A 110884-nucleotide genomic window follows, 5' to 3' on the forward strand; every position below is an offset into this window, starting at 1 on the left:
CACGACGACCCGTTTCGACGAGGACTACTCGCCGTCCGACGACTCGCGCATCACCACGAACTTCGCCAACCTGGCGCGCGGCGAGCACCGTCAGCAGAACCTCCGCAACGCCCTGACGATGATCGACCGACGGTTCAACGATCTGGCGCACTGGGACAACCCGGGCCGTGATCGCTACACCCTCGAACTCGAGATCGTCTCGGTCGCGATCCAGTTCGCCACGGAAGGGGAGGATCGGGAGTTCCCTCTTCTGGAGGTGCTGGAGGTGACCATCGTCGATCGCCTCACGGGCGCGCGCACCCAGGGCATCGTGGGCAACAACTTCTCCTCCTACATCCGCGACTTCGACTTCAGCGTGCGGTTGCCGGCGGCCAGCGAAGCCGCTGGCGGATTCACTGTTCCCGACGACTTCGGCGACCTGCACGGCAAGCTCTTCCAGTACTTCCTCGACTCCGAGGCGTACCGGGAGCGGTTCGCGCTGTCACCCGTCATCTGCATCAGCGTCTCGACGAGCAAGACGTACCGCCGCACCGAGAACCACCACCCGATCCTCGGCGTCGAGTACGAGCAGAAGGACGGCTCGCTGACCGACGAGTACTTCGGCAAGATGGGCCTCTCGGTCCGCTACTTCATGCCGCGGGGCAGTGTCGCCCCGCTGGCGTTCTACTTCCGCGGGGATCTGCTGAACGACTACACGAACCTCCAGCTCATCGGCACGATCAGCACGATGGAGACGTTCCAGAAGATCTATCGGCCGGAGATCTACAACGCGAACTCCGAGGCGGCGAGCATCTACCGGCCGACGCTGGAGCAGCAGGACTATTCGGTGACCAAGATCGCCTACGACCGCGAGGAGCGGAGCCGGCTCGCGACCGAACAGGGGCAGTACGCGTCGGATCACCTCATGAAGCCGCACGGCGAGCTCCTCGAGAGATGGGCCGCCGGCCGCTCCGCTGACTCGCTGGTGTCTGTCGGATGACGAACGGACGAGCCCCGATCATGCCCGGGATCCTTCCCACGTCGATCGTCGGCAGCCTGCCCAAGCCCTCCTGGCTGGCCGAGCCCGAGAAGCTCTGGTCTCCGTGGAAGCTGGAGGGCGATGCCCTGGTGGAGGGCGTGCAGGACGCGCTCCGCATCACCGTGCACGAGCAGCGTCAGGCGGGCATCGACATCATCAGCGACGGGGAGCAGTCGCGCCAGCACTTCGTCACGACGTTCATCGAGCACCTCTCCGGCGTCGACTTCGACCAGCGGGAGACCGTGCGCATCCGCGACCGGTACGACGCCAGCGTGCCGACCGTGGTCGGTGCCGTGAGCCGCGAGAAGCCCGTGTTCGTCGAGGACGCGAAGTTCCTCCGCCAGCAGACCGACCAGCCCATCAAGTGGGCACTCCCCGGTCCGATGACGATGATCGACACGCTCTACGACCGTCACTACAAGAGCCGCGAGAAGCTGGCCTGGGAGTTCGCGACCATCCTGAATCAGGAGGCGAAGGAACTCGAGGCGGCCGGCGTGGACATCATCCAGTTCGACGAGCCGGCCTTCAACGTCTTCTTCGACGACGTGCAGGACTGGGGCGTGGCCGTGCTCGAACGCGCAGCCGAGGGGCTGCGCGCGGAGACCGTCGTGCACATCTGCTACGGGTACGGGATCAAGGCGAACACCGACTGGAAGGCGACCCTCGGCTCGGAGTGGCGGCAGTACGAGAAGTCGTTCCCGCTTCTGCAGCAGTCGAGCATCGACACCGTCTCGCTGGAGAGTCACCACTCGCACGTTCCTCTCGATCTCATCGAGCTCATCCGGGGCAAGAAGGTCATGCTCGGCGCCATCGATGTCGCCAGCCAGACCATCGAGACTCCGGAAGAGGTCGCCGACACGCTCCGCAACGCCCTCCGCTTCGTCGACGCGGACAAGCTCGTGCCGAGCACGAACTGCGGATTGGCGCCGTTGTCGCGTGACGTCGCCCGCGGCAAGCTGCGGGCGCTCAGCGCGGGCGCCGCTCTCCTTCGCGAGGAGCTCGCCTCCGCGCCCTGAGGGGCCTCGGCTTCCGCGCAGCGGTCCGAGGAGGTGGCGAGCAGGAACGCCCTCACGTCAGAGGCTTTTCCGTCGGCGCGTGTCCGGCGGTATGGTCGCGGGATGGATCTGCAGAGCATCTGGCCGCTGTTCGGCCTCTCGATCGAGACTCCCCGCCTGCGCCTGCGTCCCGTGCGCGACGAAGACCTCCCCGGCCTGGTCGATGCGGCCCTGGGTGGGGTGCACGAGCCGGAGCGCACGCCGTTCGGGTTCCCGTGGACGGATGCACCGGAAGACGAGCTGCCGAGCAACATGGCGCGGTTCCATTGGAGTCTCCGCAACCGCGTCGCCCCGCACGACTGGACGGTGGCCTTCGCCGTGCACGAGGGGGAGCGGATCATCGGGGCGCAGGATCTCGCGGCGTACGGATTCTCGGATCGCCGCACCGTGAACACCGGATCCTGGCTCACCCGCTCCGCCCAAGGACAGGGGTTCGGGACGGAGATGCGGGCCGGCCTGCTCTCGTTCGCGTTCGACACCCTCGGGGCCGAATGGGCCGAGTCCAGCGCGGCGTCGTGGAATGAAGCGTCGCTCCGCGTCTCCTCGAAGCTCGGGTACCGTCCCAACGGTGTGACGCGCGTCTCGCCACGGGCCGGGGAACCCGTCGACGAGCAGCGGGTGCGGTTGCGCAGGGCGGACTTCGTCCGTCCGGACTGGGCGATCACCGTGCGTGGCCAGGGCCCCGCTCTGCGGCAGCTCGGCATCACGGCGTGACGCGACGACGCGCGGTGTGAGCCGGAGGCCAGGCAGCAGGTCGGGCTCGGAGCCCCGTTGATGGCGATCGGTCAGAGCACGGGACGCTCGGTAGTCTGGCGCGCATGACGGATTCCGCAGACATCCCCACATCGCGCCCGATGGATGCGTGGCTCGACGCCCTCAGCGAGCCCACCGGCTCGCCGGGAGGGGGCGCGGCGTCGGGGGTCATGCTCGGAATCGCGGCATCGTTGATGCGGATGGTCGCCGGTTACACCCCGGACGAGCCCGCCGTGGCCGGGAGCGCCGGCCGTCTCGCGCGTGTTCGCACCGATCTCCTGGAGGCGGTCGAAGCGGATGGCGTGGTGTCGGCGCGCTTCGGAGCCGCGCTGGCGCTCGACGCCGACGACCCGGAGCGGGACGAACGGGTCGCACAGGCCGCCCTCGACGCCGCCGCTTCCGTGGCGGAGCTCGGCTCCCTCGGCATCACTCTCGTCTCGGACGCAGACGCGCTCGCCGCGGACGGAAACCCCAACCTCGCGGTGGACCTCGCTGTCGCGATGGAGGCTCTGGTCGCGGGGCTGTCGGGTGCGTCCGTGAATCTCCGCGCGAATCTGAAGACGGCGCGCGCCCACGGTGCATCCTCTTCCCTGCTCGGCAGCCGGGAGGAGGACGTCGCGCGTTTGGCCGAAGCGCGGACCCGGATCGGGCGGATCTCCGCCGCGCTGTCCGCCCGCCTGGAGTGACGACGCGTCCACCCACGGTCGCGGATTCCCGACTCCGTTAGGCTCGCGTCATGGCACAGCCGCAGTCCCCCGGCCGGGGCGCCGACCCGAAGGCAGGCCACGACGCGGCGAGACGGCGGCGGACGGTGTGGACCGTGATCGTGACGCTGCTCGTGCTGCTCGTGCTGTTCTACGGCGCCCGCGTGGCATGGCTGTCCATGATGGCCACAGAGGGCGACGTGCCTCCCGCGTCGGCCGTTCCGCTCCCTCCCGGGGCGGAGATCCTGGGCGACAGCGTGGGCTGCGGCAGCGGAGGCTGCTCCGTCACGTTCACAGTGCGCCCCCCAGCCGGGCAGTCTCCGCACGCTCTCGCCGAGGAGATGGGGGCGACGCCGCAGCTCGCCGTCCCGGGGAACTTCTTCGATCCGCGAACCGTCTGGGTGTCGGCGCGGCCTGCCGGCCCCGTCCTCAACCTCGTCGTGGACTACTGGTCGACGGAGTGGGTTCCCTGAGCCCTTCGAGCGAGCGCGTCATCGAGCAGTCCGGCGGCAGCGCTCCCTGACGATCCGGGGGCATCCGCGCGGGTGGGGTCGCTGCTCCATCCGCTGTCCAGGGCCGGCCACAGATCGAAGCTGGCGTCACCGATGAGCGGCTCCGGGTCGATCGCCAACCACGGTTCGCGCTCCGCAGCCAGCGGGGCGTCGGGTCCACGATGCCAGTCCATCACAGCGAGGCGAGTCCCGTGGCCGCCGCCTGGGCTACCCCTGCGCGGCGTTCCGCTCGTCGTCGGAGTTCGGGGTCCAGCCGTACCAGCCGCCCGAGGCGGGGATCACGCTCCAGTCGCCGCAGACGAAGACCGTCTTCGCGTCGTACGCCGACGGAGCGTCGTCGAGTGTCCACGACGGCGCAGACGTTCGGGAGGTCTCCACACACTCGGCCGGGAGCGACGCAGACGCGCTCCGCAGCAGGATGACGGCATCGGCGGCGTCCTTGATCGTCGATGTCCTGACCGTGATGGCGGTGGCGTCGTCGGGCACCCAGTCCGCCTTCACCGGTGCCTCCGCACGGAAGGCGGCGCTGTCGTCGAACGTCTGGGTGGACTGCTTGTGCACGAGCCCGTCGACGGCAGCGCATCCGCCGAGCGTCAGAGCGCCGCCGAGGAGAAGGAGGGCGGTGGCGGGGAGGAGCAGGCTTCGTCGTGTCATGTTTCCAGCCTCATCGACGTTGCGGGCCGACGCGTCAGCCTGGGGAGGTATCCCTGCTCCGTCGCGGGAGGGATCTCGTCCGCATCAGCGCCACGCGTCGGCGACGCCCTCGCGCATCTCGGCCCCGGTGACGTCGCGGAGGAACGCGACCTGGGCGACCATGGCCTGCTTCGCCTGCGGGGTGTCGAGCGCCAGCTGGTACTCGTGGCCGACCGTGTCGGGTGTCGTGGCGGGGTCGAAGAACAGCTCCGTGATGTCGACGCCGGCCCCGTCCAGCGCCTGCGCCCACTCCTGGTTCTGCTTCAGGAGCGGGTCGGCCGGGCCGGTGGAGACCAGGGTCGGCGGATACTCCGCGTCCACGTACTTCGGGAGGGCCGTGTAACGGAACTCCTCCGCGTCGAGGAAGGACTTCGTCCCGGAGTACGACCACATCACGGTGCGCATGAAGAATCCGAACGTGTCGTTGTCGTAGTCGACGGTGGTGGGGTCATAGGGGCCGCTGAACAGGACGACGCCGCGGAGCTGGTCCGGCGCGACGGATGTCGGGAGCCCCGCGGCCTCCGCGTAGTCGGGCTGCGCGATCGCCATCGCCGACTGCGCCGCGATGTGGGCCCCAGCGGAGTCGCCGGCGAGGACGAGACGTTCCGGATCCACTCCGAGCTTCTCGGCGTGCGCGACGACGTAGTCGATCGCACGATCCACCTGGCGGATCGGCGTCGGGTAGACGGCTTCGGGGGCATGGGTGTACTCCACGTTCACGACGGTGAAGCCGTGCGAGGCGAGAACCTGGAGGTAGTTCCGCAGCGGTTCCTTCTGTCCGGCGATGAAGGCGCCGCCGTGCACCCAGAAGATGGTCGGCAGCGGAGCATCGGCGTCGGCGGGGCGGAACACGTCGAGCCGGCCCTCGGCCGAGGACTCGTCGTAGACGAGGTCGAGGTCGGCATGGATGTCGTCGGGGACGTACTCGGCCGCGGTCTCGGCATTGTGCAGGCCGGCGGGGTCGGGAGCGGAGCGGATGATCCAGACGCCGGGCCAGGGGCTGACGTTCCAGAAGATCGCCCCGGCGACCGCGAGCGCGGCGATGACGCCGACGATCCACAGGACGACGCGAACCCACCGCTTCATTCCGCCCGACCCCTCAGGTTCTGATGCCGCACAGACCGGACGGGCTGCGCGCGTTCGAACCTATCGCGCCTCTGCCTCGGGCGCTGTCGCCGGGCGACCCTATGCTGACGACATGAGCGAAGACGCTGGCCGCGCAGTGATCGCGGATCTCTCTCGCATCCCCAATCCCGATGCGATCGACCGCACCGCCTTCGTCGAGCTCGGGGGCGTCGAGCAGTTCGTGTCGATCCGTGGCCGAAGCGCGGCGAACCCGGTCCTCATCGTGTGCCACGGCGGCCCGGCGCTGCCCTCGCTGCCGTCATCGTGGATCTGGCAGCGCGCGGTCGAGGACTACTTCACCGTGGTCAACTACGACCAGCGGGCCAGCGGCAAGTCGGCCGGGAGTGTGACCGAGGGGATGGATCTGCGCGTCGACCGATACGTCGATGATCTCGAGGAGCTGATCGCCTGGGTCCAGGATGAGCTCGGCGTGCGGAAGGTCGGCGTCCTCGGCCACAGCTGGGGGACGATCCTCGGCCTCACCCTCGCCGAGCGGAGGCCCGACCTGCTGTGGGCGTACATCGGGGTCGGCCAGGTCATCTCCGGACCCGAGAACGAAGCGGAGAGCTTCGGGTTCGCGATGCGGAGCGCGATCGCGGACCAGAACCGGCAGGCCATCGCGGAGCTGCAAGGCCTCGGCGACTACCCCGGAACCGAACCGCTGACCATGGACCGGATCGTGACGTGCCGGAGATGGGCGCAATACTACGGCGGTCTCTCCGCGTACCGATCGGATTTCGCGTATTTCACCGAATCGCAGGAGCTGTCTCCGTACTACACGGACTCCGACCTGAGTCTGATCGGCGTGGGACAGCGGGCGACCATGCCCCAGGTGCTGCCCGCCCTGCTCGGCTTCGACGCACGGGATCGGACCGCGTTCGAGGTGCCGATGCTCCAGTTCCTCGGACGCCACGACTGGACGACGCCCACGGGTCCCGTCGCGCGCTGGCTCGAGCACGTGACGGCACCGGCCACGCATGTCGTCTGGTTCGAGAACTCCGCGCACCTGTGCATGTTCGAGGAGCCGGGGAAGTTCGTCGTGAGTCTGGTGACGCACGCTCTTCCCCATGCCGCGGCCGAGTAGGACGGCGCTGTTCCGTCAGCGCTCTTCGAGCAGCCGATCGCGCACCTGACGGCGCAGCACCTTTCCGATGAGCGAGCGGGGGAGCTCATCGACGGCGGTGATGCGCCGGGGCACCTTGTACGGGGTGAGGCGGGTGCGGCAGAAGTCGCGCAGGGCGTCCACGTCGAGGACGGTGCCCTCACGGAGGACGACGGCGGCGGCGACATCCTCCCCGCCGTGCGGACGCGGGAGTCCCACCACAGCCGCCGCGGCGACGTCAGGGTGCGCTTCGAGCACGCCCTCCACCTCGCTCGGCGACACGTTGAACCCGCCCGTGATGATGAGCTCCTTCAGGCGATCGACGATGGTCACGAATCCATCGTCCGAGACCTCGACGATGTCGCCCGTCCGGAGCCAGCCGTCGGGCAGCAGGGCATCGGCTGTGTCGCCGGCGCGCCCCCAGTACCCCTGGAACACCTGCGGTCCTCGGATGAGGAGCTCCCCGCTCTCCCCGGCCGGCCGGTCGACGGTGGGATCCGCCGGGTCCACGACGCGGATCTCCGTGCTCGGGAAGGGGACGCCGACGGTGCCTGGGCGACGGGTGCGCCCCATCGGATTGCCGAGCGCGACCGGAGAGCTCTCGGTCATGCCGTACCCCTCGACGAGGATTCCGCCGGTGGCCTCCTCCCAGCGCTCGACGGTCGCGACCGGCAGGCTCATGGCACCCGAGATCGCGAACCGCACGGTCGAGAGATCGATGGTGCCGCGTCCCGCGGCCCGGGCCAGGGCGTCGTAGATCGGCGGCACCGCCGGGAGGAATGTGGGCGGGGCGGAGCGCACGGCCGCCGTCACCAGATCCAGATCGAACGTCGGGAAGAGGACGAGGCGGGCGCCGATGCTCATCGCGAAGGTGAGGCACAGCGTCATCCCGTAGGCGTGGAAGAGCGGGAGGACCCCGTAGAACGTCTCCTCGCCGTCGACGAGGCCCGGGACCCACGCCCGACCCTGCATGGCGTTGGCGCGGAGGTTCGCGTGGGTGAGGATCGCCCCCTTCGGCACGCCCGTGGTGCCGCTCGTGTACTGCAGCAGGGCGGTGTCGCCCAGCGCGGGACCCGGTACGCGCCGGGAGAGCCGCCGGTGGTCGACGAGCTTCTTCCAGGGGAGGAGATGCCGCGCCTCAGGCCTCGCCGTCAGCTTCGCTCGGGCCGACCGCGCCTGGGGGAGCGGAAGGCGGAGCGCCAGCCGCTTCGACAACGGCATCGCCTCGGTGAGGTCGACGCTGACGATGTGCTCGACGCGGAGGTCGCTCGGGAAGCCGGCGATCATGTCGGCGGCCTTGTCCCACACGATCGCGACCCTCGCGCCGTGGTCTTCGAACTGGTGCCGGAGCTCGCGCGGTGTGTAGAGCGGGTTGTGCTCCACCACGATGGCCCCGAGGCGCAGCGTCGCATAGAAGGCGATGACGTGCTGCGGGCAGTTCGGCAGCACGAGCGCGACACGATCACCGTGGACGACGCCGAGTCGGCGCAGACCCTCCGCCGCACGCTCGATCTGCTCCCCGAGCTCGCGATAGGTGGTGACGGCTCCGAAGAAATCGAGTGCCGGGCGCCGGGCGAAGGCCTTCACGCTGGCGGCCATCATCTCCGGGAGCGTCTGCGTCGGTCGATCGATCTCCGCAGGAACGCCGTCCGCGTAGGAGTCGAGCCAGGGTCGCGAGTCGAGAGGATGGGCCGTCATGGTCCCATCCTGCCTGCTCCGACCTATCTGCACACCGAGACCGGACTGTGGGTAGCATGGGCCGCAACGCCCATCCACGGCGAAGCGGAGAGTCATGCGACACCGTTCCTCTGTCCGTGCCGCGCTCGCGGCCGTCCTGATGATCGCGGCTGCGATCCTGGTCGCACCCGCGACGACCGCCACGGCGGCCGGGGAGGCGAGACTCTCGCTGTTCAAGCGGATCGAGAATCTCGACACGGGCTCGAGCATCGGCGATCGTTCGCTCTGGGATGTGCAGGCCGTCAACGTCGCCACAGGGCAGACGTTCCGCGGGCAGGGACTCAACGGCATCCAGAGCACGCCGGTGCCGCCGGGGACGTACCGCATCTCGGAGATCGTCCGCCCGGATACGCCGGGCGGCTATCGGTTCACGGAGTGGGACTGCGGGGGCAGCATCACCACCGCGCCGGTGCGCACCATCACGCTCACGGCCGACCAGCAGCTCACCTGCACCGTCACGAACGAGGCCATCAGCCCGACCCTCACGCTCATCAAGGAGGTCGTCGGCGGCAGCGCCGATCCGTCGCTCTGGCTCCTGCGGGCGGACGGCCCGTCGAGCATCCAGGGGCAGGGGAATTCGGCCGACGTGACCGCTCGACCCGTCCGGGTCGGCCGGTATCAGCTCAGCGAGACGGGGGGACCGTCCGGATACGTCGCCGGTGAGTGGTCGTGCAGGTCCACGACGCTCGCCGGGGCTTCCGCGCCGTTGCCCGTCGAAGCGGGCGGCTGGATCGACGTCGGGCTCGACCAGTCCGTCACCTGCACGATCCGGAACACCGGCTCGCTTCCGCAGCTGACGCTGCGGAAGCAGGTGGAGGGACCGGGAGGAGCGCCGGTGGATTCCGCCGCGGAATGGACGCTGTCCGCGGCCGGCCCCACCCCGGTGTCGGGCACGACCGGCTCCACCGAGGCCAGCCACGTCGCGATCGCACCGGGGACGTATGCGCTGTCCGAGGCCGGGCCCGCCGGCTATGCAGCCGGTGAGTGGGTGTGCGTCAACGTGGCGACGACCCCGGCGACCCCGCTGCCGGTCACGGCCGGCACCATCACGATCACGGGCGCCGAAGACGTGCAGTGTTCGATCGTGAACACGTTCTCCGGGGGATGGCTCACGCTCGTGAAGGAGGTCGACGGGCCGCAGCCTCCGCAGGCGTGGACCCTGATCGCGGACAGCGGCGCCGATCACGTCGAGGGGGTCGTCGGTGATGCGGACGTGACGCGTGAGCCCGTCGCGGCCGGCACCTACGACCTCACCGAGTCCGGCCCGACGGACGGGTACACGACCGACGGCTGGCAGTGCTCGAACTCCACCGGATTCGTTGACACGGTCGACGTCGCCCCGGGCGAGGAGGTCACCTGCACGATCGAGAACGTCTCGGTGACCTCGCATCTGACCCTCGTGAAGCAGGTTCAGAACGCGGGCGGCGGGGCCCTCGCCCCGGGTGACTGGACGCTGGCGGCCACGGGGGACGTCGATTCCTTCTCCGGGCCGAGCGGGAGCCCCGCCGTGACCTATGCTCCTGCGGACCCGGGCGTGTACGAGCTCGGGGAGACGAGCGCGTCGGCCGATGCGGATCTCTACGCGGCGGGGGCCTGGTCGTGCATCGACGACGCGACAGGTGAGCCCGAACCCATGCCGACCGCGACCTCGGTGGTGATCGACGGCACCGACGACTCCGTGACCTGCACCATCACCAACACATGGACGCGCTCCACCCTCACCCTGCGGAAGCGTGCGATCGCCCAGTTCGGGACGGTTCCGCCGCCGAGCAGCTGGACTCTGCAGGCACAGTCGGGGGCGACCACCATCACCGGTGCGGCCGGGTCGCCCGAGGTCACGGCGGTGTCGATCCCCGGCGGGCTGACCTGGTCGCTGTCGGAGGTCGCCGGGCCCGGCGGCTTCGAGGAGGTCGGGTGGTCGTGCCCCGGCGTCGACCCGACCGGCCGGATCACCATCCCGGGCGGGCGAGACGTCGTGTGCGAGGTGCTGAACAACGGCCTCCCGCCGCGGATCACCCTCGTCAAGCAGATCGACGACGCCGCCGGAGGTACAGCCTCGATCGGAGACTTCGAGATCAAGACCCGCGGCCCGGGGAACGCAGCTTTCGCGGGCGCGAGCGGAACACCGGCCGTGACCGGGCTGCTGACCCCTCCGGGGGAGTACGTGTTCAGTGAGGATGGTCCGGCGGGCTACGACGTGTCCTGGTCGTGCACCGGCACCGCGTTCGATCCGGCGACGGAGACGGCCACGCTCGGGTTCGGCGACGTCGCCGTGTGCACCGCCCTCAACACCGCGATCGCCCCCTCTCTCAGCCTGGTGAAGGAGGTCGAGGGCGGCGAGGCCGGTCCGGCGCTCTGGACTCTGCGCGCCGACGGGCCGTCCGACCTCGAGGGCCGCGGCGCGGTGGACGAGACCGACGTCATCGCGGGTGTCTACACCCTCTCCGAGACCTCGTCGGCTGAGGCGGCGACCGACTACGGCGCCGGCGACTGGCTCTGCGAGGGTCCGGGATTCCCGGGAGCGGGCGGCATCCGGCAGACGGGTGAGGGCACCGCCGAGCTGACTCTGCCGCTCGACGCCGCCGTCACGTGCACGATCGTGAACACGTTCGGAGATGCCGTCGAACCGACGGACCCGCCGACCCCGACGGGTCCGCCGAGTCCGACCGGTCCCCCGAATCCGATCGACCCGACCGACCCGACGGGCGGAGGTTCCGGCGGGGCGCTGCCGGGAACCGGTGGTGACGGCACCCTCGCCCTGATGGTGGGCGGAGTCGCGCTCCTCGTCGTGGTCGGCGGCATCACGCTGATCGTGGTCTCGCGTCGACGCTCGCGTGCCGCCGAGGAGCGGGACGCCGAATAGCGGCATCCTCGCGCGGCTGCCCATGGCGCGGTCGCGCTGATCAGCGCGGCGCGTCCAGGCGGGCGACGACGATTCCTGAGCTCGACTGCGGATCGTCCATGGCGACGAGGGCGTCGACCGCGCCGTCCAGATCCACGGTCGAGCCGAGGAGGAGCTCGGGGCGCAGGCGTCCCGCTCGCACCAGATCGAGCAGTGCGGGGTAGTCCGCTCCCGGCATCCCGTGGGACCCGATGATGCTCAGCTCCCAGGCGATCACGCGTCCCCAGGGCAGGGCGGCCTCCTCGCTCTCGCCGAACATGAGCCCGACCTGCACGTGCGTCCCTCGACGGCGCAGACTCCTGATCGCCGTCTGCGCGGTGGCCGCGGAGCCGATCGCGTCGATCGTGACGTGCGCGCCCCCGGATGTCGCCCGGCCGATCGCCTCCTCGGCGTCGGCTCGTGTCGCGTCGACCGTGTGCGCGGCGCCGAGCACGCGAGCTCGTTTCAGTGCGACCGGGGAGACGTCGACGGCCGTCACCGTCGCGCCGAGAGCCGTGGCGATCATGACCGCCGACAGCCCGACACCACCGCAGCCGAACACCGCGACCTCGGTCCCGGCGTCGACCCGGCCGTGCGCTGTGACCGCCCGGTATGCGGTGGCGAACCGGCAGCCCAGCGAGGCCGCGGCCACGGCATCGACGCTGTCGGGGATGGCGACCAGGTTGGTGTCCGCAGCACGCACCACGACGTACTCCGCGAACGAGCCGGGGTGCGTGAAACCGGGCTGGGTCTGATCCGGGCAGACCTGCGCCTGTCCGGAGAGACACCATTCGCACCGCCCGCAGCCGTTCACGAACGGCGCGGTCACCCGATCGCCGGGCGCGAACCGGCGCACCTCGGCTCCGACCTCCGCCACGACGCCGGCGTACTCGTGACCGGGGACGTGGGGGAGGGCGACCGGGTCGTGCCCTCGCCAGGCGTGCCAGTCGGAGCGGCAGACGCCGGTGGCCTCCACGCGGACGAGAGCTCCGTCCGCAGGGCACTCCGGAACCGGGATGCGGGTGACCGTGGGGCGCTCGCCGGTTCGCTCGTAGACGACGGCACGCATGTCGAGGGGAGGCATCCCCTCATTCTGCGCGCTTCGGCGCCGCACGGGGATGTGCAGAGCGCTGATCCGGCCCGATGGAGCGTCGCACTCTGCACATCCGGGCGGAGGTCCTCCCCACCGGCGGAGCGTCGATCAGGGGATGATCCGCCGATCGCGCAGGTCCTGGAAGATGCGCGCGAACATCGCCTCCGTCTCGACGTACTCGTGGAAGCCGGCGCGGCGCACCTTCGAGGAATCGGCGATGACGTCGTAGTCCCAGCCGAAGACGAAGTCGCCGAAGGGCCAGGACGCGACCTCGTCGTACGGCGTCGGCACCAGCCCGTGGCGTCGGACCATCGCCGCCCAGACGTCCGCCTTGTCCGCCATCACCTCCGTGAGGCTCAGCGGCAGCGGCGGAGCGACTTCGAGGTCGAAGAACGCGGCGATCCGGGGCCACAGCGCTGACCATCGGAACATGTCGCCGTTGGTGATGTTGAACGCCTGGTTCCGGGCGGCTTCGCTCGACGCCGCCCACGTGGTCGCCTTCGCCAGCAGGTCGGCGTCTGTCATCTCGAGCAGGCTCGAATATGCGCCGGGCTTGCCGGGGAACCGCAGCGGGATCCCGAGCTCCTTGCTGATCGACGCGTACACCGCGATGACCATCGCCAGATTCATGGGGTTCCCGAGCGCGACGCCGGCGACGACCGAGGGGCGCAGCGCCGACCAGGTCCATGTCGCCCCGCCCTGGCGTCGCTCCAGGAAGCGCTGCTGGTCGACGTTGAACTCGGGCGGCATGTGCGGCGCGTCGTCCTCACGCGCCGGGGTGGCGAACGGTCCGAGATGCGCGCCGTAGACCTTGTATCCCTGCATGAGGCTGATGTGCGCGAGCCGCGGGGCGATCGGCTCGATCGCGTCGACCACGTTCTCGAGCATCGCGAGGTTCGGCGCGACCAGGTCCGCCCATCGCGCGCGATCCTGGTAGGCGGCGTAGAAGATGTGCGTCGCGTCCGTGAGTCCGGCCAGCTGCTCCCGCGTCGCCGCCCCGTCGAGCAGATCGACCGCGATGTGTCTGACCGCACCGGCGTCGCGGCCGCCCCTGCGCGACAGCCCGACGACCGACCAGTTCCCTTCCCTCTCGAGGTGTGCGATCAGGTTTCCGCCGATCACTCCCCGTGCTCCGACCACCACTGCTGTGCGTTGCATGCGCTGCCTCCATCGTTAAATCGCGATCTAACGATGAACTATGACGGATGCATCGGTAAATCGCAATATTGCGATACGATCGATCCGTGAGCGAAGCGGACGACGAGACGATCGAGGCGGCCTTCAAGGCCCTCGCGCACCCCACTCGCCGTGCCATCCTCGAGTGGCTGAAGGAACCCGACTCCTTCCCGCCGCAGGACCGCCCCGCCGAAGAGGTCGGTGTCTGCCTCAAGCACATCCAGGCGCGCGCCGGGGTCTCGCAGTCCACCGCCTCGCAGTTCATGGCCTCGTTGCAGCGGGCGGGGCTCGTCACGTGCACGCGGATCGGACAGTGGTCGCACTACCAGCGGGACGAGCGAGGGATCGACCGCCTGCGTCAGCACCTGAACGCCCTTTAGCCCGCGTTCGATCCGGGCGGACGAGGACGCGGTCGCGGGCTCCTAGACTCGGGACATGAGCGACGACGTGCGCAACCTGAAGACAGCTCTCTCCGCCATCTCCGAGCACTGGCAGCCGCACCGGCTGACCAGCGTGAACGACTATGACGTGAAGGTGGTGAAGCTGCAGGGCGAGTTCGTGTGGCACACCCACCCCGACACCGACGAGCTGTTCCTGGTCGTGCAGGGTGAGCTGACGATCCAGCTGCGCGACCGCGACGTGGTGCTCGGCCCGAACGACGTGTTCGTGGTGCCGAAGGGCGTGGAGCACTGCCCGAAGGCGGACCAGGAGGTGCACGCGATCCTCTTCGAGCCGCAGGGCACCGTCAACACGGGCGACGCGGGCGGCGACCGGACCTCCGAACTCCGCGAGCTGGACTAGCGGTCGTCGCTCACCGCATGCTCGCCTCCTGACCGAGCGCCGTCGCGTTCATCACGGCGTCGAGGGAGGCCGTGAGCACCGACCGGTCCTGGCCGGCGGCCCATCCCGTGCGTGAGCCGTGGCGGTACTCGATGAGGGTGATCGCCTCGCTGTCGCTCCCGACGCCGGTGCTGGCCTGGTGGAGGCTCAGGATCTCGGTCGCGAATCCGAGCCGTGCGAGCGCCTCGGTGAGCGCCTCGACCGGGCCGACGGCATCGTGGCGGGTGGTGGTCTCGATTCCCCCCACGCGGAGCGTGATGGTGGTGCTCCGGCCCGTCGTGTCGAATCCAACGAGTTCCACGGGGGTATGGCGCGGATCGGCGAGGTACGCGGTGCGGAAGATGTCCCAGAGCTGGGCGGCCGTGACCTCGCTGCCCCTCTCGTCGGTGTGCCGCTGGACGTGGCGGGCGAAGTCGATCTGGAGCCGGCGGGGCAGCTCGAGCCCGTACTCCGCCTCCAGCAGGTAGGCGATGCCGCCCTTGCCGGATTGGGAGTTCACGCGGATGACGGCGTCGTAGCTGCGTCCGATGTCGGCGGGGTCGACCGGCAGGTACGGCACCCGCCACTCGATCTGCCGTTCCGGGCGCCCCTCGGCGGCGGCGCGGGACCGATGCTCGGCGAAGCCCTTCTTGATCGCGTCCTGGTGCGTTCCGGAGAACGCCGTGTGGACGAGGTCTCCGACGTAGGGATGGCGGGGATGGATCTCGATGCCGTTGCAGTGCTCGACCGTGCGGCGGATCTCGTCGATGTCGGAGAAGTCGATCATCGGATCGACGCCCTGCGCGTGGAGGTTCAACGCCAGCGTGGCGAGGTCGACGTTCCCGGTGCGCTCTCCGTTGCCGAAGATGCACCCCTCGACGCGCTGCGCACCGGCGAGGACGGCGAGCTCCGCGCAGGCCACGCCGGTCCCTCGGTCATTGTGGGGGTGCACCGACAGGATCACCGCGTCGCGGCGGTCGAGGTTCTTGTGCATGTACTCGATCTGGTCGGCGTAGACGTTCGGGGTCGCGATCTCCACGGTCGCCGGGAGGTTCAGGATCACCGGACGCTCGGGGGTGGCGTCCCACAGCGTGGTCATCGCATCGCACACGTCGAGGACATAGTCGGGTTCCGTGAGGTTGAAGACCTCGGGAGAGAACTCGAACCGTACGTTCGGCAGCTCGCCGGCGAACTCCCGCACGTCGCGGCCGCCCGCGAGGATCAGTCTCTTCAGTCCCTCCCGGTCGTGCCCGAGCACGACGTCGCGCCACGTCGGGGCTGTCGCGGTGTACATGTGGACGACCACGGGATTGCGGATGCCGCGGATGGATTCCACCGTGCGCCGGATCAGCTCCCGCCGCGCCGGCGTGAAGACCACGACCGTGACGTCCTCGGGCGCGATGTCGGACTCGGCGATCAGGCGAACGAAGTCGTAGTCCGTCTGCGACGCGGAGGGATAGCCGACCTCGATCTCCTTGTAGCCCATCGCGACCATCAGTTCGAAGAAGAGCCGCTTCCGTTCCGGGTCCATCGGCTCCGCCAGGGCCTGGTTCCCGTCGCGCAGATCCACCGGCACCCACAGCGGAGCCCGGGTCAACCGGTGGGAGGGCCAGTCGCGGGTGGTGAGGGGGACCGGCACGCGGGAGTACACGTCGCGGTAGCGCTGCGACGGCATCTGCGAGTGCCGCTGCCTGTTCCATTCCGGCGCATCCGTCGGGATCGCTCCTGCCGGAGTGGCGAGGGTGGGGAAGGTGCTGCTGTACATGGTCTGGTTCCTGTCGGGATCGTTCGCGAAGATCGACCGGCGCGTTGCGGCTCCACGGTGGGGAGCCGGTCAGGCTAGGCCCCGCCGTGGCGGCGAAGGAGGAGGAATCTCGAGAGGAGCACGAGTCGAAGCTACCACAACTCCTCAGACAAGTAGAGAAGTCTGTCGCAGTGAGAGAATGACCGCATGACGACCGTCCGCCGCGAATCCCTCGCCGAGCAGGCCGCCGAGATCCTCGCCACCCGCATCCGTGACGGCGAATGGGAGATCGGCGGGAAGCTGCCAGGGGAGACGACGCTCGCCCCGCAGCTCGGGGTCGGGAGATCGACCGCCAGGGAGGCCATCCGCATCCTCGCCGGCCGCGGGATCCTCGCCACCCGCCAGGGGTCCGGAGTGTTCGTCGCCGCGACGGATGACGCGGCGACGTGGGACAGCGTCCTGCGGCGTGCCGACATCGTCGCGGTCATCGAAGCGCGGACCGCGATCGAGGTCGAGGCCGCCGCCCTGGCCGCGGAGCGCCGCACGGCCGCACAGCTGAAGCTCCTGCGAGAGGCGCTGGACGAACGGGAACGACACCGCGGCGACATCGACGAACACGTCGCGACCGACATGGCCTTCCATCGCCAGATCGTCGTGGCGGCGCACAGCCCGATGCTGCTGGACCTGTTCGACGGGTTCGCGCCGCGCAGTCGCGAGGCCATGGTGGACATGCTCCGCCTCCGCGGGCGGTCCGGGGACGACGCCGATCACGGAACCCACGTCCGCATCACCGAGGCGATCGCGTCCAGGGACGCGGCTGCCGCGGCCGCGCTGACCCGCGACCACCTTCGCGCGCTCACGGCGCAGCTCGGCTGAGAGGGAGCAGTCCGGTCCTCCGCGACCCGAACGCGGAGGACCGGCGAAGTCGAGCGAGAAGGTTCGCGAACGCACCCACCCCCAATCGAGGCTCCCAGACCCGAGAGAGATCTGAGCGCGTCGTCTGGTTCGACCGACGCAGAGCGCGAAGCGACTCCGTGTGCCTGCAACGATACGGGTGGTCGAGCCGTGCGCCCGTATCGGGGGCCGTCCCTTGACGCGGGCACCGGAGCACTGCTAGCGCGAGGGGCGGCGGGGAGCGGATAGCGCGCGCTCCGGCCTCCGCGCAAGCCCTTCGACCGCGCGGGCGGGATGGGTGAGGCTCTCGGGCATGAAGCTCGTGTCCTACGCAGGTCAGCAGATCACCACCACGGATGAGGTGGCCGAGGCGCTCGTCGCGCTCGCGGCCGCCATCGCCAGGGAAGGGGAGTCCGCGGCTCTGCGGATCCCGATCGCTGTGGACGGACGGAAGGAGGCCGCCGATCTGATCGTCGGTGTCGGGAACGACATCCTCGTCGGGCCGCAGGCCTCGGACGGTGACGACCCCGACTTCTCCGCCGAGGCGGCGCAGATCCGCGCACACCGCCTGTTCCCGCAGCGCGTGGAGGGCGATGAGGACGACGAGGAGGTCGTGGCGGTGCTGCCGCTCGACCTCGACATCGAGCGCGGAGTCTGACCCGTCAGCCGACGGAGCGAACGGGATCGGACAGCACGCGCACACTTCGCCTCATCTCACGCCCCCGCGAGCCTTTCGCCGTCAACGGGCGTAGGCTGAACGCACCACTCAGCGATCATCTCGGTTGCGCCTCTTGGCACGGGTTCCGTGGCAGAACAGAAGAGGCTGTGATGGGTACGTTCATCTACGAAGGCAACGTCAAGACCGAGATCGAGGATCGTGCGCTCACGCACCTTCAGCTCGTGATGACGGCGAAACTGCGCCGCGGGGAGCCGTTCCCCTTCACCTGGAAGCAGGACGCGAGCATCGGCGGCGGTCGTCTGACCGTCTGGATCCACGCCGGCAGCTCGATGGTCTTCAAGTACCACGGCAGCCGCCAGCCGTCGGTCAACCGCGAGTGGATCGAGAACCTCGCCTTCACCGCCAGCGCCCCCGGCGGCCTGTATCTCGTCCCCGAACCCGCGCCCTCGTCCGTCCCGGAGCGCGTCGCCGAGTCGGTGTAGCTACCGAACCGGCAGGCTCGGCGCAACCCCTCTTCTCGCTCTTCGAAACGGGGCATACCGTGGTCCCCATGGACAGGGCGGACGCGACAAGGACGATCACACGGTTGGAGATCGACGGGCACGCCATGGTCCTCTCGGCGGAGCACGACGTCCTCGACCTCATGCGTCGCATCGAGGAGGCGGCGCGGGGGCAGCCGACGTTCGTCGACGTCGCCGGCGACCGCGCGATCATGAGCGTGCTGATCACGGCGAACACACGCGTGATGATCTCCGTCGAGCAGGTCGATCGGGTCGCGCCGACCGTCGCCCCGAACGAGGCGCCGTTCCTCGACTGGGACAGCTGGTAGCGTCTCAGAGCGCCGGGCGCTCATCCGTGCTGAGGGCGGCCATCAGGATCGAGTCCACCCACTCGCCGTCCCAGAAGAGCGTATCGCGCTGCCGTCCTTCGTGACGGAATCCCGCCTTCTCATAGGACCGTTCGGCGCGCGGATTGAAGGCGAACACGTCGAGGCCGACGCGGTGCACGCCCAGGTCGTCGAACGCGTGATCGAGCACGGCGCGCGCGGCCTCGGTGCCGTACCCGCGCCCCATCCATCCGGGATTGAGAGCGATGCGGAAGTTCATCGCCGCGTCGTCCGGCTCGAGCTCGTTGAGCACGACCTCCCCGACGTACCTCTCCGTCGCGAGGTCGATGATCGCCCAGTCGGCGCGATCATCGCGGTCGGCGAGCGAGGTCAGGTGCCGCAGCACGTCGTCCCGCGAGAACGTCCGGCGCGTGCCGGTCAGCCGCAGGGTCTCCGGATCGGAGATGCCCTCCATCGCGCCGTCGATGTGCGACGGACCCAGGGGTTCGAGCCGGAGCCGCGGCGTCATGAGCGTGGCCACGGCGGTCAGGAGGGAGGTGTCGATGGACGGCGGATTCATGGGTCCTCAGAGGTCGGCAGAGCATCGGGCCGAAGGCGGCGCGCCCGTCCATCGTGGCACGGCCGCGGCTCGGGTGTCCGGAGCCGTCGATAGGGTGGTGCCGACCTCGAGGAAGGATTCGATCCATGGCACCCGTCGTCACGGCGCTCGACCACATCCAGCTGCCCGTCCGAGACCTCGGCGAGGCCGTCGCCTGGTATCGGGAAGTCCTCGGCTTCCAGCTGCTCACCGATTACGGGGCCTACGCCATGCTGCGACTCGAACCCGCCCTCGACCTCATGCTGTGGGAAGCCCAGGAGTACACCCCGATGCGCGTCGCGCTCGACGGCGAGATCAAGCCGGTATTCTTCCTCAAGAGCACGGCGCTCGACGAGCTCGCCCGTCGTCTGGAGCGCGCGGAGGCGGCCGTCGGCAGCGCGGAGGACCTGGGGTTCGCCCGGGTGCGCAAGTTCTCCGATCCGAGCGGGAACCTCCTCGGCGCGATCGAGTTCGCCGCGCAGGGCTAGCGGTCCGGGGCTCAGCGCCGCACGCGCGCGCGGGTCTTCGCGACGCTCGCGAGGGTGGCCCGCAGCGGCGTCCCGAGGTACAGGCCGAGAGAGGCGCCGGATGCGAGTCCGATCCCGATCACCGCGGCGTCGATCAAGGAGCCGCCGCTGTCGAGCATGCCCGACGACGTGCCGGCCGAGTGCACCATCTCCAACAGCCCCTGGAACACGGCGACACCGGGGACCAGCGGGACGATGGCCGCGGTGGTCACGGCGACGGACGGCACATGCAGGTTGCGGGCGATCAGCATGCCGACGAAGCTCGCGAGCAGCGCTCCGATCGCGCTCGCGGCGGCAGGATGCAGGTTCACGGCGATCGTGGACGAGTACCCCGCCAGGGTGACGGCGCTGAGCAGCGCGCTGACCAGGATGATCCGGAGGCCGGCGCCGTTGAACACGGCCACGGCGACCGCGATGATGATCGCGCCCGTGAACTGGTTCAGGAGCGGGCCGAACGGGGCGGGATCGTCGGGCAGGTCCATCGTGAACCCGAGCACGCCGCCCAGCTCCAGCCCCACGAGGATGCCGATCACGACGCCGAGCGTCTGCATCGTCAGATCGAGGATCCGCCCGCCGGCGGTCAGGGCGAATCCGTCGATCGCATCCTGCGCAGCCCCGACGACGGTGAGCCCGGCGAGCATGAGCACGATTCCCGAGGCCACGATGATCGACGGGCGGATGTCGACGAACGGCTCGATCCCCGCCGTGCCGAGCGCGGAGACGACGACCGCGACGACCGTGGTCACGAACCCGCCGGCGATCTGGCTGAAGAACAGCGGAACCCGCAGTCGGGCGAGACCGGCCTGCGTGAGGGCGGCGCACAGTGCCGCGATGAAGGTGAGACCGACGATGATGGGAGCCGCGCCGAGCATGATGCTCACGCCGACCGCGAGCAGTGCGCGGGCGACGATCACGACGGGCTGCTGGTAACGGAACGGCATGCGCCGGATGACCCGGAACGCGGTGCGCGCGGCTTCCAGATCGAGGCCGTCGTCGATGTCGGCGACGAGCGCCTGCACGCGCTGCAGCTTCGCGTGATCGGGCGCCGTGACGCGCACCACGCGGACCAGCGTCTCCGGCCACACCTCGCCGCTCAGGTGGAAGGACACCGTGATCGAGTTGTAGGTGACGTCGACCTGCACCCCGCGCATCCCGTAGGCATCGCACACGCGCGTGATCGCCAGCGTGACCTCGTGGGCCGACGCGCCGACCGCGAACATCGACTCCCCGATGCGCGTGGCGAGATCGAGCACGCGCGGCACGGTGCGCTCATCGATGATCGGCATCGCCTCGGTGTGCGCGACGGCCAAGGGATCGGTGTGCAGCAGACGGCGGACCGAGGTGAGCAGGGGGCGGCGGGATCTCGGAGCCATATGCTCCATTCTCGCGCCCTGCCGGCCGGCTTCGCGGCGGCGACCCGGCCGATGCCGGATACCGCGCTCAGCGGGACGTCGGCGGGAGCTTGTCGACGCCGTGGCGGTTCGGCTTGCCCGGTTCGGCGGCGGTCTCCGGAGAAGCGTGGGGCGTCCCGCTGGGCGACTCGGAGGTCGGGTAGCTGGGCTCTTCGATCTCGACCGCCTTGTCGCGCTCCTCCAGAGGAGGCAGGTGGTCGAGTGGCTGCTTGATGTCATCGGGGTTGTGGCTCATGGCTCCAGGCTCCGATGGGACCCGCGTGCGGACCAGGGGGTTGTCAGGGTGAGCCTGCTGTGGTTCGGGCTCAGTGTCGCGACGGGATGCGCGCAGGTCAACCCCCTGATCACGACGCGCGAACCGGCCTACGGTCGAGCCACCGAACAGAGGAGAAGAGCATGAGCGATCCGCAGAACACGCAGGGCACGCCCGGACCCGACGAGGAAGCCGACACCGCGTCCGGCGGCGCGCCCGACGACTCGTCCCCCGACACCGACGAGGTGCTGGAGGACGAGACGACCGACGACGAGGGCAAGCCCCTCGAGAACCCCTCCGGAGGCTGAGCGATGCCCAAGTGGGTGACGTGGATGCTGGTCGGCAGCGCGGCGACGGCGGCATTCATCGCCGGCGTCCGCACCGGCCGCACCCCGCGTTAGCGCGCATCCCATCCCCTGTTCCGGTCGCGATATAACAGCCTCCGGGGCCGGTTTTGGCTGTTATATCGCGACGGGAGCGGCGATACGCTGACAGCATGGAGCACGTCGACACGATCGTGGTGGGTGCCGGCGTCGCCGGGCTGACCGCGGCACGCCTGCTGCAGGACGCCGATCGCCGCGTGATCGTGCTCGAGGCGCGGGATCGCGTCGGGGGGCGCGTGCACACCGACCGCACCTCCGGGACGGTGGACCTCGGGGCCTCCTGGATCCACGGAGTCACCGGCAGCCCGGTCGCCGCCGCGGCAGAGGCGTTCGGGATGCGCATGGTCGAGTTTACCGTCGGGGGCTACCAGGTCGACAGCAGACCCATCGCCTCCTTCGATCCTGACGGTCGTCGGCTCTCGGACGAGGCCGCGCGTCGGTTCGCGGCCGATGTGCACGCGGTCGACGCCGCGCTCGTCGAGGTGATCGCCCACTCCGCCCCCGAGGCCTCCTACCGCGACGTCACTGAGGCTGCTCTCACCCGGTACGGCGCGGATGCGGACCGGACGCAGCGCGTGCGGGAGTATCTGGAGCACCGTGCCGAGGAGCAGTACGGCGCGTGGATCGAGGACCTCGCCGCGCACGGCCTGGACGACGACGAGATCGACGGCGACGAGGTCGTGTTCCCCGACGGCTACGACGTGCTCCCCGACCGGCTCGCGGCGGGGCTCGATGTGCGCCTGGGGCAGGTCGTCACGGGCATCGACTGGGGGGACGGCGTCCGGGTGCGCACCGCGTCGTCCGAGTTCGCGGCCGACACCGCGGTCGTGACGCTGCCGGTGGGGGTGCTGCAGTCCGGAACGGTCGAGATCACACCGCCGCTGCCGCCGCGGAACGCCGAGGCGCTCGGGCGTCTGCGCATGAACGCCTTCGAGAAGGTCTTCCTCCGCTTCCCGGAGCGCTTCTGGGACGAGGGCGTGTACGCGGTCCGGCAGCAGGGTCCGCAGAGCCGGTGGTGGCACTCCTGGTACGACCTCACCGCCGTGCACGGCGAACCGACCCTGCTCACGTTCGCCGCGGGACCTGCCGCGACCGCGACCAGGGACTGGGACGACCGGCGCGTGGTGGAGTCGATCCTGGTGCAGCTGCGCCGGCTGTACGGCGATCGGGTCGTCGCGCCCACGCACGTGCACCGGACGGGCTGGCAGGACGACCCCTACTCCCGCGGCTCGTACGCCTATATGACGCTCGGGTCGACCACGGCCGACCACGACGACTTGGCCGCACCCGTCGGCGACGTGCTGCACCTCGCGGGAGAGGCCACCTGGACCGACGACCCCGCGACGGTTCCGGCCGCGATGCTGTCGGGACACCGCGCCGCCGAGCGGATCCTCGCACGCGCCGTGCCGATCGATCGGCTCTGGGCCGGAGCGTAGGCGCACAGCCCACCCTGCCGCAGCGGCTCCGCGGACACTACGCTCGGTCTCGTGACGAACACGCGCGACATGGTCCTCATCCCCGGCGGCACGTTCCTGATGGGGTCCGAGGAGTTCTACCCCGACGAGCGGCCCGTCCACGAGCGCGCGGTCGAGTCGTTCCACATCGACCGCTACCAGGTGACCAACGAGCAGTATGCGGCGTTCGTCGACGCGACCGGATACGTGACGGTGGCCGAGCGCGGGCTCGACCCCGCCGCGTTCCCCGGCGCCGACCCCGCCGACCTCGTGCCGGGATCGATGGTGTTCACGCCCACGTCCGGACCGACCGACCTGCGCGACTGGCGCAACTGGTGGCGCTGGCAGCCCGGCGCGATGTGGCGCCGTCCCTTCGGCCCCGAGTCCTCGATCGACGACCGCCTGCAGCATCCGGTGGTGCACATCGCCTTCGAGGACGCGGTGGCGTACGCCGAGTGGGCGGGCATGCGGCTGCCCACCGAGGCCGAGCACGAGTACGCGGCGCGCGGCGGACGGGACGGCGCCCGGTTCGCCTGGGGCGACGAGGCCTACCCGGACGGTGTGGCGCAGGCGAACTCCTGGGTCGGCCGTTTCCCCTACGACAACCAGGGCGTCGGCGGCACGGCGCCCGTGGGTTCGTACCCTCCGAACGGGTACGGCCTCTTCGACATGATCGCCAACGTGTGGGAGTGGACGACCGACTTCTACACGCCCCGGCACGTGCGGCTCTCCGACCACCCGGTCGACGCCGGCAAGCGGACCAACCTCCTCGCGGCGGCGAGCGCCCAGGAGGGCTTCCCCGACATCCCGCGCCGCGTCCTCAAGGGCGGCTCGCACCTCTGCTCCCCGGACTACTGCCTGCGCTTCCGGCCGGCGGCGCGCTCGCCGCAAGCCGAGGACACCGGGATGTCGCACATCGGGTTCCGTCTCGCGCGCTCCGCGTGAGACGGCCCCGCCCCTCGTCCGCCCTCAGCCGGCGGCGACGATGTCGATCGTGGTGACGGTCTCCTCGTGATCGCAGGCGGAGCCGACCCACAGCCGGATCCTCCCCGGCTCGACGCGGCGGATGCCGTCCGTGCCCGTGAACGCGAGGCGCTCCGCCGGCACGGTGAACTCGATGCGCTGCTCCGTCCCCGCTTCCAGCGTCACGCGCTGGAAGCCGATCAGCTGGGCGACGGGCCGTGCGACGCTGGCGACCTCGTCGTGGGCGTAGAGCTGCACGACGTCGGAGCCCTCGCGGGGGCCGGTGTTGCGCACGAGCACGGAGGCGCGGATGATCCCGTCCGCGGGAACGGTCGGCGCGCTCGTGAGATCCTCGTGCGCGAAGGTCGTGTAGCCGAGGCCGAAGCCGAACGGCCGGACCGGCGTGGGGTCGACGCTCGTGACGTCGGTGCGTCCGCCGAGCGCGGCGTGCAGGTACGAGGAGGGCTGCGCGCCGGCTGACCGGGGGAGCGAGACCGGCAGCCGCCCGGACGGCGAGACCCGACCGCTCAGCACGGCCGCGACGGCGGGGCCGCCCTCCTCTCCCGGGAAGAAGGCCTGCAGGACCGCGGCCGGACGGGGCCGGTCCGAGCGGCGAGCGCCGACGGTCGCGGCGGAGCCGTTCACGGACCCGAGCCCCGCGGTCATCCCCGACGCCCCCTCGCGGTGCGGCAGTGCCCAGTCGAGGGCGTACGGTCGACCGGTGAGCGCGAGGAGCACCACCGGCGTCCCGGTCGCGACGATCGCCTCGACCAGAGCGCGCTGCACGCCGGGCAGCTCCAGGGAGTCGACGTCGTTGCCCTCGCCGACCGTGCCGCGCCCGAACAGTCCGGCACGGTCTCCGACCACGACGACGGCCACGTCGGCCTCGGTCGCGGCGGACACCGCGGCCGGGAAGCCGCTGCGGTCCTCGCCCTCGACGTCGCACCCGACGGCGGTCGTGAACTCGGCGCCCGGCAGCTCGGCGCGCAGTCCCTCGAGCACGCTCGGGAGTGCGATGCCGGCGGGAACCTCCGGGTGATGCGCCAGCACGTGGTTGACGAACGAGTAGCAGCCCATGAGCGCCTCGGCGCTGTCGGCGTTGGGGCCGATCACGGCGATGCGCGGTGAACCGGAGGGGTCGAGCGGCAGGACCCCGTCGTTGCTCAGCAGGACGATCGACTTCTCGGCGAGGCGACGGGCGAGCGTGCGGTGCTCGGCGGAGTCCAGGTCGATCGCGGTCGGCGGCGCGGTGAAGTCGGCGTCGAGCAGGCCCAGCTCCTCCTTCTGCGCCAGGACGCGTCCGACCGCCCTGTCCAGGATGTCCGGGGCCAGCGAGCCGTCGCGTACCTGTGCTGCGAGGGTCGTGTAGGCATCGGGGGAGGGCAGCTCCACATCGATCCCCGCGGTGAGGGCGAGCGCCGCGGCCTCCGCCGAGTCCGCGGCGACGTGGTGCATGGTGCGCAGGAAGTCGACCGAGAAGTAGTCCGACACCACGACGCCGTCGAAGCCCCAGCGCCCGCGCAGCACCTCGTCGAGGTAGTACGGGTCCGCCGCCACGGGCACGCCGTCGATGTCGGTGTACGAGTTCATGACGCTGCGCACACCGCCCTCGCGCACGGCCATCTCGAACGGGGGGAGCAGCACGTCCTCGATCTCCCGGCGTCCGGCCGACACCGGCGCGTGGTTGCGCCCGGCCCGCGAGGCCGAGTAGCCGACGAAGTGCTTGAGCGTGGCGTGCACGCCCTCCGCCTGCATGCCGCGCACGTAGGCGGTGCCGATCGTGCCGACGACCAGAGGATCCTCCGCGATGCACTCGTCGACGCGCCCCCACCGCGGGTCGCGGATGACGTCGAGCACGGGGGCGAGCCCCTGATGGATCCCCAGCGCCCGCATCGACGAGCCGATCACGCGACCGACCTGCTCCACCAGGTCGGGGTCGAAGGATGCTCCCCAGGCGAGCGGCGTCGGGAAGGTCGCGGCCTGCCACGCGGCGAGCCCGGTCAGGCACTCCTCATGCACGAGCGCCGGGATCCCCAGTCGTGTCTGGGTCTGCAGACGCGACTGCTCGCTCCAGAGCCACCGCGCACGGGCGATCGGCTCGACGGGGCGGGTGCCGTAGACGCGGGTGAGGTGCCCGATCCCGTGCGCCGTCGCCTCCTCGTAGCGGGTGGAGGTCTTCTTCTCCCCGGCCATCGGCGCCACGAGTTCATCGCCCTGATCCACCCAGAAGCCGACGAGCTGCGCCTGCTTCTCCTCGAGCGTCATCTGATCCAGGAGCCCCTCCACGCGGGGGGAGAAGCGGGGGCGGGTGTGCGGAGAGGGCACGTCGGCCTCTTTCTGTGGTGATTCGATCGACATCGTCAGCCCTTGACCGCGCCGGTGAGTCCGCCGACGATCCGGCGCTCGAAGAGGCTGAAGAAGATCAGGGCGGGGATCATCGACAGCGAGGTGAAGGCCAGCACTTTCGCGGTGTCGACCGAGTATTGGGAGGCGAAGGACTGCACGCCGAGCGGGAGCGTGAACGAGGCGGCGTCGTTGAGCACGAACAGGGGCAGGAGGTAGCCGTTCCAGCTGCCGATGAAGGCGAGGATGCCGGTCGTGATCACGCCGGGGATCGACAGCGGCAGCACCATGCGCCAGAAGAAGCCCATCCGGCTGCATCCGTCGATGAACGCCGCCTCCTGGATCTCGTCGGGGATCGCGCGCAGGAACGGGACCAGGATGATGATCGTCGTCGGCAGGGCGAACGCGATCTGCGGCAGGATGACCCCGCCGAGCGAGTTCATCAGCCCGAGGCTGCGGACGACGATGTACAGCGGCGTGATCGCGACGGTCAGCGGGAACATGAGCCCCGCGGCGAAGAACGCGTAGAGCACCCCGCGACCGACGAACCGGTACCGCGCGAGCACATAGGCGGCCATCAGGCCGAGCGCGACCACGCCGATGGTCGTGGTGAGGGCGACGATCGTGGAGTTGAGGACCTGCCGCCAGAAGATCCCGCCGGTGATGACGTCGAGATAGTTCGACAGCACCCAGGGCTGCGGCAGCCCGGACGGGTCCGTGGTGATCTGCGCGTTCGTGCGGAAGCCGCCGATGATGATGTACGCGATCGGGGCGAGCATGAGCCCGACGACGATCAGCGCCACGAAGTACACGGTGGGGTTCGCCCACGGCAGTCGTGCGCGTGCGGGCCGTCCCGGCCGCTGGGTGACGAGTACCGAGGTGGCGGTCATCGCGTCGTCCTCTTCTTTCGTGAGGGAGCGCCGGTGAGGGCGCCGTCGGTGTCGCGTCGCAGCACGGCACGCTGGTAGATCAGCGCCACCACGAGCGAGATCAGGAACAGGACGACGGCGACGGCGTTCCCGTAGCCGAAGTTGCCGGCGTTGCGCCCCTCGGAGACCATGTAGGTCGCCATGGTCGAGGTCCCGGCGGTGGAGGCGATGTACTGCCCCCAGATGATGTAGACGAGATCGAACAGCTGCAGCGAGCCGATGATCGACAGGAAGGCCCAGATCCGCAGTGTCGGCGCCAGGAGCGGGAGCGTGATGCGCCACTGGATCTGCCAGTACGACGCCCCGTCGATCGCCGCGGCCTCGTGCAGCTCCTCGGGGATCCCCTGAAGGCCGGCGAGGAAGAGGATCACCGCGAACCCGATGTACTTCCAGGTGATGATCACCATGAGGGTCCAGATGGCGATGTCCGGGTTGGAGAGCCAGTCGTTCGCGAGGAAACCGAGGCCCATCTTCTGCAGCAGGTCATTGAACGCCCCGCTGGTCTGCAGCATGAGGCTCCAGCCCGTGCCGACCACGACCTCCGAGATCACGTAGGGGACGAAGATCAGCACCCGGATCAGCGACTGTCCGCGCATCCGGCGGTTCAGGAGCAGGGCGAGAAGGATCGCCGCCGGCCCCTGGAGGATGAGCGAGAAGACGAGGATGAACCCGTTGTGGGCCAGGGCCTCGTGGAAGAGCGGGTCCTGCAGGATCGTGAGGTAGTTCTTGAGGCCGACGAAGTCCGTGGGTGGCCCGTAGCCCTGCCAGCTGAAGAATCCGTAGTAGCCCGCCATCAGCACCGGGAAGATGACGAAGGCGAGGAAGACGAGGAGGGCGGGCCCGGCCAGAAGGATCACTTCCAGCCGGGCGACCGCCTTATGCCTTGGCTGCGGCATCCTGGACGGCCTTGACGATGTCCTCCGGGGTTCCCTGACCGGCGAGCATGTTCACGACGGCGACGTTCAGAGCGTTGCCGACGTTCTGTCCGTACACGGTGTCCAGCCACTGCGATGCGTAGGGCGCCGCGTTGTAGGCCTCGAGGATCGACTGCAGGTACGGCTCGGTCACGGCCTCCTGCGCGACGGTGTTGACGGGCGGGGCGTTGAACGCCTTGTAGTACGCGGTCTGCACGTCGGACGTGCCCAGGTAGTTGAGGAAGTCGACGCAGGCGTCCGGTGCGTCGACCGAGCAGGAGTAGCCGTCGACGCCGCCCATCATCGATCCGGGCTCGCCGTCGCCGCCCTCGACCTCGGGGAACGGGAACCAGGCCAGGTCGGCGAGGGGCTTCTGGTCGGGCGTCAGCGATCCGATGACGCCGGGGTTCCAGGCGCCCATGAGCTCCATGCCGGCCTGGTGGTTCGCGATCAGGCCCGCCGAGCTTCCGGCGCCCTGCTGGGCCGTGGTGGTGAGGAAGCCCGCGTTGAAGGGCTCGGTGGCCGCGAACGCCTGGAGGTCCTCGCCGGCGCGCACCCAGCACTCGTCGTCGAAGTTCATCTCGTCGGCGGCCTTGGCGAGCGTGTCGGAGCTGCATTCGCGCAGCGCCAGCCAGTAGTACCAGTGCGCTGCGGGCCAGGCGTCCTTCGCGCCGAGGGCGATCGGCTCGATCCCGGCGGCCTTGAGCTTCTCGGTCGCGGCCTCGAGCTCGTCGAGCGTGGCCGGGTTCTCGGTGATGCCCGCCTGGTCGAACAGGTCCTGGCTGTAGAAGAGTCCGCCGGGGAGCACGGCGACCGGCATCGCGTAGATATTGCCGTCCAGGCTGTTGGCCGAATACGCCGCCTCGGAGATCTCCTCCTTCGCGTCGCCGGTGATCGCGTCGGTCAGGTCCTTGAGCTGGCCGGCCTTCACCATCGCCGCCATCTTGCCTCCGCCGCGCTGCAGGAAGATGTCCGGGGCATCACCGGAGTTCAGTGCGGTCTGCAGCTTGCCGTCCAGATCCTCGTTCTGAATGGACTGGATCTCGATGGTGACGCCGGGGTTCGCCTCCTCGAAGTCGGCGACGGTCTGCTCCCAGAACTCGACCCCCGGGCCGGTCGTGGAGTTGTGCCAGAGCGTCATCGTGGTGTCTCCGCCCTCCTGCGGATCGCTCGCGGTGCACCCGCTGAGTGCGAGAGCTCCGACGGCCGCGATCGCGGCCGCGCCCATCAAGGAACGCCGTGTGCTGTTCATGTGATCGTTCTCCTCGTCGAGAGTTGCGCACCGCGTCTCTGCGGGCGCCGCGGCAGCAGGGAATGAGACCGCGTCGGATGCAGTCTGCTGAGGGGAACGGATCTCGTCAAACGTTTTCGAAAACAGTTTCCGTCCGCACCGTCGACGCCGATACGCTGGGCGACCATGAGCACGCGAACCACCATCCACGACGTCGCCAAGGCGGCAGGCGTCTCGGTCTCGACGGTCTCGAAGGCGGTCAACGGCCGCTACGGCATCGCCGACGCCACGGTCCGTCGCGTGCTCGACGTGGTGCAGGAGCTGGGGTACGAGTCGAGCCTGGTCGCCAGCAGCATGCGAGCCAGACGCACCGGGGTGATCGGGGTGCTCCTGGCCGACTTCGAGCCGTTCAGCGCCGAGATCCTCAAAGGCGTCGGGGCCGCCGTCCACGACACGGCCGTCGACCTGCTGGCGTACAGCGGATCAGGGCACGGCCAGGGGCAGGGGTGGGAGCGGCGCTCGCTCAGCCGTCTCTCCGGAACCCTCATCGACGCCGCGATCATGGTCACCCCGACGGTGGTGGGGGCATCGGCCGAGATCCCCGTGGTGGCGATCGACCCGCACACCGGACGCGCCGACCTGCCCACGGTCGAATCCGACAGCTTCGGCGGTGCGCTGACCGCCACGCGCCATCTGCTGGATCTCGGCCACCGCCGGATCAGCTTCCTCGGCGGTCGCCCCGACCTGCGCTCCGCCGGACTGCGCGACGCGGGATATCGACGGGCGCTCTCCGACGCCGGCATCCCGATCGACCCGGCGCTCATCCGGGACGGACGGTACGAGCTGGAGACCACGAGGGAGTCGGCGCGGGTGCTCCTGGCCGGGCCATCGCGTCCGACCGCCGTGTTCGCGGCGAACGATCTCTCCGCCATCGCGGTGATCGAGGTCGCCCACGAACTGGGGCTGCGGGTGCCGGAGGATCTCTCCGTCGTCGGATTCGACGACGTGCCGGAGGCCTCACGCCGCGCCCTGCCGCTCACCACGATCCAGCAGCCCATGCGTCGTCTGGGCGGGGTCGCTGCGGAGATGGTCTTCCGGCTCCTGGAGGGTCAGCCGGTGGAGGAGATGCATGTGACGCTGCCGACGCGACTGGTCGTGCGGGCCACCACGGCTCCGCTCGGCGCGGGCGCGGAACGCGGGCGCTGAGCACGCGCTCGTGACGCGCACGCGCACGCGCACGCGGACAGGCTCGGCGACGCGATGCACCGCCGAGCCTGTGCGGCTCAGGCCCGCGCCACCTCGAGCTCGATGACCGACCAGGACAGCGCCGGCAGGGTCGCCCGCACCGCGCCGTCGAGGACCTCGGCAGCCGTGAGCGGCACCATGTGCACGCTGTCCGGCGCGGTCTCGAGGTTCGACGTGTGGCGGTCGCCACCCTCGGGCACGGTGAGCGTCTCGGCCTGCCGCACGCGCACATCGCCGAGGCCGTGCAGGTCGATCGTCAGGTCGTTCGCCTCGTCGAGCGAGCGGTTGGCGACGAACACCACCAGGCGGCCGGACTCCTCATCCCAGGTGGCCGCCGCATCGATCGCATCCACGCCGCCGTAGCGCTTGGTCTCGATCTGGGGAGCGGTGACCGCGAGGCGCAGGATGCGGCCGGTCGCGAGACGCGCCATGCGCTCGAAGGGCCAGAAGCTCGTCTGGCGCCAGGCCGGACCGTTCTCCTCCGAGCGGATCGGGGCGATCACGTTCACCAGCTGCGCCTGGTTGGCGATCTTCACGCGGTCACCGTGGCGCAGGAGGCTGTTCAGCAGGGTGCCGACGACCACCGCATCCGTCACCGAGTAGGTGTCCTCGATCAGGCGGGGATGCTGGCGCCATCCGGCCTTCGCGATCTCCTTCGCCTCGACGTCGTTGTACTTCACCTGGTCCCACACGTTCCACTCGTCGAAGGAGATGTCCACCTGCTTCGTGTGCTTGCCGGATGCCTTGACCGCATCGATCGTGGCGATGACGCCCTCGATGAACGCGTCCATGTCGACGGACTCCGCCAGGAACGACTCCGCGTCTCCGTCGTGCTCCTGGTAGTACGCGTGCATCGAGATGAAGTCGACCTCGTCGTACGCGTGCGTGAGGACCGTGTGCTCCCAGCTGCCGAACGTGGGCATGGATCGTCCGGAGGAGCCGACAGCGACGAGCTCGATCGACGGATCGACCAGGCGCATCGCCTTGGCGGACTCCTGGGCGAGCCGGCCGTACTCGGTCGCCGTCTTGCCGCCGATCTGCCACGGACCGTCGAGCTCGTTGCCCAGGCACCACAGCTTGATGTCGAACGGCTGCTCGGCTCCGTTGCGGCGTCGCAGGTCGGACCAGTAGGTGCCGCCGGGGTGGTTGGCGTACTCGACGAGGGCGCGGGCCTCCTCGACGCCGCGAGTGCCGAGGTTCACCGCCTCCATCACCTCGACGTCCGCCTCCTTCGCCCAGGCCATGAACTCGTGCAGCCCGAACGCGTTCGTCTCGATCGTGTGCCAGGCGCCGTCGATGCGCACCGGGCGGTCCTCGACAGGGCCCACCCCGTCCTCCCAGCGGTAGCCGGAGACGAAGTTGCCGCCGGGGTAGCGGACCACGGTCGGGCCCATCTCCTTCACCAGGGCCAGCACGTCCTGCCGGAAGCCGCGCTCGTCGGCCTGCGGGTGGCCGGGCTCGTAGATGCCGGTGTAGACGCAGCGCCCCATGTGCTCGACGAACGACCCGAAGAGTCTGCGGGGGACGTCGGCGATCGTGAAGTCGCGGTCGATGGTGATGCGGGCCTGAGACATTGCTCTCCTTGTGTCTGGCTCTGTGGCCGGGTGGGGACTACTGACCGCCGAAGCCGCTGGTCGCGACGCCCTTGACGATCTGCTTCTGGAAGATGATGAAGATGACGATGAGTGGGAGCGCCGCGAGCACGGCCTGCGCCATGACCTGCGCGTACTGCACGCCGTAGGCGCTGATCACCGTCTGGAGACCGACCGGCAGCGTCATCAGCGTGGTGTCGTTGATCACGAGGAACGGCCAGAGGAAGTTGTTCCACGCGCCGATGAAGACGAAGATCGCCACGGACGCCAGGATGGGGCGCGACAGCGGGAGCACGATGGACCAGAAGATGCGCAGCCGGCCGGCGCCGTCGACGCGGGCGGCGTCCTCGAGCTCGATCGGGATCGCATCGAAGAACCGCTTCAGGATGAACACCATCGCCGGGGCGACGACCTGCGGCAGGATCAGGCCCCAGTACGTGTCGACGAGGTTGAAGGCGAGCATCTCGTAGAACAGCGGGATGATCAGCACCTGCGGCGGCACCACGATCGAGGCGATGATCACCACGAACAGCCACTTGCGTCCGGTGAAGTCCAGGCGGGAGAAGGCGTAGGCCGCCAGCGCCGAGATCGTCAGCGTGATCAGGGTGATCGCGACCGACGTGAGCAGGCTGTTCAGCGCCCACGTGTACACGTTGCCCTGCGACAGGATCGCGGTGAAGGCCTCGATGGTGGGGCCGCTCGCGCCGATCCAGCCCGGGTCGCCGGAGGCGGCATCCGTCTCGGTCTTGAAGGCGGTCGCGACCGCCCAGAGGAAGGGCAGCAGCCAGCCGATGGCCATCAGCGCGAGCACGATGAAGGCCACGACGCGGAGCGGGCCGAAGGGCTTCTGGCCGGGGACATGCGAGCGGCGAGGACCGCGGGCCTTCGCGGTCGTGATGGTCTCGGTGCGGGTGAGGGTGGCGGAGGACATCACAGCTGCTGCTCCTTCTTGCCGCGCATGATCAGAGCCTGCGCGACGCCGATGATGACGATGAGGGCGAAGAACACATAGGAGATGGCGGCCGAGTAGCCGAACCGGTAGCTCACGAAGCCGGCTTCGTAGATGTACTGCACGATCGACCGGGTGGTGTCGCTCGCGACTCCGCCGAGCATCTGGTACGCCTGGTCGAACAGCTTCAGCGAGGCGAGGATCTGGAGGATGAGGATCAGGACCGTCGCCGGCCCGAGCTGCGGGAGGGTGATGGACCAGAACTGCCGCCACGGTCCGGCGCCGTCGAGCGACGCCGCCTCGTATTGCTGCGGCGGGATGTTCTGCATCGCCGCGAGGTACAGCAGGAAGTTGAACCCGACCGTCCACCAGACGGTGGCGATCACGATCGACAGCATGTTGGTGTCAGGGTTCTGCAGCCAGGCGATCGGCTCGAGCCCGAGCGCCTTGAGGATGTTGTTGGCCGCGCCGACCTGGGGGTTGAAGATCCAGACCCAGATCTGCGAGATCACGGTCGAGGCGAGCAGGTACGGCATGAAGAACGACAGCCGCCAGAGCCACTGCCCCGGAAGGCCGCGGTCGACGAGGGCGGCCATGACGAGCGCGATCAGCACGAGCGGCACGGTCGACAGGAGGGTGAACCACACCGTGTTGCCCATCGACTGCCACATCTTCGGGTCGCTCAGCGCCTCGGCGTAGTTGGCGAAGCCGACGAACGCGCCGCCGGCGCCGGTGAGCGACTGGTCGGTGAAGCTCAGGATGATGCCGTGGATGATCGGCCAGACCAGGAACAGGGCGAAGGCGATCAGGAACGGGGCGAGGAAAGCCCAGCTGACCAGCTGCTCCCGGTTGCGGGAACCCGGGCGACGGTCGCGGGGGATGGCCTTGGAACCCGTGACGATGGTGCGCGTGGAGTCGGTGGCGGCGGTCATGATCCGAACGTCCCTTCGGGGTCTGCCGGGTTGGGCTGGCGCAGCAGGGTGTTGACCCGTTCTTCGAACCGGTCGATCGCGGCGGCGGGGTCATCGCCCGAGAGCAGGACGCCCTGCACCGCTGCACCGAACTCGCCCTGGAAGTTCGATCCCGATCCGGTGAACCAGGCCGTCGGATCGTAGACGACGTGCTGCGCGGCCTCGGCGTAGTGCGCCTGGGGGATGAGGTCGGCGTACTCGGGAGACTCGGTCACCGGCAGATACGCCGGGATGTGACCCGCCTCGGCCCAGTCGAACGAGCCCTTCAGCATGTCCGCGACGAACCGGTAGGTCAGGTCGCGGCGCGCGGGGTCGGCGTTCGTCTGGTGCGGGAGCACGAAGGAGTGCGAGTCCGCGTAGACGGCCGGCGTGCCGTAGAGGGTCGGGATCATCGTCGCGTCGAAGGGCAGCTCCGCTGCCTGCATCGTGCGCAGCTCCCAGACGCCGGTCATCAGCATCCCGCTCTTGCCGGTGGCGAACTCGGCGATGGCGCTGCCGTAGTCGTTCTGCGCCGCGGCGATCTCCCCGTCCAGCAGGGTCTGCATGAAGGTGAGGGATTCGACCGCGGCATCCTTGTCGATCACGGCAGTGCCGCCGACCGGAAGCTCGATCGCGAGCCCGTGCTGCGCGTAGAGGCCGTAGAACAGCCGCCACATCTGCGCGCCGTCGCCGAGGTAGCCGTAGGACAGCGCGTGGCCGGAGGCGGTTCCGCTCACCGTGCGCAGCTGGTCGAGGAACTCCTCGGGGGAGTTCGTCTCCTGCAGCCGGCCGTCGGAATCGAGCACGCCGGCCGCGTCGCACACGTCGGTGTTGAACATCAGGACGAAGGGATGCGCGTCGAGGGCGACGCTGTACATGTTCTCGCCCACGAATCCCTTCTCCCAGATCGGCGTCGGGAAGGTGGAGTCGTCGACGCCGAGTTCGGCCAGCCGGTCCAGGTCCCAGGGGTCGAGCAGGCCGCCCGGCGCCCAGCCGACCGTGCGGGTGGCGTGCATGATCGCGACATCGGGTGCGCGGCCGCCGGCGCCGGCCATCGCGAGCTTCGTGTAGTACGGCGTGCCCCAGGCGAGCACGGTCGGCCGGATGCGGAACGCGGACTGCGCGCTGTTCACCTTGTCCAGCATCGACGACATCGTGACGCCGTCACCGCCGGAGAGCAGGTGCCAGAACTGCAGGGTCTGGGTCGCGGAGCCGGGGACGGCTCCGGGCGCGCAGCCGGCGAGGAGGGCCGTGCCGGCGGCGAGCGAGGCGGCAGCGAGGAACTGCCTGCGCGACAGATCGAGTGGGGGCGTCATCGGTCACTCCTTCGTGACTGTGAGGTGGACGCCCCATCATTACATCGATGTAATGATGCCCGCAAGCATGGATCTGAGGCGAGACGGGCGTGCGATCAGGGGCGGTGACCGGCCGGTCTGCCCTCGGTGCTCGCGCGCTCCAGTAGCTGATGCGAGAGCGTGAGCGACCGCGGGGGAGCGGAGCGGTCGTCCATCCGGGACTCCAGCAGTCCCAGCGCTGCGACGGCGAACGCGCGCCGGTCGAACGCGACCGAGGTCAGGGCGGGAGAGGTGTACCGCGAGAACTCCACGTCGTCGAAGCCCGTCACGATCACGTCCTCCGGGACGCGGATCCCTTTGTCGTGCAGGGTGTGCAGCGCACCGAGAGCCAGGGAGTCCGTGAAGGCGACGATGGCGTCGAAAGGCACGCGCCGGGAGAGCAGGGTGCGCACGGCATCCGCGCCGCCGTCCATCGACCACGGCAGCCGGTTGATCTCCAGCGCCGGGTCCCGGGCGATCCCCGCCTCACGCAGCGCATCGTGCACGCCTTCGAGGCGCAGCCGGCTCGTGGCGGTGGCGACGGAGGGATCGTCGTCGGCGCCGACGACCGCGACACGTGTGGCTCCGCGGGACAGCACGTGGCGGGTCGCATCGGCCGCAGCGCGTCTGCTGTCGATGCGCACGTGATCCGCGCGGTTCTGCTCGACCTCGCCGATCACCACCAGCGGCGGCAGTCGATCGGCGTACTTCAGGACGCTGTCCTCCAACCGGATCGGGTTGAGGATGAGGCCGTCGACCAGGTGCGCCCGCGCCCGCGAGACCAGCTCCTTCTCGCGTTCGGGTTCCGTCGCGGTCTCCTCGATCTGCACGGCCAGGCCCCGCTGGTGCGCGGCCTCGACGATGCGGTGCACGAGCTCGGCGGAGAAGGCGGTGGCCAGGTCCGGGAGTGCGACGGCGATGATGCCGGAGCGGCCCTTGCGCAGACCCCGGGCGTTGAGGTTGGGCACGAAGTCGAGCTGTGCCATCGCGGACTCGACCTTGGCGCGCGTGCTCTCATTGACCGGGACGGTGCCGGTGACCACGTTCGAGACCGTCTTCGGCGAGACTCCGGCCAGCGCCGCGACATCCTTCATCGTGGCGCGGGGCGGCGGCGTCGCGGTCATCCGGTCAGCCTAGCGGCGGGCAGTCGGGACGAGGGAGTACAACGATGTAGACCTCCAGACCGTGGCTATCATGGCGCCATGACCACCGAACGCAACTGGGCGGGCAACCTCACGTACCGCGCCTCGACGATCGCCCACCCGGAATCGATCGACGACCTCAGCGCCCTGCTCGCTGCGGGCGGACCCGTGCGCCTCCTCGGTTCGCGGCACTGCTTCAACGACATCGCCGACACGGACGGGACGCTCGTCGCGCTCGACCGGCTGCCGTCCGTCTTCGAGGTCGACCCGACCAGGACCTCCGTGCGCGTGTCCGGGGCCGCCAGGTACGGCGACATCGCCCCGCGGCTCGAGGCCGAGGGGCTCGCGCTCGCCAACCTCGCCTCGCTGCCGCACATCTCGGTCGCCGGCGCGATCGCCACCGGCACCCATGGCTCGGGCGACGCGATCGGCTCCCTCGCGAGCGCGGTCCGAGCGCTGACGATCCTGACCCCCGCGGGTGAGACGCGCACGCTCGCTCGGGGCGACGACGACTTCGACGGTGCGGTCGTCGGCCTCGGTGCGCTCGGCGCCGTGCTGGATGTGACCCTCGACGTCGAGCCGACCTACGAGGTCGCGCAGCACGTGTTCGAGCATCCGGATTGGGACGCGGTGCTCGCCGAGTTCGACGAGGTGACCTCGATCGGTACGAGCGTCAGCCTGTTCTCCCGGTGGCAACGCACCGACGTCGTCGACCAGATCTGGGTCAAGCAGCGTCAGCCCGAGGCTCGCGAGGCGACGCGGGAGTCGCTGTTCGAGCGGCTCGGTGCGGAGGCCGCGACGAGCAAGCGGCATCCGATCCTGGGTGTCGATCCGGTCGCATGCACGGAGCAGCTCGGCGCGGCGGGCCCCTGGCACGAGCGGCTCGCGCACTTCAAGCTCGAGTTCACGCCGTCGGCCGGTGCGGAGATCCAGAGCGAGTACCTCGTGCCTCGGGCCGACGCCGTCGCCGCGATCCAGGCCGTGCGGACACTCGCGGGGCAGATCGCGCCGCTGCTGCTCGTGAACGAGATCCGCACCGTGCGCGCCGACGACCTGTGGCTGAGCTCCTCGTACGGGACCGATGCCGTGGGCCTGCACTTCACCTGGAAGCCCGACGAGCCCGCCGTCCGAGCACTGCTGCCGACGATCGAGGCGGCCCTGCCGGCGACGGCCCGCCCGCACTGGGGCAAGGTGTTCACGCTCGACGCCGACGAGGTGCGCTCCCGCTACCCCCGGTGGGAGGACTTCGCCGCGCTCGCCGCCCGCTTCGACCCCGCCCGCCGCCTGGTCAATCCCTACCTCGCCCGCCTCGGCCTGTAACCCTGCTCCCGTCGCGATATAACAGCCAAAACCGCCCGGTTTGGCTGTTATATCGCGACGGGAGCGGGGGAGAGGGTGGCAACGGGCGGGGTGTTCTCGGTAACATCCTGGGAGGGTCGGCCGACGGAGGTGCGCATGGCCAACGTCGGTTCCGACAAGCCCAACATCCGCCAGGTCGCGACGATCGCCGGCGTCTCGCACATGACGGTCTCTCGGGTGCTCAACGACCACCCGAACATCAAGCCCGACACCCGGCGACGCGTGCTCGAGGCGATCGAAGAGCTCGACTACCGGCCGAACATGGCCGCCCGCGCGCTCGCCACCCAACGCACGCGTCGCATCGGCGTGATCGTCGAGAGCGCGGTCGCGCACGGTCCGACCAGCATCCTCCGCGCCGTCGAACTGTCGGCGCGGGCGGCGGGCTACTCGGTCACTCCGATCGCGCTCCACGAGGGCGACGCGCTGTCCCCACAGGAGGCGGTCGACAACCTCGTCACCCAGGGCGTCGACGCGCTGTGCGTGATCGCCCCGCGATCGTCGTCGGTGGCGGCGCTGCGCCGGATCGCGATCACCGTGCCGATGCTCGTCGTCAAGGCGGATGCCGACCCGACCTTCCTCACCGTGTCGATCGACCAGCATGCGGGCACGACCCTGGTCGTCGACCATCTCGTCGCCCTCGGTCACCGGGACATCCTGCATCTGTCCGGCCCGTTGGACTGGCTGGATGCCAGGGCGAGGGAGCGCGCCTTCCATTCGCGGGCCAAGTCGTGGGGCATCCGCGAACGGCCGATCGTTGTCGGCGACTGGTCGGCCGACTTCGCCTACGACTTCGCGAAGGGCCTCACCCGACTCCCGGAGTACACGGCCGTCTTCGCCGCCAACGACGACATGGCGATCGGCCTCATCCACGGGTTGCACGACCGGGGTTTCGACGTGCCGACCGATCTCAGCGTCGTCGGCTTCGATGACGTTCCGCTCGCCCGTCACTTCCTCCCGCCGCTCACGACGGTCCGCCAGGATTTCGGGGCGCTCGGGGTCTCCGTCGTCGAGATGCTGCGGGCCGCGATCGAGGGCCGGGACATCCCCGCGCTGACCCGCATCCCGACCGAACTCGTCCCGCGCGCCTCCTCGGCCGCGCCGCGGGAGGTGCGATGACGCCCGACCGTGGCCTCGAGCCGGTCGTGCGTCTCGAAGGCATCACGGTGGAGTACCCGGGTACGCGCGCGCTCGACGACGTCGACTTCCGCCTGTTCGCCGGAGAGGTGCACGCGGTCATGGGGGAGAACGCGGCGGGAAAATCGACCCTCGTCGGCGTGATCACGGGCACACATGCGCCGCAGGCGGGGACCGTCTTCGTCGACGGCGCACCGCGTCGGTTCTCGGGCGTCGCCGACAGCCGAGCAGCGGGTATCGCGACGGTGTTCCAGGAGGCGCAGCTGAGTCCGAACCTGAGCGTCGCCGAGAACGTCATGCTCGGTCGCGAGCGTCGGGGTCGCCTCGGCATCGACTGGCGGCGCACCAGGGCGGACGCCGCCGAGGCCCTCGCGAGGCTGGGGCTCGACGACCTCGATCCGAAGACGCCGTTGTCGCAGCTCACGCCCGCCCAGAAGCAGCTCGTCGCGCTCGCCCGTGCGGTCGTCGACGAGCCGGGTGTGCTGGTGCTCGACGAGCCCACCTCGAGCCTGGATGTCGCGGAGGTCGCGACGCTGATGCGTGTGATCCGGGGTCTTCGGCAGCGGGGCGTCGCGATCCTGTTCGTCTCGCACTTCCTGGAGCAGGCGTTCGCGATCAGCGACCGCATGACCGTGCTGCGCGGCGGGCACCTGGTGGGCGAATACGCCACGCGCGATCTGGACCGCGCCGACTTGATCTCGAAGATGCTCGGCAAGGACATCGACAGCCTCAGGGCGCTGGGCTCGGAGCGCAAGGCGCATCACTACTCGTCCGCAGGGCAGCCCGCGCTGCAGGCGTCGGATGTGGGTCGGCGCGGTGAGCTGGAGCTGATGGACCTCGAGATCCAGCGCGGCGAGATCGTCGGGTTCGCCGGTCTGCGAGGGTCCGGTCGCTCCGAGGCCGCCTCGCTGCTGAGCGGCGTCGTCCGCGCGGACAGCGGGACGCTGTGGGTCGACGGCGAGCAGGTGCAGCTGCGCAGTCCTTCGGTCGCCCTGCGGCATCGGATCGCGCTGTCGGCGGAGAACCGCGGCACGCAGGGTGTCATCGGCGAGCTCACGGCGAGGCAGAACATCCTCCTGTCGCTGCAGGCCCTGCGCGGGTGGTCGCGGCCGCTGTCGCGCGCGGAATCCTCAGCGCTCGTGGAGACCTACGTCGAGGCGCTGCATCTGGATCCGGCCGACCTCGATCGCCCTGTCGCGCTGCTGTCCGGGGGGACCCAGCAGAAGGTCATGCTGGCCCGCGCGCTGGCCGTCCGGCCCCACGTCCTGATCCTCGATGAGCCGACCAGCGGCATCGACATCGGCGCCAAGCTCGACGTGCAGCGGCGGATCAGCCAGCTGGCGGGGGACGGCGTCGCAGTGGTGTTCATCTCCTCGGAGCTCGAGGAGGTCGTACGTCTGAGCGACCGCATCGTCGTGCTGAAGGACCGCGAGAAGATCGGCGAGCTCAGCAACGGACCGGGTGTGACGGTCGACACCGTCGTCGAGATGATCGCCGCCGAGCTGAGTCATAGCGCCGATCTGTGATCGGTAACAAACTCATTCGCGACTGAATCGACTGATTTTCACTGATTCTCTTGTGTTCCAGAAATTGTTCCCGGTAACATCGCCGCAGGACACGCGAAGAAGTGTCCTGCCATCACGTCAGGACCTCGACGGTCCGCCCCCGCCGGAGTGACCACCGGCATCTCAAAGAGGAGAGACACATGTCCGCGAAGAAGCGCACCCGCGTCGCGTTCGGCCTGGCCGCCGTCGGCGCACTCACCATCGGCCTCGCCGCCTGCTCGACCGGAGACTCCGGCGACGGAGGCGGGAGCTCCGACGAGCTCACCACCGTCGGCTTCGTCGCCGTCGGCCCCGAAGGCGCCTGGCGCGAAGCCAACGAGCAGAACATCCAGGACACCTTCACCGAAGAGGCCGGCTACGACCTCAAGTACGCCCCCGCCACCAACCTCGACCAGAAGTCCCAGATCGACGCATTCACGTCGTTCGTCGACGAGGGGGTCGATGTCATCCTGCTCTCCGCCACCGAGGCCTCCGGGTGGGAGGACTCCCTCAAGCGCGCGCAGGAGGCGGAGATCCCCGTGATCCTGCTCGACCGGGGCATCGAGCCCGATGACGACAGCCTCTACGTCACCCGCATCGCCCCCGACAACGTCGAGGTCGCCAAGGAGGTCGGCGCGTGGGCCGCGGCGACGTTCCCCGACGGCGGCAACTACGTCGTGCTGGAAGGCCCCGCGGGCGTGGGCGTCGTCAACGAGCGGAACACCGGATTCGACGAAGGGCTCGGCGACTCCTCGCTCACCAAGCTCGACGCGCAGACCGCGAACTGGTCGGCAGAAGAGGGCAAGAGCGTCTTCGAGACCATGCTCAAGTCGGCAGGCAACGACATCCAGCTCGTCTTCGCGCAGAATGACGAGATGGGCCTCGGCGCAGCGCAGGCGGCGGAGGAGGCGGGCCTCGTGGTCGGCGAGGACGTGAAGATCGCCACGATCGACGGCACGAAGAACGCCATGCAGGCTCTCGCCGATGGCCAGCTCAGCTACGTGCACGAGTACAACCCGCTGTTCGGCGACACCGCGCTCGAGGTCGTCGAGAAGGCGCTCGCCGGCGAAGACGTCGAGTCGTACATCGTCGTGCCCAGCGAGGCGTTCGACTCGGCCGAAGCCGCCCAGGCCGTGCTCGCGGACCGCAAGTACTGATCGAGCACCGACGCCGACGCAGAGCGATCGGGCGTCGGGTCCGGGTGGCGCCGCACGAGGCGCCACCCGGACCCCGAACGGAGAGACAGCGATGAACGAAGAAGTGCCCATCGTCGAGATGCGCGGGATCTCGATCGAGTTCCCCGGCGTGAAGGCCCTCGACGGCGTCGACTTCCGCCTCTTCCCCGGAGAGGTGCACGCGCTCATGGGGGAGAACGGCGCGGGGAAATCGACGCTGATCAAGGCGCTGACCGGCGTCTACCGGATCGACTCCGGCTCCATCGTCGTGTCGGGGAGCGAACGCCGCTTCGGCGGGGCCGACGACGCGCAGGAGGCGGGCGTCTCGACGGTGTACCAGGAGGTCAACCTCGCCCCCAATCTGTCGATCGGCGAGAACGTGATGCTCGGCCACGAGCGGCGGGGGGCGTTCGGCATCAACTGGACAGCCACCCACCGGGCCGCGACCGAAGCCCTCGAGCGCCTCGGCCTGGGCCACCTCGACACGCGCAAGCCACTCTCCACGCTGTCGATCGCGCTGCAGCAGCTGGTCGCCATCAGCCGGGCCATGGCCATCAGGGCCAAGGTGCTGATCCTCGACGAGCCGACCTCGAGCCTCGACGCCGCAGAGGTCGAGGGGCTCTTCGCGGTCATCCGGTCGGTGCGAGACCAGGGCGTCGCCGTCCTCTTCGTCTCGCACTTCCTCGATCAGGTCTACGCGATCAGCGACCGCATCACGGTCCTGCGCAACGGACGATACGAGGGCGAGCACCTCACGCGTGAGCTCGACCGCCACGCACTCATCTCGGCGATGATCGGCAAGGACCTCGACACGCTGAAGTCGCTCGGGGGCAACCGTCGTCGAGAGCCGAGGGACCCCGACGAGAAGCCGCTGCTGTCGGCGGTCGGCATCGCCAGGCGGGGCGCCGTCGAGGCCACCGATCTCGAGATCCGCCGCGGTGAGGTCGTCGGGTTCGCCGGCCTCCTCGGGTCCGGACGCACCGAACTCGCCCGGCTGCTGTATGCGGCCGACAAGGCTGACGCCGGCACGATCGAACTGCACGGGAGTCCCGTCGATCTCCGTTCCCCGGCAGACGCGCTCCCGCGGCGGATCGCCTTCTCGACCGAGAACCGGCGGGATGAGGGCATCATCGGCGATCTGACCGTCCGCGAGAACATCGTCCTCGCCGTCCAGGCGGAGCGCGGCTGGGCTCGGCCGCTGAGCCGCAGAGAGCAGGACGCGATCGTCTCCCGCTACATCGAGCAGCTGAACGTGCGTCCGGCCGATCCCGATCGCATGATCAAGAACCTGTCGGGCGGCAACCAGCAGAAGGTGCTCCTCGGCCGCTGGCTCGCCACACAGCCCGAGCTGCTGATCCTCGACGAGCCGACGCGCGGGATCGACGTCGGCGCGAAGGCGGAGATCCAGGAGGCCGTGGCCGAACTCGCCGAAGACGGCGTCGCCGTGGTGTTCATCTCCTCCGAGCTCGAAGAGGTCGTGCGCCTGTCCGAGCGCATCGTCGTGCTGAAGGACCACCGCAAGATCGGCGAGATCCAGAACGGCCCCGAGGTCACCGCTCAGGTCATCGTCGATGTCATCGCCGCCCACGGGGTGGATGCCGCCGCCGACACCCTCGACGACACGGAGGGCGCCGTGCCCGATAGCATCGCCCCCACGACCCACAAGGAGGCAGCGCGATGACCGCGGCAGCCGGCACCACCATCTGGCGGGAACTCATCCGCAAACCCTTCTTCTGGGGCATCGTCGCGATCATCGCGCTCCTCGCGCTGAACGTCATCAAGGACCCGACCTATCTCGCCCTGTCGATCAACCCGAACAACGGCAACCTCGTCGGCAACCTCGTCGACATCCTGCGCCAGGCGGCGCCGGTGATGATGATCGCGATCGGGATGTCGCTCGTCATCGCGACCGGCGGCATCGACCTCTCCGTGGGGTCGCTCATGGCCGTCGCGGGGGCCGTCTCGATGGAGTTCCTCAGCGCGGCAGGCGACTCCTTCGGCGCGGCGCTCGCCGCCGTCGGGCTCGCGCTGGTGATCACGGGCGTCCTCGGTGCGGTCAACGGCGTGCTCGTCGCGTACGTGGGGCTGCAGCCCTTCATCGCCACGCTCGTGCTGATGCTCGCCGGACGCGGCATCGCGAAGGTCATCACCGGCGGGCAGAACACCACCGCCTCGAACGACTCGTTCCGCTGGATCGCCAACGGCTTCCTGATCGGCATCCCCGTCGTGTTCCTCCTCGCGGTGCTCATCGTGATCGCGGTGGGACTGGTCGTCCGGCGCAGCGCCCTGGGTCTCATGATCGAAGCGATCGGCATCAACCCCCGAGCGAGCCGCATGGCGGGCATCAAACCCAAGGGACTGCTGCTCACGGCCTACATCATGAGCGGGATCCTCGCGGGGATCGCCGGCGTCATGTCGGTCGGCAGCGTCATGACCGTCGACATCTCCCGCACCGGCTACCAGCTGGAGCTCGATGCGATCCTCGCGGTCGTCATCGGCGGCGCCTCGCTCGCGGGCGGCAAGTTCTCACTCAGCGGAGCCTTCGTGGGCGCGCTGCTCATCGCCACGCTCGACAAGACCGTCCTGTATCTCGGCGTCTCGTCGTCGGCGACCCCGGCCTTCAAAGCCATCGTCATCGTCGTGCTGTGCCTGCTGCAGTCGGAGCGGGTGCGCGGCTGGTTCCGCCGTCGACGCAGGCCGCGGCCCGCCGAACGGCTGCTGCAGAAGGAAGAGGTGTCGGCATGAGTGCTGTGTCCGTCAGCCCCGACGCGCGTCCGGTCGGGACCATCCCCGACCGCGCGCGCCGCATGATCACGGCGAACCCGTCGGTGCTGCCGACCATCGCATCGATCGTCATCTTCGTCGGCATGGTGATCTTCGGGGAGGTGGCATACGGCCGCATCCTGCAGTTCAACACGCTGTCGAACCTGCTCATCAACAACGCGCACCTCATCGTGCTCGCCGTCGCCCTGACGTTCGTGATCCTCACCGGAGGCATCGACCTGTCCGTCGGATCGATCATCGCCGTCTCATCGGTGGCCGGGGTGATGCTGTCGAACGCCGGATGGAACGTGTTCGCGGTGATCATCGCGATGATCGGGATCGGCGTGCTCTTCGGCATCGTGTCCGGCGTGCTCATCAGGTACTTCAATGTGCAGCCGTTCATCGCGACGCTGGCGATGATGTTCCTCGGACGCGGTCTGGCATCGCTGCTCAGCACCACGCCGGAGCGTCTCGGCGAGGACTCCCCGATCCGCTGGATCGGAGCCCAGCTGAAGATCATCGACGGTCCGAAGGTGAACGACCTCGTGATCACTCCGGCTGTGCTCGTCGCGGTGCTCGTCGTGATCGCGGCGTTCTTCGTGCTGCATCGCACGCGCATGGGGCGCACCGTGTACGCGATCGGCGGATCCGAGAGTTCGGCGCTGCTGATGGGGCTGCCGGTGCACGGGACGAAGGTGCTCGTGTATGTGATCAGCGGCGCGCTCGCCGGTCTCGCCGCGGTGCTCTACACCGCGCGGCTCGGCACAGCGCAGAACATCACCGGCATCGGGTGGGAGCTCGACGCCATCGCCGCGGCCGTGATCGGGGGGACGCTGCTGACCGGCGGCTACGGATATGTGCTGGGCTCCGTGGTCGGGGCGCTCGTGCTCGGCCTGATGAACGTGCTCATCACGCGCGACGGCGGCATCCCGCCGGAGATGACGACCATCATCACCGGCGGCATCCTGCTCGTGTTCGTGCTGCTGCAGCGCGCCGTCACCCGTCGCCGTGAGTAGCCCCCACCCCACCCCCCCCCAGTCACCCCAGCCACCCCAGCTCCCGTCGCGATATAACAGCCATATCGGCCGGTTTTGGCTGTCATATCGCGACGGGAGCGGGGTCAGTCCCGCCAGGAGTGGCGGGGGGCGTATCCGAGGAGGCGGCGGGCCTTGGCGATCGAGAGCAGGGTCTCGTTCGGAGCGAAACCGGCCTTGATCGGCACGTCGGGGAACACCTCGGCGAGCAGCTCGTCGTTCGGCCGCGACATCACGGTGTCGGCGGCCGCGATGATGAACCGGTCGAATCCGGCGGGGGCGACCTCCAGGGCGCGCTGCACCGCCTGGGCGCCGTCGCGGGCGTCGATGTAGCCCCAGAGGTTCCACTTCCGCAGCGTCGCGTCGGCGTCGAACGACGGGAACTCCGCGTAGTCCTCCGGATCCATCACGTTCGAGAACCGCAGAGCCGTGATGGAGAGGTCGGGATGCCAGCGCACCAGCTCGGTCGCCAGCTGCTCCTCGAGCGTCTTCACGAGCGAGTACACGGATTCCGGGCGGGCCGGGTAGTCCTCGTCGACGGGCACGTAGGGCGGAGGGACGTCGAACGGCAGGCCGAGGACCGTCTCGCTCGACGCGTACACGATGCGGCGGATGCCGAGCCGGACCGCCGCCCAGAAGACGTTGAACGTGGCGGGCATGTTGTTGTGGAAGGTCGCGACGTCGGAGCGGATGCCGGGGGCCGGGATCGCGCCGAGATGCACCACCGCGTCGATGCCGTCGTGCCGATCGCCCACCGCCGTGAAGGCGTCGACGACCTGGCCGTAGTCGGTCAGATCGACCTGCACGAAGTCGGGGCCGCGGGTGCCCGTGATGTCCATGCCGATGACGTCGTAGCCGTTCGCGCGGAGTTCCCGTGCGACGACGCGGCCGAGCTTGCCGGATGATCCCGTGAGAGCGATGCGCATGTCACCAGAGTGCCACGCCGGCGGCCGGGCGGCTCCGGTCGTCGTACACTCGTCCGCGTGAGCGACACCAGCAGCGGCCGGCCCCGACCCATCGGTGTGCGCGACGTCGCCGCGCGCGCCGGCGTCTCGCGACAGACCGTGTCGCGCGTGCTGAACGATCATCCGGATGTCGCCGCGGAGACCGGCGACCGCGTGCGCGCCGCGATGGCGGAGCTCGGCTACCGGATGAACAACGCCGCGCGCGCTCTCGGCACCCGACGCTCGCGGACCCTCGGCGTGCTGGCGTCGGACGCGCTGCAGTACGGTCCGTCGCGCAGTCTCGCGGCGCTCGAGGCCTCGGCGCGTGAGGCCGGGTACTGGGTGAGCGCCGCATTCGCCGACGCCGCGGATGCCGTCGCGGTGGTGGCGGCGGTCGATCATCTCGTCGTGCAGGGGGTCGAGGGGATCGTGGTGGTCGCGCCGCACGCGCAGACTCTTGAGGCGCTGGGCGGGCTGCGCATCGAGGTGCCCGTGGTGACGCTGCATTCCGCGGGGCTCGGTGCCGCGGGGCTGTCGGTGGACCAGGTCGCCGGCGCGCGGCTGGCGGTCGGTGCGCTCGCCGACGCGGGGCACACGCGCATCGCGCATCTCGCCGGCCCAGCGGACTGGCTGGAGGCGGAGTCCCGTGCCGACGGTTTCGCCGCGGAGCTCGCGGCCCGCGGTCTGACGCCGGGGCCGGTGATCGCGGGGGACTGGTCGGCGGGATCCGGTTACGCGGCCGTCGATGCCGTGCGCGACGCGGGTGTCACCGCGGTGTTCGCGGCGAACGACCAGATGGCGCTCGGGTTGCTGAGCGCGCTGCACGCGGCGGGGCTCGCGGTGCCGGGCGACGTGAGCGTGGTCGGGTTCGATGACACCCCGGATGCGGCGTTCTACTGGCCCGCGCTCACGACCGTCCGCCAGGACTTCGACGAACTGGCGCGGCGGGCCGTCGCCGCCGCGATCGGCGGATCGGATGCCGCGGCATCCACCCTCCCCCCGGTGGCCCCGGTCCTGGTCCCCCGCGCCTCCATCGCCCCGCCTCCCCCCTCCTGACCCCCTCCCCCTCCCCCCTCCCTCCCTTCGGCGCCGAGTGCACGGCTTGCTGCCGAGTGCACGGCTTGGCAACGCGGCGAACCCGTGCACTCGACGCGAAGCCGTGCACTCGAGGTCGAACGGCGGGGTGGTTGCGCGGGAGGCGAGGGCGTGGGAGACTTCCGTGACCGGTCACAGTGGCCGGGATCCGAGACCTCGAGGCAGCTGTGAGCAACGACGCCCCCACCTTCGAACCCGCCGTCGAACGCGCGATCGCCGACGTCCGCGCCGATGTCGCCCGTCTGCACGGCGAGCTGGTCCGGTACGGCCTTGTCGTCTGGACCGGCGGCAACGTGTCGGGCCGCGTCCCCGGCGCCGACCTCTTCGTGATCAAGCCGTCCGGCGTGAGCTACGACGAGCTGACGCCGGAGAACATGATCCTGTGCGACCTGGACGGAACCGTGATCCCCGGCACGCCCGGCAGCGACCGCTCCCCGTCGAGCGACACCGCGGCGCACGCCTACGTCTACCGGCACATGCCCACCGTCGGCGGCGTCGTGCACACGCACTCGACCTACGCCGTCGCGTGGGCGGCGCGCGGTGAGGAGATCCCCTGCGTGATCACCGCCATGGCCGACGAATTCGGCGGTCCGATCCCGGTCGGCCCCTTCGCGATCATCGGCGACGACTCCATCGGGCGTGGCATCGTCGAGACGCTCGACGGTCACCGCTCCCGTGCCGTGCTGATGCGCAACCACGGACCGTTCACGATCGGCGCCGATGCGAAGGATGCCGTGAAGGCCGCCGTCATGGTGGAGGACGTCGCCCGGACGGTCCACCTCGCGCGCGAGGCCGGCCCCCTCGTGCCGATCCCGCAGTCCGCGATCGACAGTCTGTACGACCGCTACCAGAACGTGTACGGCCAGAGCGAGGACAGCCGCCGATGACCCTGCAGCGACCGTCGGGGACACCGGCCGACGACATCCGCGCCGGCCGCACGAGCCTCGGCATCGAGCTCGGCTCCACCCGGATCAAGGCGTGCCTGATCGGCGGCGACGCCACAGAAGTGCTCGCCACGGGCTCCTTCTCCTGGGAGAACCGGCTCGAAGACGGCCGCTGGACCTACGCGCTCGACGACGTGTGGACGGGGATCCGCTCGGCCTACGCGGCGCTGATCGACGACGCGGACCAGCGGCACGGCGTCCGCCCTGACACATTCGGCGCCATCGGCATCTCGGCCATGATGCACGGGTACCTCGCCTTCGACGAAGCGGGCGAGCTGCTCGTGCCGTTCCGCACCTGGCGCAACACGAGCACCGGCAGGGCGTCCGCCGAGCTGGGGGAGCTGTTCGGCGTGAACATCCCGCTGCGCTGGTCGATCGCCCACCTGCATCAGGCCGTGCTCGACGAGGAGGCGCATGTGCCTCGCATCGCGAGCATCAACACGCTCGCGGGCTTCGTGCACCACGCGCTGACCGGCGAGCGCGTGCTGGGGGTCGGAGACGCCTCGGGCATGTTCCCGATCGACGCGACCACCGGCGGGTACGACGAGCGGATGCTGCGCGCCTACGACACCCTCGCCGCCGGGCGGCTCCCGGCCCCGGTCGATCGACTGCTGCCCACCGTCCTGTCCGCCGGCACGCCCGCCGGGGTCCTCACCGTCTCCGGTGCCGCCCTGCTCGACCCGAGCGGTGCGCTGCGCCCCGGCATCCCGCTGTGCCCGCCGGAAGGCGACGCCGGCACCGGCATGGTCGCGACGAACTCCGTCGCCCCGCGCACCGGCAACGTCAGCGCGGGCACCAGCATCTTCGCCATGGTCGTGCTGGAGCGACCGCTCGCGGCGGTGCATCATGAGCTCGACCTCGTCACCACCCCGGCGGGGGATGCCGTCGCCATGGTGCACTGCAACAACGGCGCCAGCGAGCTCGCCGCCTGGGTCGGGCTGTTCACCCGCTTCGCATCCGCCTCCGGGACTCCGGTGAGCGACGATGCCGCCTTCGACGCGCTGCTCCGCGAGGCCCTGGCGGGCGAGGCGGATGCCGGCGGCCTGATCGCCTACAACCACCTCGCCGGCGAGCCGATCGCCGGTCTGATCGAGGGGCGCCCGCTGTTCGTGCGCACCCCGGACAGCGCCTTCACCCTCGCGAACGTCATGCGCGCCCAGATCTACGGCGTCTTCGGCACGCTCGCGATCGGCATGCAGGTGCTCGCCGGCGAGGGCGTGCGCCTCGACCGGATGTTCGCGCACGGCGGTCTGTTCCGCACCGCCGGAGTGGCGCAGCGGTTCCTGGCCGGCGCCCTCGACGCGCCTGTCGCGGTCGGCGAGCTCGCGGCCGAAGGCGGAGCCTGGGGCATCGCCGTGCTCGCCTCCTACCTCGCGCACGCCGACGGATCCTCGCTGGCGGAGTATCTCGATCGGGAGGTGTTCGCCACGGCCGACCTGTCCATCGCGGAACCCGACCCGGACGACATCGCCGGCTTCGCCGCCTACCTGGACCGGTATCGCGCGGGCCTGGCCGTCGAGGCGGCGGCGATCGATGCGCTCTGACGCTTCGACAAGCTCAGCGACCCATCGTGGGGGCTCAGCGACCCATCGTGGGGGAGCGGCGGCCCCTTGTGGGGGCTCAGCGACCCATCGTGGGGGCTCAGCGACTCATCGTGGGGGCTCAGCGACCCACGGTGGGGGACCGGCGACCCCTTGCGGGGGTTCAGCGACCCATCGTGGGGGCTCAGCGACCCGACCTCATTCGAAAGGCAGCTCATGACACTCACCACCTCCCTCGACGGCTACGAGGTCTGGTTCCTCACCGGGAGCCAGCACCTCTACGGACCCGAGACGCTCGCCCAGGTCGCGACCCAGTCGCAGGAGATCGCCCGCCTGCTCGACGCATCGTCCGAGGTGCCGGTCACCGTCGTCTGGAAACCGGTGCTGACGGATGCCGCAGCCATCAAGCGCACGGCACAGGAGGCGAACGCCGACGACCGCGTCATCGGCCTCGTCGCGTGGATGCACACCTTCAGCCCGGCGAAGATGTGGATCGCAGGGCTCGACGCGCTGCAGAAGCCGCTCGCGCACCTGCACACGCAGGCGAACGTGGAGCTGCCGTGGGCCGACATCGACTTCGACTTCATGAACCTCAACCAGGCGGCGCACGGCGACCGGGAGTTCGGCTACATCCAGACGCGCCTCGGAGTGCCCCGCAAGACCATCGTCGGGCACGCGTCCGACCCGCGGCTGCAGCGGGAGCTCGGCACCTGGCAGCGTGCGGCTGCCGGGCTCGCGGCCGCCCGCGACCTCAAGCTCGCCCGCTTCGGCGACAACATGCGCTTCGTGGCGGTGACCGAGGGGGACAAGACCGAGGCCGAGCTGCGCTTCGGGGTGCAGGTCAACACCTGGGGCGTGAACGAGCTGGCCGAAGCCGTGGCCGCGGCATCCGAGGCGGACGTCGATGCGCTGATCGCCGAGTACGAGGAGCTGTACGAGGTCGTGCCGGAGCTGCGGCGCGGCGGCGACCGTCATCAGTCGCTGCGCGACGGAGCGGCGATCGAACTCGGGCTGCGGTCCTTCCTGGAGGAGGGCGGCTTCGGGGCGTTCACGACCTCGTTCGAAGACCTGGGTGCGTTGAAGCAGCTGCCCGGTCTCGCGGTGCAGCGCCTGATGGCGGAGGGGTACGGCTTCGGCGCCGAGGGCGACTGGAAGACGGCGATCCTCGTGCGCGTCGCGAACGTCATGGGCGCGGGGCTGCCCGGTGGGGCGAGCCTCATGGAGGACTACACCTACGACATGACGCCCGGCGACGAGCTCATCCTCGGCGCGCACATGCTCGAAGTGTCGCCCTCGCTGACGACGGCCACGCCGACGCTCGAGATCCACCCGCTCGGCATCGGAGGCAAGGACGACCCGGTGCGGCTGGTCTTCACGGCCGACCCCGGCCCCGCGGTCGTGGTCGCCCTCAGCGACATGCGCGACCGGTTCCGGCTCACCGCCAACGTCGTGGAGAACGTCGAGCCGCGCGCCGCGTTGCCGAATCTCCCGGTCGGTCGTGCCGTGTGGAAGCCGCAGCCCGACTTCACGACCTCCGCCGCCGCCTGGCTCACCGCGGGTGCGGCGCATCACACGGTGATGTCGACAGCCGTCGGGCTCGAGGCCTTCCGCGACTTCGCCGAGATGGCCGAAGTCGAGCTCCTGGTGATCGATGACACCACGACGCTCCCCGAGTTCCAGAAGCAGGTGCGGTGGAACCAGGCGTACTACCGACTGGCGCAGGGGCTGTGACCTCCGACCGGCCGCGGTCGGGGCGGCAGCTGCGGATCGCGGCACACGGATATGAGGCCGTGATCGCGAGCGTCGGTGCGTCGCTGCGGAGCCTGACCTTCCGAGGACGAGACCTCGTCGTGCCCTTCGACGCCGACGAGGTGCGCCCTGGCTACCGCGGGACGACGCTCGCTCCCTGGCCCAACCGGATCGTCGACGGGGAGTACGAGTTCGGCGGACTGCGGCATCGGCTGCCGCTCACCGAACCCGAACGCGGGCAGGCCCTGCACGGACTCCTCGCCTGGGCCGAGTACGCGGATCGCCTCGTCGAGGACGACCGCGTCGTGCTGGCGGCGGTGATCGAGCCGCAGACGGGATACCCCTTCCGCGTCGAGGTCGAGACCGAGTATCGCGTCGACGAGAACGGCCTGCAGCAGACCGTGACGGCGCGCAACGTCGGAGCGGATGCGGCGCCGTGGGGCACCGGCCCGCACCCGTACCTCGTCGCCGGGCCGTCGCCCCTCGACGCGTGGACGATGCTGCTCCCGGCATCCGAGGTCCTGACCGTCACGCCCGACCGTCTCAGCCCGGTGGAGCGCGAGCCCGTGGAGCGGCATCCGCACTGGGACTTCCGCACGGAGCGGGAGATCGGCGACGTGTTCATCGACCATGCGTTCACGGGCCTCGCACGGACCGAGGGGGTGGCCGAGGTGCGCGTGACGGCTCCGGACAGCTCCGGCGTCGCGATGACCTGGGACGAGCGATGCCCGTGGGTGCAGGTGCATACGGCGGACACGCCCTCCGTCCCGTCGACGCATCGGATCGGACTCGCTGTCGAGCCGATGACCTGTCCGCCGGATGCCTTCAACTCCGGTACCGACCTCATCGTCCTCCCTCCCGCTTCGTCTTCCGCCGCCTCCTGGGTGATCGCGGCCATCTAGACCTGTTCCGGTCGCGATATTCCATCGATCTGCCGGTCGGATCGATGGAATATCGCGACCGGAGCGGGTCAGAGAGCCCGGCGGACACGGGCGATCAGGTCGTCGGGGCGGCGGAGGAGGGGAGCGGTGACGTCGATCACCGTCCAGCCGGCGGCACGGAAGGCGGCGATCCGCTCCACGTCGGCGGCCCAGGAGGCGCCGTGCAGCATGCCGTGGTACTCGACGATCACCCGCCGGCTTGCATAGACCAAGTCCGCGCAGCCGAGGAAGCGGCCCTCGTGGTAGATGTCGACGTTGAGCTCGGGTTCCGGCAGGCCGGCCCCCAGGAGCACGCAGCGCACAGCGCTCTCCCGCGGTGACCAGGAGTCCTCGCGGATCCACTCGACCGCCTGCCGGAGGCGTCCGATCCCGAGCCGGCGCCCTGATCCCGTCGCGGCCCGCAGTTCGTCGATCGTCGCCAGCGGAGCCCTCCCCGGCGTCGGCCGGCCTCGTCCCTGCCGCCAGACGCGGCAGAAGTAGTCGCCGAGCGCGACGAGATCGACGACCGACAGCGCTCCGAGGCTCGCCCAGGTCGTCGCGGGCGTCGCCAGGCGGATGCCGTCGTGCTCGGTGGCGAAGGTCCGGTCCGCTCGTCCGCGGTGGCGTGCGACCCCGGTCGTGCGAGGGAGGGGGCCGTCGCCGATCACGGTCACGTGCACCGGCAGGTTCGAAGCCTCCGCGATCCGGTCGTCGGGGCCGAACGCGAGCGGAAGGGGCCCGCCCCACAGTGCTGCGGCCGACTCGTGGCTGATGTGCTGGGAGTCCGGCATCCGTCGCGCGTAGAGTCGTGCTCTCTCCGTCCGCGCCCGCCGCTGCCGGAGGTAGGGGTCGTCCGGTTCGGGGTCCGACGGGTCGGGGTCGATGCGCGCACGGAGTCCGGGGAACGGGATCTCGAGGTCCCTCCCGTGCAGCCGGCCGCGCCCCACGCCCGCCCCGTGCGCCTCGTGCACGTCGAACACGTCGCCGAGCTGGTCTGGAAGGAGGATTCTGCGTCCCATCCCTCCACCCTCCCCGCCCCTTTTCCTGCTCCGTCTGGTTTATCCCCAGGGTTTGCCCACTCCGGTCGCAGTATTCCAGCGATACCGGCCCTGGATCGATGGAATATCGCGACCGGAGCGCCAAACGAACGGCAGTTGGGGAGGAGTGGTGAGGGGTGGTGGGGGGTCAGAGGGTGGCGGCGGCCTGGCGGGCGGCGCCGAGGGCGACGTACTCGGCCGCGTCGGGGACCTCGACCGGGATGCCGAGCACCTGCGGAGCGATCGCCCGCACCGCGTCCGACTGCGCACCGCCGCCGATCAGCAGCGCGCGGCGCAGGGGCACCCCTTCCGCGCGCAGGGCGTCGAGGCCGGCGCCGAGGCCGGACAGCATCCCCTCGACGGCCGCGCGCGCGAGGTTCTCGCGGGTGGTCGAGGCGAGCGTCATCCCGGAGAGCGTTGCCGTGGCATCCGGGAGGTTCGGGGTGCGCTCTCCCTCGAAGTACGGCACGAGCGCGAGGCCGTCCGCCCCGGCCGGCGCGTCCAGGGCGAGGCGGCTGAGCTCGTCATGGTCGACGCCGAGAAGCGCGGCCGTGACGTCGAGCACGCGCGCGGCGTTGAGGGTGCACACGAGCGGGAGGAAGTGCCCGTCGGCCGAGGCGAACCCCGCGATGATCCCGGAGGCATCCGCCGACGGCGTCTCCGACACCGCGAAGACCGTCCCGCTCGTGCCGATCGACACCACGACGTCTCCGGGTCCTGCCCCGAGCCCGAGGGCGGCCGCCGCGTTGTCGCCCGCGCCGGCCGCGACGCGCCGGCCGTCGGCATCCGTCACCCATTCGTCGGGGCCGAGCACCCCGGGCAGGATCGCGTCGTGGCCGAGCGCGGCGCGGAGCAGCTCGCGGTCGTAGTCGCCGGTCGCGGGGCTCCAGTATCCGGTTCCCGATGCGTCGGATCGGTCGGTGACGAGCTCATCCAGCACCGGGCCGCGGGTCGCGCCTTCGGCGCCGTCCGGACCGAAGCCGCGCAGCCGCCAGGTGAGCCAGTCGTGCGGCAGGGCGATCGCGGCCACGCGCGCCGCGTTGTCGGGTTCGGCGTCGCGCAGCCACCGCACCTTCGAGATCGTGAAGGACGCCACGGGCACGACGCCGGTGCGGTCGGCCAGCTCCTGCGCCCCGAACGCGTCGACCAGCGCGGACGCGGCGCCCGCCGAGCGGGTGTCGTTCCACAGCAGGGCGTCGCGGATCACCGCCCCGGAGGAGTCCAGGGCCACCATGCCGTGCTGCTGCCCTCCGATCGACCACGCGGCGATGTCGTCGAGCCCGCCGGCCTCGTCGATGGCCGCCCGCAGTGCGATCCACCACGCTTCCGGGTCGACCGCCGTGCCGTCGGGGTGCGCAGCGCGTCCCGTCCGCACGACGGCTCCCGTCTCGGAGTCGAGGACGACGACCTTGCAGGACTGCGTCGAGGAGTCGACGCCGAGAACGAGAGCCATCGACGGATCAGCGCGCGCCGAGCAGGTGCTCGGTGGCGAGCTGCTGCAGCCGGACGAATCCGAACCCCTTGCCGCCGAGGTACGCGTCGGCGTCGAAGTCCTCGTAGGCGCTGCGGTCGGCGAGGAAGGCCTCGTAGCCCTCGCCCTCGTCCAGCGTCGGCGTCGAGAGCTCGGCGACCTTCGCGGCGGCCAGCGCCTCCTGCACCTCGGGGTCGGCGCGGAAGGCCGCGGCGCGCTCCTTCAGCAGCAGGTAGGTGCGCATGTTCGCGGCGGCCGATTCCCACACGCCCGTCTCGTCCTCGGTGCGCGAGGGCTTGTAGTCGAAGTGGCGGGGGCCGTCGTAGGCCGGAATCGGCTGGGTCCCCGAGCCTGTCGAGGGGCCGCCGTTCTCGAGCAGGTCCACGAGCGAGAAGGCGTTGTGCAGGTCGCCGTGGCCGAAGACCAGATCCTGGTCGTACTTGATGCCGCGCTGACCGTTGAGGTCGATGTGGAAGAGCTTGCCGTGGTACAGCGCCTGCGCGATGCCGGCGGTGAAGTTGAGCCCGGCCATCTGCTCGTGTCCGACCTCGGGGTTCACGCCGACGAGCTCCGGCCGCTCGAGCGAGTCGATGAAGGCGATCGCGTGGCCGAGGGTGGGCAGCAGGATGTCGCCGCGGGGTTCGTTCGGCTTCGGCTCGATCGCGAACCGGATGTCGTAGCCCTTGTCGGTCACGTAGTCGCCGAGCAGGTTCACGGCTTCGCGGTACCGCTCGAGTGCGGCGCGCACGTCCTTGGCCGAGTCGTACTCCGCGCCCTCGCGGCCGCCCCACATGACGAAGGTCTTGGCGCCGAGCTCGGCGCCGAGGTCGAGCTGCCGGAACACCTTGCGCAGGGCGTAGCGCCGCACCTGGCGGTCGTTCGAGGTGAAGCCGCCGTCCTTGAAGACCGGAGCGCTGAACAGGTTGGTGGTGACCATCGGCACGACGAGGCCCGTGTCGGCGAGGGCGCCCTTGAGCCGGTCGATCTGGGTCTGGCGCTCGGCATCCGTCGATCCGAAAGCGAACAGGTCGTCGTCATGGAAGGTGAGGCCGTAGGCGCCGAGCTCTGCCAGCTTCTCCACCGCGTGCACGACGTCGAGGGCCGGACGGGTCGGACCGCCGAACGGGTCGGTGCCGTTGTATCCGATCGTCCAGAGGCCGAACGAGAACTTGTCTTCGCGGGTCGGGGTGAGGCTCATGATGCTCCTTCGCATGGTGGCGCGCGGCGGCGTGCGCACATATGTTGTGAGACACAACATATAACGCGGAGGCGGCGATGTCCAGGCTCCTAGACTGAGACGCCGAAGCGGAATGCGAGGACGATGTGACGGAATCCGTCGAGGCCGCGGCCCCCCGGGATGTCGGCGGCGGTGTGCGCGCGGGGAACCTCGCCCGCGTGCTGCGGCTCATCCACCGCGGAGGAGCGCAGTCACGGGCTCAGCTGACCGCCGCGACGGGCCTGAACCGCTCGACCATCGCCGACCTGGTGGCCGAGCTCGTCGCCGAGGGCTGGGTGGTCGAGCGCGATCCCGACCCGATCGGTCGGGTGGGACGCCCCTCGCCCGTGGTCGCCGCCTCTGCCCGGACGGTCGTGATCGCGGTGAACCCCGAGGTCGACGCCGTGGAGGTCGCCGCCATCGACCTGGGCCGACAGATCGTGGTGCGCGAGCGCATCGAGTCGGAGTCCGTGATCGGGGCCGCCGAGGTCGCCGATGTGGTGGGTGATGCGATCGAACGGTGGCGGCAGGGTGCGCTGTCGGACGCGCGACTCGTCGCGGTGGGCGTCGCCGTACCAGGACTCGTGCGGGCGGCCGACGGGCTCGTCCGCAACGCGCCGCACCTCGGATGGATCGATGCCCCGCTGAGCGCGCTGATCGCCGATCGGACCGGTCTGCCCGTGGCGGTCGGCAACGACGCGAGCCTGGGCGCCGTCGCGGAGCACCTGTTCGGGGCCGCTCAGGGCGTGGACGACGTCGTGTACCTGAACGGCGGGCCGTCCGGCATCGGCGGCGGCATCATCGTCCACGGGTCTCCCGTCGGCGGAGTGGGCGGATACGCCGGGGAGTTCGGTCAGAACCGGGTCGACGCGTCATCTGCGGTCGTCCTGGAGGATGTGGTCAGTCGGGCGAGGCTCCTGTCCGCGCTCGGGCTCCCCGCGGCGGACGATGCGACCCTCGGTGAAGCGCTCGCCGCCGCCGTCGAGGAAGACGCCGTGCATGCCGAGCTCCAGGGTCAGCGCGGCTTCCTCGCGCAGGCGATCGCCGATGCCGTGAACATCCTGAACCCCTCGGTCGTGGTGCTGGGCGGCTTCCTCGCGCAGCTCGAGGAGCTCGACCCCGAGGGCTTCGCGGCCGACGTCGCGGCCCGAGCGATGCCCGAGAACGTCGAGGGCCTGCGCATCCTCCCCGCTTCCCTGGCCGCCGACCGTCTCCTGCTGGGCGCCGCCGAGCTGTCCTGGACCGCTGCTGGCGTCATCTGACCCCGCTCCGGTCGCGATATAACAGCCAAAACCGGCTCAGGAGGCTGTTATATCGCGACCGGAGCGGGGGGACCGGACGACTGACGGATGATCAGCTCGTGCGAGGTGGCGATGGTGCGGGGCTCATCGCTCGCGGGGCGGAGGATGAGCGAGACCGCGTGCTGGCCCATGTCGAACATCGGGATGCGGGCGGTGGTCAGGGCCGGGGCGACGTCTGCGGCCACCGCGATGTCGTCGAACCCCACCACCGACATCTCCTCTGGCACGCGGATGCCGTGCTGTCGCAGCTCGCTGAGGATGCCGATGGCCATGGCGTCGTTGAGCCCCACGATCGCCGTGAGACCCCGACCGAGAAGCTCGCGGGCTCCGGCGATGCCGCCCTCCCGGGTGAAGGCCTGCGACACGACGGTCAGCTCCACGCCCGGCTCGTCCGTCCCCTCCCTGAGCCCGGCGATGCGGTCGGCCACGGTGTTGAGCTCGAGCGGTCCGGCGACGACCCCGATCCGACGGTGGCCGAGCTCGGCGAGATGCCGCCCGACCGATACGCCGGCGCGGTGGTTGTCGGGCAGCACGGCGTCGACCGGGAGGTAGTGGCGTCCGATCACGGCGACGCGACCTCCGGCGAGGGTGAAGTCCACGAGGGCGTCGGACATCCGCTGCTCGCGCTGGCTGTCGGCATAGCCCGACCCGGCGATGATGATCGACCCGATCCGCTGCCGCATCAGCGACTTCACCTGGGCGAGCTCGCTGTCGGGTGTGCGCTCGGCCTGCGCGATCTGGACCGATCGGTTCTCGAGCGTCGCGCTGCGGATCACGCCGCTGGCGATGTCGGAGAAGTAGGGGTCGCCGATCTCGTGCACGACGAGTCCGATCGTCGGGACCAGGCCGCCCGCGAGGCCTCTGGCGTGCATGTTGGGCTCGTAGCCGAGCTGCTGGGCGATGCCTCGCACATGCGCGGCGACCTCGGGGGAGATCCCGGATCCGCCGGACATCGCTCGCGACGCACTCGCCAGGGAGACGCCGGCGGCCTCGGCCACATCGATGAGTCGTGGCGCGCCCTCACGCTTCACGAAGCCTCCCCCTGAGGAGCAAGATCGACGCTGATTGCGCTGTAGGTTGCTCTTCGTTCTTCCGTCCCACTATAGTGGCGGAAGCGCTTACGAAAGCGCTTTCGCTACGATGACGTAGGAGACTCGGATGACTGCACCCAGACACGGTCGACGGATCGCTGCGGCGATCGGAACGCTTTCGATCGCCGCGCTCACGGTTTCGGCCTGTTCCGGAACCGGAGACCAGGGCGAGGGGGGTGGCTCCGACGATCCGATCGTCATCGGCATCTCCCTCCCCCTCACCGGCGACTTCTCGGAGCCGGGCAAGGGCGTCGAACGCGGCTACGAGGCCTGGCGCGACATCGTGAACGAGAACGGCGGTCTCCTCGGCCGGCAGGTCGAGCTGAAGATCCTCGACGACCAGTCCAACGCCGACCGCGTCGTCTCCGACTACGAGTCGCTGATCGCGCAGGACGGCGTCGACCTCGTGTTCGGCCCGTTCTCCACCCGGCTGGTCGTCCCCTCCGCCCGCGTCGCGCAGGAATACGGCATGCTCTTCGTCGAGCCGGCCGGAGCCGCGGAGGAGGTCTTCGAGCAGGGCTTCGACAACCTCTTCTACGCCGCGCCCGCGATCGCCAACGACCACTACAACAACCTCGCGGACTACCTGCTGGCCCTCCCGGAGGACCAGCGCCCGGAGACCGCGGCCGTCGCCGCCATGGACGACCCCTTCGCACAGGGCACGGCCTACGGCCTCCGGGACAAGCTGGAAGAGGCCGGGGTCGAGATCCTCGTGAACGAGGTCTACCCGCCCAACACCACCGACTTCTCCACGATCGCCGCGAAGATCGCCCAGTCCGACGCCGACATCGTTATCGGCGGCACCCAGTACCAGGACGCGGTGAACCTGATCATCGCGCTGCAGCAGCTGAACTACCAGCCCGAGCTCGCCGCGTTCTCCACCGCTCCGACCAACCCGGAGTTCGCCGCGGCCATCGGCGGGGCGACCGAGGGCATCCTCGCTCCGACGGGCTACTCGCCGAAGTCGCAGTTCCCCAGCAACGTCGAGTTCGTCGAGAAGTACACCGAGATGCACGGCAACCCGCCGTCGGAGGACGAGGCGAACGCGTACACGACCGGTCAGGTCGTCGCGGCGGCGGTCGAGGCCGTCGGCTGCGCCGAGCAGGGCGAATGCCAGCAGGAGCTCATCGACTGGCTGCGCGACAACGAGGTCGAGACCGTGGTCGGACCCCTCAGCTGGGACGAGACGGGCAAGCCCACCGGCGCCCACCTCATCCAGCAGTGGATCGACGGCGAGATCCTGATCGTCCTCCCCGAGGACGTCAAGGAAGCCGACTTCCTCTTCCCGAAGCCGACGTGGTGATCTGCACGTGAGTGGAGCACTGCTGCTGCAAAGCCTGATCCTCGGCGTCCTGCTGGGAGGGCTCTACGCCCTCCTGGCGGCCGGGCTCACGCTCTACTTCGGGATCATGCGCGTCGTCATGATCGCGCACTCGGCCTTCCTGATCCTGGCCGCCTACCTCGCGTGGTGGTTCAACAGGGAGACGGGCATCGATCCCCTCGTGTCGCTCATCGTCACGGTCCCGCTGTTCTTCCTGACCGGCGTCGTGATGCAGCGGCTGCTGGTGTCGAGGCTGAAGCCCCTGACGCTGACCATGATGTCGGTGCTGCTCACCTTCGCGGTGGCGCTCATCATCGAGGGGGCGCTCGGGTTCTTCTTCACCGGCACGCAGCGCCGCATCCCGCTGCCGTACGCGAGTGCGAGCCTCGACTTCTTCGGCGCGCAGGTGCCGGTGGTCAAGCTCATCGCCTTCGGTCTCGCGGCCGTGGCCCTCGCGCTGCTGTTCTCGCTGCTGAAGTACACGAAGTTCGGTCAGGCGCTGCGGGCGACGATCCAGCACCCGGAGGCCGCGCGCCTGGTCGGCATCAACACCGACCGCGTCGCCGGCTACGGCTTCGGACTGGGGCTCGCGACCGCCGCCATCGGCGGCACCGCGCTCTCGCTCGACGCGACGATCTACCCGTCGCTGCACTGGCACTGGATCGGCCCGCTCATGGCGATCATCGTGGTCGGCGGTCTCGGCAGCATCCCCGGAGCGGCCATCGCCGCGCTCGTCCTGGGGATCGCGCAGAGCCTGCTCCAGCTCCCGCTGGGGCCGACGTGGGCGCAGACGGTCTTCTACGTCGCCCTGTTCGCCACGCTCATGTTCCGTCCGCAAGGATTCTTCGGAGGTCGTCTTGCCCAGCGTTTCTAGCAGAGAGCCGATCGCCACCGAGACGGTCGTGGTCGCCCCGCCCGCCCCCGTGCGGCGGAAGTCGAGCAGGTGGGTGGGCCTCGTCCTCCTCGTGGTCGGCGCCGCCCTGGTGCTGTCCTTCCCGCTGGTCGCCCCGAACCCGTACATCCTGTCGGCGGGGGTCGTCATCCTCAACTACGCCGTGCTGTCGACGGGGTGGAACTTCATGGGCGGCTTCACCGGGTACATCTCCCTCGGCCATGCCGCGTACTTCGGCCTCGGCGCCTACGGCACCGGTCTGCTGATCAAGTACCTGGCGCTGCCCGGCTTCGTCGCCTGGATCCTCGCGGCGATCCTGGTCGTGATCATCGCGATCCCGATCGGCATCGCCGCCCTCCGGGTGCGCGGCGCCTCGTTCGTGATCGTCTCGATCGCCTTCGTGCTGATCATGCTGCTGGTGTTCCAGAGCTGGCGGGAGGTGACCGGCGGCTCGGAGGGACTCAACGTCCCCCGCCCGTTCGACGTGCTGCGTCCCGAGCATCACCGGATCTTCTTCTACCTGTTCACGGCGCTGCTGGCCTTCGCGCTGGTGGTGTGGTGGGTCATCGACCGGTCGAAGTTCGGCACCGCGCTCAAGTCGATCCGCGAGGACGAGGACAAGGCCCAGTCGCTCGGCGTCCCGACCACGCGGTACAAGCTGATCGCGTACGTGCTGTCCGCGCTGTTCGTCGCCCTCGGCGGCGGGCTCTACGCCCTGTGGTTCGGCGACCTGGATCCGATCTTCCAGTTCTCGATCCTGATCGGCTCGTACATGGTCCTGATGGCGCTGCTGGGCGGGGTCAGGAACCTGTTCGGACCGCTGCTCGGCGCCGTCGTGGTCGGCATCGCGCTCGAGTACTTCAAGCTCGAGTTCGGCGACACGCAGTTCCACCTCATCGCCACGGGCATCCTGCTCGGCGTGGTCGTGCTGTTCATGCCGGACGGGGTCATCCCCGCGGTGAAGGGCCTGTTCACCCGCAAGTCGGACCAGGCATCCATCCGCGAGGTCACCGCCGGCGAGCTGCTGGAGCAGAACAAGGCCAAGACGGCGGCCGCCGCCCCGCGCACCGCCGCCGCGTCGACAGAGGAGACGTCATCGTGAACGCCCCCACCGCACAGTCCCCGACCACCCTGGAGAGTCTGAGCACGGTCGAGATGACGAAGTCGTTCGGCGGCGTCACCGCGGTCGACGGCGCGACCGTCAGCTTCCGTGAGGGCAAGGTCAACGGTCTGATCGGGCCGAACGGCTCGGGCAAGACCACCTTCTTCAACTGCGTCACCGGGATGATCAAGCCGGACTCCGGTCAGGTCCGCTACCGGGGGCAGGAGATCACGCGCAAGTCGCCCGACCGGATCGCGCGCACCGGGATCGGCCGGAGCTTCCAGCTGTGCCGGGTGTTCCCGCGCATGACCGTGATGGAGAACCTGCTGGTGGCGGTGCGCAGTCCCAGCATCCGGCGCCAGCTGCGCTCGGCTCATGACCCGGAGGAGCTGGAGCGGGCGCGGGGATGGCTGCGCCGCGTCGGCATCGACCACCTGGAGCACGCCGAGGCGCGCAACCTCAGCTACGGCCAGCAGAAGCTGCTCGAGCTGGCCGGCGTGCTGATGGGCGAACCCGACACGATCATGCTCGACGAGCCGGCCGGAGGCGTGAACCCCGCTCTCATCGGACGCATCGCGACGCTCGTGCGCGAGCTCAACGAGGAGGGCAAGACCTTCATCATCGTCGAGCACAACATGGAGATGGTGATGAGCCTGTGCGATCACGTCGTGGTGTTCGACCGCGGGCGTCCGATCGCCGAGGGAACGCCCGAGATCATCCAGCAAGACCCGCGAGTCCTGGAGGCCTACCTTGGAGTCTGAAGCGAAGAACCTGCTGGAGCTGCGTGACATCGAGGCCGGTTACGGCCGGGCGGCTCTCGTGCTCCGCGGACTCACCGTGGAGGTGCCGCCCGGATCCGTGGTCTGCCTGGTCGGGCCCAACGGCGCCGGCAAGTCGACCGTGCTGAAGGTGGCCAGCGGCATGCTCAAGCCGCGGTCGGGCTCGATCCACGTCGACGGGCGCGACATCACCGGCGACGGCCCGCAGTCGATGCTGCGCAACGGGCTCGCGCACGTCCTCCAGGGGCACAGCGTGTTCCGGGAGATGACCGTGGGCGAGAACGTGATGCTCGGGGCGTTCACGCTGAAGGACCAGAAGGTCATCCAGGAGCGCGTCGAGTTCGTGCAGAACCTCTTCCCGATCGTGGGGGAGCGGTGGAAGCAGCTGGCCGGGCTCCTCTCCGGCGGACAGCAGAAGCAGGTCGAGTTCGCGCGCTCCCTGATGGTCAGCCCCAAGGTGGTGCTGCTGGACGAGCCGTCGATGGGACTCGACCCGAAGACCACCGAGAAGGTGTTCGAGCAGGTCGTGCGGATGCGCGATGCCGGAACCGCCGTGCTCCTCGTGGAGCAGAACGCCCGGAGGGCCCTCGAGACCGCCGACATCGGCTGCGTGCTCGACCTCGGTCGGGTGCACATCTCGGGACCGGCGTCCGAGCTGCTCGCCGATCCCACCCTCGCCGCCCTGTACCTGGGCGGGAAGCCCTCCGTGGCCGACGCGGGATGATCTCGGAGCGGGTGGGGGCTGCGGCCCCCACCCGCTCTTCTCCAGCCCACGACGAAAGCGCTTACTCACCTGGGAGGTCCCACCCCGCATCCCCGTCTTCCCCGCCGCAGTGCCGCCTCCGGGGAAGGAGCACGATCTGTCGGCACGACACCGCACGACGATGACGTTGAGAGGTTTCTGATGCACGAACGAACCATGCGACCGGCCCGCTCGAACGGACGATCGGAATCCCCGCCGACAGGAACCCGCCGCAGCCTTCGCGCCGCCGCCGTCGTGGCTGCGGTGACGGTGGCGGGAGCGCTGCTGACCACCGCGCCCGCCGCGGCCGCCGAGCCGTTCACGGAGCTGCTCGACTTCGAGGCGTATGAGCGCACCGCGCTGAACGGTCAGGACGGATGGGTGGCATCCGCCGCTCCTCGCGTGATCGCCGACCCCCTGAACGGGAACAACCAGGTGGTCGAGTCCGTCGGCGGCGGGCAGCAGTCGTATCGCGCCATCCCCGCGATCGCGGAGGGCGACACCGGAACCCTGTTCTTCCGGTTCCTCCGCACCGGCAGCGTCGACACCTCGTTCGGGCTCACCGACGTGGATGCACCCAACGACTACGTGAACAGTCGCGCGTACGTGAACAACCAGAACGACGACGTGCTGCGGGTGCGCGACGGCGGTGCCTTCAAGCCCGCCGGCGTGTGGTCGAAGGACGCGTGGCAGTGTGTCTGGATCGTCGCCGACAATGCGGCCGACAAGGTCACCGTGTACAGCCAGGGTGGCGCCTACGAGGAGCAGACCCGCCTCCCCGAGGGCACGGAGCAGCAGTTCGGCTTCCGGCAGGCCGTGAACGGCGCGCTCGACCGGTTCTTCTGGAAGAACGGGTCCTCCAGCGCCGGGCGCCTGCTGCTGGACGACGTCGCGGTCGACAACACCGGGGAGAACCTCGCGATCGCCACCGGCAACCCCGGCGACTGCGCTCCCGGCGGCACGGCGAACGAGCCGCTGCTCAACCCGCTTCCCGATCCCGCGCTCGCCGACCTCGGCATCGAGGTGACCGAGCTCGCGCAGCTGCCGAAGTCGCAGACGACCCCGGCCACGCAGGATCAGCGTCTCGTACGTCACAACCGGATCACCCACCTCGACGAGGTGCCGGACGGCTCCGGCCGCCTGATGGTGCCGGACAACAACGACATCCTCTACCTGGTCGACAAGGAGTCCGGTGCGTATGTGCCGTACCTCAACGTGCGGAACGAGTTCATCGACAACTTCCACAACAGCGCGGGACTCGGCACGGGGCTGGGGTCGGCCGAATTCCACCCCGACTTCGCCGAGAACGGTCTGTTCTACACGGTGCACACCGAGGGGGGAACGGCGCTGACCGAGGACACCCCGGACTTCCCGGCGTTCGGCAACACCGCGTTCCACAGCGTGATCACCGAGTGGAAGGCGAGCGATCCCTCCGCTGAGACCTTCTCGGGAACGCACCGCGAGATCATGCGGATCCCCTTCGCCGGTCGCGTGCACACCGTGCAGCAGATCGCGTTCAACCCGACGGTCGAGGAGGGTGACGCCGACTACGGCAACCTCTACATCCTCGTCGGTGACGGCGGCAACGGCGTCGGCAACGGCAACCCGCAGGACCTCGCCACCCCGCAGGGCAAGATCCTGCGCGTGAACCCGACCGGCGACGACAGCGAGAACGGCGAGTACGGCGTGCCGGGGGACAACCCGTTCATCGACGAGGCGGATGCGCTGCCCGAGATCTACGCCGTCGGCATGCGCGACCCGCACCGCATCAGCTGGGATCCGGAGGGCGAGCACACGATGTACCTCGCGCACATCGGCGAATGGCAGGTCGAATCGATCTACGCCGTCGAACCGGGGGACAACTTCGGCTGGTCGGTGCGCGAGGGCTCGTTCCTCGCCGACAACCGGCAGATCTTCCCGCTCCCGGCAGACGATGCGCAGTACGGCTTCACCTATCCGGTCGCCGCCTACGACCACAACCGCGACCCCGGCCAGACCGGAGACGCCGGAGTGGCCGTGAACGGCGGGTTCGTCTACCGCGGCGACATCCCCGAGCTGCAGGGGCGGTACCTCTTCACCGACCTCGTCCGCGGCTGGGTGCTGTCGACCGATGCCGACGAGATGGTGCGCAACGACGGCGACATCGACGACCTCGCCACGATCGAGGAGCTGCGGGTCTTCGCCGACGGTGAGGAGACCACGTTCCAGGAGCTGGTCGGCGACAAGCGTGTCGACCTGCGGTTCGGCTCCGATGCCGACGGCGAGCTGTACCTCGTGTCCAAGGCGAACGGAAAGATCTGGAAGGTCACGGGGGCGAGGACGGTGGATGAGCCGGTGTCGCCGTTCGTCCTGCCGGCGCTCGCCCCGAACCTCGTGGCGCACTACGACTTCGATCACCCGGACGCCGCGAAGCCGACCGTCGAGGTCGACCAGGGGCGCTCCGGCACCGACATCTCGCTGATCAACGGCGGCATCGAGATGCGCGTGGCCGATCGGGCCTATCCCGGATCCGGCGAGGCGCTGCAGACCCAGCAGATGAGTCCGCGCACCGCGTCGAACGACGACTGGAAGGCCGGCGTCTACGATGCCTCCGGCGTCGACTCGCTGGACGCGTTCGCCGGCACGGACAAGGCCGCGGTCATGGGATGGTTCAAGCCGACCGGCGACCACCCCGCGCTGAACTCCGGAACGGCGAATCCGGACGACGTGTACAACGCGATCGGCCTGGCCGGTGTGCTCACCGGCACCTCGGACGGACACGCGGTGCGGGCGCTGCTCGAGGTGATCACGGTCGACGGCGAGCTCAAGCTCGTCGCCCTCGGCCGTCGCGTCGACGGAGCCGGCTCCTGGACGTTCGCGGCCGACCTGCCGTGGGACGAGATCCTCGCGAAGGGGCAGTGGGTCCATCTCGCGGCGACCTTCGACTTCGCAGCGGGCGAGATGAAGCTGTTCCGGAACGGCGAGGAGCTCGCGGGGAAGTACACCGCGGCCAACCCCTGGGGTGAGGGCGTCACGTCCGACACCGCTCCGGCCGGGATCAAGATCGGCGGCAGCTTCCCGCAGAACACGCGCGAGGCCAACCCGTTCACCGGTCGCATGGACGACATCATGCTGCTCGACACCGTCCCGACGGCCGAGCAGGTCGCCGCGCAGTACGCGCTGTACGCCGTGCCGCCTGTGGAACCGCCCACCCCGCCGACCTGCACCCCGGACGGTCCCGTCATCACCGACGTGATGGCGGAGGACGACTGGGCGCCGCGGACGCCGGCGAAGTGGGACTTCCCCGGCGAGGAGGTGGTCCTCACGGAGGCGGGGACCAACCCGAACGACGGCATCCGTCGCCCGTTCGAGTACGCGGTCCTCACGGAAGGTGCGCCTCTGGGATCGTTCGACCTCAGCGCCCAGGTGCGCCTGGACGAGCGGGCGTCGGTGAACAACCGCGACGTGATCCTCGTCTTCGGGTGGAAGTCCGACACGGAGTACTACTACGCGCATCTGTCGCAGGACAACACGATCTACGCCCACAACGGCATCTTCAAGGTGAACAAGGCCGACCGGGAGCGGATCGACGACCAGTGGGACGGGTCGGTCGGGGCGCCGCCGGCGGTCACGGATGAGGAGTGGCACGACGTGCGCCTGGTCCGGTGCGCGGACAGCGGCGACATCGCCGTCTACGTGGACGGCCTCGACACCCCGCTGATGACCGCGAACGACAAGACCTTCACGGAGGGCCGGGTGGGCTTCGGCTCCTTCGACAACTTCGGGCGTCTGCGTGAGCTCTCGGTCACGACGGCGCCGACCGACACCACGGCTCCGGCCGTGACGGTCAAGAGCGGCGCGGAGTTCACGGTCGGCCGTGACGGCGTCTACAGCGCGGTGTCGTTCAAGCTGAACGACGCGGGCAAGGTCGACCGCCTGACGCTCAACGGCGTCGAGAAGGATCTGACGGACGACGTCTGGTCCGACCTGAACGGTGTGAAGCCCGGAGTGTTCGGTGCGGTCGCCGGAGCGAACACGCTCGTCGTGTACGACGCGGCGGGCAATGCGACGACGGTGCGCTTCACGCTCGACGTCACGGCTCCGTCGGTGACCGTGAAGGAGGGACCGGGACTCACGGCGGGGGCGGGCGGGACCTACAGCTCGGTGTCGTACAAGCTCCACGACGCCGGGAAGATCGACCGCCTGACGCTGAACGGCGTCGTGAAGGATCTGACGGACAACGTCTGGTCCGACCTCAACGGCGTCAAGCCCGGTGCCTTCGGTGCCGTGCTCGGCGCGAACACCCTGGTGGTCTACGACGTGGCCGGCAACGCCACAACCGTCGACTTCACCCTGACGGCGCCCTAGCCTCGCCGTTCCGGTCGCGATATGACAGCCAGAATCACCCCCTGAGCCTGTTATATCGCGACCGGAACCGGAGGAGGCCCGGGTACCCTCGGAGGCATGCGCCGTGTTCTCCTCGTGCCCCTCGTCCTCGCGATCGGTCTCCTCGCGGGCTGCGCCCAGGTGACGCAGATGGCGGGCGACGCGGTCGGCGTGGATGTCGCGGCGACCTGCACGACGATCGATGAGGCCTACGCGCAGTATCGGGCGCTCCTCGACCAGGGACAGGTCTCGGCGGAGCAGGCGGATGCCGCCCGCGATGAGCTCGTCGCGACGATGGACGGCGTGGCGAGCGACGTCGACGGCCAGCTCGGAGACCTCATCCGCTCGACGGCGGACCGGATCGCGGGGATGACCGACCTGCAGGCGCCCGAGAGCGTGGCGGCCGTCGAGCAGCTGAAGGACGCCGTCTCCGCGTTCTGCGGCTGACACCCGCCGTCGCCTTGTCAAGGCCCGCGTGCCGTCACGGCGCGCGTCGTATTTTGGAACACGACACACCGCATCGCCCCGTCTCCGGGCGGAGCGTCGACGTGACGGAACAGAGGAGGACGCCATGAGCGCCGGAACCGAACGAAACGACATCAGCTCCGAACCGTCTCCCGGCCCCGAGGAGAACGACAACCTGGGCGCCGAGGACGGCAAGGGCAACCCGCCCACCGTGCCCCCGAGCGGCCAGAACGACGCCGATGACGTCGCCGCGGAGGACCCGGACAGCGAGAGCTGACCTGAGCAAGACGCCGCTCAGTTGAGGCGTTCGGACAGATGGACGGTGACCTCGTCACCGTCCGCCCGTCCGATCCGGCGGCGGATGGCCGCGGTGATCGGCAGCTTGTGCGTGCCGTCGCCGAGTGCCATGAAAGCCCCGCGGAAGGGTTCGCCGTCGACGGTTCCGGCGACTTTCACCAGGCCTCGCGTGCCGAACACGGCGGCGGAGTCGGGGAGCTGGACGCAGGTCCAGGTGTCGCCCTCGCGGACTTTACCGAGGGTCGCGGTGAAGGTGATGTCGAGCGGTGTGGGTTCGGCCATGGCTCTCTCCTGTCGTGCGGTCGCGGATGCGTCGTGCGGTTCAGATGGAGAGGCCGACGAGGGCCCCGATGATGGTGAGCTTGATGACCCAGTCGAGCAGGTGGACGGCAGCCGCGGATGGCGCCGTGTTCTCGTGCACGATTCCTCCCATCAGGAGGATCAGCGGCAGCACCGACAGTGCGAGTCCGAGCGCCGCTCCCGATGCCGCGCCCTGCCAGCCGGCCGCCGCCATCAGCCCGGCGACCAGGCAGGAAGCGAGGAGGCTGCGCAGCAGGACCGACGCCATCTGCACGGCGACCGGGAGGCCGGGTCGAGGCGTGCTCGTGCGCGTGACGAGCGCGGAGACCGGCGGGACGGCGTACAGCGCAGCGCTGGCGATGAACGAGACGACAGTGGCGATGGCGATACCGAGGATGAACATGTGCAGCCTCCTTTAGTACTGGCTGGTACTCAAGGTAGGTCCTCGTTTTAAGACTGTCAAGTACTAAACTTGGATCATGGCCACAGAACTTCGACCCCGAGGGCGTCCCGCCGGATTGAACGGCGACGACCTCCTCGCCGTCGCGCGGGAGGTATTCCTGCAGCGCGGCTATCGCGGCGCGTCGATGGACGAGGTCGCCAGGCGCGCACGGATCTCGAAGGCGTCGCTGTATCGGGAGCACGCGTCCAAGAGCGCGCTGTACGCCGCCGTCGTCCACCACTGGACACTCGCCGGGCGCGATGCGATGCGACCGGCCCTGGAGCGACTTCGGGCGAGTGGCGACCTGCGCCGCGGACTCGTCGACCTCGCGGAGACGATGCGCGCCGGCATCCTCAGTCCGCCGGTGGTCGCGATGCGACGACTGGTCACCGCGGAGGCGCGGGAGCAGCCCGAGGTGGCGGCCACGTACCTCGAGGAAAGTTGGAACACCAATATCGGCAGACTGGCCGAGGCGCTCCGGGCTCTCGCGGACTCGGGACGCCTGCGCATCGAGGATCCTGCGTCGGCTGCCGAGCAGTTCACGTGGCTGGTCATCGGCGCTCCGTTGAACGCGCGGATGCTGGGCGGCGACGGGTCGGCCACCGGGGTCGACGCCGCCGTCGATCTCTTCCTCGCGGGGTACCGCGCGAACGCGTGATACGCGATCGTCGGGTTCCCGCAGTGCGGCTGCTCAGCTGAAGAGGGGCGTGAGGAAACGGCGCTCGTAGCGGCGGACGCACCGCGTGCGGCGGGCGAGCTCGAACGCGGCGAGACACTCGGGATCGACCATCGATGCCGACCGGTACGCCTCGTACTCCGCGAGCGAGGGGAAGGTGAACAGCGCGAACGCCTCGTCGCTGTCGCCCTCGCTGGGCAGGAAGTACCCGTGATGCGTGCCGCCGAGCTTGGTGACGAGGCGGATCCACTCGCGGCCGTACTCGGTGAAGGCGTCGAGCTGTTCGGGGTCGATCTCGTAGCGCAGGTGCACGGTGATCATGGAGGCTCCTTCGTCCTGGCGCCAGGTGCGGCCCGATGATTCTCGCCGATGCGCGCGTGTCGTCACCGCTGCTTCGGCCCTCATCGCGGGAAGTGGCGCGGATACGCGGAAGCTTGGCAGTTCCGTGCGGTCTGGCGCGCGGTCGGAGCCGCGCCCGGCCCGGTCGTCGCGGGCGGGCGAGAGTCGGGTGCAGACTGTGCGTGAGCATCCGGATCTGCCGAGGGGGAGGACCATGACGACCGAGCTGCCAGGTTCCGTCAGCGTGGTCATCCCGGTTCGCGACGACGCGCCCCTGTTGGAGCTCTGCCTGCGCGCGCTCGAGCGGCAGACGCATCCGCCCGACGAGATCGTCGTGGTCGACAACGGCAGCAGCGACGACACGGCGGCGGTCGCCGAGAGGTTCGGAGCCCGCGTGGTGACGGAGCCCATACCGGGGATCCCGCGTGCGGCGGCGGCCGGCTACGACGCGGCCACGGGCGACATCATCGCGCGGCTGGATGCCGACTCCCGCCCCGGCCCGGACTGGATCGCGCGGATCGCCGGCACGTTCCGCGATCGCCCCGACGTCGACTTCGTGACGGGGGAGCCGCGCTTCTACGGCTCCACCCGGCTCGTGCACTGGGCGGGGAGGCACCTGTACATCGGCGGCATGTACGCGGCGATGACTCCGCTCCTCGGGCACGCGCCCCTCTTCGGATCGAACATGGCGATGCGCTCCTCGAGCTGGCGGGCACTGAGCGGCGAGGTGCATCGCGAGGAGCGGAACATCCACGACGACTTCGACCTGTCGTTCCACGTGCGTCCGGAGATGACGGTGCTGCGGGACCGCGGTCTGGTCGTGGACGTGTCGGCGCGACCGTTCCAGGACTGGGCGTCCCTCCGGCGCCGGTTGAGCTACGTGGTCCCGACCGTCCGGCTGCACCTGCCGCAGGAGACGCCCCGGCGCCGTCGACAGGCGCGGCGTCAGGCGGAGTCGGCCATCCGCGGGTGACTCAGCGAGCGCGCGCGTAGAGGTCCAGGAGGTCGGCGGCCAGCTGGTGGGGCGTGGTCTCGCTCGGACTGTGGCCGGTCGCGTACGACCGGAAGTCGGCGTGGATCTCGCGCGCGTAGCGTTCGTGGGCGGCGAGGGGCCACAGGTCGTGCGAGCCTGCCGCGACGAGCTTGGGCACCGGGAGCGCCCGCACACCGTTGCGCAGATCGGGCGAGGCCATCATCAGTCCCACGATCTCGTCGACGCTGCGGCGGCTGGTGAACGCGAACCGCGAGCGCACGAACGCGAGCCGGCGCGGCGGCACCCTGTTCTTGTTCGTCACGATGCCCCAGATCATGAGCGCCGCCCCGCGGCGGGGACTCGCGATCGGGGCGAGCCGGCCCAGCCACTTCATGCTCGCGAAGACGTTGCCGGAGCCGGGAGGGGTGGTCAGGAGCGCGAGCGACAGCACGAGGTCAGGGCGGCGGACGGCGACGAGCTGCGCCACGGTGCCGGCGAAGGAGTAGCCGAGCAGATGTGCCGGAGCACCCGCTTCCAGGAAGGCGATGAGGTCGGCGATGAACAGCTCGTACGTGTACGCCGCGTTCGCGCCGGCCGCGGCGGATTCGTACTGTCCGGCGAGGTCGAAGGACTGCACGAAGTACCCGGCCTCGGCGAGGAGGGGGAGCACCAGCGCGAAGTCCTCCTTGGATCCGGTCGCCCCGGGCACGAGCACCACGCGGGGGTGCGTCGGGTCGCCGAGCGAGATCACGGCGAGCTGCCCGCTCGGCGCCGCGAACCGGGACGCGGTGGATCCGGCAGGCGGGATCGTCCAGTCGATGTCCCCGATGGCCGCATCCAGGGTCGCCGGGTCGGTGAGCGCTCGGCCGCTCCGCGAGTCTGTCGACACGCTGTCACCGTACTCCCCGAGCCTCGCTCGCAGAAGGCGCGCACGCCGTCCGCGGGGCGACGCATCCGGCCGGCTCAGCGGTCGGCGAGTGCGGGATCCTGCTGCAGCACCGCCCGCGCCACGCCCCTGGCCACCTCGAAGGGCTGGTCGAACGTCTCCATGCCGACCGTCACGATGGCGCCCTCGTACAGGAGGGTCATCGTGCGCGCGGTCAGCTCCGCGTCGGAGGCACCGGCCTCGCGGCTCAGCTGCAGGAAGAGATCGAGCAGCCAGGCCTTCTGGCGGGCCACCTCCGGGAACACCGGGTTGCCGTCGTGGGCGTCGCCGATCTCGGCGCGGGCGTTGATCGCGCTGCACCCCTTGGGGCTGTTCGCGTCCGACCAGGCGATGGCCGCGTCGAACACCGCCAGGATGCGGTCGATGCCCGGCTCGCCGCGGCGGGTGAGGTGCTCGAGGACGTGCGCGCGCCAGCGGGCGTCGCGGTGCTGCAGGTACGAGACGACCAGCGCTTCCTTGGAGCCGAACCGGTCGTAGAGCGTCTTCTTGGTCACTCCCGCGGCCTCGGCGATCGTGTCGACGCCGACCGCGTGGATGCCGCGGTCGTAGAAGAGCCGGGAGGCGGCGTCGAGCACGCGGGCGGCGCCGGGAGTGAGGGCGGGCAGCTCGGGAACGGTGACGACCATGCGGTCCAGTATACCAACCTGTATAGTCGGGGAAATGAGTAAACAGATCGGTGTACTTGGTGCGGCGGTGACGGTGGCGGCCGCTGTCGCTTTCGTCCTGACCTGGAGCTCCGGGTTCCTCGTGCCGGCCATCGCCGCCGACGTTCCGCCGCTGTCGCTGCTGGTGTGGCGCTTCGTCCCGCTCGCCGTGGTCCTGCTCGCGGTCACGATGCTCACGGGTGCCGCCCGCGGCCTGACCCGTGCCGAGCTGGGCCGACAGGCGCTCATCGGGCTGTGCGCGCAATTCGGGTACTGCGTGGCGGTGTACGCGGCGATCGCGTCCGGGGTCGCCACCGGGACCACGGCCCTCATCGATGCGGTCCAGCCCCTCGTCGTCGCGGCGCTGGTCGGTCCGCTGCTCGGACTCCGGGTGCGCGGCGCGCAGTGGGCGGGGCTCGTGGTCGGAGCGCTCGGGGTGCTGCTCGTCGTACGCTCGCAGCTCGAGGGCTCCCGCGCCGATCTGTGGGCCTACGCGTGGCCGGTGATCGCGATGGCGTGCCTGGTCGTCGGCACCTTCGTCCAGCGCCGATCGGCTGTGCAGACGGGCACGCTCGTCACGCTCACCATCCACGTGACGGTCACGGCGGTGGCGCTGGTGCCCGTGGCCGCGCTCTTCGGGGCGCTCGTCCCTCCGGCATCCGCGTCCTTCTGGCTCGCCGTGGGGTTCGCCGCCGTCTTCCCGACGCTGTGCGCTTACGGTCTCTACTGGTGGCTGCTGCGGCGGGTGGGGATCACAGCGCTCAACGCCCTGCTGTTCCTGATCGCCCCGACGACCGCCTTCGCGGGCGCGCTGATCCTCGGGGAGCCGTTGACGGCCGTGACGCTCCTCGGTTTCGCGCTCTGCGGGTCCGGGGTCGCCGCCGTGCTCGTGAGTGAGGCGCGCGCCGCGTCCGCCGAACGGGCGGAGCCGGTGCGACGATAGTTGCGCTTTCGCAACTATCGGAGTATGGTTGACCTCGATCAACTTTCTACGCAGGAGCGCACACCCTTGACAGACATCTCTCCCACTCCACCCGAGACCACGCGCTCGGCCCGCGAGGTCTTCACCGCGATCTCCGGCCTCATCGTCGGCATGTTCGTCGCGGTGCTCTCCGGCACGGTCGTGTCGACCTCGATGCCGGTGATCATCGCCGACCTCGGCGGCACCCAGTCCCAGTACACCTGGGTGATCACGGCGAGCCTTCTCGCGACAGCGGTCTCCACCCCGATCTGGGGCAAGCTCGCCGACCTGGTCGACCGCAAGGTGCTCGTCCAGATCTCGCTCATCCTCTTCACGGTCGGCACCGTGATCGCCGGATTCTCGACCGACACGAACATGCTCATCGCCGTCCGCGTCGTGCAGGGCATCGGCGTCGGCGGTCTCATGTCGCTCGTCATGATCGCCGTGGCCCTCATCATCTCCCCGCGTGAGCGCGGCAAGTACATGGGCGTCGTCGGCGGCATCATGGCCCTCGGCACCATCGGCGGCCCGCTGCTCGGCGGACTCCTCACCGACGTGTGGGGCTGGCGCTCCAACTTCTTCGTCGGCGTGCCGTTCGCGATCCTCGCCCTCGTGCTGCTGCAGTTCACGCTGCACCTGCCCAAGCCGCAGCGCGGCACCAAGGTCTCGATCGACTACTTCGGCATCGTCCTGCTCGCCGTCGGCGTCTCGACCCTCCTCATCTGGGTCTCCATGGGCGGCAACCAGTTCGACTGGGACTCCGGGACGAGCATCGCGCTCATCGTGATCGCGGTCGTCGCGATCGCCGCCTTCATCACGGTCGAGTTCTTCGTCAAGGAGCCGATCGTCCCGATGACGCTGTTCCGCAACCGCACCTTCACGCTGTCGGTCATCGCCTCGATCGCGATCGGCGTCTCGATGTTCGCGACCTCGGTGTTCCTGGCGCAGTACTTCCAGCTGGCCCGTGGCGCCACGCCGACCGAGTCCGGCCTGATGACCATCCCGATGATCATCGGTCAGATGGGTGCGTCGATCATCATCGGCCAGCTCGTCAGCCGCTTCGGCAAGTGGAAGGGCTGGATGATCACCGGCTCGATCCTCGCCACGATCGGCGTGAGCCTGATGGCCACGCTGCGCTACGACACCCCCTTCCCGCTGGTCGCGGTCTACATGTTCGTCCTCGGTGCGGGGCTCGGCATGGTCATGCAGAACCTGACCCTCATCGTGCAGAACGACACGGCCCCGCAGCAGCTGGGCGCGGCCTCGTCGAACGTCAACTTCTTCCGCACGATCGCCGGCACCATCGGCGTGACCGTCATGGGATCGCTGCTGTCGACCAGCGTCGCCGACTTCATGAAGGACGGCCTGAAGGGCTTCGTCCCGACGTCGCCCGACGAGATCAGCGCCCTGGAGCGCCTGGGCTCCGGCGACGTGCCGAAGGTGGGCGAGCTGCCCGACTCGATCCGCACGATCGTCGAGAGCGCCTACGGACACGGCATCGCGGATGCGTTCATCCTCGCCATCCCGCTGGCCGTGATCGCGGTCATCGCGATCGCGTTCATCAAGAACAAGCCGCTGTCCACCAAGAACGCCGCGGAGCAGCTGCGCGAGCAGGCCGAGGAATCGGTGATCGAGGTCTCCGAGGCCGAGGTCGGCGCGAACCTCTCGACCGGCACCGTCCGCATCGGAGCCTCCGGGACCGCTGCTGCGACCGGCCCGGTCGGCGTGCTCGATCGCGAGGATCGGGACCGCTGAGGTGATCGCCTCCGAAGCCGTGGGGTCGCCGGACGTGGACACCGCGCTCGGCGACCTCCAGGCCGACCTGAACCTCATCTTCGCGAGGACCAGGTCGCTCTGGCGGGAGTCCGCCGCACGCGTGCATCCCGACCTGCAGGTCGCCGGATACAAGCTGCTGACGTTCATCGCCCGCGCAGGGACCGCGAACGCGCATGAGCTCGCCGACCGGTTCGAGATGGACAAGTCGGTGATCAGCCGGCAGGTGCGGATGCTGGAGGAGCTCGCGCTGCTCGAGTCCCGGCCCGACGAGCGCGACGGCCGGCTCCGGGTCCTGACGGCCACGCCGCAGGCCTGCACGGCGCTCGCCGAGGTCCGCCGCGAATACGGCACGCGCCTGCAGGCCGTGATCGACGAACTCACGGCCGAGGAGATCCAGGCCGCATCCAAGGTCTTCCGACTGCTCTCGGAGGTCTGAGCCGAAGCCCCGCTGTCGTGATCGGCAGCGGGGCTTCGCCGTACACTGGCGAGCATGAGCGCCCCGTCCGACGCCCCCGCCACGCCCGATCCCTCGCCGGCCGAACGCCTCGGCGACACCGAGCTCGAGCAGGCGGTCACGAGGGTCGAGCAGGAGCTCGGACGCCTGTTCGCGCGCATCCGCGTCGGCTGGCGTGAGGCCGCCCTCACCGTCCATCCCGATCTGCAGCCGCTGGGCTATCAGGTGCTGACCTCGATCGCGACGGGCAAGGCGACCTCCGCGGGGGCGATCATCGAACGACTGCAGACCGACAAGTCGGCGGTCAGCCGCCAGGTGCGCCAGCTCGAGCAGCTGGGTCTCGTCGAGAGCGTGCCCGACCCCGAGGATCGCCGAGCCCGCGTGCTCGTCGCCACGGAACTCGCGCAGGAGCGGGTCGCGCTCGCCCGCTCGCGGTACGAGGGGCGCATCGGCGAGCGGCTGCGCAACTGGACCGCCGCCGATCTGGATCACTTCGCTGACCTGCTCGCGGGTCTCGGGGGCTGAACGCGCCGGAGGGGAATACGCAGCCGCGCGGGAGTCTTGTCTCCCACTGTGGATCTCTTCGAACCGGCCGTCTTCGGCGCCCTTCACCTGTCCAACCGCGTCGTGATGGCGCCGCTCACCCGCACCAGGGCCGATGCGGACGGTGTGCCCACCGCCGTCATGGAGGAGTACTACCGTCAGCGGGCGGGCCAGGGGCTGATCATCTCCGAGGGAACATGGCCGGCCGCGGAGGGCAAGTCGTACGCCGGTCAGCCCGGCATCGTGACCGAGGCGCAGATCGACGGGTGGCGGCGGATCGCCGACACCGTGCACGCCGCCGGCGGCACCATCGTCATGCAGCTCATGCACGGCGGACGCGTCGGCCACCCGGCGATCTCGGGCGAGCCGCGCGTGGTGGCTCCCAGTGCTCTCGCCGCACCGGGCCAGACGCACACGCCGCAGGGAAAGGCCGATCTCCCCGTCGCGCACGCCCTCACCCTCGCGGAGATCCCCGAGGTCGTCGCGCAGTTCGCGCAGGCCGCCCGCAACGCGATCGCTGCCGGTCTCGACGGCGTCGAGGTGCACGGGGCCAACGGGTACCTCGTGCACGAGTTCCTGTCGCCCGTGTCGAACATCCGGGACGACCGTTACGGCGGCTCGCCGGAGAACCGCGCACGCTTCGCGATCGAGGTGACGCGTGCGGTCGCCGAGGCCGTCGGCGCCGACCGCACCGGCATCCGCCTGTCTCCGCAGCACAACATCCAGGGCGTCCTCGAGGAGGACGACGCCGACGTGCTCGCGACCTACACCGCCGTCGCTGAGGGCCTCGCGCCGCTGCGACTCGCGTTCGTCGACATCCTGCACGCCGAGCCGGCGAGTGCGCTCATCCAGCACATCCGGCGGACCGCAGGCGCCCCGCTGATCGCGAACACCGGCTTCGGCGTCCCCACGACCAGGGAGGCTGCCGCATCCCTCCTGGCCGAGGGAGCGGCGGATGCCGTGGCCGCCGGTCGTCCGGTGATCGCCAATCCCGATCTGGTCGAGCGCTGGCGTCAGGACGCGGAGCTCAACGAGCCCCGGCCGCAGCTGTTCTACGGGACGACGGCCGAGGGATACACGGACTACCCGGCGCTGGAGTCCGTGCGCGCCGGCGCCTGACACTCACGTCGGCTGCGGATCCGTGCCGAGGTCGACGTCGCCCGCGGAGTCCAGTTCCCGCCAGACGGTGCTGCGCGCTCCGCGGTCCGTCAGCACATCCGCGTCGACGAGCGGACCGAGGTCGATGCCGGTCAGCGCCGCCACGTCGGCGATCGGCACTTGGAATGTGCGGAACGCCCCGAGCGGCGGGACGGCGAGCGTCTCCTCCCGCGTGTCGATCAGGGTGGACTGGTCGAGGACGAACCCGGCAGCGGCGAGGCCGTTTTCGCTCCGCCAGGAGGCGATCTTCCAGAATCGCAGCGGGATCCGGATGCCGCGGTACGGCGGGTCGGCGGCGTCGAGCACCGGCGCCGTGAAGACGCTCATGCGCTGGTCCGTCGTCTCGGCATACGAGAGCACATGGTCCTCCAGCCCGAGCCACAGCTCCTTGGACTGGTTGAACCCCGCGGCCTGAGGTGCGGCGTTCGGGTAGAAGAAGGTCGCCTCGCTCGCCTCCCTCGCCGTCTCCACCGGACCCCATCCGGGGTCGCGACGGCGCACCAGATGGCCCCGGTCGAGGTCGTTGCGCGCGTAGACCCCCGGTCCGGTCTGCTCGTCCGCCGCGGCACGCGGGTCCAGCCGCCACTCACCCGTGCGCGGGAGCGCGCGCAGCCGGGCGCCGTCGATGTTCACGGCGGTGACGGCCGCGAGTCGACGCGCAGGGTCCAGCAGCACCGTGAACCGCGGATACGCCAGCGTCCGCACGACCTGCACGGGCCGGGGGAGCGGGAGCGTCGTCGCGAGGAACCCCGGGTCGTAGCCGTCTGTCATGCCTCCATGGTGCCGTGGGGGTCTGACGTCCGCACGCTCCCGTTGTCAAGGCGCTGGGCGGCGCCGCGCTTCTCGCCCACCATGGAGGTCCACGACACCCAGGAGGAATCATGTCCGATCCCCGCGACGACGACACCGGCTTCGACGGCGAACCGCCCACGGCGCACAACGGCGAAGGGCAGGCTCCGGAGGTCGATGTCACCGACCTCGACACCGAAGAGGCCGAAGACGGCGTCGACCCTGACGAGTCCGGGCGGCGCTGACCGGCCTCGGAGCGTTCCGGCGCCGCTGGCGCGATCCGCTCAGGGCGCGGACCCTCCGGTGCCCGTTGCGGCGGGGTCGAAACCGTCCAGCCACAGACCGACCGCGTGGCGGGCCGCCTCCTCGAGCTCCGGTCCGTAGGCCGCGGCGTCCGCGCGGATCGTGCGCGGGTCGATGCCGTGGTGCTGCAGTTCGTGCGCATGGCCGATCAGCCAGCGCTCGATCGCGCGGGGATCGGCTTCGAGGTGGAACTGCAGCGCGAGTGCGGTGTCGGTGCTGAACGCCTGGTGGGGGAAACCGGGTGTGCCGGCGAGGTGCCGCGCGCCGGCGGGGATGGAGAAGGCGTCCCCGTGCCAGTGCAGCACGGGCACCCCCTCGAGCGGTCGCAGCGGAGAGTCGAGGCCCTCCTCGGTGAGGATCAGCGGAGCGTACCCGATCTCCACCCCGCCGGTCGGACGGACCTCGGCGCCGAGTGCCTCGGCGATGAGCTGTGCTCCCAGGCAGACGCCGAGCACAGGGCGTCGCGCGCGAAGGCGCCGGGCGATGACCTCCTTCTCCGTCCGCAGGAAGGGGTAGCTCTCGGTGTCGTCGACGCCGATCGGTCCGCCGAGGACGACGAGCAGGTCGGCGTCCGCCACATGTTCGGTGTCGACGGCCTGCGCATCGACGTCGACGTGGTCGACCCGGTACCCGCGTGCGGTCAGGAGGGGTTCGAGGATGCCCAGATTCTCGAAGTGGACGTGCCGAAGAGCGACGGCGGTGCGCTGGTGGGGATCATGGGTCGTCACTCTGCTGCCGCCTCCCTGCCGCCGACGCGGCGTTCTCTTTGACCTATGTCAAAGTATCACGCCGCGTCGGTGACCCACCCGGAGGGTGACCGCGCCCCGCCCTCAGTCGTCCGTGCGGAAACCGGAGGCCTTGTGCGTTCCGTCGCAGAAGGGCTTCACTGCCGACAGCCCGCAACGGCACAGCGCCACCGTGCGACGCCCGGGGTCGATCGGCTCGCCGTCCGCGGTGCGCAGCTCGACGTGCCCACGCACGAGGAGGGGTCCGTCCGGGTACGGGGTGATCGTGACGGGGTCCCGGTCCGCGCTCATGAGGCCGCTCGTGCGCGGAGGGAGGATTCTCCCGCCGACCACGACTCCAGGACGTGCGCTCCGGCCCAGCCGTCGACCGTGAGGCATGCCGCCGCGCCGAACAGGATGTCGGGCAGCAGCTCGGGGTGGTCCTCCGCCAGAGACCCGGCGAGGTCGCGTGCGGCGATCTGCTCGTGCACCGCATCCGCCTCCACGTGCTCGTCGAAGTAGGCGGAGACGTCGGGATCGAATCCCAAGCGCCGGAGGCCGTCCGCGTACAGTCGGCACGGGATCGACGACGTCATCTCGTAGGCCGCGAGGTGTCCGACGATGGCCCCCACGAGGCGCCGGTTGAGCCCGAACAGCGACATCATGGTGAACGAGGCGAGCGTGATCGCCGGCAGGTCGTCGATGTACGCGCCGTAGGTGGCGTCCAGTCCGGCGGCCCGCATCGCCCGCGCGAACAGCTCCGCGTGCACGCGCTGGGGGCGCCCTCCGCCGTACTCGTCGGATTGGATCTCGACGAGCGCCGCCTTGGCGCGTCCCTCCAGGCGAGGGATCGCCCACGAATGCGGGTCCGCCTCGCGCAGCGTATATGCCGAGCGCTGCATGAGCATCTCCCTGGCCTGATCCTCGGTCGCCTTCTTGGCGATGTACCGGGACAGGCTCGGCCCGGCGTCGGCGGCCGCGAGCTCGAACAGGGCGCGGCCGACCGCGTCCACCGTCGCCTCGGGGGCGGCCGGCACGGGGACGGTCCGGCGCAGCGTGTCCTCGAACGCGCGCTCCAGGGTGCGCCGTGTCGCCAGCAGCGCCGGGTCCCACTCCAACTCGGGATCCAGCTCGGGCAGCGATCCGTAGGCGGAGGCGTACAGGACGAACAGCGTGAGCTGGATGTCGTCGTCGCGCACGATGTCCGCGCTCGCCGCGACGGCCGCCTCGGCCAGGCTGGTGTGATCGGTCCCGTCGTGCGCGCCGGTGAGATGCGCGAGGACGGCACGGCTCAGCGGTCCCCGGTCGCCGAAGGCCAGGGATGTGGCTCGGGCGGGTGCAGGGGCGGATGCGGTCATGAGTGCTCCCATCGATGTCTTCTCCGGAATCCTCGCGCAGGCGACCCGCCGCTTCCAGGGACTTGACGAGCGCACCGACCCTGGGCAAGGACGGCGCCTCAGCGAGGGCAGGTCTCGAACGCGTAGGCGGCGTCGCCGGGCGTGACCAGGTCGCGGTCGCGGAGCACCATCGACGAGGGCGAGTCGTCGTCCGCGCACATCTCCGCGAACGTCCGCGGCAGCTCGTCGGTGTACTCGATGTCGACGACGCGCTGCCCGTAGACCGCGGTGTACGACCCGCACTCCCGGTACGCGGCGCACTCCTCGGTGACCGCGAAGTCGAAACCGGCGCGCTCGTGGAGAGCGGCCGCGTCCTCGGCGGCGTTCTTCTGCCCCGCGGCGAGCCCCGACGCATGGGCCGCGTCCACGAGCACGGTCGCGAGGGCGACGTTGTCGTCGAAAGACAGCGCCCCGTCAGACCGGGTGTAGGAGTCGAGGTTGTCGAACTCGACCGCGTCGAAACCCGCCTCGGCGCATCCCTCGATCCAGGGCACCACCACGGCGGCGATGCGTTCCCGTCGCGGCGCGGAAGACGTGTCGAGGAGAGCCTCGTCCGGCCAGTCCGGGTCGAACACGGTCTCGCCGTCGCGCTGCAGCAGAAGGTCGTCCGGCCACGCCGCGAGCTCCCCTGGCTGCGTCTGGAATCCGTTGACGTAGCAGATCGAGTACACGCCGTCCGCCGGGGCGGCGGTGCGATCCCGGCCGACGATGCCGACGCCGGATGCCGGGTCGTAGGCGCCGCCGAGCTGATAATCGGGTTGTGCGCCGGAGGGCGGGAGGTCGGCTGCGGCCGGGTCCGCCGCCGGGGCGGCCGCACATCCGCCGAGCAGGAGCAGCAGCGCGGCGGCCGCGATGGCGGCGGCCGCGCGGCGCGGCCGGATCAGTGCGCGGGGCGATGCGTCCCGTCTGCGCGCGGGTTCCGACGCGGTCAACGCGGTTCCGGTGCGACGGCGGCCGCATCCGCCGGTGTCGGCTCCGCCGGGTTGCGCCGGATCCCGATCCACGACACGACGCCGCCGAGCACCAGCAGCGCCGCTGTGACCCAGGCGGCGCTGTGGAATCCGTCGAGGTCGAGCGCTCCGCCGACGATGGTGGAGAGCATCGCGACGACGAGGAGGCCGGCGACCCGGGAGACCGCGTTGTTCACGGCCGAGGCGATGCCGGAGTGCTTCTCGTCGATCGCCCCGAGGATCGCCGCCGTCAGAGGAGCGACGGTCAGCGAGAGGCCGAGGCCCATCACGATCATCGCGGGCAGCACCTGCCACCAGTAGTCGAAGTCGGCGCCGACCAGCAACAGCAGCAGGGCGCCGGCGGCCATGATCAGCGGACCGATCGTCATGAAGATGCGTGGTCCCCAGCGGCCGGCCCACAGTCCGGCGCGCGAGCTGATCAGGATCATGAGGATCGTCATCGGCAGGCTCGCCAGTCCGGCCGCGGTCGCGCTCAGTCCCGCGCCCTGCTGCAGGTACACCCCGACCACGAAGCCGTTCAGCGACAGCGCGGCATAGACGAACAGCGTCGCCAGGTTGCCCCAGCCGAAGTCGCGCACCCGGAACAGCCACAGCGGCATCAGCGGCGAGGCGGAGCGCTGCTGGCGGATCAGGAACAGCGCGAACAGGGCGGCTCCGGCGGCCAGGGGCACCCAGATCGCCGGGGACTGCCAGCCGAGGTTGGGCTGCTCGATGAGCGCGAACACGACCGCACCGAGGCCGAGCGCGCACAGCGCACCGCTCCACCAGTCGACCCGGACCCCGCGCGGGTGCTCCGGCAGGTGCAGCCGCGCCAGCAGCAGCAGGGTGATGCCGATCGGGATCACGTTGATGAGGAAGACGAAGCGCCAGGAGAGGTAGTCGACGAACAGCCCGCCCAGCAGGGGGCCGACCAGCTGCGCGCCCGTCGTGAACGCCGTCCAGACGCCGATGGCTCTGGACTGCACGTCGGCGCGCATGGTCGCCGTGATGAGGGCCAGGGAACTCGGCACCAGCAGGGCTCCGGCAGCGCCCTGCGCCGCCCTGGCGATGATGAGGGTCAGCGGGTCGAAGGCGGCAGCGACCGCGATCGAGGCGACGCCGAACGCGATGAGACCGATCCGCATCACGAGCACGCGGCCGTAGGCGTCGGACACCGATCCGGCCAGCAGGATCAGGGCGCTCAGCGTGATCAGGTACGCGTCGACGACCCACTGCTGCGTCGTGATGCCGCCGCCCAGCTCGCGGCTGATCGCCGGCAGTGCCACGTTCACGACGGTGCCGTCGAGGAACGTCACGAAGGAGGCGAGCACCGCGATCGAGATCACGAGACGCTGGACAGGCGCGAAGGATGGCACAGGCCGACCCTACTCCCGGTCGGGGACGTCGGGGCGGGTCAGTCGAGTGCGACTCCGGTACCGCTCGCCAGCAGAGCGGCGAGGGCAGGGGTGCCGCCCCTGGCGTAGGCCTCCCGCTGTCGCATCGACCCGGTGCCGTCGGCGCGGAGGCGCTCCAGCCCGGCGACCACCGCCTCGTGATCGCCGAGCTGCTGCAGTGCGGGGGCGATCTCGGCGAGCAGCCGGCGCGCCACCGCCCAGGCGTCGTCCACCTCGCCCGTCATCGGATCGACGATCCGCGCCTGCATGCCCGAGCGCGCCGCGGTCCACAGGGAGACGTCGATCGCGTCGATGTCGTCCGCAGCGAGTCGCAGGTCCGTCGACGCGACGATCCCGCGGAACAGCAGCGCGGTGAGCACGGAGTCCTCCGCCGTGAGCTGGGTGTCCGACACCCGCACCTCGACCGTGGGGTACCGCTCCGACAGGCGCACCGCCCAGGAGAGCGAGGTCGCCTCGCCGATCGTGCCGAGCTCCAGCAGCTGCGCCACGTGGGCGCGGTAGTCGTCCGCATCCTGGAACCGGGGCGGGCACCACGACGACGGCAGCCGACGGATGAGCATGCTCCGCCAGCTCGCGAATCCGGCGTCGAGGCCGTTCGCGAAGGGGCTGTTGGCACCGAGGGCGAGCAGCAGAGGCAGCCAGCCGCGCGTGCGGTTGAGCGCGCGGACCCGCTCCTCCTCGTCGTGCACCTCCACGTGCACGTGCAGGCCGTTCACCTCGTGCTCCCGCGTGAGGTGGGCGAGTCTGCGAGCCACGTCGTCATAATGCGGCGAGGGGGAGAGCGTAGGTGTGCGCAACGTGGCGAACGGGCTCCCGGTCGGCGCCGCGATCGCGCCCTGCTCCCGTGCGTGCGCGCCGATCAGCGTCCGGAGACCATGCAGCTGATCCGCCGCGTCGGCGCCGGTCGTGACCGGTTCGGTGAGGGCCTCCAGCTGGGAGGAAAGGTACTCCGTGGTGACCCGTCCGTCCACACGGTCGGCGTCGCTCGGACGGATGATGCGCTCGCGGGAATCGGAGGACAGAGCGACAGGGATGAGGGAGTCCTCGTCGAGAAGGAGGAACTCCTCCTCGATGCCGAAGCGCGCCACGCAGCCCTCAGTGGTTCCGCAGGGCGGAGATCAGCTCGGACTTCCGCTTGCCGCTGTAGCCCGTCAGTCCGAGTTCCTTCGCGCGTTTGCGCAGCTCGGGGACCGTCCAGTCCTCGTAGTCGCCGTGCTCGCCGCCGCGTCGACCGACCGTGCTCCGGCCCTCCTTCGCCGCGGCGTTCGAGATGCGCGCGGCCTTCTCCTTCGAGGCTCCGTCGTCCCGCAGCTCCTCGTAGAGCTTCGGGTCCTTCAGCGAGTTGTTGCGTCTTCCTGGCATGGCGGTGCTCCTTCGCGCACTCGGAGGGTCGAAGTCAACCCCCTCTGTCTGCGGGGTCCGCCCGGTCTACTGTGAGGACACCGCAGTCGGGCGCTTGCGCCCAGAGAGAAGGGAAAGACCGATGAACATCCTCCTGATCATCGTCATCGTCGTCGCTGTGATCCTTGCGATCACCGGAGGTCTGGTGCAGTCGCTCCAGTTCCTGTTGTGGGTCGGACTCGTCCTCCTGGCAATCGCCGTGATCGCCTGGCTGATCCGAGCCATCAGCGGCAGCCGCAAGGTCTGACCGACCTGTCGAAGGGGAGGCCCGCCCATCCGGCGGGCCTCCCCTTCTTCATGGGTCAGCGGTCGAACGCGTCGCGGACGTTCTCACCGGTCTTCTCGGCGGCGTCCTTCACGTTCTCGCCGGCCTGCTTGGCAGACGCCTTGACCTGGTCGCCCTTGCCCTCGGCTTCGAGCTTCTCGTTGTCGGTCAGCTTGCCGAAGCCTTCCTTGGCCTTGCCGGCCAGCTTCTCGGCGTTGTTCTTGATGTCATCTCCGGCACTCATGTGCTGCTCCTCTCGTCGAAGGATCGATTGTCCTTCGACCCTCGCAGGGCCCCGGCGAACGGTCCACGGGATTGACAATCGGGCGGTGCCGTGTCAGCCTCCTGCCCCCCATCGACGGCGGGCCGAGGAACGGCTAGCCTGGCGCCAGGCGGGTGGTCCTGCCCGCGGACCTCGACGAAGGAAGCGGTGTGCGATGGACTCGATGATGATGGGCGCGATGTCGAAGAACATGGAGTCGATGCCCGACATGGCGATGATGGACATGTCCGTCCTGCAGGCGTGCATGGACGCCTGCGCGGCCTGCGAACAGGCCTGCACGGTGTGCTCGACGCAGATGATGGACTGTGCGCCGGCGTGCATGAACTGCGCCGACATGTGCCACACGATGATGCGGTCGATGCTGCGCATGCAGGGCATGACGCCCGCGTCGATGATGGCCATGCTCGACGCCTGCATCGCGATGTGCCAGATGTGCATGGACGAGTGCATGGAGCACGCCGACATGAGCGAGGTCTGCCGCCTCTGCGCTCAGGCGTGCCAGGCGTGCATGGACGCGTGCACGGCTGTCAAGGACATGATGATGGCGAGCGCCTGAGCCTCGTCCCGTCCCGCGTCGTCAGAGCACGGCGACGTTGAACTGCGTGTGCCCGACCGCGAGCACCGCATAGCGCGTGTGCAACGCGACCGGCGCGCCGGCTTCGGCCTCGAGCGCGGCGCCCGAGGCATTCCAGAGCACGTGCGTCTCCCCGTCGAGCGTGCGCACGACGAGGTCGCCCGATCCGGCGTCCGCGGTCTCGACGATCCCGTCCACCCATTCGGATGCCGTCGCTGCGGCGACGCGCGCCTGGATCAGGTGGAGCGCGTGTCCCGGCGCGAACGAGGAGCAGCGACCGCCCGTGCTGCACATGCACGCCGCACGCTCCCGCACCGGGACGGGCGAAAGGCGGTTGAGCGGCGTGGACACGGGGGTCTCCTTCGGGTTCGACGTTCCCGGAAGACTACGTCGCCTCGCTCGCGGAGCCCAGGGCGCGGGACACGGAGCGAAACAAACGGGTGTAGGCTCGCCGGGTGCTGTCGTCGATGAGCGCCCCTCGGGCGCGGAACGGAGCCGCAGGCGCTTTCCGCGCCGCGGACAGAGGCTGAGGACCCACCGGAGGCGGAACCCCCGTCCCCGGTGCCGAGCCGTACCCGGCCTTCTCGCCCGGGCCTCCTCTCCTCATCCGACTCGCCGTCTCCGGCGACCACCCCGAAAGCACTCCGCTCATGCGTCCCATCGACGAGCGCGACATCCGCGCCTCCTTCCTCAACGCCTCCCGCAAGGAGGTCTCCGACCTGAACCTTCCGCCCGGCTTCGCCGACCTCGACTTCGACCGGCTGGACTTCCTCGGCTGGACCGACCCGAAGATGCCGCGGCGCGCCTATGTCGTCACCTGGGTCGACGATGCTCCCGTCGGCGTCTTCCTGCAGCGCGCCGAGCAGCGCGTCCTCGCCAGGGCGCAGTGCTCCTGGTGCGAAGACGTCACGCTCCGCAACGACGTGCAGCTGTTCGTCGCCCGCCGTGCCGGCGCCGCGGGGCGCAAGGGCGACTCGGTCGGCGTCCTCGCCTGCGCCGAGTTCGGCTGCAACCGGAACGTCCGCGTCCTGCCGCCGCTGGCCTACCAGGGCTTCGACCGGGAGTTCGCGCGCGACCTGCGCATCCTGCGACTGCAGGAGCATGTCGCCGGTTTCCTCGCGGAGGTCGCCGGCTGATCCGCCCCGCGCTTCGCTCCCGTCGCACTTCCTGTCGCTCTCGATCCGCTCAGGCGACGAGAAGTGCGACGGGAGCAGGTTCAGGGGCAGAAAGCTGGCGGCTAGGCGGGGTGCGCGGGAACGGTCACTCTGGCGCGGACGTGCTCCCAGGCGGGGGCTGACAGCTCGGCGGAGCGCCGCGCGAACTCGTCGAAGCTGCGCCGGCCCGGCCAGTCCGCCGGAAGCAGGGTCGGGGGAAGCCCGGGGTCGGTGTACGGCAGCACCCGCCAGCGGTCGATGAGCTGCACATGCGCTGCGAAGGGCTCAGCGGGCAGATCCGACAGCGAGTCCTGGAACGCGAGGTGCTCGGCCCGCAGCGCCTCGAGGTCCCACCACTGCGCCGCGGCGTCGGGGAGGGTGCCGGCGGGCGCGGGCGCGGAGGCCTGGAAGAGCGTGGCCCATCGGCGAGCGCCCAGTTCCGCGAGGATCTGCTCGATCTCTCCGCGGAGGTGGCCGGGGCAGATCCACAGCGCGGGGGAGACCACGCCCGCGCCGATCCACTGCAGACGGCGCCGCAGCTGGTGTCGCACGCTTCTGGCGCTCTCCGGGATCGAGAACGACACCAGACACCACGGGTCGTCGTCGGTCATCTCGCGCATCTGGAAGATCCGACGGTCGCCCCGCTCCAGCATCCCGCTCGCGGCCGGGTTCAACCGGTATCCGATCGCGTCGCCGCGCTCCGCCCGCAGGAGCCCCTTCTGCTTGATGCGGGTGATCCCGGTGCGTGCCTGGGCGGCCGGGATGCCGAGATCGCCGGCCAGGGTCACGAGGTCGGCGGCAGCGATCCAGCCGCCGAGCGGGCGCAGGTACAGGCCGATCAGCGTGCGCAGCAGCGAGGCGGCGCTGCCCGGCCGCGCATCGAGGTCGTCCAGCACCACGGCGGCCGGGTCAGCGGTCATCGGACTCCAGAGCGTCGCGGACGGCCAGGACGCCGGTGACGGTCTCCCGGTGAGAGGTGCTGAGCGGGGAGAGGCCGAGGCGGATGCCGTCGGGGAAGCGGAAGTCCGGGATGATGCCGTCGGCCCAGAGCCGCGCCGTGACCGCCCGGAAGGCGGGGTGGCCGATCGTGACGTGACCGCCGCGGAGCGCCGAGTCACGCGGGCTCAGGAGCCGGACGCCGATCGGCGCGAGCAGTTCGTCGTACGCGCGCACCGCGAGATCGGTCAGAGACTGCGACTTCGCGCGCACCGCCTCGATCGTGGACTGCTCGATCAGGTCGAGCATGCCCTGCATCGCCAGCATCGACGTCACCGGCGGCGTGCCGCTGAGGAGTTGGCGGATGTCGGACGACGGCTCGTACTCCGGTCCCATCGCGAAGATGTCGGCCGCGCTCCACCAGCCCTGGATCGGCTGCCGCAGCACGCCCTGCAGGTCGCGGCGCAGGTACGCGAACGCCGGCGACCCCGGGCCGCCGTTGAGGTACTTGTAGGTGCACCCGACGGCCATGTCGACACCCCACTCGTCGAGCTGCATCGGGACGACGCCGACCGAGTGGCACAGATCCCACATCATGAGCGCGCCCGCGTCGTGGACGGCCGCGGTGATGGCCGGCATGTCGGCGAGGGCGCCCGAGCGGTAGTCGACGTGGCTCAGCGAGACGAGAGCCGTGCGGTCGGACACCACGGCCTCGACGTCGGCGACGGTGACACCCAGGACCGGGTCCGGTTCGATCCAGCGCAGCGTCATGCCGGTCTCGGCGGCGACCCCTTCGGCGAGGAACCGGTCGGTGGGGAAGTTCCCCGCCTCGATCACGATCTCCGTGCGCCGCCCCTGCCCTTCGTCCCTGTTGGGTCCCTGAGCCTTCGCCCCGTTGGGTCCCTGAGCCTTCGCCCCGTTGGGTCCCTGAGCCTTCGCCCCGTTGGGTCCCTGAGCCTTCGCCCCGTTGGGTCCCTGAGCCTGTCGAAGGGCAGCCCGCATGAGTTTGTAGATCAGCACGCTCGTCGAGTCCGCCACGACGGTCTGTCCCGCCGCCGCGCCGAGGGCCACGCGGCCGATGCGGTCTCCGAGTTCCATCGGCAGCGCCATCCACTGCTCGTCCCAGGACCGGATGAGTCGCGTCCCCCAGTCGTCGCGCACGAACGCCGCGAGCTTGTCCGGGATGTCGCGCAGCGGACGGCCGAGCGAGTTGCCGTCGAGGTACGCGGTCACACCCGGGGCGTCGGCGAAGGCGTCGAGGTGCCCTTGCAGCGGGTCGGCGGCGTCGAGCGTGCGCGCGGCGTCGAGCAGCGCGTCGTCGGAGGATCGATCGGTCATGTCACACCTTCAGGTCGGCGGCGGTCAGCGGTCGGGCGGAGAGCGGATCGGCGGTCGCGGGGGACCCGCCGGGGACGAGCAGCAGCGCCGCGGAGGGCGTGAGCGGGTCCACCGGGGCGAGGGCGCGCAGGAGAGCGCCGTCGTCGAGGCCGGCCTCGCGCAGAGCCGTGATCTCGGCGGGGTTCAGGTCGACGGGCGTGGGGCCGTTGCCCATGTCGGTGCCGTAGCGCACGGTCCCCCCGGCGGCGTGGAAGCGGCGCACGTTGTCGATGGCCACGGCGCGCTGGTCGTCGGCGTGGATCGCGAGGGTCGAGATCCACGAGGCGGCTGCGGCCTGGCGGGCGATCTCCTCGTCGTCGAGCCGCTGCGTGAAGGGGGCGTGCGCGAGCACGGCGGCGCCGGCACGGACGACGCGCTCTGCTTCGCCCGCTCCCTCGGCGTGTGCGACGACGGCGAGGCCGTGGTCCGCCGCGAGCGCGACGATCGTGCGGAGGAGCTCGTCGGAGAACACCGGTCCCGCGGTGCTGTTGCTCGTGACCTTGATGCACGAGGCTCCGGCGTCGACCATCTCGGCGACGGCGTCGGCGGCGGAGGCGGCATCCGCGATCTCCCGCACCGATCCCTCCGGTGCCCAGTCGCGATCGGACGGGTATCCACCGGGCGCGGTGAGGAAGGCGCCCGCGACGTCGATCCGCACGCCGGGGAGTGCTGTCCGTCGGAGCTCGTCGGGGTTGCCGCCGAGGTCGACCACCCGGCCGAGGCGGGAGCCGGCCAGGCCGGCGGGATCCACGAGCTGGAGGTGCACATGGTGGTCGGTGAATCCGCCGAGGACGACTCCGTCGAGTCGCGGGAGTGCGGAGGGGCTCCCGGAGCGCAGCCGCACCCGTCCGTCGGCGAGCTCGACGACGCCCTCGCGCCATCCGGTGCCGTCGAAGAACGTCGCGGCGTGCATCAGCGGCCGATCTCGGTGCGCACCGTGTAGAGCTCGGGGAAGAACGTCAGATCGAGAGCGCGCTGCAGGAAGCCGACGCCGCTGGAGCCGCCGGTGCCGACCTTCATGCCGATCGTGCGTGCGACCGTCTTGAGGTGCCGGAACCGCCAGAACTGGAAGTTGTCCTCGAGGTCGACCAGGTCTTCGCACGCCTCGTACAGGTCCCAGTACCGGCTCGGATCCTGGTAGATCTCGCGGATCGCCGGCACGAGCTCCGGGGTCTCCCGGTAGGGCTCCCGCACGTCGCGGTCGAGGATCTCCGTCGGCACCGGCAGTCCGCGCCGGGCGGCGAAGCGCAGGAACTCGTCGTACAGGGTGGGCTTCTCCCACTCGGCGGTGAGCAGGGCCAGGTTGGCGGGGTGGTCGGCGAACACCGTCAGCATTTTCTCGTTCTTGTTGCCGAGGGCGAACTCCACCGCCCGGTACTGCACGGACTGGAAGCCGGACGAGTTGCCCAGCGCCCCGCGGAACTGCGCGTACTCGGTGGGGGTGAGGGTGGCGAGCACCGACCACTGCTGCGTCATCACATCCTGGATGCGCTTGACGCGGGCGATGCGCTTGAGCGCTTCCCGCAGGTCGTCGCGGGCGAGCAGCTCCCGCGCGGAGGACAGCTCGTGCAGCAGCTGCTTGAGCCACAGCTCCGTGGTCTGGTGCTGGATGATGAACAGCATCTCGTCATGGTGCTCCGGCTCGCTCACCGGGTGCTGCGCCGTGAGCAGCTGGTCCAGCGCCAGGTACGAGCCGTACGTCATCCGCCCCGACAGATCGGTCACGATGCCGGACTCGAGGGCGCGCTCGTTCTCGCTGTGCATGCGCCGAACATATCACTTCTGTGCTGACCGTCATAGAAGTGAAATGTTCTCCCCGCGCCCGCGCCCGCGCCCGCGCCCGCGCCCGGGGCGTATGCCGGGATGCGCGGACGGATGTCGGGTGATCGGACGGATGTCGGGCCGCATCGCCGTGTGACGTCCGACATCCGTCCCTACGCCCGACAAGTGTCCCGGGGGGGCACCGGGGTGCCGGGGCACCGGGGTGCCGGGACACCCGGAGCATCCGGGGTGCGTCGGGGTCAGGGGGTGTCGGGGGCGGTGTGCGCGTCGAGGAAGTCGATGGTCTTCTGCAGGGCGGTGCGCGCGTCCGGCATATCCAGATGGAACTGGTACTCGTGCGGAAGCGCGGGCTCGTGGGGTGCGGGCCAGAAGAGCGTCGTGACGTCGACGCCGAGCTGGTCGAGGCGTTTCGCCAGGGGGATGGACTGCAGCCAGGTGAGGCCGTCGCCGTTGCCGCCGGAGATGTAGGTGGCGGGGAAGTCCGCCGTGACCCAGTCGATCGTCGACATCGTCGCGCCGGTCGAGTCCTCCGCCCACGTCTTGGTGCCCGAGTACGCCCACATCGCCGACTTGAACCCCCATCCGGGGATGCCGTCGAGCTCGGCGAGCGCCGCCAGGTCGTAGACGCCGCAGTTGAGGACGGTCGCCACGAGCTGATCGGACTTCAGTGACGGTGCGATGCCCATGATGTCGGCGTAGTCGGGACTCGTGATGAGCGTCGCCATCTGGCTCGCGAGCTGCGCACCCGCGGAGTCGCCGGCCAGCACGATCCGGCTCGCGTCGACGCCCAGCTCTGCTGCGTGCTCGTCGATGTACGCGAGGGCCGCGTCGAGCTGATGCACGGCGAGCGGGTAGACGCCTTCCGGCCCGATCGTGTAGTTCACGGCGATGGTCGTGTAACCCTCGGCGGCGAGGATCCGCATGTACGGGTCGACGTTCTCCTTGGCCCCGGAGATCCAGGCACCGCCGTGGATCCAGACCACCGTCGGCAGGGGACCGGACGCGGAGGCCGGGCGGAAGACGTCCATCGTGGTGTCCGCGCCGCTGTCGCCGTATGCGACGTCCTTCCGCACGTCGAGCTTCGTCGCGGGCACGTGCTTGTCCATCTCGGCGGCGGTCTCGTCGCCGCCCTTGGTGAACACGGCACGGATCACCATCGCGGAGGGCCACGGCGTGAGCGAGCCGATGATCGCGACCACCGCGACGACGGCGACGATGACGCCGAGCACGATCTTCGTCCGGTGCCACGGCGTGCGCGTCCGTTTCGGGCGGGTGGATGCTGTGGACTGCGCCTGGCTGCTCATGGACCCCTCTCCAGGCAACAGTGTGCCAGTATTCCGGGGCGCCGCGGTGAACCTCGCGCCGGGCCTGCCTGTGAGGCGCGCGCCTAGGCGGCGAGGGACGCCGTGAGACGACGGAGACCGTACTCGAACGCGCGGTCGACATCGCCGCCGAGGCGGAACGCGCCGGAGAGCTCCATCTGCAGGAAGCCGTTGGCCCACGCGGTGACGAGCCGGGCGGCGTCGAGCGCATCGTCCTCGCCGACCTGTGCGGCGGCGGCGCGGATCAACGGTGCCGCCGAGCGCTCCAGGGCGTCGTGCGGTGCCGCGCTCGTGAACATGATCCGGAAGCCCTCAGGATGGTCGCGGGCGAAGTCGCGGTAGGCGTGCGCGATCGCCTCCAGATCGTCGCCGGCCGCTTCGAGGCGGGCGGTGAGCGCGTCGATGGTCGCCGCGGCGACCGCGGCGAACAGAGCATCCCGATCGCGCAGGCGCTTGTAGAGCGAGGGGGCGCGGACGCCCACGCGTGTCGCGACCGCCTGCATCGTGAGACCGCCGGCGCCGCTCGCCTCGAGGATCTCCCTGCCGGCGGCCACGATCTCCTCGACGGATGTGCGCTCCGGTGTCGGCATGTCGGTCCCTCCTCGATGGCTATTGACAATAGCCATGATAGCTACGTAACGTAGCCATCGCAATCTCTCGAAGAGGATCCCCCATGAAGCTCGCCCCGCACCTGCACCGGATCGGCAACGACATCGTCGCCGCCTATCTCGTCGACCTCCCGGAAGGCATCACGCTGATCGACGCGGGCCTGCCCGGTCACTGGCACGATCTGCAGCGCGAGCTCGCAGAGATCGGGCGTCCGCTGTCCGACGTCCGCGGCCTCGTCCTGACCCACGGCGACAGCGACCACATCGGCTTCGCGGAGCGGCTACGGCGGGAGGCGGGCGTCCCCGTGTTCATCCATGCCGCTGATGCGCACCGGGTGCGCACGGGGGAGAAGCCGAAGACCGCGATGGGGCCGGCTCGTCTGGGGCCGACGCTGGGCTTCTTCGCCTACGGCCTCCGCAAGAACGCGCTGCGCACGCCCCACGTCTCCGAGGTGACGGAGGTGTCGGACGGGCAGGTGCTCGATCTGCCCGGCGCGCCGGTGGTGATCGGGATGCCGGGGCATTCGCCGGGCAGCATCGCGGTGCATGTGCCGGCAGCGGACGCCATGTTCGTGGGCGACGCTCTGACGACCCGCCACGTCCTGACCGGCCGGACGGGCGCGCAGCCGGCTCCGTTCACAGATGAGCCGGCGGAGGCCCTCGCCTCGCTCGACCGGCTGTCCGCGATCCCCGCGTCGTGGGTGCTCCCCGGTCACGGCGCTCCCTGGCACGGCTCTCCCTCCGCCATCGCCGCCGCGGTCCGCGCCTCCGCCTGAGTCCCGCCGCACCCGCCGGACACGCCCGTCGCCCGCACACGCCCGGACACGCCCGCCGCACCCGCCCGTCGCCCGCCCGCACCCGCCCGGCCGCCCGCACCCGCCCGTCGCCCGCACAACTTCGGAGATCCGACCCGACACGCCGCAGGGAGCGCGCGAGCACCGGCGTGTCGTCGCGCATCTCCGAAGTTGTGTAGGGCGCAGGGCGTGGGGCAGGGCGGGGGCGTGGGGGCAGGGCGGGGGCGTGGGGGCAGGGCGTGAGGGCAGGGCGTGGGGGCAGGGCGCAGGGCAGGGTGCGGGGCGTCAGAGTGCGGAGAGGATGGCGGCGGTGTCGCTGATCGTGAGCTGCGGGGGATAGAGGCTCATCACGTGCAGGGCGGCGGCGTGGTTCTCGGCGGTCGAGCCGGCGCAGGCATCGGCGGCGACGATGACGTGGGCGCCGGCGTCCGCTGCGGCCAGGGCGGTGGAGATCACGCAGCAGTCCGTGGAGACTCCGGCGAGCACGACATGCGCCCCGCGTCCGACGACCGCCTCGATCTCGGGTCCCCACTTGCCGAAGGTCGGCAGATCGATGGACGGATGCGGGGTCAGGGCGGTGGCTTCCGGCACCAGGTCGTAGAGCGGGTGGTTCGGCGGCTGATCGGCGAACGGCCAGGCGGCGAAGTAGTCGCCCCAGGACGTGGAGCGGTCGGCGGTCGGCATCCACCGCGTCACCAGCACCCGGTCGCCGAACGCGTCGGCGAGGGCCCGGATGTGCGGCATCGCCTCACCGAAGAACGGTGAGCCCCACGCGGACTCCGCCGAGGCGAAGATCGCCTGGGGATCGATCACCACCAGCCAGCTCGCCGCCCCCTGGGCCCCTGAGATCGCCGCCCCCTGGGTTCCTGCGCCCGGTTCCCCCTGGGTCCCTGCGTCCGGTTCCCCCTGGGTCCCTGGGCCCGGTTCCCCCTGGGTCCCTGATCCTGTCGAAGGGATCACGCGTTCTCCTGACGACGGATCTTCCCCGCTCTGGCGAAGTACGTCACGAGGAACGACAGCACGAGCGCGACGAAGACGCCGAGGTTCGCGTAGGCCCAGTCGCCGTCGGTCCCGCCGACGAGGAACAGCAGGTAGCCCTGCCAGTTGTTCCACGGCGCCGCTTCCGCGAATCCGTTCAGGACCAGGCCCCAGCCGATCACGCTCGCGACGACCAGGGTGCCGATCGAGGTCCAGTCCCACGCGCCGTAGCGGCCGCGGCTGTCGAACAGCGCTTCCTCGTCGTAGTCCTTTCGACGGCGAAGGATGTCGGCGATCAGGATGCCGGCCCACGAGGCGAGCGGAACGCCGAGCGTGATCAGGAAGCTCTGGAACGGGCCGAGGAAGTCCGTCGCGAAGAACACCACGAAGACCGTGCCGATCGTCAGGATCACGCCGTCGATCGCCGCCGCGGAGGGGCGCGGGATGCGGATCCCGAGGCTGAGCAGGGTCAGTCCGGAGGAGTAGATGCCCAGCACTGCCCCCGAGACGAGCGCGAGCACCGCGGTCAGTAGGAACGGCACGAGCACCCATACGGGCAAGATCGAGGCGAGAGCACCGATCGGGTCGGCGGCGATCGCGTCCATGAGGTCTTCGTCGGAGCCGCCCAGCAACAGACCGAAGACCACGAGGATGACGGGGGCCACCGAGCCGCCGATCGTGTTCCAGGCGACGATCGCGCCATCGGATGCCGTGCGCTTCTGGTAGCGCGACCAGTCCGCCGCGATGTTGATCCAGCCGAGACCGAATCCGGTCATGACCATCACGAGCGCACCGATGACCTGTCCGATGCCGCCGTCGGGGCGCGCCATGACGGCGGCGAGCTCGATGCTCGGTGCCGCCAGGATGATGTAGAGCACTGTGACGACGCCCGTGATCCAGGTCAGCACCGACTGCAGCTTCATGATCGTGTGGTAGCCGAGCACGGAGGCCGTGACGATCAGGGCGGCGACGATCACGGTCGCGACGATCTTCAGCGCGATGCTGTCGCCGTCGCCGCCGAGCTGGGTGATCACGGTCGCCGTGGCGAGCACCGCCATGATCGCGAGGAACGTCTCCCAGCCGATCGAGGTGAGCCACGAGACGATGCCGGGAACCTTCTGGCCCTGCACGCCGAACGCTGCGCGTGAGAGCACCATGGTCGGCGCCGATCCGCGCTTTCCCGCGATCGCGATGAGCCCGCACAGCAGGAACGACACCACGATGCCGATGATCGAGACGATCGTCGCCTGCCAGAACGAGATGCCGAAGCCGAGCACGAAGGAGCCGTACGACATCCCGAACACGGACACGTTCGCGGCGAACCACGGCCAGAAGAGGTCGCGCGGCTTCGCGGTGCGCTCGGACTCGGGGATGATCTCGATGCCCGCGCGCTCGATGAGGCCGGGTGCGTTCTGCGTCATGTGCTCATGATGGCACTGACCGGGGGTGGCGGGGATCAGCCGGCGAAGAACGCCTCCGCGACGCGGGCGAGGTCGTGCAGGTCGGAGACGCCGGCGAGCTCTCGAGCGGAGTGCATGGACAGGATCGGGATGCCGACGTCGACCGTGCGGATGCCGAGCCTGGTCGCGGTGATCGGGCCGATCGTCGAGCCGCAGGGCACGCTGTTGTTCGACACGAACTCCTGCGTCACGACCCCGGCCGTGTCGCACCAGGTGCGCCAGGACGCGGTTCCGACGGCATCCGTGGCATACCGCTGGTTCGCGTTGAGCTTCAGGATCGGGCCGGAGCCGAGGACCGGCTGCACGACGGGGTCGTGCTTGGCGGCGTAGTTGGGGTGCACCGAGTGGCCCACATCGCTCGACAGGCACCAGGAGGAGGCGTAGGCCTGCCGTCGGGCGGAGCCGTCGGCGCCCAGGCCCGCGTAGAGCCGCTCGAGCACGTCCTCCAGGAAGGGGCCTGCGGCGCCGGAGCGCGATTTGGAGCCGAGCTCCTCGTGGTCGAAGGCGGCGAGCACCGCGATCGGTCCTCCGTCCTGCGGCTCGTGCGCTGCGAGCGCGACCACGCCGGCGTGCACGGAGGCGAGGTCGTCGAGGCGGCCGGAGGCGAAGAACGCGTCGTCCTTGCCGAACACGGCGCCGCGCGCGGAGTCGGCCAGCACCACGTCGTAACCGCGGATCTCGGTCGCCGAGACGCCGGCGGACGAGGCGAGTTCGCCGAGGACGTCGGCCTCGGTCGGATCGCCGAGGCCCCACACGGGCTGCGTCTCGGTCTGCTTGTCGAGGGCGAGCCCGTTGTTCACGCCGCGGTCGAGGTGGATCGCCAGCTGCGGCAGGCGCAGGAGCGCCCCGGTGTCCGCGAGCACGACGCGGCCGTCGGCCAGGGCGAGTCGTCCGGCCAGGCGCAGTTCGCGGTCGAGCCAGGAGTTGAGCAGCGGTCCGCCGTACACCTCGACGGCGGCCTGCAGCCAGCCGCGCGAGCCGGTGGTCGGCTGAGGCTTGAGCTTGAAGCCGGGGGAGTCGGTGTGCGCGCCGAAGATCTGCACGGGCGTCGTCGCGGTGGCATCCGCCGGTACGCTCCAGGCGATCGCGGCGCCGTCGCGCACGACGACGTATCGTCCTCCGGTGAGCGCGGGCCAGGCGTCCTCCTCGTGCAGGCGGGTGAAGCCGGCGGATTCGAGGCGTCGGGCGACTTCCGCCGCGGCGTGGTAGCTCGAGGGGGAGGCGGCGATGAAGTCCGCGAGGTCCTCGGCGTGGGAGAGGGCGACCGGGGTGACGGGCATGGTGTGCCTTCCTGAAGACGGGCGTGCTTCGAGCGTAGTCGCGGTCGCGGGCGCTCCTGGCGCGCCCTGCTCGTTTGCCGCCCGTTCATCGTCGCGGGTTAGGGTGGTCCTGATAGCGCCTAGGGTTCCGGGGTTCGCGCCCGACTGGTCCGAGCGGCGCCACGGCCCTCCTCCGCAGGAGGGGCGTCATCTGACAGGACAAAAGCCCGGAGGACCCTGTTCGTCGCGCCCGCGTCGGACGGAAGGGTCTCGACGTGTCTCCTCTCGCCTTCGTCCTCGTCTTCGGCGCAGCGATCGCGCATGCGTCGTGGAACATCGTCGCCCACGGCATCAGCCGGGCCGGTGCTCCCTTCCTCTGGTGGGGTGCCGTGGCCAGCACGGCGGTGTGGATCGGGGTCGTGCCGTTCACGGGCGGCCTCGGCACCGAAGACCTCGCGTCCTTCGCGCTCGGGGTCGTGGTGTCGGCGGTGCTGCACGTCGGCTACATGGCGGTGCTGCAGCGCGGATACCGCGAGGGGAATCTCTCGACCGTGTATGCGACCGCGCGCGGCACGGGTCCGTTCCTGTCGGTGATCGTGGCCGTGCTGTTCCTGGGCGAACGGCCGTCGATCGTCGCGTTGATCGGGGTCGCCGCCGTGATCGCCGGCGTCGTCGCGATCGGACTCGTCGACCGGAGCAGCGGAGGCGGCGCTCGCCGCCTCGACCCCGGCATCGTGTTCGGTCTGCTCACGGGGGTCGCGATCGCCGTGTACACGATCTGGGACGCGCACGCGGTGCGGACGTGGAGCCTCGCGCCTGTGGCGTTCATGGTCGGGACGACCCTGCTGCAGGTGCCGTTCTACTCGTTCGCGGTGCGGCGTCGGTGGAGAGCCGTCTGGGCGCTCGGCCGCACGCAGTGGCGCCGCATCCTCGTCTTCGGGGTGCTGTCGCCGTTGTCCTACATCCTGGTGCTGACGGCCATCCAGATCGCGCCGGTCGCGCTGGTCGCGCCCTTGCGGGAGGTGAGCGTCGTGCTGGTCAGCCTGTTCGGGGTGGTCATCCTCCGGGAATCGCGCCCCGGCTGGCGGATCGGGGCCTCGTTCGTCGTCGTGGTGGGGATCGTGCTGCTGGCGCTCTGACCGTCGGCGACACGGCCGCCGAAGTGCATTCCGGAATGCTGCAAAAAGCGGCCTGAACAGGTCTGTTTCGGAGCTCTGATGTCGGTGGTCCGGTGTGGGATGGACGTATGAACCCCCTCGCAGAAACCATGGATCGGGCCGTCGCCGACCTCGATGCCGTGCTGTCCGCCGAACAGCTCGCCGGACTCGACGACGCCGCCCGACGGGATGTCCTCCGGGCCGCCGGAGAGGCGCTTCGTCGCGTGGAGGCCGTCGTCGTGGAGGCGGTCGCCTCCGCCGAGCCGTCCTTCCCTGATACGACCGGCTGCCGATCGATGAACGAGCTCCTGCAGCGGGTGCTCCGTGTGGATGCGCCCGGGGCGTCGCGGGTGACGAAGGCGGCAGCGGCGGTTCGACGCGAGGTGGCGCTGACGACGGGGGAGCGACTCCCGGCGCGGTTCCCGGCGATCCGCGAGGCGATGCTCGATGGCGTGGTCGGAGTGGCCGGCGTCCTCGCGGCGACAGGGCCGATCCTGCAGGCCGGCGATCGGATCGGGGTGGAGGATCGGCTCGCCGCCGATGTGGCCCTGGCCGAGCTGGCCCGCGGCATCCCCGACGCCGATGGCGGCGAGCCGGATGGCGAAGGCGCCGAGTCCGACGGCGCGCCGTCCGCAGCGCCGCCGGCCACTCCCGAAGACATCCGGCAGTACGCCCTGCTGCTCGCGCAGTTGCTCGATCCGGATGGTGCCGAGCCTACGGACGGCAAAGCGCGGAACCAGCGATTCGTCACCATCGGGCGGCTGCGCAACGGCGTGCACCCGCTCCGCGGGAACCTGCTGCCGGAAGTGGCCGCTCAGCTGCAGCTCATCATCGACGCGCAGTGCAATCCGAAGACGGAGGGGCCGCCCGAACCGGGCGTGATGTTCCGTGCGGAGAGCGAGCCGGCCGGGCGCGGCCCCGAGGCCGGTGCAGCCTCTGCCGGTGCCGGTGCCGGTGCCGGTGCCGACGCAGACTCGGGCGGCACGGACCCTGCCGACTCCGACCGCTGGAACTCCGACCCGCGCAACGTGATCGATCAGCGCACCGCCGCGCAGAAGCGGCACGACGCGCTGGCGGCCGCGCTCGGGATCGCCGCGCGTCATGACGACATGCCCCGGCTGGCCGGGGCGTCGCCGACGCTCGTGGTGCACGCCGATGCGAACGACCTCGCTTCCGGCACCGGGTGGGCGACCGTGGCGGGCTCCCAGGTGCCGGTGCCGATCGGGGTCGCGACCCAGGCCGCGTGCACGGGGGCGATCCAGCGGGTGCTGTTCGACGAAGGCCGCATCGTCGGCACGACCGTCATCGATCGGGTGTTCACGGTGCACCAGCGCCGCGCGATCATCGCCCGAGATGGAGAATGCCTGATCCCCGGCTGCCATGTGCCGGCGTCCTGGTGCGAGATCCACCATGTCGTCGAGCACGCCAGAGGAGGGCCGACCGACACCGACAACGGCGTTCCCCCTGTGCTGGTGGCATCACCGCTCCCTGGACCGATCGGGGTGGGAGATCCGGATGGATGGCGGGATTCCGCAGATCCGCGGACCGGCATGGTGGGACCCCGAACGTCGCTGGCGTGTCCCGCGGACGCGGCTGACCGCCGCTGCGTGAAGGCGGGTCACCGGAGGCTTGGCCCGGAAGCGGCGGCCGGGTGCGGGCTGCGCGAGCCGGGGTGTGTCACCGGAGGCATGGTCCGGAAGCGGCGGCCGGGGCCGGCGATGCGCGGGCCGGGGCGTGTCAGCGGAAGGAGACGAGTCCGGCGTGTGCGGCCGTCACCAGGATCTGCACCCGGTCGCGCAGATGCCACTTGGCCATCATGCGCCCGAGGTGGGCTTTGACGGTTCCCTCCGAGACGATCAGCGTCTTCGCGATCTCGGCGTTCGACATGCCCTGCGCCAGGCACTGGAGCACCTCGGCCTCGCGCTCCGTGAGCGGCTCGAGGGACTCGGCCTCGGTGGCGGCCGGCGTGGAGTCGCGGACGTGCCGGATGAGCATGGAGGCGATGCGGGGTGAGAGCGAGCTGGCCCCGCTGTACACCTCCCGCACACCCGTCACGATCTCCTCAGCGCTCGAGTCCTTGAGCAGGTAGCCGGAGGCCCCGGCGCTGAGCATGGGCAGCACGGTGTCGCTGCCATCGAGCGTCGTCACCGCGAGCACCCGCACATGAGGCCAGCGTTCCGCGATCACCCCGGTCGCCTCGATGCCATCCATCTCCGGCATCTGGACGTCCATCATCACGACATCCGGCTGCTCGCGCTCGACCGTGCTGATCGCCTCCACACCGTCCTCCGCCTGCGCGATGACGGTGATCTCCGGGTCGCGCGACACGAAGTGCGACAGCGCCGAACGGACGAGGGGATCGTCGTCGACGATCACGACACGGATTTCCTGCATGGAGGAAGCCTAACGGCGTGGGAGCTTCACCGAAGGCATGTAGACCTTTGGCTAGCGAGGTCTGGACTTGAGACAGATGTGCGCCCGCAAGTTCGCCGAGAAGATGAATACAGACATCAACGAACGGCTACATAATGGAGGTGAATGTAATGACTTTCTGGCAGCAGGTTGGCAAGTTTTTCGGTCTCGTCCGCTAGCGTACCTGGCGAATAGGAGATAGTGAACCCATGGCCTTCGACCAATCACTCCGGCGATCTGCGGATTCGTTCCGGTTGGGTCGAGGCGAGAAGCTCAGCGCGATCGAGCGGATCGTCGTCCTGGTCATCATCGCCATCACCATCGCCGCAGACGTCATCGGCTTCTTCACCACGCCGGGTGTGAATCCGGCCGCACTCCTCGTGAGCGTCGCATGCACCGCAGCGTTCGCTCTCTACCTCTGGAACACCCTCATCGCGACATGCGCCCTCGGCGTCGTGTTCGCAACCTCTTTCCTCGTCGGGACCGAGTCTCAGGTCTTGACCGCCGCCGCTGTCGCGGCCGGCCTGGTCATGCGCCTGGGGTGGACGTCTCTGATCCTGTCGTACACCGGTGCGTTCCTGATCGCCGCAGCCGTCGTCGCCAACGGCGACGCTGACGCCGAAGTGAACGTCGGACTGTTCCTCGTCTTCGCCACGGTGGCCGGAGCCGTCGGGTTCGCCCTGCGGCTCGCCTTCGCTCGGGGCAGTCGCCTCGAGCGCGAACTCGCGGAACGCGCCGAACAGGAACGGCAGGCCGTCCTCGCCGAGCGACGTTGGATCGCCGGCGAGCTGCACGACAGCATCGCGCACCACCTCACGGTGGTCGCCTTGCACGTGCAGATGCTCGAAGACCCCGAGACCAGCACCGACTCGCAGGAGGCCATCCGTGTCGCGGCCCGCAAGGCCATGACCGACCTCCGCTTCGTGATCGAACTCGCCGACGACGGACCGCAGACCGCGGTCCAGACCGGCGACCTCGCCGCAGCGATCGACGAAGCACAGGGAGAGTTCGAAGCCGCTGGTCACTCCGTGGACAGACAGGGCGACCCCCGCGACGAGCGCATCCCGCGCGCCGTCGAGATCGTCCTGGCCCGCATCGTGCGGGAGTCCGCCACGAACATCCTCAAATACGCCGGCCCCGGCGAGGTGCAGATCCACCTCGACGTGGACGACGAGATCGCCCTCCGCAGCCCCCTGCCCACCACGCCGCGTCGCGAGCTCTCGTCCAGCCGCACAGGCCTCGGGCGGATGGCGGAACGGGTCATGGGGGCGAGCGGCGAGTTCAGCGCCGGCGAAGTGGAAGGATCCTGGGTCGTGTCGGCCCGCCTCCCCGTCGTCTGATGGCTTAGAGTGTGTGAGCAGCCGTTTTCGGATCCGCGAGAACCTAGACGAAAGTCTAGAAGAGTCTCGACGTTCGACCCTTCAGAACGGCTTGCGGCCGGGCATAATCTGAAGGCTCCCCAGATAAAGCGTCCCCAGCGCTGCGATCGCGGGCGCGATCTTTCTGGCTTCTGAAATACTTCACGCGCTCGCGATCGCCTTCTGCGTTAACGGCGCGTTTTCTGCGTCGACGGGAGAGGATCGCCCGGATCCGGCGATCCGCCGGCTACGCCCCGACAGCTCGCATGTAGTGTCCGTCCGTCGAGATCCCGGATGCGGCGACCGTGAACCGCACGACCTCGCTCAGGTAGCGGTCCTCCGACGCCTCGAAGATCCGGCCGTCCGCGTCGCGCGACGTCCGGGTGAGGCGCAGGATGGGCGTCCCGCGGGGGACGCGCAGCAACGCGGCGTCCTGCTCGTCGGCCGCCACCGCGTCGATCACGTGCTGCAGCGCCGCGATCGGATGCCCGACAGAGGCCAGGTGCTCCGTGATCGACACCTGGTCGAGATCGACATCGAACAGGCGCCGCCCCGGGACCTCCGTATAGGAGAGGCGCTCGAGCATCGTCGGTCGGCCGTCGAGCAGCCGCAGCCGCACGACGCTGACGATCGTGTCATCCACGCCGACGCCTAGCGCCGCCGCCATGTCCCCGGCTCTGCGCAGACTCAGCTCCTGCGTCTGCGCACCGGGGGTGACGCCCAGCTCCCTCGCCCAGCGCGTGAACGGCACCGAGACGTCCACGGCCTGATTGGCCTTCCGCGAGACGACGCGCGCGGGGCGCCCCCGGGTCGTCTCGATCAGGCCCTCGCCGCGGAGAGCGGCCAGGGCGTTGCGGATCGGGCCGCGCGACGTGTGCCACCTCTCGGCCAGTTCGGCTTCCGTCGGCACGTCGTCACCAGGGCGCAGCGTGCCCGCAGCGATCTGCGCGCGGAGGTCCTCGGCGATCTGGGTGTACACAGCTTCAGCCACATAGGTACATTACTTGGTCACCGCGGCGGCCGTCGTCGCGTTCGAGGAGTGTTCATCCAGGCGAATGCTCGGTAAACGAGCCCTGAACTCTTTCGAGTTAGGTACATATCTCGGGAGGACACCTGCGAGAGTCTTCCGTGGATCACCCCTCACACCCTGAAAGGTCCTCATGAAGCTTCGCGCTCTCCCCGCCCTCGCCGGCGCGGCGATCCTCGCACTCGGTCTCGCCGCCTGTTCCGGCTCCGCCGAGGCCACCGGCACCCCCGGCTCCGACGACACGTCGTCCACCAGCGGGTTCGCGGTCGACGAGAACACCCTGGTCTTCGGTGTCGTGCCCGACTCGGTCGACACCGAGACGAACTACCAGCCGCTCATGGACTACATCGCCCAGCTCACGGGCAAGACCGTCGAGTACCACGAGTCGACGGACTACGCGGCCCTGATCGAGGCGGCCGTGGCCGGCAAGGTCGACGTCGCATCCTTCTCCGGCTTCACCTACGTGACCGCCACCAACAACGGCGCCCAGCTCACCCCGATCTCCTCGATCGTGACCGCCGAGGGCCAGGAGCCCGGCTACTACTCGCAGGCGATCGTCCCCGCCGGCAGCGACATCAAGAGCATCGAGGACTTCAAGGGCAAGAAGGTCTGCTTCGTCGACCCGTCCTCGACCTCCGGCTACCTCTTCCCGTCGTACAACCTGCTCAAGGCCGGCATCGACCCCAAGACCGACATCACCCCCGTGTTCGCGGGCAAGCACGACGTGAGCGTGCAGAAGGTCGGCGAGGGTGCGGAGTGCGAGGCCGGCTTCGCGGAGGACTCGGAGGTCGCGAAGTCCGACAAGGTGGAGGTCATCGACGAGACGATGGTGCCCGGTGCCCCGCTCGTGTACTCGTCGACGCTTCCCGACGACGTCTCGCAGAAGCTCATCGACGGCCTCTCCGAGATCACGATCGACGACATCATCGCGGCCGGCATCGACAGCGCCGACACCGACGCCTTCCGCAGCGTGTTCTACGCCACGAAGCCCGTGGACGACGCGTACTACGACCTGATCCGCGACATCTGCAAGGAGACCGAAGCGGAGCAGTGCCAGGGCTGACCCCGCCCGGCGCCCTTCGTCTCGTCGGCTCGTGAGCGAGCGGAGCGGGACGGAGGGCGCTGCTCGCTCGGGAACCCGCCCCCGGAATCTGGGCGAACGCAGCGAGACGAACGACGCCCGCGACACCGATGACAAGGAAGAAGACATGACCGCCTCGGCATCCGACACCCTGATCCGCCTCGACGGGGTGACCAAGACCTTCGGCAGCACGACCGCCCTCCGGGACGTGTCGCTCGAGGTCGCGCGCGGCGAGATCGTCGTGCTCCTCGGGCTCTCCGGCTCGGGGAAGTCCACCCTGCTGCGTCACCTCGACGGCCTCGAGGTACCCACCTCCGGTGCGGTCGAGGTGCTCGGCTCGGCAGTGCCCGCGCTGAAGGGCCGCGCCCTCCGGGAACTCCGCCGTCGCGTCGGGTTCATCTTCCAGCAGTTCGAACTCGTCCCCTCGCTCACCGTGCTCGAGAACGTGCTCACCGGATCGCTGTCCGGCGTGCGCGGACCCCGGCTCGGGCTGTGGGGCTACTCGCGCTCCGCCAAGCTCACCGCGCTCGAGCACCTCGACCGGGTCGGCCTGCTCGACCGCGCCTACCAGCGCAGCGACACGCTCTCGGGCGGCCAGCAGCAGCGCGTGGCCATCGCGCGCGCCCTCATGCAGAAGCCCGCCATCCTGCTCGCCGACGAGCCGGTCGCCTCCCTCGACCCCGAGTCGAGCGAGCAGGTCATGGCCCTCATCCGCGAGATCGCCGCCGATGAAGGACTCACCGTGGTGTGCAGCCTGCACCAGGTCGACCTCGCGATCAGCTGGGCCGACCGCATCGTCGGACTCCGCCACGGCGAAGTGGTGCTCGACACCCCGACCGGCGACCTCACCAAGACCGAGGTCATGGAGATCTACGGACGCGTCGCGACCACGACCGCCGAGATCCGCGCAGTGCAGGAGGAGTTGGTCGAGGCGGCCGCGCAGGTGGCGGCATCATGACGTCGCTCGACGCTTCGACAGGCTCAGCGACCCACTCGGGGGGTGGCTCAGCGACCCACTCGGGGGGTGGCTCAGCGACCCAGGGTGGTGGCGCTTCGACAGGCTCAGCGACCCACTCGGGGGGTGGCTCAGTGACCCAGGGGGGTGGCGCTTCGACAGGCTCAGCGACCCATCCGGGGGGTGGCTCAGCGACCCAGGGTGGTGGCTCAGCGAGCAAGCCGGGTGGGGGCGGCGCGGGCGTTGCGGAGCGCGCGCCGAAGCGACCGGTGTCGCCCGAGCGCATCGCGGCCTCGCTCACGCTGGTGGCGCTCGTCGTGCTCGGCATCCTCGCGGTGCGCGACGTCGACATCTCCATCCCGGCGATGGTGCAGAGCTGGGGCAACGCGGAGAACTTCATGGCGCGCGTGGGGGGACTGTCGTTCCCCGAGCCGGGCGACCTCGTCTGGCTGATCGCGCTCACCGTCGGGCTCGTCCTCGTCGGCACGCTGCTCGCGGCGGTGCTGTCGGTGCCGATCGCCTACCTCGCCGCGTCCAACACGACACCGGGGAACGGCTGGCGGGCCGCGGCGCGGTTCATCGGCGTCCTCACCCGTGCGCTGCCCGACGTCGTCCTCGCGATGGCCTTCGTGCTGATGTTCTCGCTCGGCACGCTGCCGGGCATCCTCGCCATCGGCATCCACTCGATCGGAATGATCTCGAAGATGTTCGCCGACGCGATCGAGCAGATCGACGAAGGGCCGCGCCTCGCCATCCGAGCCGCCGGAGGATCGAGGATGCAGGAGTTCGCGTCCGGCATCCTCCCGCAGGTGCTCCCCAGCTGGGTGGCCACCGTGCTGCACCGCAACGACATCAACCTGCGCGGCAGCGTCGTGCTCGGCTACGTCGGTGTCGCCGGTCTCGGTCTCGAGATGTCGTACGCGTTCAAGGCGCTCAACTACGGCAAGGGCCTCGGGATCGCCCTCGTCATCTTCATCCTCTGCATCGTGATGGAGATCGTCTCCAGCATGGTGCGCGGCGCGATGCTCGGCGAGCAGCAGCAGACCCGCTCGTGGATCGATCGCCTCCTGCATCCGCGCCTCGGCGCGCGCACCGCCCCGACGTCGACCGCGCGTCCCGCGTGGGCGTCCAGCCCACGGACGGCGGTGCGTCGCCCCTGGACCGGGCAGCGCGTGCGCCACACGATCGCCGGTGTCATCGCCGTGCTCGTGGTGATCGGCAGCGTCGTCGTCAGCCAGATCAACTGGATGGACCTCTTCACGTTCTGGGCCAAGCTGCCCGAGGTCGCCGCGCGGTTCTGGCCGCCGTCGTTCGGGAACTACGACGCGAGTGCCATGGTCGAGGCGATGCGCGAGACGGTCGCGATCGCGCTCGCCGCCACCGTGCTCACGCTGCTCCCTTCGCTCCTGCTCGGATCCCTCGCCGCCCGCAACGTCGCTCCGAGCTCGGGAGCCCGTGGCACAGCGCGGCTGCTGCTCGTCGGCATCCGCGGCATCCCGGAGCTGATCCTCGCGATCGTGCTCGTCGTCATCACCGGGCTCGGCGCCCAGGCGGGCGTGATCGCGCTCGCGATCGGCGGCATCGGGCTGCTCGGCAAGCTCATCGCCGACTCGTTCGAAGAGGTGGACCGCGGACCGGAACGGGCCCTCCGCGCGGTCGGCGCGACCCGGCTGCAGACCTACACGGCCGCCACGGTGCCGCAGGGGATGCAGGCGCTGATCGGGCACAGCTTCTACATGCTGGACACGAACATCCGCGCGGCGACGATCCTCGGCATCGTCGGCGGAGGCGGCGTCGGGTACTACCTGCTCAACGCCAGCCAGGGCTCGCGCTACGAGACCGTGACGGCGATCGTGTTGATGATCCTCGCCACCGTGCTCGTGGTCGAAGGACTCGCGATGTGGATGCGGAAGGTGTTCCGATGACCGGTCCTGTCGACACGGCCGATGTGGTCGTGGTGGGCTCCGGCATCGTCGGACTCGGCGCGGCCTACGCGGCCGTCCGTCGCGGGCTGCGCGTGATCGTCGTCGATCGCACGGACGCTCCGGTGGGCGCGACGATCCGCAACTTCGGCCACCTGTGCATCGGAGCGCAGGGCGGGGAGGCACGACGCTACGCCGATCTCTCGCGCGACCTGTGGCTGCGGCTCTCGCGCGACGCGGGATTCTGGCTCCGGGAGTCGGGCACCCTGGTCGCCGCGCGCCATGACGACGAGCTCGCGGTGCTGGAGGCCGCCGCCCACGAGGGCGGGATCCGGATGCTGGACGCCGCCGAGCTGCTCCGCCTGGCGCCGCTGCGCGCCGGGGGCCTGGTCGGCGGGGCGCACATCGAGAGCGACCTGCAGACCGATCCGCGCACCGCCGCCACCGCGATCGTCCGACACCTCACGGCGCTGGGCGTCGAGTTCCGCTTCCGCACCGCCGTCACCGCGGTGGGAGCCGGCCGGGTCGAGACGACCCGCGGATCGATCGACGGCGGAGAGGTCGTGGTCGCCGTCAATCACGACATCGACCAGCTTCTGCCCGACGTCGCCGAGCGACACGGCATCGCCCGCTGCGCGCTGGACATGGTGCGCGCCGCGGTGTCGTTCCCGCAGCCGCTCGCCGCGCCGCTGCTCACCGGCTGGTCCCTCGTGCGCTACGGGCGCTTCGCCGGTTCGGCCGAAGCCTCGGCGCTCCGCGAGCGCCTGCACACCGAGCGCCCGGACCTCGCCGCCCTCGACCTCAACCAGATGTACACGCAGCTCCCCGACGGCACGCTCATCATCGGGGACTCCCATGCGACCTCGGCCGCACCGGCACCGTTCCAGCCCGAGGCGGCCTTCGCCGCGTTCCTCGCCGAGGCGGAGGCGCTGTTCGACGCGCCGCCGCCGCGGGTGATCGAGCGCTGGCAGGGCGTCTACGCCAAGGGGCCGCAGGAGTTCCTGATCGAGCGTGGCGACGACGGCGTGCTCGTGCTCGCCGCGACGACCGGCATCGGGATGACGACGGGTCTGGGTCTGGCCGAAGACAATCTCACCGCCGCCTTCGGGTGGGCAGCAATGGAAGGAACACCATGACCACTTCTCTCGAACTCGTCGTGCTCGACATGGCAGGGACGACCGTCCGCGATGACGGCGTCGTGGAACAGGCGTTCCAGCGGGCGGCCGAGCGCACCGGCGTCGCGGACCGGATGCCGTGGGACGAAGCGCTCGACTACGTGCGCGTGACCATGGGGCAGTCGAAGATCGACGTCTTCACGCACCTCGCGGGAGGAGACCGCGAGGCGGCGGCCCGCGCGACCGCCGCATTCGAGGATGCGTACGCCGAGATCGTGGCCGAGCAGGGCGTCTCGGAGATCCCCGGCGCGGCCGACGCGATCCAGGGACTCAAGGACGCGGGCCTCGCGGTGGTGCTCACGACCGGGTTCGCCCCGGTGACGCGGGATGCGCTGATCGCCGGCCTCGGCTGGGAGGAGCTCATCGACCTCGCGCTGTCGCCCGTGGACGCGGGGCGCGGTCGCCCGGCGCCCGACCTCGTGCTCACCGCGCTGCTGCGCACGCGGACGTCGTCGGTCGCCGCGGTGGCCGTCGCGGGAGACACCGTCAGCGACGTCGAGTCGGGGCGCCGGGCCGGTGCCGGGTTCGTCGCCGGTGTGCTCACGGGTGCGCACGGCAGGGCAGCGCTGAGCACGGCAGGCGCTCACGCGGTGCTCGGCGACGTCACCGCGCTGCGCGGTGCGCTCGCCCAGCGTGCGCTCCTCCCGCTCGTCGCGGCCTCCTGAGGACGCGGCCCATGGGAACGGTCCTGATCCGCCCGCCCGGTCACCGGAGGGACGTCGCGCTGCGCCCTTCGGCGACTGCGATGGTGTGGATCGGCGAGGGCCATCCGCACGAGACCATCGCGGTGCCCGGCGTCTCTCTCGCCGACGGCGACGTGCTGGTCGCTGTCGAGATGTCCACCATCTGCGGATCCGACGTCCACACCGTGCAGGGACGCCGCACCGCGCCCGTCCCGCTCGTCCTGGGACACGAGAGCGTCGGCCGGGTGATCGCGACCGGCGACGCCGGGGCGTGTGCCGTCGACGGCTCCCCGCTGCGGATCGGCGACCGCGTGGTGTGGTCGGTGACGATCTCGTGCCGGGCGTGCGACCGCTGTCTCCAGGGCATGCCGCAGAAGTGCCGCACCCTGGGCAAGTACGGCCACGATCGCGTCGGCGCGCACGGCGACCTCACGGGCGCCTTCGGCAGCCATGTGCAGCTGCGCGAGGGCACCGCGATCGTGCGCGTCCCCGAGGCGCTGCCCGCGGCCGTGCTCGCGCCGGCCTCGTGCGCCACGGCGACCGCGTGGGCGGCCGTGGCGCGGGCCGCGCGCGACCGCGACCTCGACGGCGCCGCCGTGCGCATCCACGGGGCGGGGCTGGTGGGACTGTCCGCCGCGGCCATCGCAGCCGAGCAGGGAGCGACCGTCGAGGTGCTCGACCCCGACCGCGAGAGGCGCGCGCTCGCCGCGCGCTTCGGAGCCGGCGCCCTCGACCGCGATCCCGATGTCGTCATCGAGGCCTCCGGGCACGCGGTCGGTGACGCGTTGGCCGGCGTGGCCGTCGGGGGCACGGTCGTCC

109 protein-coding genes and 1 pseudogene (2 of these 110 cut by a window edge) are annotated in these 110884 nt (G+C 70.1%); 60 read left to right on the plus strand and 50 right to left on the minus strand.

Features of this window, described 5'->3' with window-relative positions; genetic code table 11:
- The 5 genes from F6A08_RS03780 to F6A08_RS03800 form a co-directional block, all read left to right on the plus strand.
- A protein-coding gene (locus F6A08_RS03780) for a DUF1852 domain-containing protein (protein ID WP_151458659.1) crosses the window boundary here: on the plus strand, nt 1–979 show its 3' portion. Its footprint begins 26 nt before the window's first position; only the last 979 of its 1005 coding nucleotides appear in the window; the start codon falls outside the window, past its left edge; it ends in the stop codon at nt 977–979.
- A gap of 20 nt (nt 980–999) precedes the next feature.
- Nucleotides 1000–2034, plus strand: a complete 1035-nt coding sequence (locus tag F6A08_RS03785) for a methionine synthase (RefSeq protein WP_151458660.1) — start codon at nt 1000–1002, stop codon at nt 2032–2034.
- A 102-nt stretch (nt 2035–2136) separates the two neighbouring features.
- Nucleotides 2137–2787, plus strand: coding sequence for a GNAT family N-acetyltransferase (locus tag F6A08_RS03790; protein WP_151458661.1), 651 nt, complete (start codon nt 2137–2139; stop codon nt 2785–2787).
- 104 nt (nt 2788–2891) lie between these two features.
- Nucleotides 2892–3512, plus strand: a complete 621-nt coding sequence (locus tag F6A08_RS03795) for a cyclodeaminase/cyclohydrolase family protein (protein ID WP_151458662.1) — start codon at nt 2892–2894, stop codon at nt 3510–3512.
- Nucleotides 3513–3562: 50 nt separating this feature from the next.
- On the plus strand, nt 3563–4003 hold the full coding sequence (locus F6A08_RS03800) for a hypothetical protein (protein ID WP_017201800.1): 441 nt from the start codon (nt 3563–3565) through the stop codon (nt 4001–4003).
- 59 nt (nt 4004–4062) lie between these two features.
- Here F6A08_RS03800 and F6A08_RS17920 read toward each other — a convergent pair.
- From F6A08_RS17920 to F6A08_RS03815, 3 genes and pseudogenes are all read right to left on the minus strand, one after another.
- A pseudogene (locus F6A08_RS17920) lies at nt 4063–4218 on the minus strand (hydroxyurea phosphotransferase); the annotation flags it as partial.
- Nucleotides 4219–4249: 31 nt separating this feature from the next.
- On the minus strand, nt 4250–4696 hold the full coding sequence (locus F6A08_RS03810) for a hypothetical protein (RefSeq protein WP_017201798.1): 447 nt from the start codon (nt 4694–4696) through the stop codon (nt 4250–4252).
- A gap of 84 nt (nt 4697–4780) precedes the next feature.
- Entirely contained in the window at nt 4781–5821 is a 1041-nt protein-coding gene (locus tag F6A08_RS03815; RefSeq protein WP_151458663.1) for an alpha/beta hydrolase, read from the minus strand.
- 112 nt (nt 5822–5933) lie between these two features.
- On the opposite strand from F6A08_RS03815, the gene F6A08_RS03820 reads away from it, so the two are divergent.
- Nucleotides 5934–6944, plus strand: a complete 1011-nt coding sequence (locus F6A08_RS03820) for an alpha/beta fold hydrolase (RefSeq protein WP_192576677.1) — start codon at nt 5934–5936, stop codon at nt 6942–6944.
- 15 nt (nt 6945–6959) lie between these two features.
- On the opposite strand, the gene F6A08_RS03825 is transcribed toward F6A08_RS03820, so the two are convergent.
- Nucleotides 6960–8660, minus strand: coding sequence for a long-chain-fatty-acid--CoA ligase (locus F6A08_RS03825; RefSeq protein WP_151458665.1), 1701 nt, complete (start codon nt 8658–8660; stop codon nt 6960–6962).
- Between the two features lie 94 nt (nt 8661–8754).
- Between F6A08_RS03825 and F6A08_RS03830 the strand changes: the two genes are divergently transcribed.
- Entirely contained in the window at nt 8755–11562 is a 2808-nt protein-coding gene (locus F6A08_RS03830; protein WP_151458666.1) for a hypothetical protein, read from the plus strand.
- 40 nt (nt 11563–11602) lie between these two features.
- Here the strand turns inward: F6A08_RS03830 and F6A08_RS03835 are convergent, their stop codons facing one another.
- Both F6A08_RS03835 and F6A08_RS03840 read right to left on the minus strand, forming a co-directional pair.
- The gene (locus F6A08_RS03835) at nt 11603–12649 is read right to left on the minus strand and encodes a zinc-dependent alcohol dehydrogenase family protein (RefSeq protein ID WP_192576715.1); all 1047 of its coding nucleotides are present in this window, start codon (nt 12647–12649) and stop codon (nt 11603–11605) included.
- A 132-nt stretch (nt 12650–12781) separates the two neighbouring features.
- Nucleotides 12782–13831, minus strand: coding sequence for an SDR family oxidoreductase (locus F6A08_RS03840; protein WP_151458668.1), 1050 nt, complete (start codon nt 13829–13831; stop codon nt 12782–12784).
- Between the two features lie 86 nt (nt 13832–13917).
- Here F6A08_RS03840 and F6A08_RS03845 point away from each other — a divergent pair, with 86 nt between their 5' ends.
- Together F6A08_RS03845 and F6A08_RS03850 are read left to right on the plus strand one after the other, a co-directional pair.
- Nucleotides 13918–14229 (plus strand): ArsR/SmtB family transcription factor, encoded by a 312-nt coding sequence (locus tag F6A08_RS03845; protein ID WP_151458669.1) that lies wholly within the window; start codon nt 13918–13920, stop codon nt 14227–14229.
- A 55-nt stretch (nt 14230–14284) separates the two neighbouring features.
- Nucleotides 14285–14650: a cupin domain-containing protein gene (locus tag F6A08_RS03850; protein WP_017201782.1), complete on the plus strand. Its 366-nt coding sequence runs from the start codon at nt 14285–14287 to the stop codon at nt 14648–14650.
- A 10-nt stretch (nt 14651–14660) separates the two neighbouring features.
- On the opposite strand, the gene F6A08_RS03855 is transcribed toward F6A08_RS03850, so the two are convergent.
- The gene (locus tag F6A08_RS03855; RefSeq protein ID WP_151458670.1) at nt 14661–16433 is read right to left on the minus strand and encodes a 2-isopropylmalate synthase; all 1773 of its coding nucleotides are present in this window, start codon (nt 16431–16433) and stop codon (nt 14661–14663) included.
- Nucleotides 16434–16619: 186 nt separating this feature from the next.
- Here F6A08_RS03855 and F6A08_RS03860 point away from each other — a divergent pair, with 186 nt between their 5' ends.
- From F6A08_RS03860 to F6A08_RS03875, 4 genes are all read left to right on the plus strand, one after another.
- On the plus strand, nt 16620–17288 hold the full coding sequence (locus tag F6A08_RS03860) for a FadR/GntR family transcriptional regulator (protein ID WP_124896410.1): 669 nt from the start codon (nt 16620–16622) through the stop codon (nt 17286–17288).
- A 331-nt stretch (nt 17289–17619) separates the two neighbouring features.
- Nucleotides 17620–17964, plus strand: coding sequence for a hypothetical protein (locus F6A08_RS03865; protein WP_017201779.1), 345 nt, complete (start codon nt 17620–17622; stop codon nt 17962–17964).
- 170 nt (nt 17965–18134) lie between these two features.
- The gene (locus F6A08_RS03870; RefSeq protein ID WP_017201778.1) at nt 18135–18467 is read left to right on the plus strand and encodes a DUF7882 family protein; all 333 of its coding nucleotides are present in this window, start codon (nt 18135–18137) and stop codon (nt 18465–18467) included.
- Between the two features lie 68 nt (nt 18468–18535).
- The gene (locus tag F6A08_RS03875; protein ID WP_124896408.1) at nt 18536–18814 is read left to right on the plus strand and encodes a hypothetical protein; all 279 of its coding nucleotides are present in this window, start codon (nt 18536–18538) and stop codon (nt 18812–18814) included.
- Between the two features lie 4 nt (nt 18815–18818).
- Here the strand turns inward: F6A08_RS03875 and F6A08_RS03880 are convergent, their stop codons facing one another.
- The gene (locus F6A08_RS03880; protein WP_151458671.1) at nt 18819–19391 is read right to left on the minus strand and encodes a GNAT family N-acetyltransferase; all 573 of its coding nucleotides are present in this window, start codon (nt 19389–19391) and stop codon (nt 18819–18821) included.
- Between the two features lie 125 nt (nt 19392–19516).
- Between F6A08_RS03880 and F6A08_RS03885 the strand changes: the two genes are divergently transcribed.
- Complete coding sequence (locus tag F6A08_RS03885; RefSeq protein WP_151458672.1) at nt 19517–19897, plus strand: VOC family protein; 381 nt, start codon at nt 19517–19519, stop codon at nt 19895–19897.
- Between the two features lie 11 nt (nt 19898–19908).
- On the opposite strand, the gene F6A08_RS03890 is transcribed toward F6A08_RS03885, so the two are convergent.
- Complete coding sequence (locus F6A08_RS03890; protein ID WP_151458673.1) at nt 19909–21309, minus strand: threonine/serine exporter family protein; 1401 nt, start codon at nt 21307–21309, stop codon at nt 19909–19911.
- A gap of 67 nt (nt 21310–21376) precedes the next feature.
- Nucleotides 21377–21583: a hypothetical protein gene (locus tag F6A08_RS03895; protein ID WP_017201773.1), complete on the minus strand. Its 207-nt coding sequence runs from the start codon at nt 21581–21583 to the stop codon at nt 21377–21379.
- 161 nt (nt 21584–21744) lie between these two features.
- Between F6A08_RS03895 and F6A08_RS17615 the strand changes: the two genes are divergently transcribed.
- The 3 genes from F6A08_RS17615 (at nt 21745) to F6A08_RS03905 (ending at nt 24383) form a co-directional block, all read left to right on the plus strand.
- Nucleotides 21745–21909, plus strand: a complete 165-nt coding sequence (locus F6A08_RS17615; RefSeq protein ID WP_017201772.1) for a hypothetical protein — start codon at nt 21745–21747, stop codon at nt 21907–21909.
- A gap of 188 nt (nt 21910–22097) precedes the next feature.
- Nucleotides 22098–23420: a flavin monoamine oxidase family protein gene (locus tag F6A08_RS03900; RefSeq protein WP_151458674.1), complete on the plus strand. Its 1323-nt coding sequence runs from the start codon at nt 22098–22100 to the stop codon at nt 23418–23420.
- Nucleotides 23421–23489: 69 nt separating this feature from the next.
- On the plus strand, nt 23490–24383 hold the full coding sequence (locus F6A08_RS03905; protein WP_151459094.1) for a formylglycine-generating enzyme family protein: 894 nt from the start codon (nt 23490–23492) through the stop codon (nt 24381–24383).
- A gap of 24 nt (nt 24384–24407) precedes the next feature.
- Here F6A08_RS03905 and F6A08_RS03910 read toward each other — a convergent pair whose 3' ends face one another.
- From F6A08_RS03910 to F6A08_RS03925, 4 genes are read right to left on the minus strand one after another with little or no spacing between them, the layout of a single operon-like run.
- Entirely contained in the window at nt 24408–26759 is a 2352-nt protein-coding gene (locus F6A08_RS03910; RefSeq protein WP_420846030.1) for a beta-xylosidase/alpha-l-arabinosidase, read from the minus strand.
- Nucleotides 26760–26761: 2 nt separating this feature from the next.
- The gene (locus tag F6A08_RS03915; protein ID WP_017201763.1) at nt 26762–27634 is read right to left on the minus strand and encodes a carbohydrate ABC transporter permease; all 873 of its coding nucleotides are present in this window, start codon (nt 27632–27634) and stop codon (nt 26762–26764) included.
- Nucleotides 27631–28569 (minus strand): carbohydrate ABC transporter permease, encoded by a 939-nt coding sequence (locus F6A08_RS03920; RefSeq protein ID WP_051000795.1) that lies wholly within the window; start codon nt 28567–28569, stop codon nt 27631–27633. Before F6A08_RS03920 ends, F6A08_RS03915 begins: the two co-directional genes overlap by 4 nt.
- Nucleotides 28550–29839: an extracellular solute-binding protein gene (locus tag F6A08_RS03925; RefSeq protein WP_151458676.1), complete on the minus strand. Its 1290-nt coding sequence runs from the start codon at nt 29837–29839 to the stop codon at nt 28550–28552. The genes F6A08_RS03920 and F6A08_RS03925 overlap by 20 nt, the downstream gene beginning before the upstream one ends.
- Before the next feature lie 165 nt (nt 29840–30004).
- Here F6A08_RS03925 and F6A08_RS03930 point away from each other — a divergent pair, with 165 nt between their 5' ends.
- Nucleotides 30005–31024: a LacI family DNA-binding transcriptional regulator gene (locus tag F6A08_RS03930; protein ID WP_017201760.1), complete on the plus strand. Its 1020-nt coding sequence runs from the start codon at nt 30005–30007 to the stop codon at nt 31022–31024.
- A gap of 77 nt (nt 31025–31101) precedes the next feature.
- Here F6A08_RS03930 and arfA read toward each other — a convergent pair whose 3' ends face one another.
- The 5 genes from arfA to F6A08_RS03955 all read right to left on the minus strand — a co-directional run bounded on the left by arfA (nt 31102) and on the right by F6A08_RS03955 (nt 37012).
- Complete coding sequence (gene arfA / locus F6A08_RS03935; RefSeq protein ID WP_124896398.1) at nt 31102–32637, minus strand: arabinosylfuranosidase ArfA; 1536 nt, start codon at nt 32635–32637, stop codon at nt 31102–31104.
- A 37-nt stretch (nt 32638–32674) separates the two neighbouring features.
- Nucleotides 32675–33586 (minus strand): carbohydrate ABC transporter permease, encoded by a 912-nt coding sequence (locus F6A08_RS03940; RefSeq protein WP_017201758.1) that lies wholly within the window; start codon nt 33584–33586, stop codon nt 32675–32677.
- Complete coding sequence (locus F6A08_RS03945; protein WP_017201757.1) at nt 33586–34536, minus strand: carbohydrate ABC transporter permease; 951 nt, start codon at nt 34534–34536, stop codon at nt 33586–33588. Before F6A08_RS03945 ends, F6A08_RS03940 begins: the two co-directional genes overlap by 1 nt.
- Nucleotides 34533–35870, minus strand: a complete 1338-nt coding sequence (locus tag F6A08_RS03950) for an extracellular solute-binding protein (RefSeq protein ID WP_151458677.1) — start codon at nt 35868–35870, stop codon at nt 34533–34535. The genes F6A08_RS03945 and F6A08_RS03950 overlap by 4 nt, the downstream gene beginning before the upstream one ends.
- Before the next feature lie 95 nt (nt 35871–35965).
- Nucleotides 35966–37012 (minus strand): LacI family DNA-binding transcriptional regulator, encoded by a 1047-nt coding sequence (locus F6A08_RS03955; protein ID WP_151458678.1) that lies wholly within the window; start codon nt 37010–37012, stop codon nt 35966–35968.
- A 78-nt stretch (nt 37013–37090) separates the two neighbouring features.
- Here F6A08_RS03955 and F6A08_RS03960 point away from each other — a divergent pair, with 78 nt between their 5' ends.
- The 7 genes from F6A08_RS03960 (at nt 37091) to F6A08_RS03990 (ending at nt 46021) form a co-directional block, all read left to right on the plus strand.
- Nucleotides 37091–38350, plus strand: a complete 1260-nt coding sequence (locus tag F6A08_RS03960; RefSeq protein ID WP_151458679.1) for an FAD-binding protein — start codon at nt 37091–37093, stop codon at nt 38348–38350.
- Between the two features lie 135 nt (nt 38351–38485).
- Nucleotides 38486–39505: a LacI family DNA-binding transcriptional regulator gene (locus F6A08_RS03965; RefSeq protein WP_017201753.1), complete on the plus strand. Its 1020-nt coding sequence runs from the start codon at nt 38486–38488 to the stop codon at nt 39503–39505.
- On the plus strand, nt 39502–41049 hold the full coding sequence (locus tag F6A08_RS03970) for a sugar ABC transporter ATP-binding protein (RefSeq protein WP_151458680.1): 1548 nt from the start codon (nt 39502–39504) through the stop codon (nt 41047–41049). The genes F6A08_RS03965 and F6A08_RS03970 overlap by 4 nt, the downstream gene beginning before the upstream one ends.
- A 179-nt stretch (nt 41050–41228) precedes the next feature.
- Complete coding sequence (locus tag F6A08_RS03975; RefSeq protein ID WP_017201751.1) at nt 41229–42224, plus strand: substrate-binding domain-containing protein; 996 nt, start codon at nt 41229–41231, stop codon at nt 42222–42224.
- 91 nt (nt 42225–42315) lie between these two features.
- Nucleotides 42316–43923 carry a sugar ABC transporter ATP-binding protein gene (locus F6A08_RS03980; protein WP_151458681.1) on the plus strand — a complete coding sequence of 536 codons (1608 nt, stop codon included), beginning with the start codon at nt 42316–42318 and terminating at the stop codon, nt 43921–43923.
- Nucleotides 43920–44987: an ABC transporter permease gene (locus F6A08_RS03985; RefSeq protein WP_017201749.1), complete on the plus strand. Its 1068-nt coding sequence runs from the start codon at nt 43920–43922 to the stop codon at nt 44985–44987. Before F6A08_RS03980 ends, F6A08_RS03985 begins: the two co-directional genes overlap by 4 nt.
- Complete coding sequence (locus F6A08_RS03990; RefSeq protein WP_151458682.1) at nt 44984–46021, plus strand: ABC transporter permease; 1038 nt, start codon at nt 44984–44986, stop codon at nt 46019–46021. The genes F6A08_RS03985 and F6A08_RS03990 overlap by 4 nt, the downstream gene beginning before the upstream one ends.
- Before the next feature lie 104 nt (nt 46022–46125).
- On the opposite strand, the gene F6A08_RS03995 is transcribed toward F6A08_RS03990, so the two are convergent.
- Nucleotides 46126–46965 (minus strand): NAD-dependent epimerase/dehydratase family protein, encoded by an 840-nt coding sequence (locus F6A08_RS03995; protein WP_151458683.1) that lies wholly within the window; start codon nt 46963–46965, stop codon nt 46126–46128.
- A gap of 57 nt (nt 46966–47022) precedes the next feature.
- Between F6A08_RS03995 and F6A08_RS04000 the strand changes: the two genes are divergently transcribed.
- The 5 genes from F6A08_RS04000 to F6A08_RS04020 all read left to right on the plus strand — a co-directional run bounded on the left by F6A08_RS04000 (nt 47023) and on the right by F6A08_RS04020 (nt 53214).
- On the plus strand, nt 47023–48039 hold the full coding sequence (locus F6A08_RS04000) for a LacI family DNA-binding transcriptional regulator (RefSeq protein WP_124896393.1): 1017 nt from the start codon (nt 47023–47025) through the stop codon (nt 48037–48039).
- Nucleotides 48040–48245: 206 nt separating this feature from the next.
- Entirely contained in the window at nt 48246–48965 is a 720-nt protein-coding gene (locus tag F6A08_RS04005; protein WP_017201746.1) for an L-ribulose-5-phosphate 4-epimerase, read from the plus strand.
- Complete coding sequence (locus tag F6A08_RS04010; RefSeq protein WP_151458684.1) at nt 48962–50566, plus strand: xylulokinase; 1605 nt, start codon at nt 48962–48964, stop codon at nt 50564–50566. Before F6A08_RS04005 ends, F6A08_RS04010 begins: the two co-directional genes overlap by 4 nt.
- Nucleotides 50567–50779: 213 nt before the next feature.
- Entirely contained in the window at nt 50780–52294 is a 1515-nt protein-coding gene (gene araA / locus F6A08_RS04015) for an L-arabinose isomerase (protein ID WP_151458685.1), read from the plus strand.
- Complete coding sequence (locus tag F6A08_RS04020; protein ID WP_151458686.1) at nt 52291–53214, plus strand: aldose 1-epimerase family protein; 924 nt, start codon at nt 52291–52293, stop codon at nt 53212–53214. Before araA ends, F6A08_RS04020 begins: the two co-directional genes overlap by 4 nt.
- Before the next feature lie 68 nt (nt 53215–53282).
- Here the strand turns inward: F6A08_RS04020 and F6A08_RS04025 are convergent, their stop codons facing one another.
- From F6A08_RS04025 to xylA, 3 genes are all read right to left on the minus strand, one after another.
- On the minus strand, nt 53283–54251 hold the full coding sequence (locus tag F6A08_RS04025) for a hypothetical protein (protein WP_151458687.1): 969 nt from the start codon (nt 54249–54251) through the stop codon (nt 53283–53285).
- Between the two features lie 166 nt (nt 54252–54417).
- Nucleotides 54418–55722, minus strand: a complete 1305-nt coding sequence (gene xylB / locus F6A08_RS04030) for a xylulokinase (RefSeq protein ID WP_151458688.1) — start codon at nt 55720–55722, stop codon at nt 54418–54420.
- Nucleotides 55723–55729: 7 nt separating this feature from the next.
- Nucleotides 55730–56938: a xylose isomerase gene (gene xylA, locus F6A08_RS04035; protein WP_017201741.1), complete on the minus strand. Its 1209-nt coding sequence runs from the start codon at nt 56936–56938 to the stop codon at nt 55730–55732.
- A 125-nt stretch (nt 56939–57063) separates the two neighbouring features.
- On the opposite strand from xylA, the gene F6A08_RS04040 reads away from it, so the two are divergent.
- Nucleotides 57064–58218: an ROK family transcriptional regulator gene (locus tag F6A08_RS04040; protein WP_151458689.1), complete on the plus strand. Its 1155-nt coding sequence runs from the start codon at nt 57064–57066 to the stop codon at nt 58216–58218.
- A gap of 47 nt (nt 58219–58265) precedes the next feature.
- Here the strand turns inward: F6A08_RS04040 and F6A08_RS04045 are convergent, their stop codons facing one another.
- A complete protein-coding gene (locus F6A08_RS04045) occupies nt 58266–59288 on the minus strand; it encodes a LacI family DNA-binding transcriptional regulator (RefSeq protein ID WP_151458690.1) in 1023 nt (340 codons plus the stop codon).
- A gap of 127 nt (nt 59289–59415) precedes the next feature.
- On the opposite strand from F6A08_RS04045, the gene F6A08_RS04050 reads away from it, so the two are divergent.
- From F6A08_RS04050 to F6A08_RS17620, 8 genes are all read left to right on the plus strand, one after another.
- Nucleotides 59416–60651: an amino acid ABC transporter substrate-binding protein gene (locus tag F6A08_RS04050; protein WP_192576678.1), complete on the plus strand. Its 1236-nt coding sequence runs from the start codon at nt 59416–59418 to the stop codon at nt 60649–60651.
- 7 nt (nt 60652–60658) lie between these two features.
- Nucleotides 60659–61543, plus strand: coding sequence for a branched-chain amino acid ABC transporter permease (locus F6A08_RS04055; RefSeq protein ID WP_151458691.1), 885 nt, complete (start codon nt 60659–60661; stop codon nt 61541–61543).
- Nucleotides 61527–62663, plus strand: a complete 1137-nt coding sequence (locus F6A08_RS04060; protein ID WP_225855724.1) for a branched-chain amino acid ABC transporter permease — start codon at nt 61527–61529, stop codon at nt 62661–62663. Before F6A08_RS04055 ends, F6A08_RS04060 begins: the two co-directional genes overlap by 17 nt.
- Nucleotides 62660–63424 (plus strand): ABC transporter ATP-binding protein, encoded by a 765-nt coding sequence (locus F6A08_RS04065; protein ID WP_225855725.1) that lies wholly within the window; start codon nt 62660–62662, stop codon nt 63422–63424. The genes F6A08_RS04060 and F6A08_RS04065 overlap by 4 nt, the downstream gene beginning before the upstream one ends.
- Entirely contained in the window at nt 63414–64166 is a 753-nt protein-coding gene (locus tag F6A08_RS04070) for an ABC transporter ATP-binding protein (RefSeq protein ID WP_124896384.1), read from the plus strand. The genes F6A08_RS04065 and F6A08_RS04070 overlap by 11 nt, the downstream gene beginning before the upstream one ends.
- 180 nt (nt 64167–64346) lie before the next feature.
- A complete protein-coding gene (locus tag F6A08_RS04075) occupies nt 64347–68531 on the plus strand; it encodes a PQQ-dependent sugar dehydrogenase (RefSeq protein WP_225855726.1) in 4185 nt (1394 codons plus the stop codon).
- Nucleotides 68532–68627: 96 nt separating this feature from the next.
- Nucleotides 68628–68996 (plus strand): hypothetical protein, encoded by a 369-nt coding sequence (locus tag F6A08_RS04080; RefSeq protein WP_151458692.1) that lies wholly within the window; start codon nt 68628–68630, stop codon nt 68994–68996.
- Between the two features lie 124 nt (nt 68997–69120).
- Nucleotides 69121–69291 (plus strand): hypothetical protein, encoded by a 171-nt coding sequence (locus F6A08_RS17620; protein ID WP_017201731.1) that lies wholly within the window; start codon nt 69121–69123, stop codon nt 69289–69291.
- A gap of 17 nt (nt 69292–69308) precedes the next feature.
- Here the strand turns inward: F6A08_RS17620 and F6A08_RS04085 are convergent, their stop codons facing one another.
- Together F6A08_RS04085 and F6A08_RS04090 are read right to left on the minus strand one after the other, a co-directional pair.
- The gene (locus F6A08_RS04085; RefSeq protein WP_151458693.1) at nt 69309–69593 is read right to left on the minus strand and encodes a DUF1905 domain-containing protein; all 285 of its coding nucleotides are present in this window, start codon (nt 69591–69593) and stop codon (nt 69309–69311) included.
- 40 nt (nt 69594–69633) lie between these two features.
- Nucleotides 69634–70014: a DUF1761 family protein gene (locus F6A08_RS04090; protein WP_151458694.1), complete on the minus strand. Its 381-nt coding sequence runs from the start codon at nt 70012–70014 to the stop codon at nt 69634–69636.
- Between the two features lie 76 nt (nt 70015–70090).
- Between F6A08_RS04090 and F6A08_RS04095 the strand changes: the two genes are divergently transcribed.
- Nucleotides 70091–70711 carry a TetR/AcrR family transcriptional regulator gene (locus F6A08_RS04095; RefSeq protein ID WP_124896380.1) on the plus strand — a complete coding sequence of 207 codons (621 nt, stop codon included), beginning with the start codon at nt 70091–70093 and terminating at the stop codon, nt 70709–70711.
- A gap of 33 nt (nt 70712–70744) precedes the next feature.
- Here F6A08_RS04095 and F6A08_RS04100 read toward each other — a convergent pair whose 3' ends face one another.
- Nucleotides 70745–71050: an NIPSNAP family protein gene (locus tag F6A08_RS04100; protein ID WP_151458695.1), complete on the minus strand. Its 306-nt coding sequence runs from the start codon at nt 71048–71050 to the stop codon at nt 70745–70747.
- 232 nt (nt 71051–71282) lie between these two features.
- Between F6A08_RS04100 and F6A08_RS04105 the strand changes: the two genes are divergently transcribed.
- Complete coding sequence (locus tag F6A08_RS04105) at nt 71283–72041, plus strand: glycosyltransferase family 2 protein (protein ID WP_151458696.1); 759 nt, start codon at nt 71283–71285, stop codon at nt 72039–72041.
- Nucleotide 72042: 1 nt separating this feature from the next.
- Here the strand turns inward: F6A08_RS04105 and F6A08_RS04110 are convergent, their stop codons facing one another.
- A complete protein-coding gene (locus F6A08_RS04110; RefSeq protein WP_151458697.1) occupies nt 72043–72930 on the minus strand; it encodes an alpha/beta fold hydrolase in 888 nt (295 codons plus the stop codon).
- Nucleotides 72931–73004: 74 nt separating this feature from the next.
- Nucleotides 73005–73613, minus strand: coding sequence for a TetR/AcrR family transcriptional regulator (locus tag F6A08_RS04115; RefSeq protein WP_017201727.1), 609 nt, complete (start codon nt 73611–73613; stop codon nt 73005–73007).
- Between the two features lie 34 nt (nt 73614–73647).
- Between F6A08_RS04115 and F6A08_RS04120 the strand changes: the two genes are divergently transcribed.
- The 5 genes from F6A08_RS04120 to F6A08_RS04140 are packed head-to-tail and all read left to right on the plus strand — an operon-like array spanning nt 73648 to nt 78484.
- Nucleotides 73648–74574, plus strand: a complete 927-nt coding sequence (locus F6A08_RS04120) for a DMT family transporter (protein WP_225855727.1) — start codon at nt 73648–73650, stop codon at nt 74572–74574.
- 24 nt (nt 74575–74598) lie between these two features.
- Entirely contained in the window at nt 74599–76347 is a 1749-nt protein-coding gene (locus F6A08_RS04125) for an MDR family MFS transporter (RefSeq protein WP_420846031.1), read from the plus strand.
- 1 nt (nt 76348) lies between these two features.
- Nucleotides 76349–76804, plus strand: coding sequence for a MarR family winged helix-turn-helix transcriptional regulator (locus F6A08_RS04130; RefSeq protein WP_017201724.1), 456 nt, complete (start codon nt 76349–76351; stop codon nt 76802–76804).
- A gap of 54 nt (nt 76805–76858) precedes the next feature.
- Entirely contained in the window at nt 76859–77347 is a 489-nt protein-coding gene (locus F6A08_RS04135; protein WP_017201723.1) for a MarR family winged helix-turn-helix transcriptional regulator, read from the plus strand.
- 48 nt (nt 77348–77395) lie between these two features.
- Nucleotides 77396–78484: an alkene reductase gene (locus F6A08_RS04140; RefSeq protein WP_151458698.1), complete on the plus strand. Its 1089-nt coding sequence runs from the start codon at nt 77396–77398 to the stop codon at nt 78482–78484.
- Nucleotides 78485–78487: 3 nt separating this feature from the next.
- On the opposite strand, the gene F6A08_RS04145 is transcribed toward F6A08_RS04140, so the two are convergent.
- Nucleotides 78488–79294, minus strand: coding sequence for a DNA/RNA non-specific endonuclease (locus tag F6A08_RS04145; protein WP_151458699.1), 807 nt, complete (start codon nt 79292–79294; stop codon nt 78488–78490).
- A 110-nt stretch (nt 79295–79404) separates the two neighbouring features.
- Here F6A08_RS04145 and F6A08_RS17625 point away from each other — a divergent pair, with 110 nt between their 5' ends.
- Nucleotides 79405–79557, plus strand: coding sequence for a hypothetical protein (locus F6A08_RS17625; RefSeq protein WP_192576679.1), 153 nt, complete (start codon nt 79405–79407; stop codon nt 79555–79557).
- A 39-nt stretch (nt 79558–79596) separates the two neighbouring features.
- On the opposite strand, the gene F6A08_RS04150 is transcribed toward F6A08_RS17625, so the two are convergent.
- The 7 genes from F6A08_RS04150 to F6A08_RS04180 all read right to left on the minus strand — a co-directional run bounded on the left by F6A08_RS04150 (nt 79597) and on the right by F6A08_RS04180 (nt 85464).
- Entirely contained in the window at nt 79597–80343 is a 747-nt protein-coding gene (locus tag F6A08_RS04150; protein WP_151458700.1) for a glutamine amidotransferase, read from the minus strand.
- A gap of 102 nt (nt 80344–80445) precedes the next feature.
- Complete coding sequence (locus tag F6A08_RS04155) at nt 80446–80652, minus strand: CDGSH iron-sulfur domain-containing protein (RefSeq protein WP_017201718.1); 207 nt, start codon at nt 80650–80652, stop codon at nt 80446–80448.
- A complete protein-coding gene (locus tag F6A08_RS04160; RefSeq protein WP_151458701.1) occupies nt 80649–81698 on the minus strand; it encodes an iron-containing redox enzyme family protein in 1050 nt (349 codons plus the stop codon). Before F6A08_RS04160 ends, F6A08_RS04155 begins: the two co-directional genes overlap by 4 nt.
- A gap of 98 nt (nt 81699–81796) precedes the next feature.
- Nucleotides 81797–82669 carry an endo alpha-1,4 polygalactosaminidase gene (locus tag F6A08_RS04165; protein ID WP_420846032.1) on the minus strand — a complete coding sequence of 291 codons (873 nt, stop codon included), beginning with the start codon at nt 82667–82669 and terminating at the stop codon, nt 81797–81799.
- A complete protein-coding gene (locus F6A08_RS04170; protein WP_151458702.1) occupies nt 82666–84063 on the minus strand; it encodes an MFS transporter in 1398 nt (465 codons plus the stop codon). Before F6A08_RS04170 ends, F6A08_RS04165 begins: the two co-directional genes overlap by 4 nt.
- Nucleotides 84064–84101: 38 nt before the next feature.
- The gene (locus tag F6A08_RS04175) at nt 84102–85190 is read right to left on the minus strand and encodes a carboxylate-amine ligase (protein WP_151458703.1); all 1089 of its coding nucleotides are present in this window, start codon (nt 85188–85190) and stop codon (nt 84102–84104) included.
- Between the two features lie 7 nt (nt 85191–85197).
- Nucleotides 85198–85464: a DUF7218 family protein gene (locus F6A08_RS04180; RefSeq protein ID WP_017201714.1), complete on the minus strand. Its 267-nt coding sequence runs from the start codon at nt 85462–85464 to the stop codon at nt 85198–85200.
- Between the two features lie 121 nt (nt 85465–85585).
- Between F6A08_RS04180 and F6A08_RS17630 the strand changes: the two genes are divergently transcribed.
- Nucleotides 85586–85750: a hypothetical protein gene (locus F6A08_RS17630; protein WP_017201713.1), complete on the plus strand. Its 165-nt coding sequence runs from the start codon at nt 85586–85588 to the stop codon at nt 85748–85750.
- A gap of 55 nt (nt 85751–85805) precedes the next feature.
- Here the strand turns inward: F6A08_RS17630 and F6A08_RS04185 are convergent, their stop codons facing one another.
- Complete coding sequence (locus tag F6A08_RS04185) at nt 85806–86012, minus strand: CsbD family protein (RefSeq protein ID WP_017201712.1); 207 nt, start codon at nt 86010–86012, stop codon at nt 85806–85808.
- A gap of 238 nt (nt 86013–86250) precedes the next feature.
- Between F6A08_RS04185 and F6A08_RS04190 the strand changes: the two genes are divergently transcribed.
- Complete coding sequence (locus F6A08_RS04190; RefSeq protein ID WP_225855728.1) at nt 86251–86607, plus strand: four-helix bundle copper-binding protein; 357 nt, start codon at nt 86251–86253, stop codon at nt 86605–86607.
- Between the two features lie 21 nt (nt 86608–86628).
- On the opposite strand, the gene F6A08_RS04195 is transcribed toward F6A08_RS04190, so the two are convergent.
- Nucleotides 86629–86976, minus strand: a complete 348-nt coding sequence (locus F6A08_RS04195) for a hypothetical protein (RefSeq protein ID WP_151458705.1) — start codon at nt 86974–86976, stop codon at nt 86629–86631.
- Between the two features lie 299 nt (nt 86977–87275).
- Between F6A08_RS04195 and F6A08_RS04200 the strand changes: the two genes are divergently transcribed.
- Complete coding sequence (locus tag F6A08_RS04200) at nt 87276–87761, plus strand: FBP domain-containing protein (RefSeq protein ID WP_017201709.1); 486 nt, start codon at nt 87276–87278, stop codon at nt 87759–87761.
- Nucleotides 87762–87862: 101 nt separating this feature from the next.
- Here F6A08_RS04200 and F6A08_RS04205 read toward each other — a convergent pair whose 3' ends face one another.
- The 6 genes from F6A08_RS04205 to F6A08_RS04230 form a co-directional block, all read right to left on the minus strand.
- A complete protein-coding gene (locus tag F6A08_RS04205) occupies nt 87863–88699 on the minus strand; it encodes a PaaX family transcriptional regulator (RefSeq protein ID WP_151458706.1) in 837 nt (278 codons plus the stop codon).
- Nucleotides 88689–90053: a kynureninase gene (locus F6A08_RS04210; protein ID WP_151458707.1), complete on the minus strand. Its 1365-nt coding sequence runs from the start codon at nt 90051–90053 to the stop codon at nt 88689–88691. Before F6A08_RS04210 ends, F6A08_RS04205 begins: the two co-directional genes overlap by 11 nt.
- A 1-nt stretch (nt 90054) precedes the next feature.
- Nucleotides 90055–91005: an amidohydrolase family protein gene (locus F6A08_RS04215; RefSeq protein WP_151458708.1), complete on the minus strand. Its 951-nt coding sequence runs from the start codon at nt 91003–91005 to the stop codon at nt 90055–90057.
- A complete protein-coding gene (locus F6A08_RS04220; RefSeq protein ID WP_124896364.1) occupies nt 91005–91856 on the minus strand; it encodes a tryptophan 2,3-dioxygenase in 852 nt (283 codons plus the stop codon). Before F6A08_RS04220 ends, F6A08_RS04215 begins: the two co-directional genes overlap by 1 nt.
- Before the next feature lie 257 nt (nt 91857–92113).
- On the minus strand, nt 92114–93178 hold the full coding sequence (locus F6A08_RS04225; RefSeq protein ID WP_151458709.1) for an alpha/beta hydrolase: 1065 nt from the start codon (nt 93176–93178) through the stop codon (nt 92114–92116).
- 83 nt (nt 93179–93261) lie between these two features.
- Nucleotides 93262–93786: a TetR/AcrR family transcriptional regulator gene (locus F6A08_RS04230; protein WP_151458710.1), complete on the minus strand. Its 525-nt coding sequence runs from the start codon at nt 93784–93786 to the stop codon at nt 93262–93264.
- An 83-nt stretch (nt 93787–93869) separates the two neighbouring features.
- Here F6A08_RS04230 and F6A08_RS04235 point away from each other — a divergent pair, with 83 nt between their 5' ends.
- Nucleotides 93870–94580 (plus strand): MBL fold metallo-hydrolase, encoded by a 711-nt coding sequence (locus tag F6A08_RS04235; protein WP_151458711.1) that lies wholly within the window; start codon nt 93870–93872, stop codon nt 94578–94580.
- A 303-nt stretch (nt 94581–94883) separates the two neighbouring features.
- Here the strand turns inward: F6A08_RS04235 and F6A08_RS04240 are convergent, their stop codons facing one another.
- From F6A08_RS04240 to F6A08_RS04250, 3 genes are all read right to left on the minus strand, one after another.
- Nucleotides 94884–95447 (minus strand): cysteine hydrolase family protein, encoded by a 564-nt coding sequence (locus F6A08_RS04240; RefSeq protein ID WP_225855776.1) that lies wholly within the window; start codon nt 95445–95447, stop codon nt 94884–94886.
- Between the two features lie 107 nt (nt 95448–95554).
- The gene (locus F6A08_RS04245; protein ID WP_151458712.1) at nt 95555–96997 is read right to left on the minus strand and encodes a purine-cytosine permease family protein; all 1443 of its coding nucleotides are present in this window, start codon (nt 96995–96997) and stop codon (nt 95555–95557) included.
- A gap of 35 nt (nt 96998–97032) precedes the next feature.
- Nucleotides 97033–98316 carry a M18 family aminopeptidase gene (locus F6A08_RS04250; RefSeq protein WP_151458713.1) on the minus strand — a complete coding sequence of 428 codons (1284 nt, stop codon included), beginning with the start codon at nt 98314–98316 and terminating at the stop codon, nt 97033–97035.
- Nucleotides 98317–98570: 254 nt separating this feature from the next.
- Here F6A08_RS04250 and F6A08_RS04255 point away from each other — a divergent pair, with 254 nt between their 5' ends.
- Both F6A08_RS04255 and F6A08_RS04260 read left to right on the plus strand, forming a co-directional pair.
- The gene (locus F6A08_RS04255; protein WP_151458714.1) at nt 98571–99434 is read left to right on the plus strand and encodes an EamA family transporter; all 864 of its coding nucleotides are present in this window, start codon (nt 98571–98573) and stop codon (nt 99432–99434) included.
- A gap of 107 nt (nt 99435–99541) precedes the next feature.
- The gene (locus F6A08_RS04260; RefSeq protein WP_151458715.1) at nt 99542–101290 is read left to right on the plus strand and encodes an HNH endonuclease signature motif containing protein; all 1749 of its coding nucleotides are present in this window, start codon (nt 99542–99544) and stop codon (nt 101288–101290) included.
- On the opposite strand, the gene F6A08_RS04265 is transcribed toward F6A08_RS04260, so the two are convergent.
- Entirely contained in the window at nt 101190–101846 is a 657-nt protein-coding gene (locus F6A08_RS04265) for a response regulator (RefSeq protein ID WP_225855729.1), read from the minus strand. The two genes, F6A08_RS04260 and F6A08_RS04265, sit on opposite strands and share 101 nt — an antisense overlap.
- Before the next feature lie 227 nt (nt 101847–102073).
- Here F6A08_RS04265 and F6A08_RS04270 point away from each other — a divergent pair, with 227 nt between their 5' ends.
- On the plus strand, nt 102074–103204 hold the full coding sequence (locus F6A08_RS04270; protein WP_151458716.1) for a sensor histidine kinase: 1131 nt from the start codon (nt 102074–102076) through the stop codon (nt 103202–103204).
- A gap of 265 nt (nt 103205–103469) precedes the next feature.
- Here F6A08_RS04270 and F6A08_RS04275 read toward each other — a convergent pair whose 3' ends face one another.
- Nucleotides 103470–104213 carry a GntR family transcriptional regulator gene (locus F6A08_RS04275; protein WP_225855730.1) on the minus strand — a complete coding sequence of 248 codons (744 nt, stop codon included), beginning with the start codon at nt 104211–104213 and terminating at the stop codon, nt 103470–103472.
- A gap of 169 nt (nt 104214–104382) precedes the next feature.
- Here F6A08_RS04275 and F6A08_RS04280 point away from each other — a divergent pair, with 169 nt between their 5' ends.
- From F6A08_RS04280 to F6A08_RS04305, 6 genes are all read left to right on the plus strand, one after another.
- Complete coding sequence (locus F6A08_RS04280; protein WP_124896356.1) at nt 104383–105312, plus strand: phosphate/phosphite/phosphonate ABC transporter substrate-binding protein; 930 nt, start codon at nt 104383–104385, stop codon at nt 105310–105312.
- Nucleotides 105313–105457: 145 nt separating this feature from the next.
- The gene (gene phnC, locus F6A08_RS04285; protein ID WP_151458717.1) at nt 105458–106288 is read left to right on the plus strand and encodes a phosphonate ABC transporter ATP-binding protein; all 831 of its coding nucleotides are present in this window, start codon (nt 105458–105460) and stop codon (nt 106286–106288) included.
- Between the two features lie 266 nt (nt 106289–106554).
- Nucleotides 106555–108210, plus strand: coding sequence for a phosphonate ABC transporter, permease protein PhnE (gene phnE / locus F6A08_RS04290; protein WP_017201692.1), 1656 nt, complete (start codon nt 106555–106557; stop codon nt 108208–108210).
- Nucleotides 108207–109343: a TIGR03364 family FAD-dependent oxidoreductase gene (locus F6A08_RS04295; protein WP_151458719.1), complete on the plus strand. Its 1137-nt coding sequence runs from the start codon at nt 108207–108209 to the stop codon at nt 109341–109343. The genes phnE and F6A08_RS04295 overlap by 4 nt, the downstream gene beginning before the upstream one ends.
- Nucleotides 109340–110047 (plus strand): HAD family hydrolase, encoded by a 708-nt coding sequence (locus F6A08_RS04300; protein ID WP_151458720.1) that lies wholly within the window; start codon nt 109340–109342, stop codon nt 110045–110047. The genes F6A08_RS04295 and F6A08_RS04300 overlap by 4 nt, the downstream gene beginning before the upstream one ends.
- An 11-nt stretch (nt 110048–110058) precedes the next feature.
- Nucleotides 110059–110884, plus strand: partial view of an alcohol dehydrogenase catalytic domain-containing protein gene (locus F6A08_RS04305; RefSeq protein WP_151458721.1) — the 5' portion only. The gene runs 263 nt beyond the window's last position; the window shows 826 of its 1089 coding nt (coding positions 1–826); the start codon lies at nt 110059–110061; its stop codon lies off the right edge, out of view.

The sequence above is a fragment of the Microbacterium algeriense genome, from assembly GCF_008868005.1.
In the GTDB taxonomy this organism is placed as follows: Bacteria; Actinomycetota; Actinomycetes; order Actinomycetales; family Microbacteriaceae; genus Microbacterium; species Microbacterium algeriense.

Bases quoted from the DNA above. Each gene is read 5' to 3' on its own strand.
- F6A08_RS03820 (WP_192576677.1), top strand. From the start codon at position 5,934: ATGAGCGAAGACGCTGGCCGCGCAGTGATCGCGGATCTCTCTCGCATC.
- F6A08_RS03920 (WP_051000795.1), bottom strand. From the start codon at position 28,569: ATGCCGCAGCCAAGGCATAAGGCGGTCGCCCGGCTGGAAGTGATCCTT.
- F6A08_RS03875 (WP_124896408.1), top strand. From the start codon at position 18,536: ATGGACAGGGCGGACGCGACAAGGACGATCACACGGTTGGAGATCGAC.
- F6A08_RS04260 (WP_151458715.1), top strand. From the start codon at position 99,542: ATGAACCCCCTCGCAGAAACCATGGATCGGGCCGTCGCCGACCTCGAT.
- F6A08_RS04230 (WP_151458710.1), bottom strand. From the start codon at position 93,786: ATGCCGACACCGGAGCGCACATCCGTCGAGGAGATCGTGGCCGCCGGC.
- F6A08_RS04145 (WP_151458699.1), bottom strand. From the start codon at position 79,294: ATGACAGACGGCTACGACCCGGGGTTCCTCGCGACGACGCTCCCGCTC.
- F6A08_RS03980 (WP_151458681.1), top strand. From the start codon at position 42,316: ATGAACGAAGAAGTGCCCATCGTCGAGATGCGCGGGATCTCGATCGAG.
- F6A08_RS03955 (WP_151458678.1), bottom strand. From the start codon at position 37,012: ATGACCGCGACGCCGCCGCCCCGCGCCACGATGAAGGATGTCGCGGCG.
- F6A08_RS04280 (WP_124896356.1), top strand. From the start codon at position 104,383: ATGAAGCTTCGCGCTCTCCCCGCCCTCGCCGGCGCGGCGATCCTCGCA.
- F6A08_RS04120 (WP_225855727.1), top strand. From the start codon at position 73,648: ATGAGTAAACAGATCGGTGTACTTGGTGCGGCGGTGACGGTGGCGGCC.
- F6A08_RS04180 (WP_017201714.1), bottom strand. From the start codon at position 85,464: ATGCCAGGAAGACGCAACAACTCGCTGAAGGACCCGAAGCTCTACGAG.
- F6A08_RS04185 (WP_017201712.1), bottom strand. From the start codon at position 86,012: ATGAGTGCCGGAGATGACATCAAGAACAACGCCGAGAAGCTGGCCGGC.
- F6A08_RS04160 (WP_151458701.1), bottom strand. From the start codon at position 81,698: ATGACCGCATCCGCCCCTGCACCCGCCCGAGCCACATCCCTGGCCTTC.
- F6A08_RS03945 (WP_017201757.1), bottom strand. From the start codon at position 34,536: ATGACCGCCGCCACCGACTCCACGCGCACCATCGTCACGGGTTCCAAG.
- F6A08_RS03880 (WP_151458671.1), bottom strand. From the start codon at position 19,391: ATGAATCCGCCGTCCATCGACACCTCCCTCCTGACCGCCGTGGCCACG.
- F6A08_RS03910 (WP_420846030.1), bottom strand. From the start codon at position 26,759: ATGTCGATCGAATCACCACAGAAAGAGGCCGACGTGCCCTCTCCGCAC.
- F6A08_RS03790 (WP_151458661.1), top strand. From the start codon at position 2,137: ATGGATCTGCAGAGCATCTGGCCGCTGTTCGGCCTCTCGATCGAGACT.
- F6A08_RS04125 (WP_420846031.1), top strand. From the start codon at position 74,599: ATGGTTGACCTCGATCAACTTTCTACGCAGGAGCGCACACCCTTGACA.
- F6A08_RS04105 (WP_151458696.1), top strand. From the start codon at position 71,283: ATGACGACCGAGCTGCCAGGTTCCGTCAGCGTGGTCATCCCGGTTCGC.
- F6A08_RS03795 (WP_151458662.1), top strand. From the start codon at position 2,892: ATGACGGATTCCGCAGACATCCCCACATCGCGCCCGATGGATGCGTGG.
- F6A08_RS03900 (WP_151458674.1), top strand. From the start codon at position 22,098: ATGGAGCACGTCGACACGATCGTGGTGGGTGCCGGCGTCGCCGGGCTG.
- F6A08_RS03860 (WP_124896410.1), top strand. From the start codon at position 16,620: ATGACGACCGTCCGCCGCGAATCCCTCGCCGAGCAGGCCGCCGAGATC.
- F6A08_RS03830 (WP_151458666.1), top strand. From the start codon at position 8,755: ATGCGACACCGTTCCTCTGTCCGTGCCGCGCTCGCGGCCGTCCTGATG.
- F6A08_RS04075 (WP_225855726.1), top strand. From the start codon at position 64,347: ATGCACGAACGAACCATGCGACCGGCCCGCTCGAACGGACGATCGGAA.
- arfA (WP_124896398.1), bottom strand. From the start codon at position 32,637: ATGTCTCAGGCCCGCATCACCATCGACCGCGACTTCACGATCGCCGAC.
- F6A08_RS04025 (WP_151458687.1), bottom strand. From the start codon at position 54,251: ATGGGACGCAGAATCCTCCTTCCAGACCAGCTCGGCGACGTGTTCGAC.
- F6A08_RS04080 (WP_151458692.1), top strand. From the start codon at position 68,628: ATGCGCCGTGTTCTCCTCGTGCCCCTCGTCCTCGCGATCGGTCTCCTC.
- F6A08_RS03940 (WP_017201758.1), bottom strand. From the start codon at position 33,586: ATGTCCTCCGCCACCCTCACCCGCACCGAGACCATCACGACCGCGAAG.
- F6A08_RS04245 (WP_151458712.1), bottom strand. From the start codon at position 96,997: ATGACGCAGAACGCACCCGGCCTCATCGAGCGCGCGGGCATCGAGATC.
- F6A08_RS04265 (WP_225855729.1), bottom strand. From the start codon at position 101,846: ATGCAGGAAATCCGTGTCGTGATCGTCGACGACGATCCCCTCGTCCGT.
- F6A08_RS04095 (WP_124896380.1), top strand. From the start codon at position 70,091: ATGGCCACAGAACTTCGACCCCGAGGGCGTCCCGCCGGATTGAACGGC.
- F6A08_RS04135 (WP_017201723.1), top strand. From the start codon at position 76,859: ATGAGCGCCCCGTCCGACGCCCCCGCCACGCCCGATCCCTCGCCGGCC.
- F6A08_RS17615 (WP_017201772.1), top strand. From the start codon at position 21,745: ATGAGCGATCCGCAGAACACGCAGGGCACGCCCGGACCCGACGAGGAA.
- F6A08_RS03975 (WP_017201751.1), top strand. From the start codon at position 41,229: ATGTCCGCGAAGAAGCGCACCCGCGTCGCGTTCGGCCTGGCCGCCGTC.
- F6A08_RS03995 (WP_151458683.1), bottom strand. From the start codon at position 46,965: ATGCGCATCGCTCTCACGGGATCATCCGGCAAGCTCGGCCGCGTCGTC.
- F6A08_RS04085 (WP_151458693.1), bottom strand. From the start codon at position 69,593: ATGGCCGAACCCACACCGCTCGACATCACCTTCACCGCGACCCTCGGT.
- araA (WP_151458685.1), top strand. From the start codon at position 50,780: ATGACACTCACCACCTCCCTCGACGGCTACGAGGTCTGGTTCCTCACC.
- F6A08_RS04050 (WP_192576678.1), top strand. From the start codon at position 59,416: ATGACTGCACCCAGACACGGTCGACGGATCGCTGCGGCGATCGGAACG.
- F6A08_RS03905 (WP_151459094.1), top strand. From the start codon at position 23,490: ATGGTCCTCATCCCCGGCGGCACGTTCCTGATGGGGTCCGAGGAGTTC.
- F6A08_RS03815 (WP_151458663.1), bottom strand. From the start codon at position 5,821: ATGAAGCGGTGGGTTCGCGTCGTCCTGTGGATCGTCGGCGTCATCGCC.
- F6A08_RS04270 (WP_151458716.1), top strand. From the start codon at position 102,074: ATGGCCTTCGACCAATCACTCCGGCGATCTGCGGATTCGTTCCGGTTG.
- F6A08_RS03930 (WP_017201760.1), top strand. From the start codon at position 30,005: ATGAGCACGCGAACCACCATCCACGACGTCGCCAAGGCGGCAGGCGTC.
- F6A08_RS04205 (WP_151458706.1), bottom strand. From the start codon at position 88,699: ATGACCGCTGACCCGGCCGCCGTGGTGCTGGACGACCTCGATGCGCGG.
- F6A08_RS04300 (WP_151458720.1), top strand. From the start codon at position 109,340: ATGACCACTTCTCTCGAACTCGTCGTGCTCGACATGGCAGGGACGACC.
- F6A08_RS03960 (WP_151458679.1), top strand. From the start codon at position 37,091: ATGACCACCGAACGCAACTGGGCGGGCAACCTCACGTACCGCGCCTCG.
- F6A08_RS04090 (WP_151458694.1), bottom strand. From the start codon at position 70,014: ATGTTCATCCTCGGTATCGCCATCGCCACTGTCGTCTCGTTCATCGCC.
- F6A08_RS03865 (WP_017201779.1), top strand. From the start codon at position 17,620: ATGAAGCTCGTGTCCTACGCAGGTCAGCAGATCACCACCACGGATGAG.
- xylA (WP_017201741.1), bottom strand. From the start codon at position 56,938: ATGAGCCTCACCCCGACCCGCGAAGACAAGTTCTCGTTCGGCCTCTGG.
- F6A08_RS03810 (WP_017201798.1), bottom strand. From the start codon at position 4,696: ATGACACGACGAAGCCTGCTCCTCCCCGCCACCGCCCTCCTTCTCCTC.
- F6A08_RS03850 (WP_017201782.1), top strand. From the start codon at position 14,285: ATGAGCGACGACGTGCGCAACCTGAAGACAGCTCTCTCCGCCATCTCC.
- F6A08_RS03885 (WP_151458672.1), top strand. From the start codon at position 19,517: ATGGCACCCGTCGTCACGGCGCTCGACCACATCCAGCTGCCCGTCCGA.
- F6A08_RS03890 (WP_151458673.1), bottom strand. From the start codon at position 21,309: ATGGCTCCGAGATCCCGCCGCCCCCTGCTCACCTCGGTCCGCCGTCTG.
- F6A08_RS04115 (WP_017201727.1), bottom strand. From the start codon at position 73,613: ATGGTCGTCACCGTTCCCGAGCTGCCCGCCCTCACTCCCGGCGCCGCC.
- F6A08_RS04210 (WP_151458707.1), bottom strand. From the start codon at position 90,053: ATGACCGATCGATCCTCCGACGACGCGCTGCTCGACGCCGCGCGCACG.
- F6A08_RS04155 (WP_017201718.1), bottom strand. From the start codon at position 80,652: ATGAGCGCGGACCGGGACCCCGTCACGATCACCCCGTACCCGGACGGA.
- F6A08_RS03970 (WP_151458680.1), top strand. From the start codon at position 39,502: ATGACGCCCGACCGTGGCCTCGAGCCGGTCGTGCGTCTCGAAGGCATC.
- xylB (WP_151458688.1), bottom strand. From the start codon at position 55,722: ATGGCTCTCGTTCTCGGCGTCGACTCCTCGACGCAGTCCTGCAAGGTC.
- F6A08_RS17620 (WP_017201731.1), top strand. From the start codon at position 69,121: ATGAGCGCCGGAACCGAACGAAACGACATCAGCTCCGAACCGTCTCCC.
- F6A08_RS03925 (WP_151458676.1), bottom strand. From the start codon at position 29,839: ATGAACAGCACACGGCGTTCCTTGATGGGCGCGGCCGCGATCGCGGCC.
- F6A08_RS17625 (WP_192576679.1), top strand. From the start codon at position 79,405: ATGTCCGATCCCCGCGACGACGACACCGGCTTCGACGGCGAACCGCCC.
- F6A08_RS04190 (WP_225855728.1), top strand. From the start codon at position 86,251: ATGCCCGACATGGCGATGATGGACATGTCCGTCCTGCAGGCGTGCATG.
- F6A08_RS03895 (WP_017201773.1), bottom strand. From the start codon at position 21,583: ATGAGCCACAACCCCGATGACATCAAGCAGCCACTCGACCACCTGCCT.
- F6A08_RS03835 (WP_192576715.1), bottom strand. From the start codon at position 12,649: ATGCGTGCCGTCGTCTACGAGCGAACCGGCGAGCGCCCCACGGTCACC.
- F6A08_RS03990 (WP_151458682.1), top strand. From the start codon at position 44,984: ATGAGTGCTGTGTCCGTCAGCCCCGACGCGCGTCCGGTCGGGACCATC.
- F6A08_RS04295 (WP_151458719.1), top strand. From the start codon at position 108,207: ATGACCGGTCCTGTCGACACGGCCGATGTGGTCGTGGTGGGCTCCGGC.
- F6A08_RS03915 (WP_017201763.1), bottom strand. From the start codon at position 27,634: ATGACCGCCACCTCGGTACTCGTCACCCAGCGGCCGGGACGGCCCGCA.
- F6A08_RS03855 (WP_151458670.1), bottom strand. From the start codon at position 16,433: ATGTACAGCAGCACCTTCCCCACCCTCGCCACTCCGGCAGGAGCGATC.
- F6A08_RS04100 (WP_151458695.1), bottom strand. From the start codon at position 71,050: ATGATCACCGTGCACCTGCGCTACGAGATCGACCCCGAACAGCTCGAC.
- F6A08_RS03785 (WP_151458660.1), top strand. From the start codon at position 1,000: ATGCCCGGGATCCTTCCCACGTCGATCGTCGGCAGCCTGCCCAAGCCC.
- F6A08_RS04235 (WP_151458711.1), top strand. From the start codon at position 93,870: ATGAAGCTCGCCCCGCACCTGCACCGGATCGGCAACGACATCGTCGCC.
- F6A08_RS03965 (WP_017201753.1), top strand. From the start codon at position 38,486: ATGGCCAACGTCGGTTCCGACAAGCCCAACATCCGCCAGGTCGCGACG.
- F6A08_RS04225 (WP_151458709.1), bottom strand. From the start codon at position 93,178: ATGAGCAGCCAGGCGCAGTCCACAGCATCCACCCGCCCGAAACGGACG.
- F6A08_RS03825 (WP_151458665.1), bottom strand. From the start codon at position 8,660: ATGACGGCCCATCCTCTCGACTCGCGACCCTGGCTCGACTCCTACGCG.
- F6A08_RS03950 (WP_151458677.1), bottom strand. From the start codon at position 35,870: ATGACGCCCCCACTCGATCTGTCGCGCAGGCAGTTCCTCGCTGCCGCC.
- F6A08_RS03800 (WP_017201800.1), top strand. From the start codon at position 3,563: ATGGCACAGCCGCAGTCCCCCGGCCGGGGCGCCGACCCGAAGGCAGGC.
- F6A08_RS04250 (WP_151458713.1), bottom strand. From the start codon at position 98,316: ATGCCCGTCACCCCGGTCGCCCTCTCCCACGCCGAGGACCTCGCGGAC.
- F6A08_RS03985 (WP_017201749.1), top strand. From the start codon at position 43,920: ATGACCGCGGCAGCCGGCACCACCATCTGGCGGGAACTCATCCGCAAA.
- F6A08_RS03870 (WP_017201778.1), top strand. From the start codon at position 18,135: ATGGGTACGTTCATCTACGAAGGCAACGTCAAGACCGAGATCGAGGAT.
- F6A08_RS04220 (WP_124896364.1), bottom strand. From the start codon at position 91,856: ATGCACAGCGAGAACGAGCGCGCCCTCGAGTCCGGCATCGTGACCGAT.
- phnC (WP_151458717.1), top strand. From the start codon at position 105,458: ATGACCGCCTCGGCATCCGACACCCTGATCCGCCTCGACGGGGTGACC.
- F6A08_RS17630 (WP_017201713.1), top strand. From the start codon at position 85,586: ATGAACATCCTCCTGATCATCGTCATCGTCGTCGCTGTGATCCTTGCG.
- F6A08_RS03840 (WP_151458668.1), bottom strand. From the start codon at position 13,831: ATGCAACGCACAGCAGTGGTGGTCGGAGCACGGGGAGTGATCGGCGGA.
- F6A08_RS04010 (WP_151458684.1), top strand. From the start codon at position 48,962: ATGACCCTGCAGCGACCGTCGGGGACACCGGCCGACGACATCCGCGCC.
- F6A08_RS04200 (WP_017201709.1), top strand. From the start codon at position 87,276: ATGCGTCCCATCGACGAGCGCGACATCCGCGCCTCCTTCCTCAACGCC.
- F6A08_RS04215 (WP_151458708.1), bottom strand. From the start codon at position 91,005: ATGCACGCCGCGACGTTCTTCGACGGCACCGGATGGCGCGAGGGCGTC.